At 40.0% G+C, this 115,343-nt stretch carries 107 protein-coding genes and 4 pseudogenes (1 of these 111 cut by a window edge); 95 read left to right on the top strand and 16 right to left on the bottom strand.

The annotated features are described in order from the left end of the window. From ADJ67_06430 to ADJ67_06360, 15 genes are all read left to right on the top strand, one after another. A protein-coding gene (locus ADJ67_06430; GenBank protein ID AKT47307.1) for a transporter crosses the window boundary here: on the top strand, nucleotides 1-608 show its final stretch. It extends 862 nt beyond the left edge of the window; 608 of the gene's 1,470 nt are visible here — the last part of the coding sequence; its start codon lies beyond the left edge, outside the window; the stop codon is at nucleotides 606-608. Between the two features lie 11 nt (nucleotides 609-619). Beyond that, nucleotides 620-2,086 (top strand): hypothetical protein, encoded by a 1,467-nt coding sequence (locus ADJ67_06425; protein ID AKT47306.1) that lies wholly within the window; start codon nucleotides 620-622, stop codon nucleotides 2,084-2,086. A 143-nt stretch (nucleotides 2,087-2,229) separates the two neighbouring features. Then, nucleotides 2,230-2,712: a hypothetical protein gene (locus ADJ67_06420; GenBank protein AKT47305.1), complete on the top strand. Its 483-nt coding sequence runs from the start codon at nucleotides 2,230-2,232 to the stop codon at nucleotides 2,710-2,712. A gap of 57 nt (nucleotides 2,713-2,769) precedes the next feature. Next, on the top strand, nucleotides 2,770-4,926 hold the full coding sequence (locus tag ADJ67_06415; GenBank protein AKT47700.1) for an ABC transporter: 2,157 nt from the start codon (nucleotides 2,770-2,772) through the stop codon (nucleotides 4,924-4,926). A 2-nt stretch (nucleotides 4,927-4,928) separates the two neighbouring features. Continuing rightward, nucleotides 4,929-6,764 carry a multidrug ABC transporter ATP-binding protein gene (locus tag ADJ67_06410; GenBank protein ID AKT47304.1) on the top strand — a complete coding sequence of 612 codons (1,836 nt, stop codon included), beginning with the start codon at nucleotides 4,929-4,931 and terminating at the stop codon, nucleotides 6,762-6,764. 84 nt (nucleotides 6,765-6,848) lie between these two features. Next, entirely contained in the window at nucleotides 6,849-7,463 is a 615-nt protein-coding gene (locus ADJ67_06405) for a hypothetical protein (protein AKT47303.1), read from the top strand. A gap of 12 nt (nucleotides 7,464-7,475) precedes the next feature. Beyond that, the gene (locus ADJ67_06400) at nucleotides 7,476-7,691 is read left to right on the top strand and encodes a hypothetical protein (protein AKT47302.1); all 216 of its coding nucleotides are present in this window, start codon (nucleotides 7,476-7,478) and stop codon (nucleotides 7,689-7,691) included. Between the two features lie 103 nt (nucleotides 7,692-7,794). Then, nucleotides 7,795-9,717 carry a methionyl-tRNA synthetase gene (locus ADJ67_06395; GenBank protein ID AKT47301.1) on the top strand — a complete coding sequence of 641 codons (1,923 nt, stop codon included), beginning with the start codon at nucleotides 7,795-7,797 and terminating at the stop codon, nucleotides 9,715-9,717. Nucleotides 9,718-9,759: 42 nt separating this feature from the next. Next, the gene (locus ADJ67_06390) at nucleotides 9,760-10,605 is read left to right on the top strand and encodes a hydrolase TatD (protein ID AKT47300.1); all 846 of its coding nucleotides are present in this window, start codon (nucleotides 9,760-9,762) and stop codon (nucleotides 10,603-10,605) included. Then, on the top strand, nucleotides 10,592-12,052 hold the full coding sequence (locus ADJ67_06385; protein AKT47299.1) for a hypothetical protein: 1,461 nt from the start codon (nucleotides 10,592-10,594) through the stop codon (nucleotides 12,050-12,052). Before ADJ67_06390 ends, ADJ67_06385 begins: the two co-directional genes overlap by 14 nt. Nucleotides 12,053-12,137: 85 nt before the next feature. Then, nucleotides 12,138-14,150 (top strand): zinc metalloprotease, encoded by a 2,013-nt coding sequence (locus ADJ67_06380; GenBank protein AKT47298.1) that lies wholly within the window; start codon nucleotides 12,138-12,140, stop codon nucleotides 14,148-14,150. 44 nt (nucleotides 14,151-14,194) lie between these two features. Further along, complete coding sequence (locus ADJ67_06375) at nucleotides 14,195-15,775, top strand: purine catabolism regulatory protein (protein AKT47297.1); 1,581 nt, start codon at nucleotides 14,195-14,197, stop codon at nucleotides 15,773-15,775. 53 nt (nucleotides 15,776-15,828) lie between these two features. Continuing rightward, on the top strand, nucleotides 15,829-16,656 hold the full coding sequence (locus tag ADJ67_06370) for a pantothenate kinase (GenBank protein ID AKT47296.1): 828 nt from the start codon (nucleotides 15,829-15,831) through the stop codon (nucleotides 16,654-16,656). Next, complete coding sequence (locus tag ADJ67_06365) at nucleotides 16,649-17,689, top strand: TIM barrel oxidoreductase NifR3 (protein AKT47295.1); 1,041 nt, start codon at nucleotides 16,649-16,651, stop codon at nucleotides 17,687-17,689. The genes ADJ67_06370 and ADJ67_06365 overlap by 8 nt, the downstream gene beginning before the upstream one ends. 41 nt (nucleotides 17,690-17,730) lie before the next feature. Continuing rightward, nucleotides 17,731-18,924 carry a metallo-beta-lactamase gene (locus ADJ67_06360; protein AKT47294.1) on the top strand — a complete coding sequence of 398 codons (1,194 nt, stop codon included), beginning with the start codon at nucleotides 17,731-17,733 and terminating at the stop codon, nucleotides 18,922-18,924. Nucleotides 18,925-18,996: 72 nt separating this feature from the next. Here the strand turns inward: ADJ67_06360 and ADJ67_06355 are convergent, their stop codons facing one another. Further along, a complete protein-coding gene (locus ADJ67_06355) occupies nucleotides 18,997-19,509 on the bottom strand; it encodes a hypothetical protein (GenBank protein AKT47293.1) in 513 nt (170 codons plus the stop codon). A 182-nt stretch (nucleotides 19,510-19,691) separates the two neighbouring features. Here ADJ67_06355 and ADJ67_06350 point away from each other — a divergent pair, with 182 nt between their 5' ends. The 7 genes from ADJ67_06350 to ADJ67_06320 all read left to right on the top strand — a co-directional run bounded on the left by ADJ67_06350 (nucleotide 19,692) and on the right by ADJ67_06320 (nucleotide 28,382). Continuing rightward, nucleotides 19,692-20,762 (top strand): PTS sugar transporter subunit IID, encoded by a 1,071-nt coding sequence (locus tag ADJ67_06350; protein AKT47292.1) that lies wholly within the window; start codon nucleotides 19,692-19,694, stop codon nucleotides 20,760-20,762. A 376-nt stretch (nucleotides 20,763-21,138) separates the two neighbouring features. Further along, complete coding sequence (locus ADJ67_06345; protein ID AKT47291.1) at nucleotides 21,139-21,732, top strand: membrane protein; 594 nt, start codon at nucleotides 21,139-21,141, stop codon at nucleotides 21,730-21,732. Next, nucleotides 21,729-22,454 (top strand): hypothetical protein, encoded by a 726-nt coding sequence (locus ADJ67_06340; protein AKT47290.1) that lies wholly within the window; start codon nucleotides 21,729-21,731, stop codon nucleotides 22,452-22,454. The genes ADJ67_06345 and ADJ67_06340 overlap by 4 nt, the downstream gene beginning before the upstream one ends. After that, a complete protein-coding gene (locus ADJ67_06335; GenBank protein ID AKT47289.1) occupies nucleotides 22,451-23,842 on the top strand; it encodes an ABC transporter in 1,392 nt (463 codons plus the stop codon). Before ADJ67_06340 ends, ADJ67_06335 begins: the two co-directional genes overlap by 4 nt. Before the next feature lie 94 nt (nucleotides 23,843-23,936). Next, on the top strand, nucleotides 23,937-24,866 hold the full coding sequence (locus ADJ67_06330; protein ID AKT47699.1) for a hypothetical protein: 930 nt from the start codon (nucleotides 23,937-23,939) through the stop codon (nucleotides 24,864-24,866). A 19-nt stretch (nucleotides 24,867-24,885) separates the two neighbouring features. Then, nucleotides 24,886-26,649, top strand: a complete 1,764-nt coding sequence (locus tag ADJ67_06325) for a multidrug ABC transporter permease (protein AKT47288.1) — start codon at nucleotides 24,886-24,888, stop codon at nucleotides 26,647-26,649. After that, nucleotides 26,646-28,382, top strand: coding sequence for a multidrug ABC transporter ATP-binding protein (locus ADJ67_06320; protein ID AKT47287.1), 1,737 nt, complete (start codon nucleotides 26,646-26,648; stop codon nucleotides 28,380-28,382). The genes ADJ67_06325 and ADJ67_06320 overlap by 4 nt, the downstream gene beginning before the upstream one ends. 157 nt (nucleotides 28,383-28,539) lie before the next feature. Here ADJ67_06320 and ADJ67_06315 read toward each other — a convergent pair whose 3' ends face one another. Next, the gene (locus tag ADJ67_06315; GenBank protein ID AKT47286.1) at nucleotides 28,540-29,763 is read right to left on the bottom strand and encodes a hypothetical protein; all 1,224 of its coding nucleotides are present in this window, start codon (nucleotides 29,761-29,763) and stop codon (nucleotides 28,540-28,542) included. A 243-nt stretch (nucleotides 29,764-30,006) separates the two neighbouring features. On the opposite strand from ADJ67_06315, the pseudogene ADJ67_06310 reads away from it, so the two are divergent. From ADJ67_06310 to ADJ67_06260, 11 genes and pseudogenes are all read left to right on the top strand, one after another. After that, nucleotides 30,007-31,170, top strand: a pseudogene (locus ADJ67_06310) (hypothetical protein). A gap of 106 nt (nucleotides 31,171-31,276) precedes the next feature. Next, complete coding sequence (locus ADJ67_06305) at nucleotides 31,277-32,383, top strand: hypothetical protein (protein ID AKT47285.1); 1,107 nt, start codon at nucleotides 31,277-31,279, stop codon at nucleotides 32,381-32,383. A 193-nt stretch (nucleotides 32,384-32,576) separates the two neighbouring features. Beyond that, complete coding sequence (locus tag ADJ67_06300) at nucleotides 32,577-32,801, top strand: nitrogen fixation protein NifU (GenBank protein AKT47284.1); 225 nt, start codon at nucleotides 32,577-32,579, stop codon at nucleotides 32,799-32,801. A 58-nt stretch (nucleotides 32,802-32,859) separates the two neighbouring features. Continuing rightward, nucleotides 32,860-34,314, top strand: a complete 1,455-nt coding sequence (locus tag ADJ67_06295; protein ID AKT47283.1) for a hypothetical protein — start codon at nucleotides 32,860-32,862, stop codon at nucleotides 34,312-34,314. Beyond that, complete coding sequence (locus ADJ67_06290; GenBank protein ID AKT47698.1) at nucleotides 34,314-34,730, top strand: ATPase; 417 nt, start codon at nucleotides 34,314-34,316, stop codon at nucleotides 34,728-34,730. Before ADJ67_06295 ends, ADJ67_06290 begins: the two co-directional genes overlap by 1 nt. Beyond that, nucleotides 34,718-35,428: a hypothetical protein gene (locus tag ADJ67_06285; GenBank protein ID AKT47282.1), complete on the top strand. Its 711-nt coding sequence runs from the start codon at nucleotides 34,718-34,720 to the stop codon at nucleotides 35,426-35,428. The genes ADJ67_06290 and ADJ67_06285 overlap by 13 nt, the downstream gene beginning before the upstream one ends. Beyond that, complete coding sequence (locus ADJ67_06280; protein ID AKT47281.1) at nucleotides 35,425-35,874, top strand: hypothetical protein; 450 nt, start codon at nucleotides 35,425-35,427, stop codon at nucleotides 35,872-35,874. The genes ADJ67_06285 and ADJ67_06280 overlap by 4 nt, the downstream gene beginning before the upstream one ends. After that, the gene (locus tag ADJ67_06275; GenBank protein AKT47280.1) at nucleotides 35,867-36,901 is read left to right on the top strand and encodes an O-sialoglycoprotein endopeptidase; all 1,035 of its coding nucleotides are present in this window, start codon (nucleotides 35,867-35,869) and stop codon (nucleotides 36,899-36,901) included. Before ADJ67_06280 ends, ADJ67_06275 begins: the two co-directional genes overlap by 8 nt. 14 nt (nucleotides 36,902-36,915) lie before the next feature. Next, nucleotides 36,916-38,844, top strand: coding sequence for an ABC transporter ATP-binding protein (locus ADJ67_06270; protein AKT47279.1), 1,929 nt, complete (start codon nucleotides 36,916-36,918; stop codon nucleotides 38,842-38,844). Between the two features lie 159 nt (nucleotides 38,845-39,003). After that, nucleotides 39,004-39,234, top strand: a complete 231-nt coding sequence (locus ADJ67_06265; GenBank protein AKT47278.1) for an acyl carrier protein — start codon at nucleotides 39,004-39,006, stop codon at nucleotides 39,232-39,234. 76 nt (nucleotides 39,235-39,310) lie between these two features. Continuing rightward, the gene (locus tag ADJ67_06260) at nucleotides 39,311-39,976 is read left to right on the top strand and encodes an REX family transcriptional regulator (protein ID AKT47277.1); all 666 of its coding nucleotides are present in this window, start codon (nucleotides 39,311-39,313) and stop codon (nucleotides 39,974-39,976) included. Between the two features lie 47 nt (nucleotides 39,977-40,023). Here the strand turns inward: ADJ67_06260 and ADJ67_06255 are convergent, their stop codons facing one another. Continuing rightward, nucleotides 40,024-40,194 (bottom strand): ferredoxin, encoded by a 171-nt coding sequence (locus ADJ67_06255; GenBank protein ID AKT47276.1) that lies wholly within the window; start codon nucleotides 40,192-40,194, stop codon nucleotides 40,024-40,026. 68 nt (nucleotides 40,195-40,262) lie between these two features. Here ADJ67_06255 and ADJ67_06250 point away from each other — a divergent pair, with 68 nt between their 5' ends. The 9 genes and pseudogenes from ADJ67_06250 (at nucleotide 40,263) to ADJ67_06210 (ending at nucleotide 47,503) form a co-directional block, all read left to right on the top strand. Beyond that, entirely contained in the window at nucleotides 40,263-41,102 is an 840-nt protein-coding gene (locus ADJ67_06250; protein AKT47275.1) for a hypothetical protein, read from the top strand. Between the two features lie 9 nt (nucleotides 41,103-41,111). Continuing rightward, complete coding sequence (locus tag ADJ67_06245; GenBank protein AKT47274.1) at nucleotides 41,112-42,002, top strand: hypothetical protein; 891 nt, start codon at nucleotides 41,112-41,114, stop codon at nucleotides 42,000-42,002. A 182-nt stretch (nucleotides 42,003-42,184) separates the two neighbouring features. After that, nucleotides 42,185-42,463, top strand: a complete 279-nt coding sequence (locus tag ADJ67_06240; protein ID AKT47273.1) for a molecular chaperone GroES — start codon at nucleotides 42,185-42,187, stop codon at nucleotides 42,461-42,463. 22 nt (nucleotides 42,464-42,485) lie between these two features. Next, nucleotides 42,486-44,114, top strand: a complete 1,629-nt coding sequence (gene groEL / locus ADJ67_06235) for a molecular chaperone GroEL (protein AKT47272.1) — start codon at nucleotides 42,486-42,488, stop codon at nucleotides 44,112-44,114. Between the two features lie 165 nt (nucleotides 44,115-44,279). Beyond that, nucleotides 44,280-44,963, top strand: a complete 684-nt coding sequence (locus ADJ67_06230; protein AKT47271.1) for a branched-chain amino acid transporter AzlC — start codon at nucleotides 44,280-44,282, stop codon at nucleotides 44,961-44,963. Next, on the top strand, nucleotides 44,953-45,282 hold the full coding sequence (locus ADJ67_06225) for a branched-chain amino acid permease (protein AKT47270.1): 330 nt from the start codon (nucleotides 44,953-44,955) through the stop codon (nucleotides 45,280-45,282). The genes ADJ67_06230 and ADJ67_06225 overlap by 11 nt, the downstream gene beginning before the upstream one ends. 43 nt (nucleotides 45,283-45,325) lie before the next feature. Then, entirely contained in the window at nucleotides 45,326-45,808 is a 483-nt protein-coding gene (locus ADJ67_06220) for a prolyl-tRNA synthetase (GenBank protein ID AKT47269.1), read from the top strand. A 147-nt stretch (nucleotides 45,809-45,955) separates the two neighbouring features. Beyond that, nucleotides 45,956-46,882, top strand: a complete 927-nt coding sequence (locus ADJ67_06215) for a 4Fe-4S ferredoxin (protein ID AKT47268.1) — start codon at nucleotides 45,956-45,958, stop codon at nucleotides 46,880-46,882. A 171-nt stretch (nucleotides 46,883-47,053) separates the two neighbouring features. After that, nucleotides 47,054-47,503, top strand: a pseudogene (locus tag ADJ67_06210) (hypothetical protein). 49 nt (nucleotides 47,504-47,552) lie between these two features. Here the strand turns inward: ADJ67_06210 and ADJ67_06205 are convergent. Beyond that, nucleotides 47,553-49,001 carry a hypothetical protein gene (locus ADJ67_06205; protein AKT47267.1) on the bottom strand — a complete coding sequence of 483 codons (1,449 nt, stop codon included), beginning with the start codon at nucleotides 48,999-49,001 and terminating at the stop codon, nucleotides 47,553-47,555. Nucleotides 49,002-49,193: 192 nt separating this feature from the next. Between ADJ67_06205 and ADJ67_06200 the strand changes: the two genes are divergently transcribed. The 13 genes from ADJ67_06200 to ADJ67_06140 all read left to right on the top strand — a co-directional run bounded on the left by ADJ67_06200 (nucleotide 49,194) and on the right by ADJ67_06140 (nucleotide 62,950). Continuing rightward, a complete protein-coding gene (locus ADJ67_06200) occupies nucleotides 49,194-50,495 on the top strand; it encodes a hypothetical protein (GenBank protein AKT47697.1) in 1,302 nt (433 codons plus the stop codon). 239 nt (nucleotides 50,496-50,734) lie between these two features. Further along, a complete protein-coding gene (locus ADJ67_06195) occupies nucleotides 50,735-51,028 on the top strand; it encodes a hypothetical protein (GenBank protein AKT47266.1) in 294 nt (97 codons plus the stop codon). A gap of 137 nt (nucleotides 51,029-51,165) precedes the next feature. Continuing rightward, complete coding sequence (locus tag ADJ67_06190; GenBank protein ID AKT47265.1) at nucleotides 51,166-52,662, top strand: hypothetical protein; 1,497 nt, start codon at nucleotides 51,166-51,168, stop codon at nucleotides 52,660-52,662. Further along, entirely contained in the window at nucleotides 52,662-53,831 is a 1,170-nt protein-coding gene (locus tag ADJ67_06185; GenBank protein ID AKT47264.1) for an alanyl transferase, read from the top strand. Before ADJ67_06190 ends, ADJ67_06185 begins: the two co-directional genes overlap by 1 nt. 31 nt (nucleotides 53,832-53,862) lie before the next feature. Beyond that, nucleotides 53,863-54,096, top strand: a complete 234-nt coding sequence (locus tag ADJ67_06180; GenBank protein ID AKT47263.1) for a cytochrome C552 — start codon at nucleotides 53,863-53,865, stop codon at nucleotides 54,094-54,096. Continuing rightward, nucleotides 54,096-55,286, top strand: coding sequence for a hypothetical protein (locus ADJ67_06175; GenBank protein AKT47262.1), 1,191 nt, complete (start codon nucleotides 54,096-54,098; stop codon nucleotides 55,284-55,286). Before ADJ67_06180 ends, ADJ67_06175 begins: the two co-directional genes overlap by 1 nt. Before the next feature lie 191 nt (nucleotides 55,287-55,477). Beyond that, entirely contained in the window at nucleotides 55,478-56,602 is a 1,125-nt protein-coding gene (locus ADJ67_06170) for a hypothetical protein (GenBank protein AKT47261.1), read from the top strand. Nucleotides 56,603-56,863: 261 nt separating this feature from the next. Then, nucleotides 56,864-58,381 (top strand): inosine-5-monophosphate dehydrogenase, encoded by a 1,518-nt coding sequence (locus tag ADJ67_06165; GenBank protein ID AKT47260.1) that lies wholly within the window; start codon nucleotides 56,864-56,866, stop codon nucleotides 58,379-58,381. A 64-nt stretch (nucleotides 58,382-58,445) separates the two neighbouring features. Beyond that, nucleotides 58,446-59,990, top strand: a complete 1,545-nt coding sequence (locus tag ADJ67_06160; GenBank protein AKT47259.1) for a GMP synthase — start codon at nucleotides 58,446-58,448, stop codon at nucleotides 59,988-59,990. 273 nt (nucleotides 59,991-60,263) lie between these two features. Further along, nucleotides 60,264-61,043 (top strand): multidrug transporter, encoded by a 780-nt coding sequence (locus ADJ67_06155; GenBank protein AKT47258.1) that lies wholly within the window; start codon nucleotides 60,264-60,266, stop codon nucleotides 61,041-61,043. A 136-nt stretch (nucleotides 61,044-61,179) separates the two neighbouring features. Further along, nucleotides 61,180-61,671 carry a phosphoribosylanthranilate isomerase gene (locus tag ADJ67_06150; protein AKT47257.1) on the top strand — a complete coding sequence of 164 codons (492 nt, stop codon included), beginning with the start codon at nucleotides 61,180-61,182 and terminating at the stop codon, nucleotides 61,669-61,671. Between the two features lie 14 nt (nucleotides 61,672-61,685). Continuing rightward, on the top strand, nucleotides 61,686-61,931 hold the full coding sequence (locus tag ADJ67_06145) for a hypothetical protein (GenBank protein ID AKT47696.1): 246 nt from the start codon (nucleotides 61,686-61,688) through the stop codon (nucleotides 61,929-61,931). A gap of 50 nt (nucleotides 61,932-61,981) precedes the next feature. Continuing rightward, a complete protein-coding gene (locus tag ADJ67_06140) occupies nucleotides 61,982-62,950 on the top strand; it encodes a peptide methionine sulfoxide reductase (GenBank protein ID AKT47256.1) in 969 nt (322 codons plus the stop codon). Nucleotides 62,951-63,015: 65 nt separating this feature from the next. Here ADJ67_06140 and ADJ67_06135 read toward each other — a convergent pair whose 3' ends face one another. Further along, nucleotides 63,016-63,537 carry a hypothetical protein gene (locus ADJ67_06135; GenBank protein AKT47695.1) on the bottom strand — a complete coding sequence of 174 codons (522 nt, stop codon included), beginning with the start codon at nucleotides 63,535-63,537 and terminating at the stop codon, nucleotides 63,016-63,018. A gap of 121 nt (nucleotides 63,538-63,658) precedes the next feature. Between ADJ67_06135 and ADJ67_06130 the strand changes: the two genes are divergently transcribed. The 28 genes and pseudogenes from ADJ67_06130 to ADJ67_05995 all read left to right on the top strand — a co-directional run bounded on the left by ADJ67_06130 (nucleotide 63,659) and on the right by ADJ67_05995 (nucleotide 92,634). Next, the gene (locus ADJ67_06130) at nucleotides 63,659-63,973 is read left to right on the top strand and encodes a hypothetical protein (protein AKT47255.1); all 315 of its coding nucleotides are present in this window, start codon (nucleotides 63,659-63,661) and stop codon (nucleotides 63,971-63,973) included. 28 nt (nucleotides 63,974-64,001) lie between these two features. Continuing rightward, nucleotides 64,002-64,523 (top strand): hypothetical protein, encoded by a 522-nt coding sequence (locus tag ADJ67_06125; GenBank protein ID AKT47254.1) that lies wholly within the window; start codon nucleotides 64,002-64,004, stop codon nucleotides 64,521-64,523. A 26-nt stretch (nucleotides 64,524-64,549) separates the two neighbouring features. Next, nucleotides 64,550-64,807 (top strand): hypothetical protein, encoded by a 258-nt coding sequence (locus tag ADJ67_06120; protein ID AKT47253.1) that lies wholly within the window; start codon nucleotides 64,550-64,552, stop codon nucleotides 64,805-64,807. Beyond that, nucleotides 64,798-65,280: a hypothetical protein gene (locus ADJ67_06115; protein ID AKT47252.1), complete on the top strand. Its 483-nt coding sequence runs from the start codon at nucleotides 64,798-64,800 to the stop codon at nucleotides 65,278-65,280. Before ADJ67_06120 ends, ADJ67_06115 begins: the two co-directional genes overlap by 10 nt. A gap of 79 nt (nucleotides 65,281-65,359) precedes the next feature. Further along, nucleotides 65,360-66,028 carry a hypothetical protein gene (locus ADJ67_06110; protein AKT47251.1) on the top strand — a complete coding sequence of 223 codons (669 nt, stop codon included), beginning with the start codon at nucleotides 65,360-65,362 and terminating at the stop codon, nucleotides 66,026-66,028. Between the two features lie 45 nt (nucleotides 66,029-66,073). Further along, nucleotides 66,074-68,605: a magnesium transporter gene (locus ADJ67_06105; GenBank protein ID AKT47250.1), complete on the top strand. Its 2,532-nt coding sequence runs from the start codon at nucleotides 66,074-66,076 to the stop codon at nucleotides 68,603-68,605. Between the two features lie 486 nt (nucleotides 68,606-69,091). Further along, complete coding sequence (locus ADJ67_06100) at nucleotides 69,092-71,635, top strand: hypothetical protein (protein ID AKT47249.1); 2,544 nt, start codon at nucleotides 69,092-69,094, stop codon at nucleotides 71,633-71,635. 139 nt (nucleotides 71,636-71,774) lie between these two features. Next, entirely contained in the window at nucleotides 71,775-72,842 is a 1,068-nt protein-coding gene (locus ADJ67_06095) for an ankyrin (protein AKT47248.1), read from the top strand. Between the two features lie 216 nt (nucleotides 72,843-73,058). Next, on the top strand, nucleotides 73,059-74,558 hold the full coding sequence (locus tag ADJ67_06090; GenBank protein ID AKT47247.1) for a hypothetical protein: 1,500 nt from the start codon (nucleotides 73,059-73,061) through the stop codon (nucleotides 74,556-74,558). A gap of 395 nt (nucleotides 74,559-74,953) precedes the next feature. Continuing rightward, nucleotides 74,954-75,943 (top strand): hypothetical protein, encoded by a 990-nt coding sequence (locus tag ADJ67_06085; protein ID AKT47694.1) that lies wholly within the window; start codon nucleotides 74,954-74,956, stop codon nucleotides 75,941-75,943. Nucleotides 75,944-76,061: 118 nt separating this feature from the next. Then, nucleotides 76,062-76,433 (top strand): hypothetical protein, encoded by a 372-nt coding sequence (locus ADJ67_06080; protein ID AKT47246.1) that lies wholly within the window; start codon nucleotides 76,062-76,064, stop codon nucleotides 76,431-76,433. 16 nt (nucleotides 76,434-76,449) lie between these two features. Beyond that, nucleotides 76,450-77,793, top strand: a complete 1,344-nt coding sequence (locus tag ADJ67_06075) for a signal recognition particle (GenBank protein AKT47245.1) — start codon at nucleotides 76,450-76,452, stop codon at nucleotides 77,791-77,793. Nucleotides 77,794-77,909: 116 nt separating this feature from the next. Next, nucleotides 77,910-78,152 carry a 30S ribosomal protein S16 gene (gene rpsP, locus ADJ67_06070; GenBank protein ID AKT47244.1) on the top strand — a complete coding sequence of 81 codons (243 nt, stop codon included), beginning with the start codon at nucleotides 77,910-77,912 and terminating at the stop codon, nucleotides 78,150-78,152. A gap of 15 nt (nucleotides 78,153-78,167) precedes the next feature. Next, nucleotides 78,168-78,452 (top strand): hypothetical protein, encoded by a 285-nt coding sequence (locus ADJ67_06065; protein ID AKT47243.1) that lies wholly within the window; start codon nucleotides 78,168-78,170, stop codon nucleotides 78,450-78,452. 81 nt (nucleotides 78,453-78,533) lie between these two features. Further along, nucleotides 78,534-79,037: a hypothetical protein gene (locus tag ADJ67_06060; protein ID AKT47242.1), complete on the top strand. Its 504-nt coding sequence runs from the start codon at nucleotides 78,534-78,536 to the stop codon at nucleotides 79,035-79,037. Next, a complete protein-coding gene (locus ADJ67_06055; GenBank protein AKT47241.1) occupies nucleotides 79,037-79,768 on the top strand; it encodes a tRNA (guanine-N1)-methyltransferase in 732 nt (243 codons plus the stop codon). Before ADJ67_06060 ends, ADJ67_06055 begins: the two co-directional genes overlap by 1 nt. A gap of 14 nt (nucleotides 79,769-79,782) precedes the next feature. Further along, the gene (locus tag ADJ67_06050; GenBank protein AKT47240.1) at nucleotides 79,783-80,784 is read left to right on the top strand and encodes a hypothetical protein; all 1,002 of its coding nucleotides are present in this window, start codon (nucleotides 79,783-79,785) and stop codon (nucleotides 80,782-80,784) included. A 13-nt stretch (nucleotides 80,785-80,797) separates the two neighbouring features. After that, nucleotides 80,798-81,502, top strand: coding sequence for an alanine racemase (locus ADJ67_06045; GenBank protein ID AKT47239.1), 705 nt, complete (start codon nucleotides 80,798-80,800; stop codon nucleotides 81,500-81,502). 268 nt (nucleotides 81,503-81,770) lie between these two features. Further along, nucleotides 81,771-82,076: pseudogene (locus ADJ67_06040) on the top strand (hypothetical protein). 30 nt (nucleotides 82,077-82,106) lie between these two features. After that, a complete protein-coding gene (locus ADJ67_06035; protein ID AKT47693.1) occupies nucleotides 82,107-82,367 on the top strand; it encodes a hypothetical protein in 261 nt (86 codons plus the stop codon). Nucleotides 82,368-82,376: 9 nt separating this feature from the next. Continuing rightward, nucleotides 82,377-83,147, top strand: a complete 771-nt coding sequence (locus tag ADJ67_06030; GenBank protein AKT47238.1) for a hypothetical protein — start codon at nucleotides 82,377-82,379, stop codon at nucleotides 83,145-83,147. 71 nt (nucleotides 83,148-83,218) lie between these two features. Further along, nucleotides 83,219-83,653 (top strand): hypothetical protein, encoded by a 435-nt coding sequence (locus ADJ67_06025; GenBank protein ID AKT47692.1) that lies wholly within the window; start codon nucleotides 83,219-83,221, stop codon nucleotides 83,651-83,653. After that, on the top strand, nucleotides 83,654-84,601 hold the full coding sequence (locus ADJ67_06020) for a pseudouridine synthase (protein AKT47237.1): 948 nt from the start codon (nucleotides 83,654-83,656) through the stop codon (nucleotides 84,599-84,601). Nucleotides 84,602-84,937: 336 nt separating this feature from the next. Then, complete coding sequence (locus ADJ67_06015; GenBank protein ID AKT47236.1) at nucleotides 84,938-85,786, top strand: hypothetical protein; 849 nt, start codon at nucleotides 84,938-84,940, stop codon at nucleotides 85,784-85,786. Nucleotides 85,787-86,035: 249 nt separating this feature from the next. Then, nucleotides 86,036-86,818, top strand: a pseudogene (locus tag ADJ67_06010) (hypothetical protein). 3,377 nt (nucleotides 86,819-90,195) lie between these two features. After that, nucleotides 90,196-90,897 carry a membrane protein gene (locus ADJ67_06005; GenBank protein AKT47235.1) on the top strand — a complete coding sequence of 234 codons (702 nt, stop codon included), beginning with the start codon at nucleotides 90,196-90,198 and terminating at the stop codon, nucleotides 90,895-90,897. Nucleotides 90,898-91,078: 181 nt separating this feature from the next. Further along, nucleotides 91,079-91,954 carry an alpha/beta hydrolase gene (locus ADJ67_06000; protein AKT47234.1) on the top strand — a complete coding sequence of 292 codons (876 nt, stop codon included), beginning with the start codon at nucleotides 91,079-91,081 and terminating at the stop codon, nucleotides 91,952-91,954. 23 nt (nucleotides 91,955-91,977) lie between these two features. Beyond that, nucleotides 91,978-92,634, top strand: coding sequence for a GTP pyrophosphokinase (locus ADJ67_05995; GenBank protein AKT47691.1), 657 nt, complete (start codon nucleotides 91,978-91,980; stop codon nucleotides 92,632-92,634). A 72-nt stretch (nucleotides 92,635-92,706) separates the two neighbouring features. Here the strand turns inward: ADJ67_05995 and ADJ67_05990 are convergent, their stop codons facing one another. Then, complete coding sequence (locus ADJ67_05990) at nucleotides 92,707-94,425, bottom strand: hypothetical protein (GenBank protein ID AKT47233.1); 1,719 nt, start codon at nucleotides 94,423-94,425, stop codon at nucleotides 92,707-92,709. A 118-nt stretch (nucleotides 94,426-94,543) separates the two neighbouring features. Between ADJ67_05990 and ADJ67_05985 the strand changes: the two genes are divergently transcribed. The 8 genes from ADJ67_05985 (at nucleotide 94,544) to ADJ67_05950 (ending at nucleotide 101,447) form a co-directional block, all read left to right on the top strand. Continuing rightward, the gene (locus tag ADJ67_05985; protein AKT47232.1) at nucleotides 94,544-95,428 is read left to right on the top strand and encodes a hypothetical protein; all 885 of its coding nucleotides are present in this window, start codon (nucleotides 94,544-94,546) and stop codon (nucleotides 95,426-95,428) included. A gap of 135 nt (nucleotides 95,429-95,563) precedes the next feature. Then, nucleotides 95,564-96,193, top strand: coding sequence for a guanylate kinase (locus tag ADJ67_05980; protein AKT47231.1), 630 nt, complete (start codon nucleotides 95,564-95,566; stop codon nucleotides 96,191-96,193). Beyond that, nucleotides 96,193-96,399 carry a DNA-directed RNA polymerase subunit omega gene (locus ADJ67_05975; protein AKT47230.1) on the top strand — a complete coding sequence of 69 codons (207 nt, stop codon included), beginning with the start codon at nucleotides 96,193-96,195 and terminating at the stop codon, nucleotides 96,397-96,399. The genes ADJ67_05980 and ADJ67_05975 overlap by 1 nt, the downstream gene beginning before the upstream one ends. Nucleotides 96,400-96,530: 131 nt before the next feature. Further along, nucleotides 96,531-98,291, top strand: a complete 1,761-nt coding sequence (locus ADJ67_05970) for a hypothetical protein (GenBank protein ID AKT47229.1) — start codon at nucleotides 96,531-96,533, stop codon at nucleotides 98,289-98,291. A gap of 220 nt (nucleotides 98,292-98,511) precedes the next feature. Next, entirely contained in the window at nucleotides 98,512-99,285 is a 774-nt protein-coding gene (locus ADJ67_05965) for a 30S ribosomal protein S2 (protein ID AKT47228.1), read from the top strand. 71 nt (nucleotides 99,286-99,356) lie between these two features. Continuing rightward, entirely contained in the window at nucleotides 99,357-100,280 is a 924-nt protein-coding gene (locus ADJ67_05960) for an elongation factor Ts (GenBank protein AKT47227.1), read from the top strand. An 89-nt stretch (nucleotides 100,281-100,369) separates the two neighbouring features. Further along, a complete protein-coding gene (locus ADJ67_05955) occupies nucleotides 100,370-100,870 on the top strand; it encodes a DNA glycosylase (GenBank protein AKT47226.1) in 501 nt (166 codons plus the stop codon). A 73-nt stretch (nucleotides 100,871-100,943) separates the two neighbouring features. Continuing rightward, nucleotides 100,944-101,447, top strand: coding sequence for a hypothetical protein (locus ADJ67_05950; protein ID AKT47225.1), 504 nt, complete (start codon nucleotides 100,944-100,946; stop codon nucleotides 101,445-101,447). Between the two features lie 89 nt (nucleotides 101,448-101,536). On the opposite strand, the gene ADJ67_05945 is transcribed toward ADJ67_05950, so the two are convergent. The 4 genes from ADJ67_05945 to ADJ67_05930 are packed head-to-tail and all read right to left on the bottom strand — an operon-like array spanning nucleotide 101,537 to nucleotide 106,156. Further along, a complete protein-coding gene (locus tag ADJ67_05945) occupies nucleotides 101,537-102,790 on the bottom strand; it encodes a methylaspartate ammonia-lyase (GenBank protein ID AKT47224.1) in 1,254 nt (417 codons plus the stop codon). 45 nt (nucleotides 102,791-102,835) lie between these two features. Continuing rightward, nucleotides 102,836-104,287 carry a glutamate mutase gene (locus tag ADJ67_05940; GenBank protein AKT47223.1) on the bottom strand — a complete coding sequence of 484 codons (1,452 nt, stop codon included), beginning with the start codon at nucleotides 104,285-104,287 and terminating at the stop codon, nucleotides 102,836-102,838. Then, a complete protein-coding gene (locus ADJ67_05935; GenBank protein AKT47222.1) occupies nucleotides 104,271-105,662 on the bottom strand; it encodes a MutL protein in 1,392 nt (463 codons plus the stop codon). Before ADJ67_05935 ends, ADJ67_05940 begins: the two co-directional genes overlap by 17 nt. Next, entirely contained in the window at nucleotides 105,659-106,156 is a 498-nt protein-coding gene (locus ADJ67_05930; GenBank protein AKT47221.1) for a methylaspartate mutase, read from the bottom strand. The genes ADJ67_05935 and ADJ67_05930 overlap by 4 nt, the downstream gene beginning before the upstream one ends. A gap of 202 nt (nucleotides 106,157-106,358) precedes the next feature. Here ADJ67_05930 and ADJ67_05925 point away from each other — a divergent pair, with 202 nt between their 5' ends. Beyond that, nucleotides 106,359-106,610: a hypothetical protein gene (locus ADJ67_05925; protein AKT47220.1), complete on the top strand. Its 252-nt coding sequence runs from the start codon at nucleotides 106,359-106,361 to the stop codon at nucleotides 106,608-106,610. Nucleotides 106,611-106,680: 70 nt separating this feature from the next. On the opposite strand, the gene ADJ67_05920 is transcribed toward ADJ67_05925, so the two are convergent. Genes ADJ67_05920 through ADJ67_05895 form a run of 6 tightly spaced genes read right to left on the bottom strand, consistent with a single transcriptional unit; the run spans nucleotide 106,681 to nucleotide 111,676 of the window. Continuing rightward, nucleotides 106,681-107,664, bottom strand: a complete 984-nt coding sequence (locus ADJ67_05920; GenBank protein AKT47219.1) for a hypothetical protein — start codon at nucleotides 107,662-107,664, stop codon at nucleotides 106,681-106,683. Nucleotides 107,665-107,701: 37 nt separating this feature from the next. Continuing rightward, nucleotides 107,702-108,262 carry a hypothetical protein gene (locus ADJ67_05915; protein AKT47218.1) on the bottom strand — a complete coding sequence of 187 codons (561 nt, stop codon included), beginning with the start codon at nucleotides 108,260-108,262 and terminating at the stop codon, nucleotides 107,702-107,704. Continuing rightward, entirely contained in the window at nucleotides 108,259-109,098 is an 840-nt protein-coding gene (locus tag ADJ67_05910; protein ID AKT47217.1) for a fumarate hydratase, read from the bottom strand. The genes ADJ67_05915 and ADJ67_05910 overlap by 4 nt, the downstream gene beginning before the upstream one ends. A gap of 14 nt (nucleotides 109,099-109,112) precedes the next feature. After that, nucleotides 109,113-110,528 carry a citrate lyase subunit alpha gene (locus tag ADJ67_05905; protein ID AKT47216.1) on the bottom strand — a complete coding sequence of 472 codons (1,416 nt, stop codon included), beginning with the start codon at nucleotides 110,526-110,528 and terminating at the stop codon, nucleotides 109,113-109,115. After that, nucleotides 110,521-111,405 (bottom strand): citrate lyase, encoded by an 885-nt coding sequence (locus ADJ67_05900; GenBank protein AKT47215.1) that lies wholly within the window; start codon nucleotides 111,403-111,405, stop codon nucleotides 110,521-110,523. The genes ADJ67_05905 and ADJ67_05900 overlap by 8 nt, the downstream gene beginning before the upstream one ends. Beyond that, on the bottom strand, nucleotides 111,398-111,676 hold the full coding sequence (locus ADJ67_05895; GenBank protein ID AKT47214.1) for a citrate lyase subunit gamma: 279 nt from the start codon (nucleotides 111,674-111,676) through the stop codon (nucleotides 111,398-111,400). Before ADJ67_05895 ends, ADJ67_05900 begins: the two co-directional genes overlap by 8 nt. Nucleotides 111,677-111,834: 158 nt before the next feature. Between ADJ67_05895 and ADJ67_05890 the strand changes: the two genes are divergently transcribed. Genes ADJ67_05890 through ADJ67_05880 form a run of 3 tightly spaced genes read left to right on the top strand, consistent with a single transcriptional unit; the run spans nucleotide 111,835 to nucleotide 115,275 of the window. Beyond that, complete coding sequence (locus ADJ67_05890) at nucleotides 111,835-112,890, top strand: hypothetical protein (GenBank protein AKT47213.1); 1,056 nt, start codon at nucleotides 111,835-111,837, stop codon at nucleotides 112,888-112,890. Nucleotides 112,891-112,949: 59 nt separating this feature from the next. Further along, a complete protein-coding gene (locus ADJ67_05885) occupies nucleotides 112,950-113,897 on the top strand; it encodes a lantibiotic ABC transporter (GenBank protein AKT47212.1) in 948 nt (315 codons plus the stop codon). A 13-nt stretch (nucleotides 113,898-113,910) separates the two neighbouring features. Next, entirely contained in the window at nucleotides 113,911-115,275 is a 1,365-nt protein-coding gene (locus ADJ67_05880) for a hypothetical protein (protein AKT47211.1), read from the top strand. The last annotated feature ends 68 nt before the right edge of the window (nucleotides 115,276-115,343 follow it).

Here is a 115,343-nt window from a genome sequence, read left to right as displayed (position 1 = left end):
CTTCAGCTATCGTACTGATGCTTCAGGGAGGGTATGCAAGCATATCAAAGGCTATACGAGATTCCTTCTTCCACATAGTTTCCGTTATGACTACAACGGGATATGCGACGACAGACTTTGATCTTTGGCCAGCTTTCTGCAAGATGCTGATATTTATTGTTTTGATAACTGGTGCGTGCTCGTCTTCCACAGGTGGAGGCGTCAAGATAATTAGAATTCTTGCAGCTATCAAATATGTTAAACGTGGATTTTTCCAAAAGCTACACCCAAACAGAATCATTAATATGACTATTAATAAGATTCCTGTGCAGCAGTCTGTTGTTACAAATATAGTTAATTTCATTTTTCTTTATATAGCAGTGCTCTTTGTTGGAACACTACTTATTGCCGTGGATGGTAAAGACCTTGTCACAAGTCTTACTGCAGTTCTCACATGCCTAAGCAATGTGGGACCTGGCTTTAATGGTGTTGGACCAGCTATGAATTTCAGTGGTTTTTCGGACTACGCGACATTTGTGCTATCCATTTTGATGATTGCTGGAAGATTAGAGCTATTTACTTTGCTCGTCCTATTTTCGCCTAGGTACTGGGACAGCAATAGGGTTTAAGGAGGTAGGAATTGTCATTTAATCATAAATTGATATTTAGAACAATCTCTACGCTTCTTTTGCTAGAGAGTGCAACCATGCTTCCATCATTTCTTTGCGCAGCCATGGACCACGACCTTATGTCGCTTAGAGCCATGACTTTCTCGATAGGAATACTTGCTCTTCTTGGAGTCTTAGGATTATTCCTAACAAAGAAACAGACAGGAAAGGTAATAAAATCAAGAGAAAGCTACTTTGTAGTACTAGTGTGCTGGCTTACTGTAATTACAGGTGGAATTTTACCGTATATTTTTGCAGGAAAGGGCTTTACTGTAGTAGATGCGATATTTGAATCAGTTGCATCCTGGACAACCAGTAGCTCATGGGTAATAGATCCTAATCTTATGTCTAGAGGAATTTTGCTTTGGAAGGCTACCTCGAGTTGGCTTGGCGGAATGGGGGTAATACTTCTTGCCATCATTGTTATGTCGTCGCTAGGTGCAAGTGGTAAGAAGCTTGCTGCAGCCGAACTTCCAGGCCCTGAACTTATGCAGGGAAGCGCAAGAATCATGGAAACCGCATATCTTTGCTATGGTATATATGCTGGAATTTCAGTGCTTGAGCTAATGTTTCTTATGCTCGGCAAGGTACCTTTCTATGAGGCCTTAGTTAACACCATGACATCTATATGTACGGCTGGTATTTTAGACTATCACGGTACGGTCGAGATGTACTTTACACCTTACGTGAAGATGGTCATTGCAATATTTTCCATAATTTCGTCGCTCAACTTCCTTGTATATATCAACATATATCAGGGTAGAATGAAACACATCATCAAAGATATAGAGAGCAGAGCCTTTCTCATAATAATAGCAGTAGCAACTTTGCTTACTGCTGGAGGACTCTTTATCTCAGGAACAAGTACAGGTATCAAGGAATCCCTCTTAAATGCTTTCTACGGTGTAGTTTCATTTGCATGCACAAGCGGTTTCCTATTTGCCGATGTTGGAACCTGGCCAACGGTTTGCAAGGTTGTCTTGATAGCGGTTTGCCTAATAGGTGGATGTGCAAATTCAACCTGTGGCGGAATCAAGGTGATAAGGTTTGTAGTATTCCTCAAGCTGATATCTAGAGGTGTGTATAAGAGGATACATCCAAAGTCAATAAAAGCCGTTACCATTCAGGGTAAACCTGTTTCAGCAAGCAAGGCTTCAATCATATCGACGTTCATACTACTTTTCATGGCAGTATACCTGCTTTCGGCTTTAGTGCTCTCACTAGAAAATATGGATATGGAGACCACGCTAACGGCACCTATCGCTCTATTCACAAATGTAGGTGCGGGTTTTGGAAAGATAGTGAATGCTGATTACAGGATTTTTTCACCGGCAGGAAAGCTCGTTTGCTCGGTTATAATGCTACTTGGAAGACTAGAGATGTACGCAATACTGATACTTTTCTCAAGATCTTTCTGGGATTCAGACAAGGCGAGATAAATTTGATATTAAAGCTCCTTGGTTATCCAAGGAGTTTTTTGTTGCAAAAAACTCTTGTATAATAATACTTTTGTGATACAATAATTAACATAGTTAAGTATTAACAAAGATAAGTATCTTACGTATGAGGAAGGAAAGGCAAAATGAATTTTGATTGTGGCAATATAAATACCGAAAATATGAGCTATTCTCAGAAGTTTGCAGCGATAATTGCAAGGATGCACAAGCTTAAGTTCGGTAACATGCTTACAGGGGTTAGCGAAATTGAGTTTAAGACCATGTCTGCTATATCAAGAATATCAAAGAGCGGTGATGTGAAGGTTAGCGACATTGCAAGATACCTTGAGCTTTCTGCTCCTGCAGTCTCAAGAACTATGAAGTCACTTGAAGAAAAAGAATATATAGAGAGACAGACGGATAAACAGGACAGAAGAAACACCTTTGTAAAGCTTACAACAAAGGGTGAAGAACAGCAAAAGGCTTGGATGAAGTCATTTGAAGAGTTCTCAGAAGCTATATTTGCAAGACTTGGAGATGAGAAGTCAAATAAGCTGCTTGAGGATCTAGAAGCTTTCGTTAAGGCAAGCAAGGAAGAAATGAAAGCAAGAGAAGAAGCAAAGAAATAGGGGAAAACAGTGAGAAACGTATTTAAGAATTTTTTGCCGTACAAAAAGACGGTGTTTATGATAATGATCTTGCTTGTGGTTCAGGCGTATTGCATGCTTTCACTACCACAGTACACATCAGATATCATCGATACCGGAATACAGAATAAGGGTCAGGAGCACATAGTGCCTAGCAAGATAAAATCTGAGGATTTTGAGCAGGCGAAGCTCTTTATGAATGACAATGAACTAAGGCTTTGGGATACGGCATACCAAAAGTCTGATGACGGCAAGACATATGATCTAAAAGCAGGCGATGATGAGCTATCAAAGCTAGATGATAAGCTCCTTGTTCCTCTTGCGTTAAGCTATCAGTTCGTAAAGATGCAAGAAAAGAGTGGTGAGGCTTCTGTCAAAAGCTCAGACGAAAATGCTAGTGCAACTGAAAATACAAGCACAATGGAAGCTGAGGTAGTAGCGCTTAAGGAGCAGATAGGTAAAGCGCGCGAAAAGCTTGAGAAAACAATAGATAAGGTCGGTGAAAAAACTGTAAAATCCATGGGCATGGCATACGCAGTTGATATGCAGAAAAAGGCTGGAGTCGATATAGATGCTATGCAGAAATCCTACCTATGGTCAGCTGGATTAAGAATGGTAGTATTCTCATTTTTGATGCTAGTGGTATCTGTAATGGCTGCGTACCTAGCTTCTGGTGTTGCTGCGGGCATAGGTAGAGATCTTAGATCAAAGATTTACAAAAATGTAATCAGCTTTTCAAATGCGGAGATGGATAAATTCTCTACTGCTTCTCTGATAACAAGAAGCACAAACGATGTTCAGCAGATTCAGCAGGTCAGTGTGATGCTTTTGAGGATGGCCCTCTTTGCTCCAATCATGGGACTTGGCGGAGTATATAAGGTAACTCAGACAGGTGCTAAGATGGGTTGGGTTATTGCAGTTGCGCTTGTTGTAATATTTTTGATAATAGCACTACTAGTTGTAGTGGCAATGCCTAAGTTTAAGAAAATGCAGGTTCTAGTCGATGATATGAACCTAGTCTCGAGAGAAATTCTGACGGGCTTATCTGTTATCAGAGCATTTGGTAGAGAAGAAGAGGAAGAGAAACGCTTTGATGAGGCGAATCAAAAGTTAAGAAAAAATCAGCTATTTACAAATAGGGTCATGACTTTCATGTTTCCTACGATGATACTTATTATGGACGTTCTGGTTATCGGAATAACCTGGGTAAGCGCAAATCGCATCGACATGGGAACGCTAAGAGTTGGTGCTATGACTGCATTTATCAGCTACTCAATTCAGATAGTTATGTCGTTTGTAATGCTAACAGTAATGTCCATCATCCTTCCAAGAGCAAGCGTTGCGGCAGATAGAATAGATGAGGTTATAAGATCAAAGTCTTCAATACTGAACCCCAAAGAGCCTAAGAGCTTGCCGTTAAACGGTGAAGCAGGCGTAGCAAACGGAGTCCTTGAATTTGAGCATGTAAGCTTTAGATTTCCTGGTGCAGAAAACAATGCAATAGAAGATATAAGCTTCACATTAAGGCCTGGTACGGTTACAGCAATGATAGGAAGTACGGGAGCAGGAAAAAGCACTATAGTCAATCTCATTCCGAGATTCTACGATGTGACGGAAGGCTCCATCAAGCTAAATGGTGTCGATCTTAGGGAGCTTGATCTTAAGGAACTCAGAAATCAGATAGGCCTTGTGCCACAAAAGGGAACTTTGTTTTCTGGAACTATAGCAAGTAACCTTCGCTTTGGAAATAATGAAGCAGATGACGTGCAGCTTAAGGAAGCCGCAGAGATAGCGCAGGCCCTTGATTTCATAGAGGAAAAAGCTGATGGTTTTGATTCTTCAATTTCGCAAGGTGGAAGCAATGTGTCAGGAGGACAGAAGCAGAGACTTGCAATTGCAAGAGCGATAGCGAAGGACCCTAGTGTTTATGTATTTGATGATAGCTTCTCAGCACTTGACATGAAGACTGATGCAAAACTGAGAAAGGCGCTTGGCGAAAAAACTAAAGATGCTTCAGTTTTGATTGTTGCGCAGAGAATCAGCACTATCATAAATGCAGATAATATTTTGGTTTTAGATGAAGGAAGAATAGTTTCTTCAGGAAAGCATGAGGACCTGCTCAAGACCTGCGATGTATATGCACAGATTGCAAGCTCTCAGCTATCTAACAAGGAACTAGGAATAGAGGAGGCGTAGACATGGCAAATAAGAATAACAATCGTGCGCCTCGTAGCAAAATGGGAAGAGGGATGACTGTCGATAAGCCAAAGAACTTTAGAAAGTCGCTCAGAAAACTCTTCAAATATATGGGCAGATACAAGTATGCGATAGTTGCAGTGATGGTCATGGCGGCTATTTCGACAGTGTTCTCAGTTGCTGGTCCTAAGGTTATGGGTAAGGCGACAACGGAGCTTGCAAATGGCCTTATGAAGAAGGTGAATGGTACTGGAGGAATTGATTTTACTCTGATAGGTAAAATCCTGCTTATAACCTTGGCTCTTTACGTGACGAGCGTTGCATTCAGTTTCATTCAAGGCTGGATAATGACTGGAATAACTCAGAAGCTCGCTTACAGGATGAGACGAGAGATATCCGAAAAGATTGACCGCATGCCTATGAAATACTTCGAGAGCAGGCCTTACGGCGATGTGCTTTCTCGTATAACAAATGACGTAGATACTCTAGGAACAGGGCTAAATCAAAGCTTTACAATGATCATAACGTCCTTTGCAACCATCATAGGAACCATAGTAATGATGCTGACAATTTCACCTTTAATGACCTTGATTACATTCTGTATCTTACCAGTTTCAGCAGTTCTTCTTGGAACTGTTATAAAGAAGTCGCAGAGCTATTTCAGCATTCAGCAAAAATATCTTGGAAAAATCAATGGAATGGTTGAGGAAAACTATTCGGGACAGCTAGTTATAAAGGCATTTAACAAAGAGGCTGAAACCATTGAAGCTTTTGATGAGACAAACGAAGTGCTATTTAAGAGCGCGAAAAAATCTCAGTTCCTTTCAGGAATAATGATGCCGCTTATGAGCTTTGTTGGAAATCTAGGCTATGTTGGCGTAGCAATTTCAGGTGGATTTTTGGCAATCAAAGGCCGTATAGGAATTGGTGACATTCAGGCCTTCATCCAGTATGTAAGGAATTTGACAGAGCCAATGCAGCAGGTTGCTCAGGTTGTAAACCAGGTGCAGTCAATGACTGCAGCAGCTGAGAGAGTATTTGAGTTCCTTGAGGAGGAAGAGGAAGAAGCTACGCGTGATGCGGTTACCATAGATGGTGAACTTTCAGGATCTGTAGATTTTGAGCATGTAAGGTTCGGATACAAGGTAGACCAGCCGGTAATTAAGGACTTTACAGTTCGTGTTGAACCAGGTCAAAAAATTGCAATTGTAGGACCTACAGGTGCCGGAAAAACTACGATAGTAAAACTTTTGATGAGATTTTACGATGTGGATGCAGGTGCCATTAAGCTTGATGGAATAAATATCAATAATATAGATAGACGCGAGCTCAGAAAGAACTTCGGTATGGTTGTTCAAGATACTTGGCTATTTAAGGGCAGTATCATGGAAAATATCAGATACGGAAGACTTGATGCCACGGACGAAGAGGTTATTGAGGCAGCAAAGGCAGCTTATGCTGACAAGTTCATCAGAACTCTTCCGGGTGGCTACAATATGGAGTTAAATGAGGATGCATCAAATGTTTCACAGGGTCAAAAGCAGCTTTTAACAATAGCAAGAACAATACTTGCTAACAAGAAACTCATGATACTTGATGAGGCGACATCTTCGGTTGATACTAGAACTGAAGTAATGATACAAAAAGCCATGGACAAGCTTATGCAGGGACGCACCAGCTTTATCATAGCTCACAGGCTTTCGACCATCAAAAACGCCGATATAATTCTCGTTATGAAGGACGGTGATATCATAGAGCAGGGAAGCCACGAGAAGCTTCTTGAAGCAAATGGTTTCTACGCAGATTTATACAACTCTCAATTTGAGGAGCTAGAATAAGATATGGTTCACATAATCGCCTAAATGGTATATAATATATAAATAATATTGTAATGGCATACAGCCTGACGGAGAGGTGATTTTATGGGAAATATAATTACCATAAGTAGAGAATATGGCAGTGGCGGAAGAATGATAGGTCGTCTCGTCGCTGAGAAGCTAAATATTCCTCTTTACGACAAGGAAATCATTGAATTAGCATCCAAAAAGAGCGGTCTATCTCCTGAGATAATAGAGTCAGCAGAGCTTAGAGCAAAGAGCAGCTTGTCCTACACATTTGCATCAGCGATGACCTTTGGAGAAGCCTTTACTGCAGACCCTGTTTCAGTAGATGAGAAGTTATTTGTAGCGCAATCTGAGGTAATAAGACAGATTGCTGATACTGGAGAGGGAGTAATAGTTGGCAGGTGTGCAGATTATATTCTCGAGGATGTCAGCGGTGTAACCAACGTATTTATATATGCTGAGATGGATGATAAGATTAAGCGCTGTGTAGAGATGTACGGCGAAGATCCATCCAAGGTAAAGAAGCTCATCACTGACTATGGAAAGGCAAGGGTTAACTACTACAGCTTCCATACCGGAAAGAAGTGGGGTAGCTACGAGAACTATAATCTAGCTATAAATACTAGCTACATCAGCGATGAGGAAGCAGCAAACCTTATTGTCGAATATGTAAAGAGACGATTGTACAAATAAGGAGGATTTGAAATGAAGAAGAGTAAGAGGGCAGAAAAAGCTAATAAGAGCTGTAAGGCTAAGAAGGCGCTTAAGACAAGCCTAGTTGTTTTGGGCTTTGGTGCAGCAGCAGGTGCTACTATCGTTGTAGGACTTGATAGAGTCATGAAGAAAATCTTCGTAAATGAGGACTGGCCGGCAGAAGAGTGGTCAAATGACGACTGGGCTGAGGAAGAGCTAGACTCGTAAGCAAACTGTATATTTATAGCGGCGCGCACCAAGATACTGCGCTGCCGCTTTTTTAGGCTTGAATAAATAAATTGCGAAGCCAAGGCTTCGGAAAGGGAGATAGATGAGCGCAAATAATAACAAGGGCACATATTATATTACTACGCCGATATACTATCCAAGCTCGGATCTGCATATCGGACATACATACTGTACAGTTATGGCTGATGCAATGGCTAGATTTAAGAGACTTCAGGGCTATGACGTAAGATTTCAGACTGGTACAGATGAGCATGGTCAGAAGATACAGAAGAAGGCAGAGGCAAATGGAGTAACTCCACAGGCCTATGTAGATGATGTCGTAAGCAGAATCCTAAAGCTTTGGGAGACTATGGAGATATCATACGATGACTTTGTAAGAACAACTGAACCAAGACATACTAAGCGTGTTCAAGAAATCTTTATGAAGATGTACGAGAAGGGCGACATATATAAGTCACAGTACGAGGGTCTTTACTGTACTGACTGCGAGGCTTTTTGGACTGAGAGTCAGCTAGTAGACGGAAACTGTCCAGACTGCGGAAGAGCAGTTGAGCCAGCTCATGAGGAGGCCTACTTCTTCAAACTTTCAGAGTATGGAGATAAGCTTCTTAAGCTATATGATGAAAGACCAGAGTTCCTAGAGCCAGAGTCGAGAAGAAATGAGATGAGAGCTTTCATCAATCAGGGTCTTGAAGATCTATGTATTTCAAGAACAAGCTTTGATTGGGGTATTCCGGTACCTATCGATGAAAAGCATGTAATCTACGTATGGCTAGATGCGCTTAGCAACTACATAACAACTCTAGGATATCCAGATGACAGAGCTGAATACAACAAGTATTGGCCTGCAGATGTTCATCTAGTAGGCAAGGAAATCGTGAGATTCCACAGCATCATTTGGCCAGCTATGCTGATGTCTATGGATGAGCCGCTTCCAAAGCAGGTTCTTGGACACGGATGGCTTTTGATAGACGGTGGTAAGATGAGTAAATCAAAGGGCAACGTGGTTGACCCTGTAATGCTTATCGAAAGATATGGAATCGATGCACTAAAATATTTCCTTCTCAGAGAGTATACATTCGGACAGGATGGAATATTCACAAATGAAATCATGTTAAAGCGTATGAACTACGATTTAGCAAATGATTTAGGAAATCTAGTTTCGAGAACTGTTTCTATGATAGAAAAATATTGCAGTGGAGTAATTCCTGCTGCAGCTAGCAAGGATGAGTTTGATGCAGATTTAGAAAAAATTGCTCTTGAAGCTGCTGATAAGGTTAACGCACAGATGGACAAGTTCTCTTTCAGCAATGCGCTTGAGGAAGTATGGGTTCTTGTAAGACGTGCTAACAAGTATGTTGATGAGAAGATGCCTTGGGTTCTTGCAAAGGATGAGAGTCAGGTTGATTCACTGAACACTTGCATGCACCACCTTGCAGAAGCTCTAAGAGTTGTATCAATTTTGATTTATCCTTTCATGCATTCTACAACTATGAAGGTTAGAGAGCAGATAGGTATCGATGGAGATATAGTTTGGGAAGATGCATATCGCTTTGATATGATGGCTGGACTTCAGGTTCGCAAGGGTGATGCTATATTCCCTAGACTAGATATAGAAAAGGAACTTGCTGAGCTGGAGGCTCTTAAGCCTGCACCTGCAGAGGTGGAAGAGAAGCTAGAGCTAAAGCCTGAGATTGAGTTTGATGATTTTGATAAGATTGACATGAGAGTCGGAACAATTCTTGAGGCAGCTAAGCATAAGGATGCCAAGAAGCTTCTTGTTTTCAAGGTTAAGCTTGGAACAGAGACTAGACAGATAGTCTCAGGTGTTGCAGAGCACTATAAGCCAGAAGAAATGGTAGGAAAGAAAGTAGTAGTAGTGGCAAATTTGAAGCCTCGCAAGATTAGAGGTGAGGAGTCAAACGGAATGATTATCTTTGCAGACGGAGATAAGAAGCTTGAGCTAGTGACAACAGAAGCTCCTGATGGAAATCCTGTTTGCTAGTAAATTCAAAGTTGCCAATTGAAACATATGGAGGAGCAAAGCATGTTATTTGACTCACATACACATCTGAATGAAGACTCTTTCTCTAGTGAAGAGAGAAAGCTTTTGATAGATGGAATAAAGGATAGCGAGCTGCTCAAATATGTAGCTGATATAGGGTATGACCTTAAGTCGTCAAAGCTTGCAGCAAAGCACGCCATGGAAAATCCGTGGTGTGTGGCTGCTGTAGGAGTTCATCCTCATGATAGCGGCTCTATGACGGAGGCAATCTATGAGGAGATAAAATCACTTGCTGCGCAGGAGGGCGTTAAGGCCATCGGTGAGATTGGACTTGACTATCACTATATGCGCTCAAGCAAGGAGGACCAGAGGTATTGGTTTAGAAGGCAGATAAGGCTAGCAAACGAGCTAAAGATGCCAATAGTTGTTCATTCGCGAGAAGCAGATCAAGAGACAATGGATATCTTGATCGAAGAAGGGGCGCTTGGCGATGAAAGAGCAGCGATGTTTCCGATGCGCATGCTTGCATACGGTAAGCAAGCACCTGATTGCAGGGTTGATATACACTGTTTTTCAGGAAGCAGCGAGCTGGCTAAGCAGTATGTTAAGCTTGGAGCAACGATAGGAATCTGCGGACCTGTAACCTTCAAGAACAACAAGAAGACTATCAAGGTAGTCGAGGAAATTCCACTAGAATACATTATGGTTGAGACAGATGCGCCATTTTTGACGCCTGAGCCGTATAGGGGAAGACCTAACAAGCCTTGGTATGTTGAACACACAGCTGCAAAAGTTGCTGAGATAAAGGGGATAAGCTTTGAGGAGGCTTCTAAGAAGACCTTTGAAAACGCTATGAGATTTTACGGATTAAACTATGAAACAAGGTGAAGATAATATTGTTTACGGAAGCGTCCTAGGGACTATTTCCAAATACAGTTTAATAAGCGAAAACGAGCACATTGTAATCGGTCTCTCTGGAGGGGCGGATTCTTTGTGCCTTTTTGATATATTGTGCAGAGTTTCAGATAGCATGAATCTAAAGCTTTATCCAGTTCACATAAACCATGGGCTAAGAAAAGAGGCTAGCGATGACGCGGAATTCTGCGTAAAATTTTGTGCCGATAGAAACATAAAATGCAAGGTTTATAATTTTGATTGCGAGGCATATGCAAAGTCAAAAGGGCTTTCAACCGAAGAGGCCGGTCGATTGTTTAGATATTCTGCTTTTGCTGAGGTCTTTGATGAGATAGCAAAGGGCGGAGTCCCAAGTGAAAAAATAAAGATTGCCGTTGCCCAAAACGCAGATGACAGGGCCGAGACCGTTTTGTTTAGGCTTATGAGAGGAACTGGAACCGACGGTCTTGTAGGAATAAACCATATCAGAAGCGATGAGCAAGGAAGGCTTATTATAAGACCGCTGCTGGATACATATAAGGCGGATATAAATGAGTACTGCAAGCTTGAGGGACTTGAGCCCCAAGTTGATAAGACAAATTTTGAGGAGATATATAATCGAAACAGGATAAGGCTTTCACTAATTCCTTTGATAGAGAATCAGTATAATCCGGAGTTCAAAAAGGCTTTGAATAGGCTTGCCTTGAGCGCCGAGGAGGATAGGAACTTCCTAGAAAAAATCGCATGTGAAGAGCTGGAGGAAATTACGAAAAGCTTTAGTAAAGAGGCGAATAAAATCGTCCTTTCAGGTGTAGATATATCAAAGCTAGAGCCTAGCATTAGGAGAAGAGTCATAGTGCAGGCGCTAAAGAAAATCGGCATGAGTTCAGACATGGGCTTCGCACATTACAAGGCTTGTGAGGATATCGTTTCGAGTAAGCTTGCATCGGCGAGTGCTAATTTGCCAAACGGATATATGATTTGCAAGGAATATGCGGATGTTGCTCTGATGAAGGCAAATACCTTTGGTGCAGATCAATACATAGAGCATATATCTATCAAAGTCAGGAGCGCAGGTGAGTGTGGCTCAGAAAATAAGGCAGTTAAGCTACTCTTGATGGATGCAGACAAGCTCAAGGAAAAGCATGGAGATGATGCCTTTTCTTTGATCAAGATAAGATATAGAAGACATGGAGATACCATGGGATTCTCCTTTGGTCACAAGAAGATACAGAACCTTTTTGTCGACAGAAAGATACCAAAATTTGATAGAGATCAGGTTTTGATTCTAGCAATAGGAAACGAGGTTCTCGGATATTTTCTTGTTGACGAAAATAGTCTATCTAACGGCAAGGCGAAATTCGCGGAAGTCTCCGATATTTTAAGGTTTGACGCCGATACAAAAACATATATATCGGTTGAACTAACTGTGCCGGTATGATAAAATATAATGGCTATTTTGTTGGGAAGAACAAATTTTGAGTAATCAAAGTACACATATCTAGTTATTACAGGAGGAATATTAATTGAAGAAGTTTAGAAAGAATTTTACTGTATATCTGCTTATCTTCGCAATCATCCTTGGAGTGGCATACTTCTACAAGGGTGGCGATTCTGATCAAGTAAAGAAGGTGAAGTATTCAACATTTGCTAATGACCTCAAGAATGAGAAATTTAGCGAGGTAAATATCACAAACACTAAGATGACAGGATTACTAAAGACAAAGGTTAATGGAAAGAAGCAGTATGTTTACACATATGCTCCATATATCACAGAGATAGATCATCTTGAGAAAGAATATATATATCCACAGATGCAGAAAGGCAAACTCAAGGTTGAGACAGATGACCCAAGCTCAGCTTCATCTATGCTGATCAATATTCTTCCAAGCATAATCATGATAGTTTCACTAGGTTTCCTAGTTTACCTTATGATGAATCAGGGAGGTAATGGCAAGGCATTTTCCTTCGGAAAGAGCAAGGCGAGACTATATCGCGGTGAGGGTCGCAAGATTACCTTTGATGATGTAGCTGGTCTCAAGGAGGAGAAGGAGGAACTACAGGAGATTGTAGACTTCCTAAGAGATCCGAGAAAGTATCAGGAGGTCGGAGCTAGAATACCTAAGGGCGTTCTTCTAGTAGGCCCTCCGGGAACAGGTAAGACTTATGTTTCAAGAGCAACAGCAGGAGAAGCGGGAGTGCCATTCTTTACAATAAGTGGTTCAGACTTTGTAGAGATGTTCGTCGGAGTTGGTGCTTCCAGAGTAAGAGACCTATTTGATCAGGCTAAGAGAAGCGCACCTTGTATCGTATTCATCGATGAAATTGATGCGGTAGGACGTAAGCGTGGTGCAGGACTTGGTGGCGGAAACGATGAGAGAGAGCAGACACTTAACCAGTTACTCGTTGAGATGGATGGTTTTGGTGAGAACTCCGGAATCATCATCATCGCTGCAACTAATAGACCTGACGTACTCGACCCAGCACTGCTAAGACCAGGACGTTTTGATAGACAGGTTGTAATCGGAAGACCTGATGTTAAGGGTAGAGAAGAGATAATCAAGGTTCATTCTAAGACAAAGCCTCTTGCTGATGAGGTATCACCAGCAATCATCGCAAGAAGAACTCCAGGATTTACACCTGCTGATCTTGAGAACCTGCTAAACGAGGCTGCTTTGATTACAGCTAGAAGAAATGGCAGATTCATTAGAATGGCTGAGATAGAAGAGGCGACAACAAAGGTTATCGCTGGACCTGCTAAGAAGAGCAGAGTTATCACAGAGAAGGAGCGCAAGCTCACAGCTTATCACGAGGCGGGTCACGCAATTGTGATGAGAAGCATCCCTGGATCAGACCCTGTGCACCAGATTACAATAATCCCTCGTGGAGGAGCAGGCGGATTTACAATGCAGCTTCCTGAGGAAGATAAGCAGTATGCAACAAAGGGCATGATGCTAAACGATATTAAGCATTTGCTTGGTGGAAGAGTTGCAGAGCTTTTGACACTTGATGATATCAGCACAGGTGCAAGCAACGATATTCAGCGTGCAACAGATGTAGCAAGAGCTATGGTTACAAAGTATGGATTCTCAGATAAGCTTGGTCCAGTTAACTACTCTGATTCTGAGGAAGTTTTCCTAGGTAACGATTTCTCAAGCAAAAAATCTTATTCTGAAGAGGTTGCTGCTGAGATAGATCACGAGATCAGAAGAATAGTTGAAGAGGCATTTGAGGAGACTAAGAAGATAATTTCTGAAAACCTCGATAAGCTAGAGCGTGTAGCTCAGGCACTGCTTGCTGTTGAGACACTTGATGGACAGCAGTTTGAGCAGCTATACACAGGGGAGAAGTCTGCTGAAGACATCGAAAACGATGTAATGGAAAAGGAAGCAGAGATAAGGAAGGTTAATGCTCAGGAGGCTGAGGAAAGCGAAAAACTAAGACGCGAAGCTGAGGAACGTCTAATGGAAGAGATAGAGAGACTCAGAAATCAGTATGTGAGCGCAGACGGTACAACACATCGCAGAGATGAGGAATAGTTAATAGCTAGAAAATAAGCAATAGAATTATTAAGGGGACCTGTATGAAGATTACTGTCAAAGATTGTCTAGAACTAGATATATTTAAAAACTGTAAAATCGTCGCGGGAAAGCGAAATTTAGAAAACAGCGTACGCACAGTTTCTGTTATGGATGCTGCAGACGTGGAGACTGCAGTTGCAAATAACGGTGTTAGGGAGCAAGTTGTTCTGACGTCTTTTTATGCAATGAAAAACGATACGCTAAAGCAGGCGCAGGCTGTTAAGGAGCTTGCTGCTTGCGGAATAGCGGCACTTATCGTGTTTCATGTAAGCGACGCAGATAGGGAAGATTATGTGCAGATGATTGAAATAGCAGAGGCTATGGGAATGCCTTTGATATTCATTCCAGAAGGAAGCGATTACGGATATGCTGATGCCATAGAGCAGATTATGGATAAACTTCTTCTCGGAGCAACATTTAATAACAATTTGATAAACAACACGATATATCATCTTTTGGACTTTGAGAAGCATAAGACCTTTCAGGCAGCTGTCAAGGAAGCGGCAGTAAGTAATGATTTTCAGATGGCCCTTATATCTAAGGACTTCAATCCGATTTTAGTCGTTGAGACAAGAAACAATGTTACCGTCGCGGATGCTGTTAGAATACTCCAAAAGAAATCTAGCAGTGAAGCTGGAGCTATGTACTCAATGACAAATCTAGATGGCGTTATAACATATTGGGGAGCTGTTAACATCGGAGACGAGAAATACTTCCTCCTAATAGTAGATAACGATGATAGATATTCTAGTGTCGAGATAACTAAGCTAGCTGAAATTATTGAACTTGCGATAGGAATGTGGAAGTACACGCCTGAGCGTGATGTGAAGGCTGAGTTTATCAAAGCCTTGATAAGAGGAAATAAGAGCCTTGCATATTCGCTAAAGGACACTATGGGTATCAAAGCAGATAACATTTTGAGCGTATTTTATGCTAAGGGTGTTAATACATCAGATGCTCGTAAGAAGATGGCTGGATATGAGGAACGCAGTGGGAACGAGGTTTTAAGCATACAGGATGGAGCTGAGACTTACGGACTAGTTCTTCTCGGTAAGCCTAAGGATGAGCATTCTGGCACTAAGTTCAGCTGCATAGAGCTTTACGATAGTCTAAAGGAATTAGGAAAGGGAGTTAGAATCTTCCACACAACAGGACTTGATGGACTTGAGGGAGCTGGAGACGGATTTAGACTCATCAGCGAGACATGGACTCTAGTTGAGAGTGTGTTCCCGTTCAAAAGAGTTTTCTCCAAGTATGAGATGGTGCTTGTTTCAAACTGTATCAATATTCAGGTGCAGGGTGGATATATCAAAAAGAACTATCTAGATTTGCTCGATGCATTTAACAAGGAAATGGGCGAAAACAAAGCTAAGCAGCTCCTAGAGACGCTAGAAACCTTTGTTATAGATGCGGGGATGAATAGCGGTAAGACATCGCAGTTCATGGGCATACATACAAACACTGTGCAATATAGACTCAAGAAGATAAATGAGGTGCTTGGAGCCGATATAACGGGAAACCGCGTGATTCCAGGGCTTACAATTGCACTTGCACTAAAGAGATTAGAAAAAGTAATTAACTAGTAGTAGAGCGAGCTAAATCAAGTAAATTAGCGCTAAAGATTGAGGAGAACAATATGCTATTAGCCTTTGATGTAGGCAACAGTAATACAGTCCTTGGAGTATTTAAGGACGGAGTACTATTAACAAACTGGCGTATAGAGACAGACACAAGAAAGAGTGCTGACGAGTACGGAATGCTGCTAAAACAGCTATTCGACTACGAGAAGATAGACATGAGCGAAATCGATGATATGATTATATCGACAGTAGTTCCATCGGTGCTATTCACACTTCAGCACATGGCAGTAAAATACTTCGGAAAGCAGGCAATCGTAGTTGCTTCAGGCGTTAAGACTGGCCTTATTGTCAAGTACGATAATCCTAAGCAGGTTGGAGCAGATAGAATAGTAAATGCGGTTGCAGCTATCCACAAATATGGCGGACCACTGATCATTATCGACCTAGGAACAGCGACTACCTTCTGCGCAATTACCGATAAGGGCGAATACCTTGGAGGAACTATTGCACCAGGACTTAAGATTTCATCAGAGGCACTTTTTGAGAAGACATCAAAGCTACCTAAGGTAGAAATCGAAGAACCAGGAAAAACTATTTGCAGAAATACGGTAGAAAGTATGCAATCTGGGTTAGTTTACGGTCATATGGGTATATGTGATTATATAGTGCGAAAGATGAAGAAAGAGATGCAGGAGTATGTCGGTGACAAGAAGATAACTGTCGTTGCAACTGGAGGCTTCTCTGCTTTGATTGATAGCGGTGTTGGTTGCATCGACTATGTGGATAAGCTTTTGACACTAGAGGGTCTAGAAATCATCTATCAGAAGAACAAAAAGACTCCAAGACACAATTGCCCGAAGACGGGAGAATCAGTAAATGAGTAATGGGAGAATGCTTCAAATTCAAGGTTTAGAGTTTGAAACACCATTTTTTCTTGCGCCTATGGCGGGTTTTACTGATAAGGTATACAGAATGCTTTGTGCAGAGATGGGTGCTTCCATGGTCTATACAGAGATGGTGAGCGCTAAGGGACTGTGCTATGGCGATAGAAAAACGCCAAAGCTTCTCGATATGGAGGGAGAGACGGTTCCTGTTGCAGTGCAGATATTTGGCTCAGAACCAGATATCATGGCAAGAGCAACATCCATGCTGAACGAGCTTCCAAATGTAATCCTTGATGTAAATATGGGCTGTCCAGTGCCAAAAATCGTAAAGAACGGTGAAGGGTCTGCACTTCTTAGAGATCCTGAGCTAATTTATCGAATAATAAAGGCGATGACAGCAGAGACAAATAAACCAGTTTCTGCTAAAATAAGGATAGGCATACAAGGCTGCTCTGAGAATGCTGCAGTAGAAGCTGCTCAGGCCATAGAGGCTGGAGGTGGCAGCGTGGTGGCTGTACACGGAAGAACACGTGAGCAGTACTACAGCGGAGAAGCTGACCTTGAGCAGATTGCAAAGGTCAAGAAGGCAGTATCAATTCCTGTAATCGGAAACGGGGACGTTTGCTCGTATAAAGATGCCAAGAATATGTTTGATAAGACCGGATGTGATTTCATAATGGTCGGAAGAGCATCGCTAGGAAATCCATGGATTTTCAGGGAACTAAGGCAGGCTTATATGAAGGAGCAAGAAGGAATTAATTTGACAAATACCGACGCTGAAAGCTCGGATTATATAGATGCAAGCTATGCAAGGCTTCAGGAAGAGGTGAGCGTAGAGGATATAAAATCCATGATAGTTCGCCATATGCTTGAGCTTTGTGAGTACAAGGGTGAATATGTTGCAGTCAGAGAGATGCGCAAATTCACAGCAAAGTATCTAAAGGGGATTAAGGGTAGCTCTGCGGTAAGGGCAAAAATCAACTCAGTAGATACTAAAGAACAATTTTGTAGTATTATCGAAGAACTAATTTAATGGGTAAAGTTTGAGTGATTGTTTAACTAGGAGGTTATTTAATGAGTAAAAGAGTAACGGACAAAGTAACATGGGTTGGTAAGATTGACTGGGAACTAAAGAAATTCCATGGAGATGAGCTTTCAACAATGGAAGGATCGTCATACAATTCATATCTGATTCGCGATAAGAAGACTGTATTGATAGACACTGTTTGGGGTCCATACGATACAGAATTTGTAAACAGACTAAAGGAAGAAATCGACCTAAAGGAAATCGACTACATCGTAATGAACCACAATGAGTCAGATCACAGTGGAACACTTCCTGCTTTGATGAGAGAAATTCCAGATACACCTATTTATTGCACAAAGAAGGGTGAGTCAATTCTGAGAGGTCTTTACCACCAGGATTGGAACTATGTAAATGTTAAGACTGGCGACGAGCTAGAAATCGGTGATAGCAAGCTTGTATTCGTTGAGGCCTCAATGCTTCACTGGCCAGATACAATGATGACATACATGACAGGAGACAACATTCTATTCAGTAACGACGTATTCGGTCAGCACTATGCATCAGAAATGCTTTATGATGATATGGATGACATTTCAAAGCTACTTCATGAGGCTGAGAAGTACTACACAAACATCATCACACCATTTAGCACATTCGTAACAAAGAAGCTAGCTGAGGTTCAGGGAATGAACCTAAAGATTGATCTAGTTGCACCTAGCCACGGAATCATCTGGCGTGAGAACATTGGTCTAATCATGGATCTATACGCTAAGTGGGCTAACAACTATCAGGAAGACCAGATCACACTTATCTATGATACAATGTGGCAGTCAACAAGAAAGATGGCAGAAGCTATCGCTGAGGGTATTCAGCAGGCAAGTCCAAATACAACGATTAAGATACTTAACGCTGTAAAGAACGACAAGAATGATATCCTTGTAGAAGTATTTAAGTCAAAGGCTATCCTTGTTGGATCACCTACAATCAACAACGGTTTCTCATACGCTATCGCTGGTATTCTAGAAATGATCAAGGGTCTTAAGTTCAAGAACAAGAAGGCTGCGTCATTCGGAAGCTACGGATGGAGCGGAGAGGCTGCTAAGCTAATCAGGGAATTCCTAGAGGAATCAAAGTTTGCAATCGTAAACGATGGTATCCGTGTAAACTGGGCGCCAGATCAGGAGACTATCGAGCAGCTTAGAGAGTACGGACGTAAGTTCGTAGAAGAGATTGCTGAGTAATTCAGTTTATCAAAGTAGTATAAGCAAACAAAAGCCGCTGAGTGCTATGCATTCAGCGGTTTTATCGTCTTCTTACTCAATTATTATTTTTTTGGCAAGCAGTTCCTTTCGGATCATATCAAAGATTTCTTTGTCTCTGCACCCTATACGATGCTCGTGGATCCCATCAGATAGCCTGCTAAGTGGCTGATCTGCCTCATTTATCTTACTCATAAAGACATCTGCGTCATATCTAGATGAAATATCAAGCTGACCTGTGATTTCGCCATAGATGATATGATCTATCTTGACATCTATACAGGTTCCACCAAAGTCAACTATGGTGTAAAGTTCATCAAGCATATTATCTGAGTAATGTTTACAAGCAATGGTTCCGATATATGGATAGACATCTGTCTTATGAGTGAGAATATATCCCCTTGGAGTTGATTTTATCTCCATGCCCTCTGCTCTCATAAGTGCAATATCTCCAACTATAATCTGTCTGCTTACATTTAGCTTCTCAGCAAGCTTAGCAGCTGAAATTGCAGTTTCGTTAGCTAAAAGTATTTTTTTTATCTCACCACGTCTTTCTGCTACATTCATAAAATACTCCTATATAAGTGGATTATAGAGTGTTTAATAATTATTTCTTGAATTCTAGTGTATTATATCACGATGGTGCAATTATTACAAATATAATGGGTTGATAGGTGTCTTGACAATAGACTGTACAGTGTATACAATAGTCTTTGTCAAATATTTTTATGTTAACTATGGAGAAGAACATGACAGAAATAAGCAATACTGTAGGAAATTCAAAGGGGTTTAGAGCCTTTCTAAAGAGAAAGGATATAGAGTTTAGCAGTAAGAGATATCTTCAGGATGCTCTATCTGCGATGGCAATGGGATTATTTTGTTCGCTTCTTGTAGGTCTAATCCTGAAGACAATTGGACAGCAGTCCATTAATTTCTTTGGGGAGACAACAATTGCAAACACACTTATTGAGATAGGTGGTAAGGCGATGGAGCTCATGGGAGCTGCGATAGGTGTTGCAGTTGCCTTTGGACTTAAGGCTCCAGCGCTGGTTATGATAAGCTGCTGTGTAACTGGTATGATGGGAGCTGCCGCAGGCGGTCCTGCAGGCGCATTCATAGCTGCTGCAGTAGGTGCAGAACTCGGTAAGATGATTTCTAAGGAGACAAAGGTTGATATCATCGTAACACCTGCGCTAACTTTACTAAGTGGCGGTGTTGTAGCCATCCTTGTTGGTCCAGCTATTGGAAAGCTGATGAACGGCCTCGGAAGCGTAATTATGACAGCCACAGAGTGGCAGCCATTTGCATTCGGTATTGTTATTTCGGTTATAGTAGGGCTTGCTCTCACAGCCCCTATTTCGAGTGCTGCGCTTTGTATGATGCTGGGGCTGTCAGGACTGGCCGCCGGCGCAGCAACCGCAGGCTGCTGCGCGCAGATGGTTGGCTTCGCCATCATCAGCTTCCGTGATAACGGAATTGGCGGCCTGGTGGCACAGGGAATTGGAACTTCCATGCTACAGATATCAAATATAATTAAGAATCCGTATATACTCGTGCCACCGACCCTCGCGGGAGCGATAACAGGGCCACTTAGCACAGTGGTGTTTAAGATGACAAATAGCCCGCTTGGAGCAGGAATGGGAACCTCTGGCCTAGTTGGACAGATCGGAACATTTACGACAATGGGAGGAAATGCTCATACAATAGCAGGAGTTGCAATTTTGCACTTCGTGCTCCCAGCAGTGCTCGCTTTGATCTTTGATAGAGTGCTTCGCAAGATGGGAAAGATAAAGGATGGGGACTACAAGCTGAATATATAATATATTTAGTAACAAAACATATATGTATATTATTCTATTTATATTGTAAAATTATAAATTCTGAATTCAAGCTATATGTGAATAATCATAAAATCTACAAGCAAGGAGCTGCCTAAAGGTAGCTCCTTTAAAGTTACGATAAATTTTCTAGTTAGATATGGGGCTATAGGACAAAAAGTGTGTGTGACGTATCCAAGTAATCTTTGCTTGGATTTTTTTATTAGTCTAAGATTTCTTGTTACATCTGTTAGCTTATAAAACTTATAACTAAATAGAATAAAAATGTCTAAATGGAATATAAAAAAATAGAACACCATGCTATCATATATGTGTTAGCTATATCTAACTAAATTAAAATAGAAAGGATTAAACTTTTATGAGTAAACAAGAAACAGGAAATAAATTGAATGGTAGAGACTTTATCAATATCGGAATCTATGCGGCGATCTACTTTGTAATTGTTATGGCACTTGCTATGACAGGACTTATTCCAATTTTTCTCATACTGCTTTCATCTATGGTCGGAATCATTGGTGGAATTCCTTTTATGCTTTTCCTTACGAAAGTAAAGAAACCTGGCATGATTCTAATAATGAGCCTTATTATGGGTATTTTAATGTTTTTAACGGGTATGACATGGGTGCCTATTCCATTTTCAATAGTTACGGGAGCTCTTGCAGAACTCGTTTATTGGAATGGTAGGTATAAGAGTATGCGTTCTGCTATTCTTACAACTGGAATATTTCCTCTTTGGTCATGCGGAAACTACCTACCATTATTTTTACAAAAGGCTGATTATTTTGCTGGAAGATCTAATTATGGACAGGAATATATTGATACTGTCGTAAAGCTTACTCCAAGCTGGATGTATTTTGTTCTTCTAATTGCGACTTTTATCTGTGGTATTATCGGAGGTTTTATAGGCAAAGCTTTGTTGAAAAAGCATTTTGAGAGGGCAGGAATTGCATGATTGAAGCTACATGGACATCCCATAGAAAAAAGAGTTTACTTGATCCTAGGACGAAACTACTTCTTATTCTTGTAGAATCAGTTCTTGTTTTATCGACAGCTGGGGGAAGTAGATTGTTTTGGTTTCGAATTGCCTTTGCCTTCCTTCCATTCTTGCTATTACTTACAGCGAAGAGATATAGGATTTGCATTTTAGGCCTAATTGTTCTGAGTGTGATTTACTTTTTAGAGTGCACTGCATTTCCACATGTAAAGGGTGTCATGGCAAATATGATGTTAATTATCATTATGCTTGTTAATCGATTTCTTCCTACTTATATGATGGGTTTATATGTAATCAATACAACAACAGTTAGCGAGTTTAAGGCAGCAATGGAGAAACTACATATGCCAGATGCAATAACAATTCCTATGTGTGTCATGTTTCGCCTTTTTCCAACCATTCGTGAGGAAAGGGATTCAATCCGTGCAGCCATGAAAATGCGAGGAATCAGGTTTGGAGGAGGTAAGGTTGGGAAAGTGCTGGAATACCGAATTGTTCCAATTATTACATGCGTGGCGAAGATAGGAGAAGAATTGTCAGCTTCAGCCATTACAAGAGGCCTCGGAAAGCAAAAGAAACGCACAAATATTTGTCAAATCGGTTTAGGATGGGCGGATTATGTAATTTTTCTATTTGTTGTTTTAACATTGATCTATTGGCTTTTGGGGGTCTTGGCATGATTGAATTTAATAATGTCAGCTTTTACTATGATGCAACGCCAAAGATAAAGAGTATTAGTAATCTTTCTTTGACTGTAAAAAAAGGAGAATGCGTTCTTATAACAGGAACTTCTGGATGTGGAAAATCTACTCTTTTGAGGTTATTGAATGGATTAATACCAGAGTTTTATAGCGGAAAAGTCGAAGGTGAAATATATATAGATAGTAAGAATATGCAAGAAGTCAGAATTGAAGATAGGGCTGGAATAATTGGTACAGTTTTTCAAAATCCACGTTCACAATTTTTCAATGTTGATACTACGAGCGAACTTGCATTCGGTTTGGAGAATTTAGCATTTCCAGAGAAGGAAATATTAGATCGCATTAGTAGAACTGTAAGAGATTTTCAAATAGAACCGCTGATGGATCGAAATATTTTTGAACTCTCCGGTGGAGAAAAGCAAAAAATCGCCTGTGCTTCAATTGATGTTCTTGCACCAGAAATTATCCTTCTAGATGAGCCCTCGGCAAATTTAGATTACGAGGCAGCCGAAAATCTTCGTGAATTGATCAAATGTTGGAAAAAGGAAGGGAAAACAATTCTAATTGCTGAGCATCGAATTAACTACGTTTGGGATTTGGCAGATAGGGTTATCATTCTGGAAAATGGCACCTTAAAAAAGGAAATACCAAAGAGTGAACTTATCAGTTTCACGGAGGATGATGCAAAACGGTTTGGCATGCGATCCCTCAAAAGGGTAGCGCCAATAAGTCTTGCCAAAGCTAATACAAATTCAGGGGATTTTATCCTGCTTAAAGATTTCAACTACTCATATGACAAAAAACATCAGATTTTCTCTATCAAAGAAATGAAAATCCCAAAAGGTAAAGTGACTGCTATTGTTGGCACGAATGGTACAGGAAAAACCACATTCTTGGAATCTATATGTGGTATACGAAAAAATAGTGGCATTATGTATTTGGATGGAAAATCTTATACCTGTAAAAAACGTGTTGGTGAAATATTTATGGTCATGCAAGATGTGAATCATCAGCTTTTTACAGAGTCAGTTCTTGATGAAGTATTGATTAGTCAACCAGAGGAAAATGAGGATGAAGCAAAACAAATTCTCTCTGATGTCGGACTTGAAGTCTTTTGTGACAGACACCCAATGTCACTTTCTGGAGGGCAAAAGCAGAGACTCGCTCTAGCGTGTGCCATCGCGTCGAAACTGCCAGTTCTTCTCTTAGATGAACCAACGAGTGGTTTAGACTATTTGCAGATGAATGCTGTTGGACATATTTTGAATCAATTAAAAGAAGAAGGACGAACAATAATTACAGTAACACACGACAGCGAATTCATAGAATGCTGCTGTGATAATGTTATTAATATGGAGGAGGTATAGCATGGCTTGGGGTATTCATGCCTTTGATGAACAGACGGAAAATGATAATACTATATCTGATGGACTTCAAGATGCTTTTTATGGCTTTGGAACTATTGGAGAATATAGAGTTTTAGCTCAGACAGACGATTGCATTGTAATTCGCTTGGAAAATGAGACAGGCGAGGGAGATATGATTATCTACCGGGTCTTTGACGGTGTATTTTTAATATATAACGATTTTCATATGTCGCAGTATCATTCCATGTATCAGGCTACAGATACGATGTTTGCAGTGGATTATTGTCGCGAGGGCAGTCTTACGATGGAATCGGATAACTGTATGTATTATATAAAAAAGCCTGGCAATATCTGTATTGATTCCCGTGTTCATCATAAAGGAATGAACTATTTTCCAACTAATCACTATCATGGGATTACAATAGGATTTGTAAATTCTATTGCAGAAAAAACACTTTCTGAGAATGCAGCAGGTATTCCTATTGACCTTACAGATATACGAAGGAAATTCTGTGGAGAAGATGGTTATTTCATCATACATGAGGAAGAAACCCTTAAACGTCTTTTTACGGATTTGTATATGGTGCCAGATAGTGCGAAAATTCCATATTTCCGTACCAAGGTATTGGAATTATTAGTTTGCTTGTCTGTAATTGAGGCAAATAACATAACAAAAGAAGGTCCGTACTTCTACAAAGACAAGGTAGAAAAAACGCGAGCAGTACAGAAATTGATTTCCGAAAACATAGATCAGGAATATACAATTAAGTGGCTAGCAGAGAGGTTTGATATTTCTCAAACAGCCCTTAAAGATTGTTTCAAGAGTCTATATGAAAAACCAATCTACACGTGGCTTAAGGAATATCGTATCGAAAAAGCCAAAGAATATTTAACTGAAAAAGAAGATATGAGTATATTAGATATTGCAATGGCGGTAGGTTATAAGAGCCAAGCAAAATTTGGAGCTGTCTTCAAAAAAATATGTGGAATGACTCCAAATGAATATCGAAATCAGAGACATTAAGTAAAGGAGTGATGTATATATGGAAAAGAAAAAAGGAATTATGGATTACATCTTTCAATTCGCAGGAACGTACAAGAGCGCATATATAAAAAGCGTTATCTTTGCTGTAATTGGTGTATTTTTTTCTCTCATCCCATATATTTTAATGGGCGATATTGTAAAGAAACTTCTTTCAGGAGAAAGGAACTTTAATATATATCTGATGGAAGGAATTTTGATGGCCGTGCTTTGGATATTTAGAGTGATATTTCATACCCTTTCAACAAATACTTCCCATCGTACAACCTTTAAGCTAATCAGCAATGTGCGAATTTTGCTTATAGATAAGCTATCGCGTCTTCCACTTGGCACAGTACAGGGGATGCCAAGCGGAGAATTAAAAAACATTATCTGTGAGAGAACTGATTCTATGGAACCAATTTTATCGCATGTAATACCGGAATTTACAGCCAATCTATGTGCACCAATTATGTTATTTATATATATCATGGCGATTGACTGGCGTATGGCACTTTTGTCACTTGCTACGCTCCCAATTGCAGCAATTGCAATTGTTTGGATGTTCAAAGACAGCAATGAACAGTTTCAAAATACGCAAACCAAAACAAAGATTTTAAATGATACTGCAGTAGAATATATAGGTGGTATTGAGGTTATCAAGGCATTTGGAAAAGCGGAAAGCTCATACGAGAGATTTGTAGATGCTGCAAAGGAAAATGCAAGCAGTTTCATTGAATGGATGAGGTCTTGCATTATTCCTTTCTCAATCGGTATAGTGATTGCTCCAGCAACATTGCTTTCAGTTTTACCTATTGGTGCAATTTTTACGATGAATGGCTCTCTTGATCTTACAGACTACATTATGATTGTTATACTGTCATGCGGGCTTATTACACCACTCATTACTGTGATGAGCTATAGCGATGATATTACAAAAGCATCTACAATTTTCAAAGAGATTGATGATATATTGAACCTTACGGAATTGAAACGCCCAGAAACGAGTAAAAATTTGCCTATGACTCATGATATTACACTTAATAATATTTGCTTTGGATATGGTGAAAAAGAAGTACTTCATAATTTCAATCTAAATATACCAAACGGAAGTGTGACAGCGCTTGTAGGGCCTTCTGGCAGTGGAAAGTCAACTGTAGCGCGCCTCGTAGCATCATTGTGGGATGTACATGACGGAAATATCAAAATCGGTGGAGTTGACATTCGTGATATATCACTATCTGACTACAATGAGCAAATAGCATATGTGTCACAAGATAGTTTTCTGTTTAATACTTCTATAAGAGAAAATATTCGCATGGGTAAACCGTCTGCGTCAAACGAAGATGTTGAAAATATTGCACGAAAAAGTGGCTGTTATGATTTCATCATGGACTTAGAGAATGGTTTTGATACAATTGTCGGAGGCAGTGGGGCTCATCTTAGTGGGGGAGAACGACAACGTATTTCTATTGCTAGAGCAATGCTAAAGAATGCACCAATTTTAATTCTTGATGAAGCGACAGCTTACACTGACCCTGAGAATGAAGCTGTTATTCAGAGGTCTGTTTCGGAACTATCTAAAGAAAAGACACTTATTGTGATAGCGCATAGACTTTCTACGATAACTAATGCCGACCAGATTGTTGTGATAAAGGATGGTAATATTGAGGCAAAAGGAACCCACACTGAGCTTCTTAATTCCAGTAATCTTTACAAAAATATGTGGGAGGCTCATATTTATGCGAAAGACATATATGAATCGGAAGGGGGTGCGCTTGCATGATTACCACACTCAAAAAGTTCTTTAATTTCTGTGCAAAAGAGAATCGACGCCTGTTTTATTATACGCTTGTAATTGGAGTTTTAATTGCTATTTGCGAAGCAAGTAAATTTCCAGCAATTTATCTTGTTATGGATGGACTTCTTTCAAATAGTATATCTGGAGATAGGATTCTTGGAGGATTTAGCATATTGCTCATTTCTGTAATTTTTGAATCATTTCTGAGGGGCATATCCACCATGCTGCAGTGTAAGGCGGGGTATAGGGAGTGTGCCGACAAAAGGATTGAAATAGCTGAGCATTTGAGATATTTACCGATGGGGTACTTTAATGAAAATAGTCTAGGTCAAATAACTACAATTACCACTAATGTAATGGAACAACTAGGCGATGTTGCTACACGTGTAGTAATGCTTACAACTCAAGGAATTCTTAATACAGCAATTATCGTTTTGATGATCCTCGCATTTGATTGGAGAATAGGAATAATTTGTCTTGTAGGGGTTTTAATATTTTCTTTAATAAACCGTGCAATGCGAAAAGCAAATGTAGACACTGCTATAAAAAAGATATCAGTTGACACAGAAGTGATATCAGGGGTACTAGAATATATTCAGGGTATGCCAGAAGTAAAAGCTTACAATATGGTTTCATCATGGAGAAACAAACTAGACGATACAATCCGTACGGCCGGTGATACGACTACTAAGTTTGAGATGATTTGTAACAGGTATATTCCGTTTCAAAACATTGTGATGAAACTCACAGGAGTTGTTATTTTGATTTCCTCAATTGGCTTTTATCTTAATGGGTCCATGGAACTACTTACAGCGATTATAATGATGATTATGTCGTTTATAGTATTTTCAGGTCTTGAAACGATGGGAGCATATTCTGCTCTTCTACGAGTGGTAGATATGTGTGTAGAACGAGCAAAGGAAACCTTGAGTATTGAGCCAATGGATATATCTGGCGAAGAATATATCACAAAAACAGACAACATCGAAATATCCAGTGTTGATTTTGCTTATGACAAGAAGAAAATTATTGATAATGTTTCTTTGATAATACCCGAAAAAACTACAGTAGCTTTCGTGGGACCATCTGGTGGAGGTAAGACTACACTTTGCCATTTGATTGCTCGATTTAGGGATGTTGATAAAGGCATGATATCTCTCGACGAAAAGAACGTTAAAGAATATTCGATGGACGCTTTGATGCAAAATTTTAGTTTTGTATTCCAAAATGTATATCTATTCCATGATACAATCGCAAATAACATTCGCTTTGGACAGCCAAATACACCGATGGATGATGTAATTATGGCCGCAAAGAAAGCTTGTTGCCACGATTTTATCATGGCTCTGCCAGATGGATATAATACGGTTATTGGAGAAAATGGTGCTTCGCTCTCAGGGGGAGAAAAGCAGCGTATCTCAATTGCCAGAGCAATTATGAAGGATGCACCTATTATCATACTCGACGAAGCGACTGCTAATGTAGATCCAGAAAATGAAAGGGATCTTATGGAAGCCATTCAAGAACTGACAAAAGAAAAGACCGTTTTAATGATTGCGCATCGTTTGAAAACAGTGAGGAAAGCAGAACAAATATTTGTTATAAACAAAGGAAAAATTGAACAACATGGAACCCATGATGAACTTATTATGCAGGACGGAATCTACCAGAGATTCGTTGACTCAAGAAGAGAGGCAATAGGATGGAAGATTGGATAAAAAATATATTTCATTTATGCAACTGTAAATAAAACAGAAACATTTATATTAGATAGGCTTGCCAGATAGGATATTCATCTATATGACAAGTCTATCTTAGTTGTTTCAAAATAGCAGAACTTGCAAGTATAGGTAATTTACTTTCATAAATACCATATCAAATATTATTTTTCAACCTCCAAACTGCTATAGCAGAGTAGAGTTCGTGACAGAATGGCCAGCTAGATATATCTTGACCAAGTAAGATATTTGCCTTTTTTATTCGGTAAAGAATTGTATTCCTATGAACATACATTATCTCAGCTGCACGCTTTACCTCAAAATCAGCATCTAACATAAATGTTGCAAGAGTTTCAATGACTTCATAGTGGTCATTTGAAATCATTGGATCCAAAATGGTTGTTACGGGTATGTAGTTATATAACAAGTCTTTGCACTGTAAAGAAAATCTTAAGTGTGATGGAAATATCAAATTTTTTTGGGGGAAAATAGTGAAAAGTGCTTTTTTAGACTCTGATACAAGTCTGTAGTTATGACCAAAGTCTTTAATATCGTTAATATTGTCAAATAAAAAAATTACAGTATCAACAACCGCTTCAAAAATCTTATATATAATTTTTATGTGTTCATTCAGCCATGATTTATCAATAGAATCATTAACAGTATTATTTTTTTCACGGCTGAATTTTGTGTGCCGTAACATTACAACTATATTTCCGTCTTTGACATCTGCAATATGAGAAATTCCAACTTTGTTTAAATATTTTTTTACTATTGCACATTGCTCTAATGTAAAAACAGAAGAGTTGTGTTTAGTGGATATAATCAGCATAGAATTAAATTCACTTGCAGATAGTGCTATTTTCTTTGCAAATTTATCTTTTTCATCGAATCCATTATCAAGAACATAGGTAATTATATTTTTTTCCCAAGAGTACCCATCTTTAAATTTGATCTCTAAATCTTTTCCTAGTTGTCTATCAGTTATAATTGCTTCCATTATATCTGCAATTACATCACTATAAACAAGGCCCATATCGTTACCTTTGAGAACGATTATAGGAAAGTTGTTTTCATCGGCTGTTTGTATGAGTTTGTTATCAATCCCCTTCAAAATTACATCTGAATAAAATAAGATTAAAGCTACATCGCCATTATTTTTGCAATGACGTATTATCTTACATTGTTCATCTACATTATTTTTAGCACAGTAAAATGATGTAATAATTATTTCATTAGGTATGTAGAAGTTGTCTTCGTAATCATCAAATTCAAGAACAGAAACACTTGTTACTATACTGTCAAGCCCTCTTTCACCTGCAACGACCTTTCCTGAACTTAGAGAGGGAAGAGAAAGACAATCTCTTACGGTTATACTCATGTTGAAATCCACCTCGTTTCCCTATCTTAATATGGTATTTTAAACTTATGATATTAATTCTACTATATGCATAATGTAATGGCAAGACAATTGTGCAGGTGCACAATTTACAATGCTTTTTTTTAGAGAGACGCCCAAAGCTTTTGTAATAATACTCTGATAATATTATAGGTACCGGGTCATATATATCATTGGGTATATTAAAACATTCGTATTAGGAATTAACTGACATGGAGGTATTTTATGAGCAGGAATCAAGTAGAATCGAATGCACTGACTGCAAAGACAAAGGATCAACGTCAAAGTTGGTTATCTCTAGCTTTTGTACAAGCAGGTATTTGTGTATGTATCCCTTCTTTCCTTGAAGGCGCAATTCTCGCAGGCAAAATGCCATTCTGGGAGGCAATCGCTTCAGGAACAATCGGATATGTTATAGTCGTCGTTATAATGTCAATTTTAGGATTTATGGGAAGTGATTTAGGTCTAGCATCATGTTCACTTGCGGAATCTACTTTTGGGAAAAAAGGTGCTAGATATATTATAAGCGTAATATATGCAATTAATTTAGTAGGATGGTTTGGTATCAATAATCAAGAATGTGCACAATCATTTTCGAATTTCATAAAGTCTTCTTTTGATATAAATATACCTGTAGTAGTATCAGCTGTTGGATGGGGATTTATAATGCTAATTACCGCGGTATTTGGTATGGCTGCAATAGAAAAACTTAATGTAATTTCAATCCCTTTATTACTTGCTGTTATGTTTGCAGGTACCGTAATGGCTATTAAACAGTACGGAATAGGATCTCTTGACAAGGAAGTTACACGCAGCATGAGTTTTATGGGAGGCGTAGCTTTATCATTTGATTTTTATGCTGTAGGCACAATAACCGCCGCAGATGTAACAAGATTTCAAAAGTCACGTAAAGACACTGTGAAATCAACTGTTTTAGGTGTTTTTCCAATGGGAGTTATAACATTGATATTGGGTGCTATGCTCACAAAAATGACAGATGACTTTGATATTAGCTCGGTCTTGATAACAATAGGATTACCATTATTAGGAGTAATATCACTGATATTATCTGCATGGACAACAAATGTATCAAATGCCTACAGCGCAGGACTTAATTTTGTCATGGCCTTTAATACCCCAGATAATAGGCGAAGAGAAGTTACAATAATAGCCGGAACAATAGGAATAATATTAGGACTATGTGGTATTTTGACAAGGGTTGAGGATGTATTGAGTATGCTAGCATATTTAGTATGCCCTGTTGGCGGAATCATGTTCGTAGATTATTTCATTATTGGAAAAGGAAAGCCGCAAAATTGGCATTCTGTAGATGGATGGAATTTCGTAGGTGTAATTGCATGGATAATATCCGTTATAATTTCTTTCGTATTACAAATAGATTACTTAGGAATTGTAGCATCAGCTATTATTTATGCATTAATTGAGCATTTTGTACCTTCTCTATCTAGAGAAAATAAATTTAAGGAGGCAAAAAATGAATGAGCTTACAAAACAACAGATTAGTGATTTATTACATGGATGTGCTATATTAGGTACAGGCGGTGGTGGAAGCCTAGAAAAGGGATTAGAACTTGTAAATAAGGATATAGAAAATGGTAAATTGTTTAGAATGATTTCCCTAGCTGAACTCTCGGATGAGGAGTTTATAGCAACACCTTATGGCTGCGGAGCACCTAAAGAAAACAAAGAAGAGGTTGATGTTGATTCTAATTTTAAATATTTACCAAAGCTAGAAGACTCATCTGCTGCATTAGCATTTAAGCAGCTTGAAAAATATATGGGAAAAAAATTCTGTGCCGTATCTTCTACAGAGCTTGGTGGTGAAAATACAGCGGAGGCATTACACATCGCAGCGATACTTAATCTCCCTATAGTCGACGCTGACCCGGCAGGTAGGGCAGTACCGGAACTTCAACATTCAACATACTTTATAGAGAATATGCCGATATATCCTGTTTCAGTAGCAACAAAATTTGGCGAATCAATTATATTTGAAAAAGTATGCAATGATTTTAGGGCAGAAGAAATGATAAGGGCAATTGCAGTAGTGAGTGATAATGAGGTTGGTGTTACTGATCATCCAATGACAGGTAAACAATATAAAAAATCAACAATACCTGGAATGCTAAGCTATGCACTTAAAGTAGGACAAACATTAAGATTATCAGATGGAAATGGAGGCATTGCAGCACAAAATATTGCAGAAAAATATGATGGAAAGGTTCTTTTTCATGGAGAAGTCACTGATATGCCATGGAAAACAGAAGGTGGTTTCAATATTGGGGAAATTAACCTTAAAGGAATTGGAGAATATGAGTCTGAAACATATCGTATTCTAATAAAAAATGAAAATATGGTAGGATACAAAAATGATAAAGTGAATATCATGATTCCTGATCTTATATGTATGATTGGAGAAGACAGCGGAGTTATAACAACACCTAATTTTGGGATTGGAAAAAAGATGTATATTGTTGGACTGCCATCACCAGAAATTTGGACTACTGTAAAAGGACTGGATGTATTTGGACCGAAGCCATTGGGTTTTGATATGGAGTATGTATCGTTTAAGCAGCTATAATCAAAATATATTAGATAGGCTTGCCAGATAGGATATTCGTCTATATGACAAGTCTATCTTAGTTGTTTCAAAATAGCAGAACTTGCAAGTATCTCCATTTCTTGCGAGTTTTTTTTAAGTATAGTATAATATTAGTTGACTTTTTATAAGTAAATTTAACATATTGCACATTTAATATAGAAAGAGGTACAGCATGGAAAAGAAGGTAGAAGCAGTACTTGATCAGATTAGACCGATTTTACAGAGAGATGGCGGAGACATCGAGCTTGCAGGAATTACAGAGGACAATGTAGTACAGGTTAGACTTAAGGGGCACTGTGCAGGATGCCCTGGTGCAAGAATGACACTTTCAAATATAGTGCAGCAGGTTTTGATGAGCAGCATACCTGAGGTTAAGGGAGTAGTGGCTATTGACTAATGTGCAGATACATTAGCAGGGACGTGCATGCCACACCAATTTGATTAGGAGAAGACAAATGCAGGATTATATCAAGATAATCGAAGATGATATGCCTGAACAGATCCAGTTTTTACAGGATTTGATCAGAATAAATAGCGAAGGCAGCGATGCAGTAACTGCAGCTGATGGAAGTGTATATCCTTTTGGACAGGGAGTTCAGGATGCTCTTGAGCTTGTGCTTAAGACATGCGAGGATATGGGCTTTAGAACTCATAATGCTGACAATTACGGAGCTCATGCTGAGTTTGGAGATGAGGGCAAGATAATGGGTATCCTAGGGCATCTTGACGTTGTACCAGCAGGCGATGGATGGAGCTTTGCTCCTTACAGCGGTGATGTTGCGGATGGATATATATACGGCAGAGGAACTACCGATGACAAGGGACCTGTTGTTGCAGCACTGTTTGCAATGAGAGCACTTAAGAAGGCTGGGTACGAGCCTGGTGCCAGAATTAGACTTATTCTAGGTCTAGATGAGGAGACCAATTGGATAGGTATGGATAAATATCTAGAGAAGATTGGACCAGCTGACTACGGATTTACTCCTGATGGAGACTTTCCAGTCGTTCATGGCGAGAAAGGAATATTGTCATTCGACCTTGTAAAGAAGTTTGCTGAGCGCCATGCTAAGGGACTTCAGCTAAGAAACCTTGAGGGCGGAGCAGCATCCAATATGGTTGCAGAAAAAGCTCGTGCAGTAGTCAATTCACAGGATACAGCTGTTTATGATACAATCAAGGACAAGGTAGCAGAATATAGAGATGCTCACAAGGAGATAAATGGAATCCCAGTTAAGATTAACTGCAAGGGCGTAGGTAAAAGCCTTGAGATAAGTGTAGAGGGTAAGTCTGCCCACGGCGCTTCACCATCTAAGGGACTAAATGCTATTTCCATTTTGATGGATTTCCTCGGAGGACTTAATTTCGCTGATGAACAGGTTAATGATATCATCGGATTCTATAACGACCACATAGGTTTTGACCTAGGTGGAGAGAGAATGGGATGTGAGATGAGCGATGATGTATCGGGATCTCTCACGTTCAATGTCGGAGTTTTAAGCTTTGATAGAAAGGTTTTGAGCCTCACAATAAACGTAAGATATCCAGTTAGGTGCACAGAGGATGCTGTTTACAAGGGTATTACAGAGACTATAGAAAAGTATGATATCGGTCTTGTGAAGAAGAGTGCACAGGATCCTATCTTCTTTGATGTGGATAATCCGATGATCAAGACCTTTATGGAGGTATATCAGGAGTTTACTGGGGATATGGACACTCCTCCTATGACCATAGGTGGGGGTACGTATGCGCGTTCGATGAAGAATCATGTAGCCTTTGGAGCTTTGTTCCCAGGAGATCCAGATGTAATGCATCAGAGAGATGAGAGACTTGCTCTTGATAGATTTGAGACAATGACTAAGATTTATGCAAAAGCTATATATAAGCTTTCACAGAAGGATTTTTCGATTTGATAGAATATGTAATTCGTGGGGAAAGGGAAACTGAGGAGTTTGGATCTGCTTTGGCCGAGAAACTAGAGGCCGGCGATGTTCTTGCTCTTATCGGTGACCTTGGCACCGGAAAGACAACTTTAACGAAATCAATAGCAAAGGGGCTTGGCATCGAGGAGATGATTACAAGCCCTACTTTTACTATTGTGAGCGAGTATTTTAGTGGAAGACTTCCTCTATTTCATTTTGATGTGTATAGGCTCAGTGGAGAGGATGAGGCCTTTGAGGCTGGGCTTGAGGAGTACTTTGATAGAGGTGGCATCTGCGTTATAGAATGGGCTGACATCATAGAGGGGCTCTTACCAGAGAACACAAAGTACATATTTCTAGAGTATGGTAAAGCCGAAGGAGAAAGGGTTTACAAATGTTCATTTTAGGCATAGAGACAACGGGAAAAGTCGGTTCAGTCGCTATCGTTGATGAGAACGGAAAGACTGTTAACAGAGTGACTACAGATAGTATGAGTCATTTGCGCGAACTTGTGCCTATGATTAAGGAACTGGTAGATGAGCTTGGAATTTCTCTAAATGAACTTGATGCAATTGCAGTATCAGTTGGACCTGGTTCCTTTACGGGAATCAGAATAGGGCTTGCCACTGCGAAAACTCTAGCACAGACTCTAGGCAAAAAGTGTATATCTGTTAACTCACTGGAGATTTTCAAGGAGAAGGCAGATAGCGATAACAAGGTTGCAGTAATATACAATGCTAGACGAGGTCAAGTCTACGGTGCTATTTATGGGAATGACGGAAGTGAAATTCTCGCTCCAGGACCATATATGCTAGACGAGGTGCTAGAAGTAGCAGAGGAATATGATGATATCAAATGGTATGGAGATGGAGTCATAGCTTATGCGGATAGACTTAGCGGTATGAATATCGCAGAGGTAGATGAGATGAATCAAAGCGCTGATATGGTCTGCAGATACGCATGTATAAAGCTTGAGGATGGAGAACTTTTGGATTTTGATCAGCTTGAGCCAGAGTACATGAGGCTTCCTGAGGCTGAACAAAAGCTAAAGGATGGAAGACTCGCAGAAGAGATGGCGAGAAAGATGGAGCGATATAAGAGTTGATTATCAGAACAGCAGATCAAAGGGATATAGATGACATCGTAAGAATTGAGAATGCATGCTTTAGCGTGCCTTGGAGTTTTGATGCCATAGAGCAAGAGATTTGCGAAAATAAGCTGGCGAATTTTTTTATCGCTTGTGATGGAGAAGATAACATAGTCGGATATATAGGAATCTGGACTCTGCTTGATGAGTGCCAGATAAATAAGGTTGCTGTTTTGCCAGAGAAAAGAAAACTTGGTATTGGAAAGACTATTTTAAACCATGTTCTTGAGCTTACGAGAGAGCAGGGTATCAAAAGCTGGTATTTAGAGGTCAGGGAGAGCAATATAGCAGCAAAAGCACTGTATAAGAGTGCAGGGTTTTCTTGCGTAGGAATCAGAAAGGGATACTATGTTGAACCTATAGAGGATGCGGTGCTTATGAATTTGGAGGAAGTAGATGCCTAGGAATATTAGCTGTAAGGGCGATAAATTTTTGACATTATCCATAGAATCAAGTTGCGATGAGACGGCTGCGGCAGTGCTTGCAAATGGTAGAGAACTTCTATCAAATGTAATCAGCACTCAGATAGAGACTCATAAGCTCTACGGTGGTGTTGTTCCAGAGATTGCCTCACGACAGCATTTGATGAACATAAATAGTGTTATTGCAAAGGCACTTGATGATGCAGGCGTTAGGATTTCTGATATAGATTTGATAGCTGTAACCTATGGCCCTGGCCTTATAGGAGCGCTGGTTATAGGTGTTGCAGCAGCTAAGGTGCTTGCACTTGCTAACGATATCCCCCTCGTAGGAGTTAATCACATGCATGGGCATATCAGCAGCAACTATATAAGTTATCCAGAGCTTGAGCCTCCTTTTGTTAGTCTTGTTATCTCAGGTGGACATACTAACTTGATAAATGTAAAGGATTACACAAGCTTTGAGGTCATAGGTAGCACGAGAGATGATGCTGTTGGAGAAGCCTATGATAAGGTTGCAAGAGTAATTGGACTTGGTTATCCTGGAGGCCCTAAAATCGACAATTTGGCTAAGGAAGGTGATCCTGAGGCAATTCACTTTAAGAGGGTATACCTAGATAAAGATAGTCTTGATTTTAGCTTCAGCGGTATCAAAACTGCTGTGCTAAACTACGTAAATACAGAAAGACAAGCAAATAGAGAACTAGATATAAGCAATATCGCAGCAGGTTTTCAGGAAGCTATCGTAGATGTACTTGTTGATAAAAGCATGCAGGCGGTTAGGCAGTACGGTGATGGGAGGCTTGTGCTTGCAGGTGGTGTTGCAGCAAACAGTAGAATAAGGGAGGCGGTTGCAAAGCGCTGCGAGGAAGAAGGAATTGAACTTTTCCTTCCAGAAAAGAAGCTTTGCACAGATAATGCAGCTATGATAGCATGCGCAGGCTACTATAAGTACCTAAAGTGCGGAGCAGATTCACTTCGCCTAGATGCTACAGCAAACCTGCCTTTCTAAAATTTGGAGGAAAGATGATAATATTATCGGCTTCTGATATTTGTAAGAGCTACGGAACAGAAGTAATATTAGAGAACATTTCATTTCATATAAACGCAGGAGACAGGGTCGGAATTGTTGGTGCAAATGGCGCCGGAAAGTCGACTCTGCTTAACATAATTTCAGGCCAGATGAAGGCTGATTCAGGAAACTGCTTTGTCGGAAAGGATACTACAATCGGTTATCTCAGGCAGAGAGATAACTTTGATGATGACCTCACAGTTATAGAGGAAGTAAATAATATCTTCACCGATATGGTTGCTATGGAAGAAGAAATTCTACACTTGAACGAAGAGATTGCTAAGGAAACAAATCCCGATGCAGCAAAGCCTCTTTGGAACAGACTTAACGCACTTCAGCACGAGTTTGAAATCAAAGGTGGCTACACATATAAGAGCGAAATCTCAGGTGTACTTACGAGCATGGCTTTTGGTGAAGAATATTATAATCAAAGTACTGGCTCGCTTTCTGGCGGTGAGAGAACAAGGCTTGCGCTCGCATGTCTTTTGCTTAGAAAGCCTGATATACTTTTTCTCGATGAGCCAACAAACCACTTAGACATTGGAACACTAAAGTGGCTAGAGCAGTATTTAAAGGCGTATAAGGGAACTATAGTTGTCATATCCCATGACAGATACTTCCTAGATCAGACAGTAAATCATATATTTGAGATTCACAATCATCATATAGATTGCTATAGCGGTAATTACTCTGAGTACATGGTAAAAAAACATGCGACAAGAGATGCTCAGCTCAAGGCTTATGAGAACCAGCAGACAAAGATAAAACGAGAAGAGGATTTAATTAGAAGATTTAAGGAGCGCGGTACTGAGAAATTAGCAAAGAGAGCTGCTTCAAGAGAAAAAAGACTCGCTCATCTTGATTTAATCGATAGACCTGAGAGCGAAAAAAAGCCAATTAAGGTCGATTTCAATCAAAATCTGAAAAGTGGTAACGATGTTCTCTTTGCAGAAAATTTAGCCGCAGGATATGACAATAGAAGGCTTTTTGAACATGCTAGCTTTGATGTTAAGCGTGGCGAAAAAATCTGTGTGGTTGGAGCTAATGGTGTTGGAAAATCAACACTTCTAAAAATAATAATGGAGGAGCTTACACCAAAAGACGGATTCCTTAAGATAGGTCATAACGTTGAAATAGGCTACTACGACCAGGGCCAGCAGCTTCTTGATGATAGTCTCACTGTGATGGATGAAATTCACAATACATTCAGGGGATATACGGATGGTGAGGTCAGAGGCCTTCTCGGAAGATTCCTATTTACCGATGACATGGTTTTCAGAAATGTAGGCTCGCTTTCTGGTGGTGAGAAGGCAAGACTAGCGCTGCTAAAACTCATGCTTTCAGGATCAAATCTTTTGCTCCTTGACGAACCGACAAACCATCTTGATATAGAGTCTAAAGAGGCCTTTGAGGAGGCTTTGATGGACTATCCTGGAACGGTTATTACAGTAACTCACGACAGATATTTTCTGAATAGAATTCCTGATAGAATCTTTGAACTAGAGCCAAATGGCATCAAAAACTATCTTGGCAAGTACGACTACTATATGGAGAAAAAGGCTGAGATTGAGTCATCAAAGGCGTATCTCAGAAACATACTTAACGGCGATGAAGAAAGAGTTGCAAAGGCAGGTACTTTGAGCTCTGCGCAGGAGCGCGAGCTAAAGAAGAAGAAGGAAGCCGAAGATAGGCGTAGAGCTAGGGAAAAGGAAAGATTAGAGAATCTGATAGAGACTCTAGAAGCCCGTATTTCGGATATGGAAGCGAAAATGTGCGAGCCTGAATACCTAAGTGACCATGTAAAGCTAGCCGAAGTGAGCAAGAAGCTTAGCGACATGAAGACAGAGCTTGACGATACATATGACAAGTGGGCTGAACTATAAAATCTCGAGTATTTAAGGCATAGGTAAAAAAGCTACATATAATAGAAATATAAAAAAATAAAAATGTGTTGCATTGGGATAGAGTGCAAGCTATAATAATTTTTGTGATTTGGCAAAGTGGAAATTTTATATTATAATTATATCAATCGGAGGGTAACAATGGTTTTTGACAAGGTAAGAGACATAATCGTAGATCAGCTAAGTGTAGATGAATCAATGGTAGCAATGGATACAAATTTGATGAAGGACCTTGAGGCTGATTCTCTTGATGCAGTAGAAATTATAATGGCTATCGAGGAAGAATACGGAATCGAAATTCCTGACGAAGAGGCGGAGAAGTTCCAGGTAGTCGGTGATCTAGTAAGATACGTAGAAGAACAGACAGAGTAATTTTTACCCGCCACTTAAGGCGGGTTTTTTTAGCTAAACAAGGCTAGGCTTTTAAGTTATGTAGAAAGGATTGTCCATGAAGAACGCAAAGATTTCAAATGCAGTTATCAACAGATTACCGCGATATAGAAGATATCTTATCGAACTGGAGAAGAAGGGTGTAGAGAAAATCTCATCTAAGGAATTCAGTAATCTCATCGGCTATACTGCCTCACAGATAAGGCAGGATTTGAACAATTTTGGCGGTTTTGGTCAGCAAGGCTACGGATATAGCATAGAGGTGCTAAGAAGCGAAATAGATGCCATTTTGGGACTTGATAAGGAGTACCGCATGGTTATCATAGGTGCTGGTAACCTCGGTAATGCCATCACTAAATATACTCATACGTTTAAGCGTGGCTTCAAGCTTTGCGGTGTTTTTGAGATACGCAAAGATTTGATAGGAAGCGATCTAGATGGAACAGAAATCTACGACTTCGAAAACATAGTTGAATTTGTCGAAAAGGAAAGTATAGATATAGGAATTATCTGCGTAAACCGTGAGAACGCTCAGGAGGTTGCAGATAAGCTTACTTTTGCTGGTGTTAGCGGAATTTGGAATTTTGCGCGCATCGATATTGAGGTGCCAAGACACGTTGCAGTAGAGAACGTGCAGCTTTCAGACAGCCTTCATTCTCTAGCATATCATATGAACGATATTAAGAAGAAGGAAGCAAAGGAAGCTAGCAAGAATAATAAGTAAAAAAATAGAGGTTGTCGTAAGACAACCTCATTTTGGATTGCGTGTAACTACTCAGCAGCTGGAGCGTCTACAGGGCAAACCTCAGCGCATGTTCCGCAATCGATGCACTTATCTCCATCGATTTCGTACTGGCTGCTGCCTTCTGTGATAGCTTCTACTGGGCAATCTGCTGCACAAGCACCACAGCTGATGCAAGCATCTGAAATTTTGTAAGCCATTATTAAATCCTCCTTAAATATCTCTACAATTCATAAGTATTATAACAGAAGGACATAAATAAGTAAAGATGAAAGTTTATTCTTTGACAGGAAAAAGTGGAACGGGAAAATCCTATCAGGCACAGGCTCTGTGTATGGAAAAGGGAATCTCGGCAATAATAGATGACGGGCTGTTCATTTACAATGATAGCGTCGTTTGTGGTGTGTCAGCAAAGCGCCAGAGTACAAGGGTTGGTGCCATTAAGACTGCTCTTTTTAAGAACGATGAAATAGCTGAAGAAACAAAGAAAAAGATAAGAAAAATCTCGCCTAAGAATATTTTGATACTAGGAACTTCAGACAATATGGTAGATAAGATTGCTACAAGGCTTGAGCTTCCAGAAGTCAGCGAGAGAATATATATAGAGGATATCACGACAGCGGATGAGAGAAAGACTGCACAGAAGCAGAGGCTTGTTGAAGGAAAGCATGTAATTCCTGTACCTACCCTTCAGCTTAAAAGAGACTTTGCAGGCTACTTCCTAGATCCTATGAAACTTTGGAGAAGTGCAAAAGGCGCGACCGAAAAGTTCGCCCCGGGAAGCCGTATGGGCGAGGGTAAGCTCGTAAATAAGTCAGTAGTAAGACCCACATTTAGCTATCTAGGTGATTTTTTTATCTCAGATAAAGTTCTAACAGATATTGCAGAGTGTGTTGGTCTAGCCACAGACGGAGTGGCTTCGGTTGACTGGGTATTTGAAAATACCGAGCCGGATAATTTGAGTTTGACTGCTTCAATCAAGGTGCAGAGCGGAATGTCTGTCTTTGATATAGCGAGAAGATACCAAAAGAATCTCGTCAAAGAGGTGGAAGCAATGACTGCTTTCAACGTAGTTAGAGCAGATGTAGAAGTTAATGAGGTAGTTTAGGAGACATATATGAAAAGTTTTGATATAGAGGTACGGGATTTTGATCTGGACCACATATTTGACTGCGGGCAGTGTTTCAGATGGAGAAAACAGGCAGATGGCTCGTATACAGGCACAGCGCATGGGCGCATAGTTAATATGAGCTTTAAGGAAGGTGCATCAAAATTTGATGGAAAGCTGAAGATAACAAACCTAGGCGAGCATGCAGATGACGACCTAGAAAAAATCTGGATTCCTTATCTTGATTTAGAGAGGGACTACGGAGAAATAAAATCTACTCTATCAAAGAATGATGAGGTCATTCGCGATGCAATAAGCTATGGAGCTGGAATTAGAATTTTAAAACAAGAGCTTTGGGAGACTATAGTTTCTTTTATAATTTCGCAGAATAACAATATTCCAAGAATCAAAGGATGCATAGAAAATCTTTCAAGAGAGTTCGGTGAGAGAATTGAGGCTGATGATACATCTTGGTTAAATGATGATACTGAAAGAGTAGCAAAGTTAGAAAACTACGCGATTCCAAGTCCTGAAATACTTGCTTCATTGACTCAGGATGATCTTGCTAGTATAAAGCTAGGGTATAGATCAAGATATTTAATTGAGAGTGCAAAGACCGTATGCGAAAAAGGACTACCTAATAACTTTGAGCAGCTTAGCGAGCTATGTGGTGTTGGACCTAAGGTTGCAAACTGTATAAGGCTTTTTGGAATGAATGAAACTGACAGCTTCCCTATAGATGTATGGGTTAAGAGAGTTATGGCAAGGCTTTATGGATTTGAGGAAAACAATATCAAAGGTATGGAAAGCTTCGCAGGAGAAAAGTTTGGAAAGCTATCTGGTTTTGCACAGCAATACCTGTTTTATTACATCAGAAATCTCGACGCGAAGGAGCAGTAGAGACTATCAAATTCGGGGATAATTTTAAATGTAGTGCAATTGTGTATTTAAGCCTAAAATAGTAAAAAATCATTGACATTATATGGGGAAAGTCATACAATAAACTACAGTTAGCACTCTGACGGTTCAAGTGCTAAAGATTGAATAAACCTTAGATTTTACATAAATACAGGAGGTAAGTGATGAGTGTAGGAATTAAGCCACTAGGCACAAGAGTTTTGATTAAGAAGCTCGAGGCAGAGGAGAAGACTTCAGGTGGAATCATTTTGACAAGCGCAGCTAAGGAGCAGCCACAGATGGCTGAGGTTTTAGAGGTAGGTCCTGGAACTAAGGATGAGCCAATGGAACTCAAGGCTGGGGATAAAGTTATCTTTGCGAAGTACGCAGGTACAGATGTTAAGTTTGATGGGCAAGAGTACACTCTTATGAACCAGTCAGACATTTTAGCAATCGTAAAATAATTGATAAGTATAGGAGTAGAATATGGCAAAGGATATTTTTTATGGTGAAGAGGTCAGAAGAAAACTTCAGGCTGGCGTTGATAAATTAGCAAACACAGTTAAGATTACACTAGGACCTAAGGGCAGAAACGTTCTTATTAACAAGTCCTTTGGTTCACCGCTTATTACAAATGATGGTGTAACAATTGCAAGAGATATAGATCTAGAGGATGGCACAGAGAACATGGGTGCTCAGCTAGTTAAGGAAGTCGCTACTAAGACAAACGATATTGCTGGTGACGGAACAACTACAGCTACTCTTCTAGCGCAGATCATTATTAGAGAAGGATTCAAGAATGTAGCAGCAGGTGCAAACCCAATGGTCCTAAGAAAGGGAATCGAGGGTGCAGTTGCAAAGGCTGTTGAGAATATCGAGGCTAATGCAAAGAAGGTTGAGACTAAGGAGAGCATAGCTCAGGTAGCCTCAGTTTCAGCTGCTGATGAGAAAATCGGTGACCTTATTGCAGAAGCTATGGAGAAGGTTGGCAAGGACGGCGTTATCACAGTTGAGGAGTCAAGATCACTTGGAACTAGCCTTGACGTTGTAGAAGGTATGCAGTTTGATAGAGGATATCTATCAGCTTACATGGTTACAGATTCAGACAAGATGGAGGCTGTAATCGAGAACCCTTACATCCTTCTTACAGATAAGAAGATTTCAAATATCCAGGAGCTACTTCCACTGCTAGAGCAGGTAGTTAAGCAGGGAAGAAAGCTTATGATCATAGCTGAGGATGTTGAGGGCGAGGCTCTTGCAACACTAGTTATCAACAAGCTCAAGGGAATCATCGATGTGCTTGCAGTTAAGGCACCAGGCTTCGGTGACAGAAGAAAGGCTATGATGGAGGATATTGCTATCCTAACAGGCGGTACAGTTGTAAGTGAAGAGGTTGGTTATGACCTTAAGGAGGCTACACTTGACCTTCTTGGAACAGCAACAACTGTAAAGGTTGATAAGGATAAGACAGTTATCGTTGGAGGTAACGGCGATAAGGAAGAAATCGCAGCTCGCATTGCATCAATCAAGAAGCTTATCGAGGAGAGCGATTCAGAATTCGATAAGGAGAAGCTACAGGAGAGACTTGCTAAGCTTTCAGGTGGTGTTGCAGTTGTTAAGGTTGGTGCAGCTACAGAGACAGAGCTAAAGGAAAGAAAGCTCAGAATCGAAGATGCGCTTAACGCAACTAAGGCTGCTGTTGAAGAAGGTATCGTAGCTGGTGGTGGTACTGCGCTTGCAGATACAATTCCAGCAGTTCGTGAATACGCTGAGACACTAGAGGGCGACGAGAGAACAGGTGCGAGAATTATTGTAAGAGCTCTTGAGGAGCCTGTTAGACAGATAGCTGAAAACGCTGGCTTTGAGGGCAGCGTAGTTATCGCAGCTGTAATGGCTGAGAAGGTAGGCGTAGGATTTAACGCAGCTACTGAGAAGTATGTGGATATGATTGCAGATGGAATCGTCGACCCAGCTAAGGTAACAAGATCTGCACTTCAGAACGCTGCTTCAGCTTCAGCTATGCTTCTCACAACAGAGGCTGGTATTGTAGATATCAAGGAGGATAATGATCCAGCAGCTATGGCACCAGGTATGGGTGGCATGGGCATGATGTAATGCCAGGCTATTTAACCTAGATAACAAAGTGAATTATAGGGGCCAAATTCCGAATCTATTGGAGTTTGGCTCTGTTTATTTTTTTAACTTTTTTTCTAATTTTACGAAGTGTATTTTTGTTTTAGAATCCTTGTTTTTATAGTTTTTTGATGATACGATATAACCATGAGTAGGGAAGCTTTTAAGACAATTTTACTACGCACATTGCCAATAATGACAGGCTATGTGGTATTGGGAATAGGCTTTGGAATTATGCTCAATCAAGCTGGTTACGGCGTTGGATGGGCTATTTTGATGTGTCTTGTTGTATTTTCTGGAACCATGCAGTATGTGGGTGTTGGTCTTATGGCTAGCGGTGCTTCTATTTTGACTACTCTCATCATGTCTCTTGCTATCAATGCAAGATATTTGTTTTACGGGCTTTCTTTGATTGACAAATACCGCGGGAGTGGATGGAAGAAGCCATATCTAATATTTTCTATTACGGATGAGACCTTTGCAATTCTGTGTTCGAGCACGGTTCCACATGGGATGAAGCCTCACAACTATTATTTTTCAGTATCACTTTTAAATCACATTTATTGGATATTTGGATGTGCTGTAGGCACTATGATAAACACTGGCTTTAAGCTTGAGCTTAAGGGCGTTGACTTTGCGCTAACAGCTTTGATTATATCTATTTTTGTTGATCAGTGGAGAAGCTGCAAAAAGCATTTTCCTGCGATTTTAGGTGTTACGATTACAATTGTCTGTCTATGTGTATTCGGTAGGGAGAACTTCCTTCTTCCGGCACTACTTATTTCAGTTGCAGCTTTGCTAGCGGGAAGGCGGTGGATAGATGAACATTGATCTTTATTCACTGGCACTTGTATCCGTTATGGCCTTTGCACTTTTATTTCTTAGGGTATTTCCGTTTCTGGTTTTCAGGGGCAAGGAAACTCCTATGCTCGTAGAGTATCTTGGCAAGTATCTGCCATATGCAATAATGGGTATGATGGTGGTCTACTGTCTTAAGGAGACGAAAATCATGGGACCCTTCCATGGAATTCCTGAGCTAATAGCCATAATCGTAACCGTGGCGATGCAGCTTTGGAAGAAGAATAGCTTGCTAGCGATAGTGTTTGGAACAGGGACTTACGTGATACTTGTAAACTATGTGTTTATTTAAGTTAACTTTTATATTTGTTGGGTAATTAGATTCAAGGGAGGATATCATGAAGAAACACGAAAAGACTAATGTGATGAGAATTCTCGACCAAAAGAAGATAGATTATATCAGTCACAGCTATGAGGGAACTGGAGCTGTAAGCGGAGTTGAAGTCGCTGAGGCATTAGGGCAGAACCCTGATTTTGTTTTCAAGACTCTTGTAACTGAAGGAAAAAGCAAGGAGCATTATGTATTTGTTATACCTGTTGCTTCAGAGCTAGACCTTAAGAAGGCGGCCCATGCAGTCAGTGAAAAGAGCGTTTCTATGATTAAATCAAAGGAATTACTTCCGCTAACAGGATATATTCACGGGGGCTGCTCGCCTATAGGAATGAAGAAATTTTTCAAAACTGTCATAGATGAAAGTGCACTTGGATGTGAGAAGATAGTTTTCAGTGCTGGCAAAATTGGGTATCAAGTAGAGATGAGCCTAGATGAGCTTTCCAAGGTGATTGCTTTCAGCACGGCAGATTTAAAGGAAAATTAGGATGAAGAAACATAAGAATTTGATTATAAGTTCGCTTCTTGTGTGTTGTTCACTTGCTATGATATATGCAGGTGTGATGCGCGATGAGCATCTTTCAGTTTTACAAAAGGCGGGACAGATATGTCTTGAATGCATAGGTATTGGATAATGAGACTTTTTAATAGGGTAAATTACTTTTCAAAAGGCAGAGTAGGAAGGTCTGAAACCAAAAGAACTCTGCTTCAATTTGTTTTTGCCGCTATGGCAAATCCACATTTTAAGGGATTTTTAGATGGAAGAATATATAATGGAAGCAGTAAGGCTGTTTGCGTTCCGGGGCTAAACTGTTACTCATGCCCTGGTGCTGCGGGTGCCTGTCCTATAGGCTCTCTTCAGGCCATCATAGGCTCGCCAAAGTATATGGTCTCACTTTATGTTATGGGACTTTTGATGTTATTTGGCACGCTTTTGGGCAGACTGGTATGCGGTTTTCTATGTGTCTTTGGACTTGTGCAGGATCTACTTTTTAAGATTCCAACACCAAAGTTTAAGCTGAGTAAGGCAGTTGATTCCAAACTTAGATACCTTAAATATGTGGTTTTGATTGTAATGGTAATCGCACTTCCGATGTTTTTGACAAATAGGATTGGAATAGCACCACCATATTTCTGCAAGTATCTATGTCCTGCTGGAACAATAGAGGCAGCTTTTCCGCTCCTTGCAAAGAATCCGTTTTTGAGAGAAACCATAGGGCATATTTTCTTCATAAAGCTATCTATTTTGATAGTTGTAGTTCTATCATCAATATTTGTTTATCGTCCGTTTTGCAAGTATCTTTGTCCGCTTGGTGCGATTTACGGCTTGTTCAACAAGCTAGGCATATTCAGACTTGAATTTGAGAAATCAAAATGTGTAGACTGCGGTCTCTGCGAAAAGAGCTGTAAGATGGATATAGATGTGAGAAATAAGCTTAATTCGGCAGAGTGTATAAGGTGCGGCGCCTGCATCAAGGCATGCAATCATGGAGCGCTTGATTCACTTATAGGGCTAAAGACAAAGGGAAGTTTTGTAAATAAAAGTGAGAAAAGCTCATAATATGGGTAAAGGTAATAAAAAGAGGAAAGGGAGCAGCAGACGCTGCGCTAAGGTATATTGATGAATAAGAAAAAGATTTTAGTTCTTTTAGCTACACTAGTAATCTCGACAGCTTTGGCAGCCTGTGGAAACAGTGATGGTGGTTACACTACAGGAGATAATAGCAAGGATGGCAGAAGTCAGGTATCACAGGGTGAGCTACAGAGCATTCCTGATTTCTCAGCTGAAGATATAGAGGGAAATAAAGTTGATAACAGCATTTTTAAGGAGAATAAAGTAACTCTTGTAAATGTTTGGGCAACATGGTGTGGACCTTGTGTAAACGAGCTTCCAGAGATTCAGAAGGTTTATTCTGAACTTAAGGATCAAGGTATAGGAGTTGTTGGTATAGTTGCTGACGGTAATGATGCTAAGGATACAGCAAAGGAACTTATTGAACTTGATAGCCTAAAATACAAGATGATTATTCCTGATTCTAATCTTGAGAAAAAATTGATCTCAACACTGAGAGGATTTCCAACAAGCTACGTAGTTGATAGCGAAGGCAAGATACTAGGCATGAAGCTTGGAGGAATGAACGCAGAAGGTTTTAAGGCGTTTATAGAGCAGTACGCAAAATAAGAAAACAGAGCTATATGTGTGAATATAGCTCTTTTATAATTTTTGATGTTTAAAGCTCTTTGACTCCGCCGAGCTTTTCTCCGTAGATATCCTTGAACTCGTTCATATCAACCTTTTCTCCTAAGCTTCTCTTCTCAAGAGCATTGCAAATTCTGTTATATGAGCTCTTGTTTATCGGATGTCTTAAGAATACTAGGCTTACTGCTATGAATATGAGACCTGGAATAATGGTTGAGCAGTAGCCAATCCAGCGAACGGTTAGCTCGCTTTGTACTGTAAGCTCATCCTTGAAATTTGCAAACTGAAGTATAAGGCCAAGGAATTGGGTTCCTATAGCGCTTGCAAGTGACTCTGAGAGAGCCTGAGTTGAGATAACCTGACCAGAATGATGACTTCCTGAAGCAAGTGCTTCTGCCTCACAAACATCGTAGAGCATGGAAGGCATGAGCTGCCAGTAGCAGATGTTTGCAATAGTGTAGAAAACGCACATGATGCAGCATGCAGCAAAGCTCCTTATATCTAGGATTCCCATGATGATAAGAAGCGTGCCGGAGGTGAATATCCCTATCCTGAAAACTCTAGTTTTATCACTTTTGGCAGATAGCTTTGATATAAAAGGTGCAATAAGTGCACCAGAAATTGCAATCACAACTAGCGCAAGTGATGATTTAGTAGCACTTAAACCAAGCCTGTAGTTAAAGTTATAGACAATTACAGAGCAGAAGAAAATATCAGCAATAAGATATAGCATGCTTGCTGAAACTATGAATTTAGCAGGCTTTAGCTTGATTATCTCAAGGTATTCCTTGAACATAGCCGTGATTTTCTTTGCAGTAAAAATTTTCTCGCGATGAGAATTCTTCTTGAAATTAGGATTATCGCTTATTTTGATACTAAATGCGCAGTAGAGCAGGGCTATGCAGCAGAGTACGCCTATCAAAGTGCCCACGGCTGACCAAGCATGAGTTTTACTAAGTCCCAAATCCATGAAAGCTGAAACTAGAAATACCGGCATTATCATACCGATGACCATACCAAACTGATTTCCGACATATGCGTAGGAACGAAGTTCGGTTCTCTCGTCGTAATCGTCGGTAAGCTCAGAACCCCAAGCAATATATGGAACGAAGAACATCGAAAAAGCCTGCCAGCAGAGCAGTGTCATTATCATGTAATAGATGAACCTCGCATGTGTATTAAAATCAAATGCAGTAAATAATAGGGAAACTGTAACAGCAAGCGGAATTGCTGCTATAATAAGAAAAGGTTTGCGTTTTCCGTACTTAGTCTCTATGTTATCGGAAACAAATCCTGTAATAGGACCGCAAAAGGCCTCCCAAATTGGACCAGCAGCTGCGATGGTACCAGCAAAAGCTGGCTCTATACCTGCTACTGATGTCAAGAAAAATAATAGATAGGTGCCTATCAAAGTATATATAGCATGGTCTGCGGCACCGCCGATTCCATAGGAAAATTTGGTATGGAATCCAAGTTTCATTCTAACACCTCCTAAAGCCTTATGATAAAATTATAACATCATATTGAAGCTTTATCAAAGAGCAAGAAAGCCTAATGTAAAGACGTCAAAAGCTCGCAGATGCGGCAAAGGAAATCCAAGATGCAAGATAAACAAAAAATAGATAATTTCATAGATATTAGAGCAAGGCTATCAAAGAATGCCATTACGGCTATGGAAAGGCTTGAGGAAGCTGGTTACGAGGCCTATATAGTTGGCGGCAGCCTAAGGGACATTCTAATGGGCAGGGAAGTCCATGATTTTGATGTGACAAGTTCGGCTAGGCCAGATGAAGTCATGAAAGTTTTCTCGGGCTTTAAGGTGATACCTACTGGGCTTAAGCATGGGACAGTAACCGTTTTGATAGAAGATGAACCAGTAGAAATAACAACTTTTCGTAGTGAATCAGGATACTCAGATGGCAGGCATCCTGACAGAGTGAGCTTTGCCAAAAGTGTAGAAGATGATCTAGGGCGCAGGGATTTTACAATGAATGCAATGGCTTGCAGGATAAACGGAGATATCGTCGATTTATTTGGTGGGCAGAACGATATAGCAAATAAACTGATTAGAACGGTTGGCGATGCTAAGGAGAGATTTTCTGAGGATGGGCTTAGAATTCTCAGAGCAATAAGATTTGCTGCTGTGCTGGGTTTTGAAGTTGAAACTAACACAAAAGATGCCATACACCAGATGGGCTATATGATAGAAAAGGTGAGCGAGGAGCGCATAGTGTCAGAATTTAATAAGATTATGCTTTCGGAAAATCCTAGCATATACCTTAGGGAATACAAGGATATTATTTGTATTTTCATACCCGAATTTGAGGCTTGTATAGGTTTTGATCAGAAAAACCACCATCATGTCTACGATGTGTTTGAACATACGCTTAGGGTAGTGGATAATACGCCACCAAAGCTCAGCCTCAGACTGGCTGCTTTGTTTCACGATATATCAAAACCTATATGCTTTGAAATCGGAAGCGATGGTGAAGGCCATTTTTACGGACATGCGAGCAAGAGTGCTGAGATGGCAGAGAATATATTGAGGCGACTAAAATACGATAATGTAACAATTACAGATGTTTGTCAGCTAGTAAAATACCATGACAATCAGATAGAAAACAGCGATAAGATAATCAAAAGGATGCTTAGAAGACTGGGGGAGGAAGATTTCTTTAATCTCCTAGATTTGAAGAGGGCGGATAATTACGGACAGTCAGAGGAGTTTAGATACAGGCAGGACATCTTGCAGGAGCTTGAAAGAAGTGCAAGGAGGATACTTGAGGAAAATGTATGTTTTTCACTAAAAGACATGGCTGTCAAGGGAAGTGATTTGATTAAACTAGGTATGGCGCAGGGGCCAGAGATTGGCGAGGTGCTTGAGATGCTTTTAGATAAGGTGATTTCGGGTGAGATAAAAAATGATAGACAGGAACTTATCGCTTGCTTAAAAGACACAGGTGCGATAGAATAGAAGCCTTACAAGACTTTGCAATAAAAGCCTTAATACCTAAGAAATACCAAAAACGTAAGATGCCACATAACAGGTATGTGGCACTTTGTATGACTTATATTATTTATTAAGGAGTGTACTTGTCACTTAGACTTGAAACATTCTATAAATAGTATACAATATTATAAGCATTAGTAAAACGCAAGATTATTATATTTTTGATGAGTAATACTAATCATCAAAGTCACATAGGAGGAAAAATGATAACAGGAAAGCAGAGAAGCAAGCTAAAGTCCATAGCAAACGGACTTAATGCAACAGCTAGCATAGGTAAGAGCGGAGTTACTGATAATGTAATCAAGGCAATAGACGACTACCTAGCTGCAAACGAGATAATAAAGGTTTCTATTCAGGAGGGGGTTGAGATAGACCCTAAAGTGGTATGTAATGATTTGGCTGAGAAACTTAACGCAGAATTCGTTCAGGCCATAGGAAGAAAATTCGTCCTATATAGAAGAGCAAGGGCTAAAGATAAAAGAAAAATTGTACTTTAGGTTAAAAATCTTACGATATTTTTAACATAGTTTTAACATAATTTTAAACATCACCCTAGACCCATTTTAAGGGGGTTTTTTGTGATATACTAGGTACAAGCTAATATGGAAAATAGTTTTGAGATATTGGAGACGATATGCTGATTTTAGATAAAATACGCAGACATGTTAATAACACGCCAGATGCAATTGTAATGATTTCTGCAGAGCAGAGCATGACCTATGCTGAGCTTTGGGAAAAATCAGGTAGGCTTGCGGCAGAGATAGAGAAGATACAAGGAAGTGACAAGGCACCAATTATGGTCTTTGGGCACAAGGATCCTTTGATGCTAATTTCATTCATTGCATGCGTGAGATCAGGAAGAGCATACTGTCCAGTCGATGTTTCAACTCCAGTGCAGAGGGTTTCAGATATAGCTGAGGCTATCGATAAGCCACTAGTGCTTGCAGTAGAGCAGGGACACTGCCTAGAAGGTAAGGCCAAGATAATAGAAAGAGATGAGATTAATCAGCTAGCATGCGATGCGAACTTAGAGATTGCAGAAGAGCTAGAAGTCTCAGATGAAGATACATACTACATAATATTCACATCAGGAAGTACCGGAAAACCTAAGGGTGTTGAGATTTCATGTGGAGCACTTAGCAGGTTCACAGACTGGTCAGCAGGCCTAGGCGGAAGTGAAGCGGATAAGCAGGGAGCTAGATTCCTAAATCAGGCACCTTTCTCATTTGACCTTTCGGTTATGGATGTATATACAGCACTTGCTACGGGCGGATGTATTTTCTGCTTAGATAAGAAATTACAGCTATCAATGGCTGATATGCTAGCCGAGCTAGGCAAGAGTAAGGTTAAATACTGGATATCAACACCGTCATTTGCCGACATGTGTCTCGCAGATAGAAGCTTTGATGAAAATCTAATTCCTGAGCTAGAAAACTTCCTGTTCTGTGGCGAAAAGCTCACAAATAGAACTGCCGAAAAGCTGATGGAGAGATTTCCAAAAGCAAAGGTAATAAATACTTATGGACCTACGGAGTCAACGGTAGCTGTAACTGATGTAGAAATCAGTAAAGAAATGGCAGCTTCTGAGAAAGATTTACCTATAGGCAGATGCAAGCCTGGCACTGAGATTCTTATAGATGAGAATAACGGAGAAATAATAATCAAAGGCAATACAGTAAGCAAGGGCTACTTTAGAGATGCTGAAAAGACGGCGAAGGCCTTCTTTGTTGCAGAGGATGGGGAGCGCTGCTACAGGACTGGAGATGCGGGACATTTTGAAGGGGATATGCTCTATTACGGAGGACGAATAGACCTTCAGGTTAAGCTCCATGGCTACAGAATTGAGCTTGGAGATATAGAGAGCAATCTGGTCAAAATGGAAGAAATAGAATCTGCTGTAGTTGTTCCAAAGATGCAGGACGGTAAGGTGAAATATCTGCAGGGCTACGTTGTGAGCCACTTTGATGACAAGTCAAACGCACAGGTTAAGAACATAAAGGCTTTTCTAAAGCAGTTCTTGCCAGAATACATGGTACCTAAGAGAATCATATTTATTGACAATATGCCTCTTACTGCAAATGGAAAGGCTGACCGCAAGAAACTAACTGATCTTATGGAGGGAAGAAGCTAATGACATTATTTGGAGGATCGTACTTCTTCTACATAACTTTAATGCTTGCAATACCGACGATCGTACTCGGATGTCTAGGAAAGAATCAGAAATACTACGGATTCCTAGTCAGCCTCCTGATGGTTTACCTGACCATGAAGGATTCACCGGTTGCAATAGCATACATGGCTGCTTACTGCGTATTAGAGCTACTGATAGTAAAGGGATACCAAATAATATGTACACGCGGAATCAAGAGCAATAAGTTATATTATCTATTTATAGCGCTTTCTTTGATGCCGCTAGTAATATGGAAGATTACATCGTTTACGGGTTTAGGCAAGGGCATATTTGCCTTTATCGGTCTATCGTATATGAGCTTCAAGTCCATACAGATGATAATCGAGATTCACGATGGACTTATCAAAGAAGTAAGCACCTTCGAGTTCATATACTTTTTGATATTCTTCCCAAGCTTGCTATCGGGTCCGATAGAAAGAAGCAGGGACTTCCACAGAGATCTCACTGAGGTTCCAGGAAGGGAATCATACATTGAGATGGTGGGAGATGGACTTATGAAGGTCTGTCTAGGAATGGTATATAAGTTTGTGCTAGCAGCTGGACTATATCAGGCACTCATATGGCTAGGCAGAGGAGATAGAATACCTAATCTAATCGTTTACATGTACTCATACGGTGGATATCTGTTCTTCGACTTTGCGGGATACAGCTTGATGGCTGTCGGCATAGGATATATCTTCGGAGTAAAGCTACCAGACAACTTCCGCAAGCCGTTTATAGCAACAGATATGAAGGACTTCTGGGATAGATGGCACATAAGCCTTTCATACTGGTTTAGAGATTTCATCTTCTCCAGATTCATGATGAAGGCTATCAAGGGCAAATGGTTTAAGAGCAGGCTCACAGGTGCATCGGTTGGCTTTATAATAAACATGGGAATAATGGGTGTCTGGCACGGACTAGATTCACAGTACATAATATACGGTCTATACCACGGCATACTTTTATCGATTACTGAGGTATACCAGAAGAAATCCAAGTTCCATAAGAAGCATAAGAAAAACAAGTTATACAAGTTCGTAAGCTGGTTTATAACACTGAACCTAGTAATGTTCGGATTCCTGATCTTCTCAGGAAGACTTAATCAGCTATTTACGAATCCGCAATAGTTATAAATTTGATATATAGAGAGGTAAAAAAATGGAAGAGAAAGTTTTAGATTTACTAGTTGATCTTTGTGGAGATGAAATCGTAAGAGAAAATCCAGATATCAATCTACTTGATGAGGAGCTTATCGACTCACTCGATTACACAGAGCTTTTAGTTAACATTGAGGAAGCATTTGGCATTGTAATGTCACCATCTGAGTTCACAAGAGAGCAGATGGATACACCAGCAAAGATTATTGAGCAGGTTAGAGCGAGACTTAAATAATGAAAAAAATTAAAGCATTTTTCATTGCACTGGCAAGCTTTGCCGTAGTAGTACTGATACTGCACTTCACTCTCGCAAGAAGTTTAAGTAACAATAAGGGTTTCGGTACTTGGGTAAACTTGTACAAGGATTTATCATACAGTGCAATTTCAGACAACATAGGTAAGGACACCGTTATGATGATGGGATCCTCTGAATTCCAACACGGAAGAAATAGCAAATACCATCCAACTAAACTTTTTAGAAAGATGGGTGTAGATGTAATGTGTATAGGCGCTGCCTACAACCAGAGTCTATCTCATGCTATTACGCTTGGCTCCGTATCGGAAAAGATGAAGGGTCACAAGGTTGTTCTGCTTCTGTCACCAGCATGGTTTGATAATCAGGGTGTTAAGAAGGATGCATTCTCCGTTAGATTTTCAGAGACGCAGTTTATCGCTTTGATGCAGAATCCTAAGCTATCCAAGGATCTTAAGAGGAAGATTGCTAATAGAACGATAGAGCTCCTAGAAAACGATAAGGGCACTCGTGCAAATGTTGAGATGTACGCAAACTACTATATTAATGGCAAGCTAGGTCCAGTAAATAGAGCGTATATCAAAATGAGAGAGGATTTTCTTAACGAGAGAGAGCGCATAAATATCAACAGCACATGGAGGCTCAAAGGCCAAAAGGAATACGAGCAGTTTATGAAGAATGTTGATGGTAAGGCTCCAAACTGGGAAGAATACAAGAAGCAGGCTGATGCGCAGTACTTTAAGAACGCAACAAACAACCCTTACGGAATAATCAACAGTACTTATAATAAGAAGTTTGCTCATGTCGACAAAAGTGGCAAGAACAAAATGAAGGAAAGGCGGTTCCGCAAGGACTCGCCCGAATACAAGGATCTTGAGCTTTTCCTCGAGGTCTGCAAGGAGTCGGACATAGATGTAATGCTTGTTCTGCTTCCAATCAACGGTAAATGGTATGACCACATGGGCTTTAGCAAAGATGCTAGAAGCGTACTTCCAGGTCAGATCAAAGAAGTTGCTGACAAATATAATGTAAAATGGTATAGTTTTTATAACGAGGATTATACGGCAGGATTTTTACAGGACGTGTTCCACCCTGCTGGAAAAGGATGGACTGAGATAAATGAAAGGGCTTACAAATTTTTTACAGAGAAAAGCAGTAGCAATCAAAAATAGGGTATCGAAGAACTGTCTGATGTATGCAGGAATATTCTTCGGAATCATGGTAGGGCTTTACCTGTACATGATATTTGCAGGCATGGCTAAGGCCCCTAATTTTACATACGCTGAGTTCTAATAAAATTGCTTTTAAACCGACATCGCTTGATGCCGGTTTTTTCAAAATACGATGTTAAGGGAGAAGGAAAATGAAATCAAAGTATGTAAAGCGCTTGATACTCCTAGTGACTTTGGTGGTTGTTTTGCTCGTTTGTATATTTGCTTTATCTAAGGCACAAAAGGATACGAGTAAGCAAAAGACAGAAGAAATAAAGCAGAGCGCTTCAACATCAAATACTATTGAAAGCAGCGATTTCAAGTTAAGTGAAAAGGAACTTTTAAAGAAGTATCCTGAGTCTGCTCATCTTTTGATAGGCCTAAAGGGAAGCGAAGTAACCCTTGTCAAAGAGGGAGAGGAATACATCGAGCCAGGTGCCTATGCTTTAGATGATAGAGTGGGTGCTGTAACTAATATTAAAATCAAGGGAAAGGTCGATACCTCAAAGCCAGGCGAATACAAGCTAGAGTACATTGCTAAGTACGACAAAGCGGCAAGTAAAGCTACACGTACGGTCAAGGTTGTCAAGGCGGATAAATTTGATGCAAATAGTAGCGGTATTCCTGTTTTGATGTACCACTATGTTTTTTCTGAGGATGACGCACCAAGCAAGCTGGATTCTAATTTTATCCTTAATTCGGATCTAGAAAAGCAGCTTAAGTGGCTAAAAGATAATGACTACTATTACCCAAGCTTTGCAGAGCTTTCAGCATATATCGACGGCAAGCATTCACTACCAAAGAAAAGTGTTATTTTGACCTTTGATGATGGACAGGTTGGCTTTTTAAACTACGGCATTCCTCTACTTAACAAGTACAAGGTTCCGGCGACAGGCTTCCTCATCGGAACTAGATATGGTCCTGATATAGTCAAAGCTGACCGCAGTAAATATGTGTGCTACCAGTCGCATTCCTACGATATGCACAGAGCTGGTGGAAATATAGGACACGGTGGAAGAATCAGCGCTATGACTCTTGAAGAAATAGAGGAAGATCTAAATATGGCAATTGCCATGGTAGGAAACAAGGATGCATTTGCATATCCTTACGGTGATGTTACTGAAGACGGCAAGAAGGCTATAGAAAACTGTGGAATTGACTGTGCCTTTACGACACAGTACGGCAAGGTCGAAAAGGGAGACGATAAGACTGAGCTTCCTAGAATAAGAGTCTTGGGTCAGGCTGGTCTAGAGGGATTTATTTCATCTATCAAATAGTATTTGAATTTTGATGCACAAAAACTGATAGTAATATGATTTTCGGAAAAGGATTTGTTTAATACTACTAAATTATTTGGTGTACTTTGTTGGTTGTAAACACATAAATATAAGCGTTTAAAAATAATGAAAAAAACGCCTAGATTTGGGTAAAAAGTCATTGTAAGAGCAAGCAAAAAGGTATAAAATAGTCTGCAAAAGTAAAATTATGTTAGTATTAGGTGAGAGTGTTTTATATATAGATAGAGAGGAGATTCAAGCATGGCGCAGTTTATCGATGAACCATCAAGAACGTTTAATGAGTACCTTTTGATTCCTGGCTTTACAAGCAAGGATTGTACTCCAGAAAATGTTGATTTATCAACACCAGTAGTTAAGTATAAGGTAGGGGAAAAGCCATCGATACGTGCAAATATTCCTCTAGTTTCAGCGGTAATGCAGGCCGTATCAAATGACACTATGGCAGTTGCGCTCGCTAAGGAAGGTGGAATCTCTTTCATATTCGGCTCACAGTCAATCGATAATCAGGCCGAGATGATTCGCAAGGTTAAGTCGTACAAGGCTGGATTTGTAAGAAGCGACAGCAATCTTCGTCCAGACCAGACTCTTGCAGATGTTCTTGCTCTTAAGCAGGAGAGAGGTCATTCAACAATCGCTATCACAGAGGATGGAACTCCTTCAGGTAAGATTGTTGGTCTTGTTACAAGCCGTGACTACAGAGTTAGCAGACTTGACAAGAGCACTAAGATTAGCGAATTCATGACTCCATTTGAGAAGCTAATTTTCGCTAAGGACGGAGTGACTCTATCAGAGGCTAATGATATTTTATGGGAGAACAAGCTAAACGCTCTTCCTATTATAGACGAAAACCAGAGACTTACACACTTCGTATTCAGAAAGGACTACGACAGCCATAAGTCAAATCCTAACGAGCTTTTGGATGACCATAAGCGTTACATAGTAGGTGCTGGTATCAACAGCCGTGACTATGCAGAGCGTGTTCCTAAGCTTATCGAAGCTGGTGTAGATATTCTTTGTATCGACTCATCTGAGGGATATTCAGAATATCAGAAGGATACTATCGGCTGGATTCGTGAGAACTACGGGGATACAGTTAAGGTAGGTGCCGGAAATGTTGTCGATGCAGAAGGTTTCAGATATCTAGCAGATGCTGGTGCTGACTTTGTTAAGATTGGTATCGGTGGTGGATCAATCTGTATCACTAGAGAGCAGAAGGGTATCGGCAGAGGTCAGGCTTCAGCGGTAATTGAGGTTGCTAGAGCTCGTGACGAGTATATGAAGGAGACAGGAATATACATCCCAATTTGTTCAGATGGCGGTATCGTTTACGATTACCACATGACACTTGCACTTGCAATGGGAGCTGATTTCATCATGCTTGGTAGATACTTTGCAAGATTTGATGAATCGCCAACAAGCGTACTCAATATCAACGGAAACTACGTTAAGGAGTACTGGGGTGAGGGCTCAAACCGTGCAAGAAACTGGCAGAGATATGACCTAGGTAGTGAAAACACCGACAATAAGATGAAGTTTGAGGAAGGCGTTGATTCATACGTTCCATATGCTGGATCACTTCACGACAATGTAATGCTTTCGCTAAATAAGGTGAAATCTACAATGTGCAACTGCGGTTCGCTCAGCATACATGAGCTGCAGTCAAAGGCAAAGATTACACTCGTTTCTGCGACATCCATCGTCGAGGGTGGTGCACACGACGTAATTTTGAGAGATTCAAGTCAGAACGTCTTGAGATAGATTGCAAGGTCGGCGGGCAAATATGCACTGCCGACTTTTATTTTATAATTTAATGGAGAAATAGATGAAACAAGAAATGATAGTTGTCCTTGATTTTGGAGGTCAGTACAATCAGCTTATAGCGCGTAGAGTCAGAGAGTGCGGAGTTTACTGCGAGGTTCTATCCTATCAAACTCCGATAGATGAGCTCATCGCAAAGGAGCCAAAGGGTATAATCCTAACAGGTGGTCCTAACAGTGTTTATGATGAGGCATCGCCTCATTATGAGAAGGCTTTGTTTGAGGCAGGTATTCCTATTCTTGGAATCTGCTACGGAGCGCAGCTTATGGCTTACTCGACAGGAGGCAAGGTAGAGACTGCAACAACGAGTGAATACGGTAAGACGGACGTAAATGTGACATGCGATAAGAGTCTTCTGTTTGGTGGTGTCGAAAACGAGACTGTAGTTTGGATGAGCCACACAGATATGATTACAGAGGTTGGGGAAGGCTTTGCTATAACAGCTCATACTGACAAGTGCCCAGTTGCTGCCATGGAAAATGCAGAGAAGAAGCTCTATGCAGTTCAGTATCACCCAGAGGTTACTCACAGCGTTAAGGGACAGCAGATGCTATCAAATTTCGTTTACGAAGTTTGCGGCTGTAAGGGCGATTGGAAGATGGCTGACTTCACGAGAAACACAATAGAAGAGATAAAGGAAAGAGTAGGTGACGGTAAGGTTCTATGCGCACTTTCAGGAGGTGTGGATTCTTCCGTTGCAGCTGTTCTTCTATCAAAGGCAGTAGGTAAAAACCTAACCTGCGTATTCGTTGACCACGGACTCCTCCGCAAAAACGAGGCTGAGGAGGTTGAAAGAATCTTTGGTGAAGAAGGTGACTATGACCTTAACTTCGTTCACGTAAAAGCGAGCGAAAGATTCTACGAAAAGCTTGCAGGTGTATCAGAACCAGAAGCAAAGCGTAAGATTATAGGTGAAGAGTTCATCAGAGTATTTGAGGAAGAGGCTAAGAAGATAGGCGCAGTTGATTACCTTGTTCAGGGAACAATCTATCCAGATGTTATTGAGAGCGGACTAGGTAAATCAGCAGTAATCAAAAGCCACCACAATGTAGGAGGTCTTCCTGACTACGTTGATTTTAAAGAAATCATAGAGCCACTTCGAATGCTTTTCAAAGACGAAGTAAGAGCAGTAGGTCTTGAGCTAGGTCTTCCAGAGCATCTAGTATTCAGACAGCCATTCCCAGGACCAGGGCTAGGTGTGAGAATCATAGGAGAAGTAAGCGCAGAGAAGGTAAAAATTGTTCAGGATGCAGATGCCATCATGAGAGAGGAATTTGCCAAGGCAGGCCTTGATAAGAAGGTAAATCAGTACTTTGCAGCGCTCACAAACATGCGCTCAGTCGGAGTAATGGGTGACTTCAGAACCTACGACTATGCAATTGCACTTCGTGCAGTAACAACATCAGACTTTATGACAGCAGAAGCAGCAGAAATCCCATGGGAAACCCTGCAGCTGATAATGAATAGAATCGTAAATGAAGTAGAACACGTAAACCGCGTATTCTATGACCTAACGAGCAAACCACCAGGAACAATTGAGCTCGAATAACAGAAGTAAATATGTTACTGTTATAAAAGGCTTAAAAATACAGGAGTTGAGCGGTTTTGATGTAGTAAAATTCTCTAAATGATACTGTTTTGATACTAAAAGTAAGAAAAAGCAGGTCTGAAAGGGAGTTGTTGAATTAAGCGAGTTTCACGAGCGATACTTATTTAAATGGCAATAATGTAGATAAATTGCTTAAAAAGCCTTCCATCATTTTGGTGGAAGGCTTTTGTAGAAATAATGGGTGAGATATTTGAAGTTGTGTAGGTGATGAATATGATATTTCATGAATTTGGTGATAAAAATTTTCCACATATATTATTGATACACGGTGGAGGTAATTCCTGGTGGAATTATCTTCGGCAGGCTCAAATGTTATCCGATAAATACCATGTAATTTTACCAACACTTAATGGTCATGGAGAAGAATATCAAAAAGATTACATTTCAACTGAAGATTCTGCACTGCAAATTATGGATTATATAAAGAATAATTGTGATGGGAAATTGTTTGCTGTGGGTGGCGTTTCTCTGGGGGGTCAAATTGCAATTGAGTTATTGTCATTAGATAGTGATATAGCTCATAAAGCAATAATAGATGGGAGTATTTGTATTCCTCAACCTAAATTAGCAAGAATTAGTATAGTTATTGTAAAGTTATTTGGAAAACTTATGTTTAGCAAAGTGGCATGCAAAATCCAGTTGAGTTTAATGAAAAAAATATATCCCAATATGGCTTATCCAGAAGAAATAGAAAATTACTATATGGAGGATATGCCAAGGATTCCCATTAAAACATTAGTTACTATGTACCAAACATATATGGGAAGATATACACTTAAAAATGCTATTACAGAAAGTAAAGCACAGGTTTTATATATTTATGGTGAAAAAGAAATGAGTTGCGTTAAGGAGTCGGCTAAGCTATTTAAGGAAATGCATCCCAATTGTACTCTATATGAAGCTAAAGGTTATAATCATGGATATCTATCAGCTTATCTACCTTTAGAGTGGATGGCTTTGGTTAATCCATTTTTGAAAAACAATATTTATTAATAAAACCTAAACCTAATAAAAGAAGAACGAGAGTTAATGGAAGCCATCTTCTACAAAGAAGAAAGCCTTTTATCATTAATGGTGGGAGGCTTTTGTGTAAATATTGAACTCTAAATTATACTTTCTAGGAGAAGAAATGGGTATATTATTTAAAGAATTTAGGGACATTTGTTTATATCTAAATAAAATTGGAATAGTGCCCACGCTGATGGGTTCTTTAGGATTAGAATTTATATCAAAAGAAGATTGGGATCCATCAGATATTGATATTCACGTTATGGGAGATCGAAGAGGTTGGGAAGCTCCTGATGAACTCAGAATTTGTGATTGGGACAAAATAATGACGGTTATGAAGAAATTGGGATATGATTTAGTAGACCTTCATGAACATGAATTCCGAAAGGATGGAATTAGCGTAGAATATGGATCGATTGACTCTTTATACGATTTTGCGGGTATATATGAATCGGATATAAAACTTATTCAACTAAATGAAATAAAGTTTCGTGTACCGAGTCTAAAACAGTTTTTGAGTATTTATGAATCGTCATCAAAAGACTCATATAGAAACAATAATAATAACAATAAAGATTTTAAGAAGATTGAATGGTTGAAAAGACATATATAATTGTGGGGATGGAAATGAAAGGTATGGATGTTTTATATAAGAAACAGATTTTAACACTTACACGATTTTGGGGTGATAATAGATTATGTTTATATGCAAAAAATCCAAGTCAAATTAGTATTCCAAAAATGGAATTTGTCGGTGGACATCCTAATGAATGGTGCATATTTATTGACAATCTAACGGATAATGAAAAGACTGAGATTACAGATGTTTATGGAAACCCTATTAACTTAAAGGAAGACGAGCACAAATTTTAATATCTATTTAATCTATAACAATAACTTGCGGTAAGAAAGGGGAGGAAATTATGGGAAACACACGAAAAGAAATAAAAGTTCTACCTGAGAATAAAAATACGATTTACCTAGCAGGAGGATGTTTCTGGGGCGTGGAAGGATACTTCCAAAGGATTAACGGTGTTGTAAACACCGAAACGGGATATGCCAATGGGAAGACGCAAGATACGGATTATGAGCATATTAAGACTACGGACCATGCGGAAACAGTAAAAGTGGAATATGATCGTTCCAAGATTTCTTTGGAAGAAATTTTGCTTCATTATTTCCGTATTATTGATCCAACTTCAGTCAATAAACAGGGAAATGATATAGGACGTCAATATCGTACTGGAATCTATTATGAAAAGGATGAAGACGAAGAGATTATCAAAAAAGTCATGGATTTTGAAAGCAAGAAATATGGAAAACTAGCTGTAGAAAATCAGAAATTGAAGAATTTCGTGTTAGCTGAGGAATATCATCAGGATTATTTAGATAAAAATCCAAATGGATACTGCCATATAAATTTAAGCTTGGCGAAAAAACCTTTGATAGAGGAAGATTTAAAACTCATCCAAAAGAAAACAATCAATGACTTGGACGAGCTTTCTCGATCGGTCATGTTTAATTCAGCAACGGAGCGTCCTTTTACGAGTCCATTAAACCAGGAATATCGTAAGGGAATTTATGTAGATAAATTTAGCGGAGAACCCTTATTTGCTTCTAAGGATAAATTCAATTCCGGATGCGGATGGCCGAGCTTTTCAAAACCTATTTTAAGCGACAAGATAGAGGAAAGAATTGATAAAAGTCACGGCATGATCAGAACTGAAGTAAGAAGTAAAAATTCGGATGTTCATTTAGGACATGTATTTACAGATGGACCTAAAGAAAAAGGTGGACTCAGATACTGTATCAACGGCGCTAGTCTTGAATTTGTCCCATTTGAGGAGATGGATGATAGGGGATATGGGGAGTATAAAGTGCTTTGTGAGTGAAGCAAGGCATAAGCTTTGGAACAAAATAAGACCGTAGCCTAATTGCTATGGTCTTTTGCTTTAATTTACATATTTTGATATTTGAGTTCTTCTGAAGGAGTAAGCCCTAATATAAACTCCTCAAAGCTGTCTGCGAGTACAATTATCTCATGGTCGTCCTCTGCTGAGCAGAGCGATACTTTTGGTTCTCCATTCTTGCCGCAATCTCTATAGTCAAGGTATATCATTTCGTGACCGCCTGATATTGTGTCAGCTATAATAACACCAATATCCCTAGGATATTCCCATTCTTCGTACCAAAACTCATTGCCATAGGTTCCAAATAGGGAATCATTTTTTTCTTCTGATATGCTGAAGATTTCTTCTACATCAACACGATATCGATTTTTTTCATCAAACCAAACAGTTTTTAGTGGCTTGCCACCATTTCGCGTTTTCATTAGTGCTATATATGATTCAGGAAGCTTGTATCCAAGTCTTTCCTCTGCTTCGCGTACCATTTCATCCGTTAGAGCTTCACCGGTGCAAACTTCATTTATGTAGTCGCTTTCTTTCCAAAAATTATTAAAGTCGATAGTATCAAACATACCTAATTCCTCCATTATGTCTCCGGCTTTGTACATTATGCCTCCAGCTTATAATACCATTTTTGGATGGTATGTTATATAATAATATTATAAAACTGAAACAAGTATGATTTGGTGAGAAATGGATAAAAAAGATTTAATTTATTTTAAAAATAGAATTGATTCGATAGACTGGGATATTGATTTTGAAAAAGCGGACAAGGAAAACTATGAGATTTTAGATAGACTTTGTGAATGCATAAAGAATGAGCTTACGAAAAATCAAAAATCAAAGATATTACCCGAAGCACTTCTACTTCTTGCAGATAATGTAGGTTGTGCAGAGGATTTTGAGAGATATGAAGAAAATTTTGTAAACCGACTTGAGGAAGAAGGCTTGCTCACAAAAGAACTATCAGAGTTATTCCGCCAAAACACAAACCGAAGACAAGGATAGCACATTTCAAAAGCTATGATGATAAGGTATGGATATCAAAATGGAAACTATAAAAGAATTTTTAAATAGCGAAATATACTTAGATACCCTAAAAGAGTTAGATCTTAATAATTTCAACAATGAAATACAAAGTGTAGAGATAGACTTGCTGAGAAACAGACTAAAACAAAGACAATTTTTGATAGAAGGATTTAATTGCAAGCTACATTCAGAAAAAGAATCAGTAGAGTTCTTCAGGCAAATGATAGAAGAAAATCGAAAAGATATAATAATCTGGAGTAAGAAATTCTGGCAATACTGCGATGATATGTCTGAGGAATATCCGGATGGCGAATTTCCTGAGGGAGAAGAAATCGCAGAAGATGACAAATCGACTTTGATAGATGAAGGCAAATATTCTCTAACAAGCGTTGCTATGTATATAATTGAACTTGATATTTTGATGAACCATCAAAAGGTTTTGGCTGACTATTACAAGAGAATCGATATTCCTAGTGCGGTAAAATATGCAAGAGAGATGAAAAGTTTATATAGAGCAGTTTTTAGTTAAATTAATATAACTTAGGGAGATAACTAGTGAACAATAAAGAGTTACAAGAAATTGTAAAAAAAGAAATAGAAAGAAGTCGTACACTTTCAGATGAATATAGATTAAAGCAACTTGAGCAAGTTTTATTTGAACTTAAGCAGCTGCAAAAGGACCTCTCATATAAACTTTCATTTCCTAGGTTTATAGTTGATCAATGGGAATCAGATAATCCACTTACTGATTTACTTCTTGTGTATTCGCAAGGAATCGAAAAAATGCAAAAGGAGAAGAAAAAATGTATATAGAAAAATACTGGGGAGAGTATATAGGAGGCTCCGATGATAGCCTGAGCCTTCTTGCTTTCTTAGAGGATCAAAACAAAGAAGAAATCACCCTTACTGAGATTTTCGCCAAAATTGGCCTAGAAAAGCTTGACTGGAATTTCCGTCAAACTACAGAATACCTAGGTTTTCTTCACTCTAATGGTGTAGAAACGGACTTTCATTTTGCCATAGATGTCATAGTAGATATCGCTGCGATTTTGCTTGAGTGCAAGATAAATAAAGTTGTAAATCTTCATGACCTTGACGAGTACGACGCGCCATCGCGTAATATACGCATAATTGCAACAACAGAGGAGCTTAGATCTATGGATAAGGCCTTGCTTGATTTTACCCAAAACCCACTCGAATATGACCTAGGTGAGATGATAGGTGAAGATGATATCAAAGATATGGCAGCGCAAGTAGAGGAAATGCGTAAGGAACTGTTTTCATAAAATAATTAATGCTTGACCGATGAATATTCAGCTAGCATATAACTTGTTATCACATTCATAAGTATGGAGGATACCTACAATGAAAAGTAAAGTGATTGTACCAGTGATTTCAATCATAATAATAGTACTCGTGTTATTAGGAGCGGCTTTCCTATTGATACATAAATCAGTATCATCAAAACAGGAGTTCGTCTCATCACCTTATACCATAGAAGTGTACATAACTGAGGAAAATCGTGATGTAATAGTTGAGCCATCAAATGATGACCAAGTTCACATAACATACTATGGAAATGGAAAGAGCGATGCACCTAGAGATGAACTAGGTCAAGTAGTTTATAAGAGCAAGCACAAAAGCTCAATCTTTGGCTTTATCTTTAATAGCTCATCAAAGAAGACCATCGTAAAGGTACCCAAAAACATATTAGTGCTAAATGTATTAAACGATAATGGTGATAGTACCATTAAATCAATAGATAATAAAGATTTAGCTATAACAGTGAATAGCGAAAATGGCGATGTATCTATTGAAGATGTCAAAGTATATTTTGCTGAAATAAATCTAGATAATGGAGATGCTTCGATTAAGGCGGATTTACACGGCCTAATAGCTAATTCCAAAAACGGTGATATACACGCCAAGTTAAAAGGTGAAGAGTCGGATTATTCTAGGGAGTTTAAGGAAGACAAAAGATACTACAATGTAAGATCTGAAAATGGGGATGCAAAAGTTAGTTTCACTAAATGAATGAATCCTATATAGGTGCGAGTAATCTCGTGATAAGGAGGAGCTATGAAGAACTTCTGGGCATATGAATTTAAAGATGTATTAAAAGACCTAAATACCGAAGAAAATGGCCTATCAAAACAGGAAGCAGAAGATAGAGTAGATAAATATGGGGAAAATATTCTAGAGGAAAGAAAGTCTTCTTCTAAATTTGGTATATTCATAAATCAATTTAAAAATCCTATAATTATCATATTAATTTTTGCGGCTTTTTTATCTATCTTCTTAAAAGACTACACTGATGGTATCATCATACTAATAATCATTATGATATCATCACTTTTAAGCTATAGTCATGAGAGTAAAGCAAATAATGCAGTAAAAAAACTTCTTTCATCTGTAAGTGTTACATCATCAGTTTTAAGAGATGGAAAGTTTGAAGAAATAGATAATGCAATGCTGACAGTGGGCGATATCATAAGGGTAAAAACAGGAGATATGATACCTGCAGATTGCTTGATTATCGAGGCTAATTCCCTTTCAATGGACGAATCTAGTTTGACTGGAGAAACCTTTCCTGTTGAAAAAAATAATCAAAAAGTGTCAGCTGACACAGTGCTCTCAAATAGAAAAAACTCTCTTTGGATGGGAACCCACGTTATAAGTGGTTCTGGAAGGGCCGTCATAGTAAATTTAGCTAAAGACTCCGAGTTTGGAAAAATAACTGCATCCTTAGGTGAAAAAGACTCTGCTACAGACTTTGAAAAAGGAATAAAAAACTTTGGTAACCTAATACTCCATGTTACAACATTCTTGATAGGTCTAATCTTTGTGTTCAATATATTTTTGAATAAACCATTTCTAGAATCTTTTATGTTTGCACTAGCTCTTTCGGTAGGATTAACACCTCAGATGCTTCCCGCTATTATAAGTGTAAATCTTTCACAAGGTGCTAAAAGAATGTCGGAGCAAGGTGTTATAGTAAAGAAATTAAATGCTATAGAAAACTTTGGATCTATGACTGTTATGTGCTCTGATAAAACAGGAACTATAACTCAAGGAAAAGTAAAGCTTGATGCAGCACTCGATTGCAATGGAAATAAATCAGCTAATATATATAGACTGGCTGCTATAAATTCATACTTTCAAGAAGGCTATGCTAACCCCATTGATAGTGCTATTTTGGATAATAACACAGATAGTTTTTCAAATTATGAAAAACTATTTGAGATACCATATTCTTTTGAAACCAAACTTCTCAGCGTTATAGTGAGAACCGGTCAAAATTCTTCAGCAAAGAATATAATGGTTACAAAAGGTGCTTTAACTAATGTTCTGGATGCTTGTAAGTCTTACGAAAGCTCGGATAATAGCACAGGAAATATTGAGGATGTTAAATCCCAAATACTAGATATGTTCGATAAGTATTCAAGTCAAGGCTATAGAGTTTTGGGAGTTAGCTATAAATTTGTTGATGATAGTGCAGATATCAAAAATCAAAGTGCAGAAGAGATGATATTTGCAGGTTTACTGCTCTTTATTGACCCATTAAAGGACGATATCAAAGATGTTGTAGATGAGATGAATAGACTTGGTGTATCACTAAAAATGATAACAGGTGATAACCATCTTATTGCCAAAAACATTGGTGCACAGATAGGACTTGATCCAGAAAAGATTTTATTAGGAGATGAATTAGACTCATATTCAGTAAGCCAGCTAAATAAAAAAGTATTAGATATAGACATTTTTGCTGAGATAAGTCCTAACCAAAAGGAAAAGATAATTATGGCCTACAAGCAAGCTGGTGAAATAGTAGGCTATATGGGTGATGGCATAAATGATTCTCCTGCTATAAAACAAGCAGATGTCGGAGTATCGGTAAATACCGCAGCAGATACTGCCAAAGATGCAGCCTCTATTGTGCTTTTACAGAATAGCCTAAAGGTATTGATATCAGGTATAAACGAAGGTAGAAGGACATTTATCAATACTCTAAAATACATATTCATAGCTACAAGTGCAAACTTCGGTAACATGTTTTCTATGGCAGGTGCAAGTTTATTTTTAAATTTCTTACCTCTATTACCAAAGCAAATTCTTTTAACAAATTTGATGACAGATTTTCCATCACTACAAATTGCTTCAGATTCAGTTGATGAAGAATGGTTAAAACATCCTGTAAAGTGGGATATGAAGTTTATAAAGAAGTTTATGATTCTATTTGGGATTATTTCATCTGTATTCGATTACATAACCTTTGCGGTATTACTCTTTATTTTTAAAGCTAACGAGGAAACTTTCCACACTGGATGGATGTTTGAATCTATCATTTCTGCAATGGTTGTAATGCTAATCGTTAGAACGGCAAGACCAGTATTTGCAAGTAAGCCAAGCAGAAAATTATTGGTTGCAATAGCAGGTGTAGCATTAGCTTTGATACTGATCATATATAGCCCAGTAAATATCTATTTAGGATTGATTAGCTTGCCTATTATGTTACTGGTTGCTCTACTTGGAGTTTCGCTAATATATGCACTAACTGCTGAGATATTAAAAAAGAGCTTCTATAAGCACAATTCGTTTTCTAAAGAATAATGTTTTACAAACAAATGGGCCCAAGACCAAAAATCTTGGGCCTATTTTTCTTTAAAGATTGACATTTTATGGCAAAAAATATAATATATATATGACAAATTAATATTTGCAATTTATAATTGTAGGCCAATTAAGAGGGGAAACCGGTGAAATTTCGGTACGGTCCCGCCACTGTGATGCCAAGGCGTTTCAGTCATTTCCGTAATTTACTAGATGCTAACTACTTATGATTGACCAAAGGCTAAGTCAGGTACCTCTTTGCGAGAATTGCTTTGACGTGGTATGGAAGCATTTCATAAAAGTATAAAATAGTAAAACGGGTTGCTTATGTGATTCGTTCTTTTTTGATTTTATGGCGAATAAACATCCTAATGAAGCCAAAGTAAGCAAAACAGAGCCTGCAAAGTAAATACGGTAATAATATTTACATATTCATACATACATCAAGTTATTACAAATCGTTATAGTAAAGAAAGGAAGCAGAAGATGACAAAGATGTCAGAAAAACACTGGTTCAAGAAAATTAGTGTGTTTTTGGTAGCCTTCGCAATGCTGTTTACCATGGTAGTTCCATCTAGCATGGATAAGGTATATGCGGAGAGCGGATCAAATGCACCAATTACTGTGAACCTAACAATTGCCAACAAAACAGCACTAAAGGATCTCAAAGATGATTTTGGTTCTAACAAAAGCATACCAAATACAGCTAAGAATGAGATTCTAAATAAGCAGATTACCGTTAATTACGGCGAAAGCGTGCTAGATGCAATCAAGAGGGAGCTTGGCGCATCAAATATCGCATATGAGCTAAGTGGAAACAAGGGTTTCAAAAGTATCGCGGGACTAAAGGAAAAATTGAATATCTTGTCCAGGGTAACAAAGAACGGAAGAAACTCAACTGATGATTTCTCAGGATGGTATAATTTCCTAAATGGAGCAAGCACAAATGTAGGTCTAGGTCAGATGATGAACAAATCTGGACTTGCATCTGGTGAAGTTGCAATAAATAACGGTGATAGCATAGCTATCAAGTATTCAGTTGATGGTGTCGAGTTCGATAGCGAGTACAATCAGGCATTCACTATTGATAGCTCAATCAAGAACTTAGAGCTAAAGGTTGGAGACAAATACAGCGTTCCACTAGATAAGTTAAAATATCAGCCAGCAAACTGGGAATCAGCAAAGAGCTTTGGTATGTTCTTCTTCAACATAGATAATGATAGAATTGTTGGTGTTGATAATAGCGATGATAGCGTAAAATTTACGGCTAAGTCACCTGGAACAACAACAATTAGAATAGAGACACCAAATGAGCTTGCAGATACTATGACAGTAACTGTAAAGGCTAAGTCTGAGGAAAAACCAGAGCCAAAAATTATAATTGACGGAACAACTTGGGATATGACAAAGGTCTTTGAAACAGACAGGCAGGGACCTCATTCACTCAAGGTACAGGTTAAGAAGAACGGTCAGTATGTAGACGTTGAGAAGAACAAGATTAAATGGAATGTCAGCAACGGTGCAACAAGCCGTGTATTCAACGGAGCATTTTGGATTACTGTAGATCATGAAGCTACATTTACAGCAACACTTGAGGAATTCCCTAACGAAAAGGTATACTTCAAGGCAAAGATTAAGCCAATTGCAATGACTGACTTTGATGTAAAACTTCCAACAACATATAGGATTAATGCATGGAACAACCTGGCAGGAAGCTGGTCAAGCAAGACAAGTGGAAGCTACTTTGTTGGTATCATAGAAGGTGAAGGAACAGATAATTATAAGATCCTTCCTAAGCCAGCTAATGCATCAAACACTGAGGTAACTTGGGAAGCTCTAACACCAGAAATTGCTACATATATGGAGCTATTTAAGAACGGTATCATTCCTGTAAAGGCTGGCACAGCTAAGTTCAAGGTTACAAGCAAGGCAAACCCAAATGTATTCAAGATAATAGATGTTAAGCTTGAGTATAAGAATCCTATGGTTTCAGCAACACCAGAGGAAGAGGAAGTTGTTTTAAAGGTTGGAGAAACAAAGAGTCTTAACTTCACTTTTGACCCAGTTAGACCTTCAGAGCAGAGATTTGATTGGACATTCGATCAGCCAGGAATTGTTGATAATGAAGAAGTAGTAGAGTCATCAGGAGTTACTGGTGCGCTTCCAACATTCCTTCACAAGATAACAGGTCTTCAGAAGGGAACTGTTACAGCTACTGCAACACCTTGGGATACAACAGGTGGAGCAAAGCCAGTTAAGCTTAAGATTCATGTTCTAGGAACTATGACAATCAAGCCAAACAGAGAACTCAACAAGGATAATAATGTTGAGATTGAAGATGGTAAGCTAACATATACCAAGAATGTTTCAGATAAGGCGACTTACTACATCAGCAACTCAATCCTAAGCAGACTTCTTAATGTTAAGGTTGATGGAGCAGTTATCGATAGCTCAAATTATGAGACTGAAGAGGGAAGCATTATCCTAAATCTTAAGAGGAATTACCTAAACACACTAGCTCCAGGAAATCATACTCTTGAGGTTGAAACAAGGGATGGTAGAGTTGAGACTGCGTTCACAATAAATGCAGCTCCAGTGACATATAAGGCTACTCATGAGTATAAGTCAATAACACCAGGTATGGAACTACCTTACGATGTTACAAGATTCCTTCCACACACTATTTATGATCTTCCAGATCAGAGAGTTGTTTTCTTAGGAAACCGTTACAGAGAAATCGAGGTTGCAGGTGGTAAGTGGATATTCAGAGGTTGGAACCCTGAATCAGCAACTGTAAATGGTGCAGATTTACACTTTGTTGGAAGCTGGGAGTTTGTAGCTAATCCAGTACAGCCTGTAGTTCCACCTGCAGCAGCTTCATCAAACAAAGGCGCAGCTAACGGAAGTGCAATTACAAATAATAAAGTTGTAAACACAGGAGATGCTTCTGGACTAGTACATATGATTATGCTTTTAGCATTCGCATCAACAATGATGACAGTGCTAGTGATCAGAAAAAGAGTTAAGTAAGCGATATAAGCTTTTAATTCAATAAATTAATTCGAGGGGATGGCGAGGGCTATCTCCTCGTTTTATATTGATAAACTTTAAAAAACCAAGTATTTTTGATATAATCAAAATAAAGTCAGATTATTTTAGGAGATATACTATGGCAAAGAAGAAGAGGGTTTCCCTACCGGATAATTTTGAAGAGGTTCTTAAGACGAAGGATTTTGAAGCATTCAAAGCCATCTACGAAAAGTGTGAGCTTAATGCATATTACGATGGTCGCTTTGGTCTTAGAACGGCTCTTCACCACAGAGATATTAATGAGGAATTTGCAAGATGGCTGATTGAGCAAGGGCTTGATGTGAATGTTCTGGACTATTATGAAAATACCCCATTATGTGCACATGCGACATATGGAGATGACATGGTGAAAGTCTACTATGAGCTTGGAGGGGATATAGACAAAGCTAGTAAATACGGAACGACGGCACTTCACAACGCAGCAGATTATCATCATGTGGATACGGTAAAGTTCCTAGTTGATAATGGAGCGGATGTTTTTGCTAAGGATGATATGGGAAGGGACGCGCTTAGTTATGCTTTGATGAATTGTGGAGGAATCTATATCATTCCTATGCTTGATATTGCAGAGATTCTACTTAATGCTGGAGTTTCAACCACACCGGAAATGCAGGACAGTGTAAGAAAGATGGGTGAAGACTTTGAATTTCACAGAGATAGTTTCAAAAAAGAAAATATCGAAGAAATTGACAGTGCTCTTCAAAAAATATACAAGCTTTTTGCAGTAGAGCCTGTAGCAAGAAGGGTAGTACACGATGGAGTTTCACCAATAATTCCTTGCGAAGGAACGTGGAAAAAGAAGTTTAACTATCTTTGGGACTATCTTGTTCCGTCATCTGGACCAGCAAAGACCGTGCAGGGAGAGCTTATACGAATTGGTGGGCGTATAGGTGATGAGTTCTACAGAAATGGTGGAATCAACTGGGATAGGGAATATAGAAAGATGGCTGATGCACTTCCTGGATATTTTACTCTAGGAACAGCGCTTTCAGATGATGAACTTGCAGAGCTTAACACACTAATATCAGAAATCAAAGCTCAAGGAACTCCTAATTCTATATTAGACCGAATTTGCGAGCTTGCAGTTACATGGGTGGTTAAAAATCCGAATCCTATAGCACTAGCAGAGCCTAGCTACAAGAGATAAATTCAAGATATTTTAAGAGGGAAAATCAGCCCTCTTTTTTTTATCCGATTTCTAGAAATTATCGCAGAATTATGAGTATACGTTATGCATAAGAAAATTGATATTACAAGTGTTTATCATAAGCAAGTATGGGTATATTAAGTTAAGTACAATTTTTATGCATGACAATGCACATTTTTATTGCTTTATAGATGGAATATTTAGAAGGGGAATGATATGATTAAGAAACGACTAGGAAGTATTTTGCTTGTAATAATTATGTTAAGCTGCTTTAACTTGACCTGGGCATGGGCTACTGATAGCACGGAGAACCAAAGTGAGCAAGTTGCTCAGGAAGTAAATAAAGACAATGCTGATAATATACAAGAGGAATCTAAACCTCAAGGAAGCAAAGTTTACTTAGATATTGCAAGCAATCATTCAGAGGAACTAGATAAAACGGTATTAGCAAGTCACGAATCAGCTCAAGCGAGAGCTAGAACAAGGCGAGCAGTAAGTACATCAGTTGCTACTAGTTACGGCATTAGTGATACATATGTAAATGGCCGTGTTTATTGGGACGATGCAAATAATCAAGATGGAATTAGACCAAGTGAAGTGACAGTACGTTTATATCGCAATGGAGTAGACACTGGCAAAACATCTAAGGGTTCAAATGCAAACGGCTGGGAATATGTATTTAATAATTTGGAGGCCTACGATGACAATGGAGTAGGCTACATATATACAGTTAAAGCGGAGCCTGCTCAAGGCTATGATGCAATAACTGTAGATAATACTGAGGTTAAGTTCAAACACATCCCTGAGACAATAAGTCTTAGAATTGAGGAGACCTGGGCTGATGAGAATGAAGAAAGTCATATTCGACCTGAAGAGGTAGACTTTCATCTATATTCTAGTACCGACGTTGACCGTGAATATCATAGGGGCTATTTTACAATAAAAGCTTCAGATTCATGGATTCATGTTATAGATGGATTGCCAAAGTACTTAAATGGAAAGCTGCTTAAGTATAGGGTAAATAGACATCCATTAAACAATTATAACTTTGAATATGTAGAAGATGATGATTATAAATTTAAGATAATCAGCCACTACTTTGCATATGCTGCTGAAGGAAATATATCAATCAAGAAAATCGTTGATGGAAATCCATTGTCAAACTCGAACTTTAGTTTCCGTCTTGAAGCAGAGAATGATGACACTCCGATGCCATACGGACCAGACGGAACGGAAGAAAGAATAGCAACAGTAGAGATAAATGGTAATGGTGAAGCTGACTTTGGTGAGTTTTGGCTTTACGATAGAGGAATCTACAAATACTATGTTACAGAGATTAATGGTGGAGAAAGCAACTATAAATACGATCCTACAAGGTATACGGTCATATTTGATGTCCATGATAATAATGGTCAGCTCGTGGCATTTAGGAAAATTGTAAGGGAGGACGGTACAGAAGCAGATTCCCTTACGTTTACAAATGTATATAGAATTCCAGAGATTGCAGTATCTCAGAGTGCACCTGCAAGCCAAACCTCTATAAGCGCACAATCAAGTATACAGACAAGGGAGCATATAAACACGAAGAGTAATTCGATACCTAACACCTTTGATGATAGCAATGCTATGAGGTACATAGTTTTACTAGCTGCAAGCATGCTTCTTATCGTTTTTATCGAATACAGAAAGAGAAGCGGATTAGCTGATACAAAATAGTTGACCCTCGCGGGTTACTGCTTTAGGAAAATATCATACAAATTTAAGGCCACTGGTTTCTTGGGAGACTAGTGGCTTTTTCCTTTTGATATAGAAATGTACTAGAATATGTTTTATAATAAGACAAGTCTTTGTGCGCTAGCGCAGTAGTCTAATAGCTAGCTTTGATGGCAAACGAATAGGTATATTTATACTAGATGGATAAAGGAGGCAAAATGGATAGAGACGATAGAGAATTTGATAAATATAATAATAGAAATTCCGATAATGATAGTAACCAGCAAAGGCAGTCAAATGGTGGATTTGTTCCTTGGTCTGTGCAGCAGCAAAACGGCCAGAATCAGCAGTATCAGCAGAGAAGGTACGAGTACTATGGTTCAGGACAAGGTTTCAACATGGCTCCTCAGCCAGTTAGAAGAAATAGCGGACTTAAGGTTGGTTTAATCATTGCTCTTGTAGTAATAGGGTTTATATTTATAGCCGGTGTAGGCTGTAATGCCTTTGTATCAGGAATATTTTCTGGGATTGATGATAAAAAAATACAGTATGAATTTGGTCATGACTATGTTGGAGTTTTATCTCTTTCCGGAACTATAACTGATGGAGATAGTAGGGATGGCTACAGTCAGGACTGGATCTTAGATAGAATCAACCAAATGAAGAAGGATAGCAAAAACAAAGGTATTCTTCTCAGTGTAAATACACCAGGTGGAAGTGCATATGCGACTGCTGAGCTCTACAATGCTTTGCTTGACTACAAGAAGGTGACTGGAAATAAAATCTATGTTTACTTCGGATCACAGGCTACATCAGGTGGGTACTATGCAGCTATGGCTGGTGATAAGATCTATGCTAATCAGGAATGCTGGACGGGCTCAATTGGTGTTATCGTAGGACCTATGTATAACCTTTCAGGGCTATATGAGAAGTTTGGCATCCAGCCATACAGTTTCAAGTCTGGTGCAAATAAGGATATCGGAGCAAACTATAAGGATATGACTGACGAGCAGAGAAGCATCATGCAGAGCCTAGTTGACGATTCATATAACAGGTTTGTAAAGGCTGTTATGGACGGTCGTAAGATGGATGAGGCGACTGTTAGAACTCTTGGTGATGGCAGAATCTATTCAGCTAATCAGGCTCTGGAGAACGGTCTTATCGATAAGATTGGATCGCTTGATGATGCGATAGAAGCAATGAGAAATGACTGCGGACTAGATGCAGTGGACTTTGAGAACATAGTATATGAGCAGAAGACAAGCTTTAGAGACCTCTTTGGATTTAGCTCAGAGAAGAAGGAAGGTAGCCTAGATAAGCTACTCAATATACTAGAGAGCAGTAACAAAGCTAGCATCCAGTACATCGCTCCAGTTCAAAAGCAGTAATATCAAATAAAGTCGAAAGAAATTCAAATGGTGTTAAGTTAATTTGCTTGACACCATTTTTTTCTTGTGATATATTATCTATGTTAAGCTAAAATACTTGACGGCAGAGGAAGAATAAATGGAAGATTTTGCAAAGACAAGTATGCTCTTCGATATATATGGAGGCTTGCTTACAGACAAGAAGAAACGCGTGATGGAGATGTATCACGAGGACGATATGTCGCTTTCTGAGATTGCAGAGGAGCTTGAGGTTTCAAGGGCTGCTGTGCATGACTCACTGAGGAGTGCTGAGAGGCTGCTTTGCTCCTATGAGGATAAGCTAGGAATACTAGCTGATTTCCTTCGAAAGGAGAAACTAGCAGATGAGCTCAGAACTTACATATCTGAAGCTAGAGATTTATTAGCGAAGGATATGGTAGAGCGTAAGAGCAAGGATGAGCTTGATAGATGTTTAGCAAAAGCGGCAGAACTGATAGATGAACTTGATTAGTTAATGGAGGATAATTATGGCATTTGAGAGCCTTTCAGATAAACTACAAAATGCCTTTTCCAAATTAAAGGGCAAGGGCGTTATCACAGAGTCTGATATCAATGCGGCAATGAGAGAGGTCAAGCTGGCCTTACTAGAAGCCGATGTAAACTTCAAGGTAGTTAAGGAATTTGTTGCGATAGTCAAGGAGAAGTGCTTGGGAGCAGAGGTACTCCAGAGTCTCACACCTGCGCAGCAGATTATAAAGATAGTAAATAGCGAGCTCATCGATTTGATGGGCGGATCCGGAAGTAAGCTGACATATTCGCCTTCAGGATTTACCGTTTTGATGATGGTAGGTCTACAGGGTACAGGTAAGACTACTACCTGCGGTAAGCTAGCTTCATTCCTAAAGCAAAGCGGTAAGAAGCCTATGCTAGTAGCCTGTGATATTTACAGGCCTGCAGCTATTGACCAGCTCGAGGTTGTCGGCAAGTCGGTTAACACACCGGTTTTCACGATGAGAGAGAGCAAAGATCCTGTGCAGATTGCTTTGGCAGCAAAGGAAGATGCAGAGCGTAAGGGCTTTGATGTTTTGATTATAGATACAGCAGGACGACTTCAGATAGATGAGAATCTGATGGAGGAACTTGCAAGCATGAAGTCTGCGGTAAGACCTCATGAGATACTTCTCGTAGTCGATGCTCTTACAGGACAGGATGCGGTAAACGCTGCTGATGGATTTAACCAAAAGCTTGGAATCGATGGAATCATCATGACCAAGATGGACGGTGACTCAAGAGGTGGTGCGGCGCTTTCAGCTAAGAAGGTAACTGGTAAGCCTATCAAGTTCCTTGGAACTGGAGAAAAGTCAGATGCGCTTGAGCCCTTCCATCCAGACCGTCTAGCAAGCAGAATCCTAGGCATGGGAGATATGCTCTCACTTATTGAGAGAGCTGAGCAGGCCTACGATGAGGAACAAGCCGAAAAGCTAGAGCGTAAGATTCGTAAGAACCAGTTTACACTTGAGGACTTCCTCGAGCAGATGGGACAGGTTCGCAAGATGGGGGGACTTGCTAAGATTATGGATATGCTCCCAGGAATGGGTGGCGGGAAGATTAGTGAGGCCGATATAGCCAAGGGTGAGAAGGAATTCAGAACCATGGAGGCTATAATCCGCTCCATGACTGTGGCTGAGCGTAAGAATCCAGGATTGCTAAATGCTTCAAGACGCAAGAGAATTGCAGCTGGATCTGGACAAACCGTAAACAGTGTAAACAAGGTGATTAGCAAGTATGAGGAATCCAAGAAGCTGATGAAGCAATTTGCGAATCCGAATGCTATGAAGAAGGGCGGCAAGCTCTTTAAGGGTCTTTTCTAAAAGGCTTGCTATATCAGGGCTAGATACTTTTGATAGACCACGATAAACAGACCAATAGCCGGAAATCCGGAAAAATATAAGGTAAATAAAGAGATTCAAATAAGGAGGAAATAGTTATGGTAAAGATTAGATTGAAGAGATTAGGTGCTCACAAGAAGCCTTTCTACAGAGTAGTAGTTGCAGATTCACGTAATGCAAGAAACGGAAGATTTATCGAGGAAATCGGATACTATGATCCACTAAAGGAACCAGCAGTAATCAAGATTGATGCTGAGAAGGCAAACAAGTGGCTAGGAAATGGTGCGCAGCCAACAGATACAGTAAGAATGCTACTTAAGAAGTCCGGTGTCATCGAATAAGAAAGCGGTGCTAAAATGACTAATCTGGTAGAAATGATTGCCAAGGCACTAGTCGACAAGCCTCAGGACGTGCAGGTTAGCGAATCGACAGGTGATACGGGCATGCTGATAACCCTGCAGGTGTCAAAGGATGACATGGGCAAGGTGATTGGTAAACAGGGAAGAATTGCCAGAGCTCTTCGCACGGTGGTCAAAGCTGCCGCTATTAAAAGCAACACTAAGGTTACGGTTGATATCGTTTCAGAGCCGCAGGGCGAAGTTGCTGAGACAGTAACGGAAGAACAAGGCGAAACCCTATAACTTAATAAGAACTTTATTTTGAGCATATGATCTAGGTCCGCTAAACGCCTGCTTTCATGTGCTTAAATTTTTAGGAGAAATATGAAAGAAATTGAAATCGGCAAGATAGTTACTGCCGTCGGAATCAAAGGTGAGGTGAAGTTTTATAGCTTTTCCGATGATCCAATGAAGCTTGCAGAACTTGAGTATATTTATATCGGAAAGAATAAGACAAAGTATGATGTCGAAAAAGTCAGGTCGCCTAAGGGGAACACAGCAGCGCTTAAGCTAAATGGTGTTGATACGCGCAATGATGCTGAACTACTAAAGGATAAGCTTTGTTATATTGACGAGAGCATGCTAGCAGATCTAGATGAGGGTGAATACTATATCAAGGATTTGATTGGTCTTGAAGTTTTTGATGCAAAAGATAACTCGCTTGTCGGCGTGCTTGATGATGTAATTCAGAATACAGCTCAAGATATCTATTTGATAAAAACTGAAGATGGTTCTGAGATTCTTGTTCCTGCTGTTAAGGAATTCATTAAAGATATAGATGTTGTGGCAGGAAGAATTTACATAAATTTCATAGAGGGAATGAGATAATGAAGATTAATATTTTGACTCTTTTTCCAGAGATGTTTGCTCCGCTCACAAGCAGTATGCTTGGACGTGCAGCTGATAAGGGCATCCTAGAGTTTAATATTGTGAATATAAGGGATTTCAGTCAAGATAAGCACAGCAAGGCTGACGACTATCCTTTTGGAGGTGGGCACGGCATGGTTTTGATGGCTGACCCAGCTTTTCGTGCGCTTGAAAGCGTAGGTGCAGCAAACACTAGAAATATCTATATGTCGCCTCGTGGCAAAATTCTAGATATGAAGCTTTCTGAGGAATTTGCTAGCGAGAAGGAAATCACTGTTTTCTGTGGTCACTATGAAGGTATAGACCAGCGAATAATCGATGCTTGGGATATGCAGGAGGTGTCGATAGGAGACTATATTTTAACTGGCGGAGAGCTTGCTGCTATGGTTTTGATAGACACGGTTTCAAGAATGGTGCCAGATGTACTTCCTAAGGAGGCATCTGCTTTTGATGAATCGATATACTCAGGGCTTTTGGAATATCCGCAGTACACCCAGCCTCGTTCGTATAGAGGAATGGATGTGCCTGAGGTTTTAGTTTCGGGTAACCATAAACTCATCGCTTTATGGAAGTTTGAGCAGTCTCTAGCCCTTACAAAAGCACGTAGACCAGAGATTTTTGAACAATATGTGAACAATCGTGGTGAATTGTCAAAAGATGAGCTCAAAGTATTGGAAAAATTTCTGAAATGATGTAATATATACGTATGGTTAGATTGAAAAATAAGGGAATTTTCATATTCGCTATTTTGTGCATTCTGCTGATGATTATCATCTATGTAGTACCAGGTGTAGGCAATCTGATGAAGGTGAGCTATGTAGCTGAGTACGGTGAACTATCAATATACGATGACACCACTGGATACATGGTTCGTAATGAATCTGTTTATGAGGCCACAGCTAATGGTAAGCTAAACCGTCTTTCTAAGGAGGGAGAGCTTATCCGAAAGGGTACTGCTGCTGTTGAGGTGAGCGATGGTAAGGAACCTGAGGAATCAGATGAGTTTACCAAAGTTAAGAATAAGCTCAAGGGCAAGATGATAAGCGTTGCTGATTACAAGGTGACAGAAGGAGGGCTTGTTTCTTACTATGTGGACGGTATGGAGAGCAAGCTCACTTTGAAATATGCAAAGTCAGCTGATGAGAAATTTTTTTCCTCACTAGATAAGATTGAGGCTATCAAGCTTCCAGAGAGCACGGCGCATAAGGGATATCCTTTGTTTAAGATAGTAGATGGAACCAAATGGTACATTGTGGCATTTGTGAGAAATGGCTCAGCTAAGAAGTACGAGAAGGGTGCTACTATAGATGTGATGTTTAATCCTGAGAAGGATAGGGATATTGCACAGAAAGACTCAGATCTAATCCAGATGAAGGTCGTTGAGGTAAGTAAGTCAGGTGGTAAAACTAAGCTTCTCCTTGAGTCGAACAGATACTTTGATGGTATAGGTTCAATGAGAAGTGTACCTATACGATTGACGACATTTAATGCTAGAGGTCTTATACTCGAGAAGAGCAGCATTACCAAGCTCGATGGGAAGACCGGTGTTTATGTAAAAGACAAAAAAGGTAAACAAAAATTTGTGCCAGTTAATGTAATTGGAGAAGATGGCGATAAGGTTGTAGTTTCCGATTCATATTATACTGACAAGGACCAGAATAAGGTGAGGACTCTTGACCCATTTTCCGATGTAATCAAGCGTCCATAAGGGAAGTGATTCGATGTCAATTAAGGATAATATTTTAGAAATAGAAGCACAGATTGAGAATGCATGCAAAAGAGTAGGCAGAAGCAAGGATGAGGTTCAGCTCATCGCTGTTACTAAGCTTCATACACCTGCTGAAATAAACGAGGCACTCGATGCCGGTATAACTGACATAGCTGAGAACAAGGTTCAGGAGATACTCAACAAGTACGAGGCTGTCGGTGAGGCGAGATGGCATTTAATAGGACATCTTCAGACTAACAAGGTAAAGTACATTGTCGATAAGGTCGTTATGATTCACTCCGTTGATTCACTCAAGCTAGCTAAGGAGATAGATAAGCGCTCTTCAGCTATCGGAAGAACGATGGATATTCTGATACAGGTTAATTCAGCTGAAGAGGAATCTAAGTTCGGTATCAAATCAACAGAGGTAGATTCTTTGATAGATGATATAGTAAACGAGTGTAAGTCCGTAAGGATTAAGGGACTCATGTGCATTGCTCCTTTTGAGGAGGATGTAAACGATTGCAGACCTTATTTCGCAGAGGTTAAGGAAATCTTTGATAGATATAAGGGTGATGAGAGAGAAGCAGTTGATTTCGAATTTTTATCCATGGGTATGAGCGGTGACTTTGAGGTTGCGATAGAAGAAGGCTCTAACATGGTCAGAGTTGGGACAGCAATCTTTGGCGTAAGAAATTATCGCCAAGAGGAAAAATAAATAAGTAAATTAGTCTAAGTCAATTGATAAGTTAATTAAGGAGAAACAAATGGGATTCAAAGATTCATTGATGAAAGTTATAGGCATGGAAGAAATTGAAGACGATGAAATTGTCACAGAGCAGGAGCTAGAGGAGGCAAAGAGAAAGATCGTCCGTGAAACAGAAAAAGAGACGAAGATTATGCCTTCTTTTAAGAAACCTGAATCTATTAATACAAGTGAAAGAATGTCAAGTTCCAGCTCATATAGAGGAACAGAAAAGAGGTTTTCAGTGACAAATACAAGTTCATTAAAGCTCATTTTGATTGAGCCAAAGGGATATGAAGATTGCACCAAGCTAGTTGACTGCCTAAAGGCACGTAAGCCAGTTATCATCAACCTTGAGAAACTAGAGACAGAATCTGCTCGTAAGATTTTTGACTTCCTAAGCGGTGCTACATATGCACTAAGCGGTAACGTACAGAAGATCGCTAACAATATCTTTATTTTTGCACCAGAAAATGTTGCAGTTTCAGCTCAGCAGCCTAGCATAAGCAATGTTGCTGATGTGGACGACAAGAACCCTTGGAGGTAAGGCATGCCTAGCATTTTAGCGTATGCAGTGATGAGGTTCGGGAACCTACTAGTAACGCTACTTGTCGCTAGAGCAATACTCAGCTGGTTTGCAGCAGATCCATATTCGTCTGCTAGAAGAATTTATGATATAGTAGTTATGCTGACAGAGCCTATAGTGGCTCCATGCAGAAATCTCTTATCAAAGCATTTCAACACAGGAATGTTTGATTTTTCTCTCCTAGCTGCAGTGATTTTAGTTCAGCTAGTGACGAGAGTTATTCTTTTAGCGATAAATAGATTTATGATGTAAGGAGTATTTATGATTACACCATTAGAAATAGAAAACAAAGAATTTTCCAAGCAGATACGCGGATATAATGCTGACGAGGTCGATGAATTTCTAGATCTTATCATTGAGGACATTGAGATAATGCAGCAGGAACTGCTTGCACTAAGAAACGAAAACGCTGAGCTTAAGGAGCAGAACGAAGACTACAAGCGCTCTCAGGTCAACGTTATGAACACAATTGATACAGCTAAGAAGCTTATGAAGGATATATCAGAAAGCGCTGAGAAGAGAGCTGAGATAATCATCAAAAATGCTAAGCTAGATGCTGAGATGATAGTTAGAGATGCTAAGGATTCAGCATCACACTACGGAAACGAAAGCGCTCAGCTAAGAGATAAGATTTTGCAGTTCAGAGCAAGATATAAGAAGCTCTTGAGAGATGAAATCGATCATATCGATGATAAGGGAGGCGACCTTCTATCAGATCTTGAGAAGGAACTGTTCGTTTCTCCTGTCGATAAATCAAAGCTTCCAAGCAGTGTACTTCGTACAGAGGAACTCACTAAGGAGGATGCTAGCAGCGATATTCTCAAGGAGCTTGAGAGAAGTGTAGCCGGTGATACTAATGAAAGTGAGAGCTTTGATGAAACTAAGATAATCGAGACTGTTCCTGAGCATATGGAGACTAAAATTGGTGTTCCAAAGGAAACAGTTGCCCTTAACAGCAAGGATATCGAGGAATTGATACAGAAGGCTGAGAACAAGGTCAAGGGTAATGTCGAAGATTTAGACGAAATCTAAACTAAGGATGGAGGCGGGGCAATTTTGCCCCGTAATTTATTATGTGGGGAATTTTACTTGTAATTGCGATTGTGACTTGCGACCAGCTTAGCAAGTATGCGATTAGAAGTCTTTTTAGTGTGAACGAGTCGGTGAGTGTAATAGGCGACTTTTTCGAACTCAGATATATTCAAAACGATGGCGCTGCATTCAGTTCATTTGCGGGAAAGCAGGCGTTCCTAATTGCCGTATCCATTATAGCAATCATCGGAGCTGCATTTTTTTTACGCAAAATGAAATCTGAGGGAGCTATGTTTAAAGTTGCGTTGCTTTGCATTATTGCTGGCGGAATAGGAAACTTGATAGATAGATTCCTTCTTGGTTATGTAACTGATATGCTTAGCTTTTCAATATTTCCACCAGTTTTCAATATAGCGGATATTGCTGTTTGCCTAGGCTGCGGAATTTTGATTATCTATGTTCTTTTCTTTATGAAAGATGACAAGTCAGAGAAAGAGGTAGAATAGATGAGCGAAGCAAAGGTAACAAAGTATAGCTTTTCTATAGAGTCATCCGATGCCGGAAAAAGAATAGATGCCTACCTTGGAAGCAAGATAGAGGAGCTTTCAAGAAGCCAGATTCAAAAGCTATTTAGTAAGCAAGAAGTTCTCGTAAATTCAACTATCTGTGAGGAGAAAAAATATAAGCTAAAGACAGGCGATAGCATTGAAGTGACAATATCTGTAGAGGGTGAGTATATCCCAGAGGCAGAGAATATAGAACTTGATATTGTTTATGAAGATGAAGATATCATAGTAATAGATAAGCCTAGGGGGATGGTTGTACATCCCGGTGCTGGCAATTATAGCGGTACCCTAGTAAATGCACTTTTATATCATGTGGGTGAAAATCTAAGGGCACTAGGAGAAACTGATAGACCAGGCATAGTTCATAGAATAGACAAGGATACCAGCGGAATACTAGTTGTAGCAAAATCAAAGCTTGCCTTTGATTCACTTAAAGAGCAGTTTAGTGAGCATAGCATCAAAAGATGGTATTACGCTCTAGTATATAATAATTTTCCTGACGATAGCGGTGAGATAGATAGACCTATAGGGAGAGACAGCAAAAATAGATTGAGACGTGCAATAGACGGGGAGAACCCAAAGAGGGCACTGACTAGATACGAGGTTATGGAACGCTTTGGAAATATAGTTTTGATAAAGGCTATACTAGAGACTGGCAGAACTCACCAGATAAGAGTTCATCTCACAAGCATAGGTCATCCACTTGTTGGAGATACGCTCTACGGGTCAAAGAAGGATAGATTCGGTGCAGACGGACAAATCCTTCATGCCGCGCACCTAGAATTCATTCATCCAAGGACTGGTAAAACCATAAGCTTTGATAGTGAGCCGCCAGAATACTTCACAAAGGCTGTAGAAAAAGCTAAGAGACTTGCGGGACTAAAATAGAGGGGAGAATATCTCCCCATGGCTTAACCTAGGTGAATTCGATTTAATTAAGATTGTCTAATTTAGTAGTTTTAAAGTAATGGAAGCAGCTAGATACTATCAGCTTCGGATTTAATATAGCTCAAACAGTCTTCGCATATATAACCGCCCCTAAAGGTTATGTTGTGAAAGATGTTTCCGCATAATGAGCACTGAAAGTTCATAAAATACCCCCTTTTGTTTTTCGGTTTAGCCTAATGGCAAGTATAGTTTGGGGAAGAAATTATAGCAAGGAAAATGTGATAAAATATCTTTGGGATATTTTGATATCTAAATGGAATAGAAAGGAAGCTAGACATGTACGATAATATAGTGTTGAAAAGTACTAAGACAAAGACTGTTGCATACACATGGGATGTTGAAAATCCAAGTAAAGTGATGTGCATAATTCACGGAATAGGTGAATATGTTGGGAGATATGATAGGATGGCAAAGATCCTAAACGAGGCGGGCATTGCTGTAATCGGTGTCGATCTTCCTGGACATGGACTATCTGAAGGAAATCGTGGGCACGCAGCACCTAGGGCATATGTACTTGATGTTGTGACAGCTATGCTAGATTTCGCATCTGAGAGGTATCCAGGTGTTGATATAGTTCTCTATGGACATAGCATGGGCGGAAATATCTGTCTAGACTATAGAAACAGGGGAGCAAAGAATGAGCTTCCTTGCAAATACATTATTTCAGCACCTTGGGTTAAGCTTGTTAAGCCAATTCCAAAGCCGCTATATGTCGTTGTCAAAGCTGGAGCAAAACTCATGCCTAAGAAGGCAATTTCATCTGGCTGTAGTGCAAGTGATCTAGGAAATATAGAGATTGTTAAGTCTTATGATACAGATCCACTAGTACATCCATTTATCACTATGCAGTGCGCAGTCGATGGCTTTGATATAGGAAATGCTCTTTTTGATGGAACTCATGAGTCAAATGGAAGGGCTGATGCTAAGCCTACGCTTTTGATGCACGGAAGCGCAGATAAAATCTGTGCAGTAGAAGGTGCAAGAGAAATTGCTAGGCAAAACGAAAATGCTGCTAACTTCACATACACAGAGTGGGATGGCTACTATCATGAAATCCATAACGGCGGTCCTGAGGCAGATGGATCAAAGGTCATTGAGACAATCAGAGATTTTGTTCTTGAATAGCTATGCATGAAAGAAGCTATGCATGATAGAACAATCTATTGCATCAAAAAAGAATCTTTGCAGTGCATAATTTAAACTTTACAAAAAAAGTATAATATCAGTTCAAAAATCATTGCACATTTGCAAGTGTTCTTGTACAATAGTTAAGAGTTAGTTTGTAGAAACTAACTCTTTTTAAATGCCTCTAAATTACATAAAAAAATAAAATACACATGATAAGGAGCAGGAGGAATAATGAAAAAAAATGGTATCAAGGGAGCTATCGCTTTCATTGTGGCTGTAGCTGTAACGATAGTTATGGTGTATTCAACCGTACAGACTGTTGAGAAGCGTAACTCCATTGCTAAACAACAGGCAAAGGAACAGGCCAAGGAACAAGCTGTAGGCTCAGAAGTCTCAACGGACAATCTTAGGGATGGAGAATACGAAGGTACTGCAACCGGTTACGGCGGCCCTCTTACTGTCCGTATTACCATCAAGGATGGAAAGCTGACAGATATCAAAGTTATATCTCAAACAGAAACACCTGAATATTTTAACAAAGCAAAAGCTGTCATAGATAAGATTCTAAGCAGTGGTAGTGTAGATGTTGACTCTGTTTCAGGAGCGACTATATCGTCGAATGCAATAAAGAAAGCTGTTGCTGATGCGCTTCATAAAGCGGGCTCTAAGCAGAAAGCAAAAATATCAATTGCAAAGAATGATGTAAGCAAAGCAAATAGCAGAAGAGGTAATGCAGGAGGAACATTTTCCATTGCAAATACCAACTTAAAGGATGGAGTTTATGCTGGAACCGGTCAGGGTTTCAATGGACCGATTAGTGTTCGTGTAACTGTATCAGGCGGAAACGTCGTTAATGTTGAAATACTTTCATATAGTGATGATGCACCTTACTTTAACCGTGCTAAAGCTGTAATCAGCAAAATGATAGGTAAGCAGGGAAGTAGTATAGATACTGTATCTGGTGCCACTTATTCAAGTCGCGGTATTATTGACGCTGTAAGAGATGCTCTGTCAAAAGCTGGTATTTCTGATATAAATATTGCCAATAAACCGGATAATAGTGGAAACAGCAATACACCTGAAAATGGCAATGGTACGAACCCATCTGTAAACCCTGAAACAGGAGAACCGTCATATGTAGACGAAGCTCTTCGCAGACACTATCCTAAAGACAAGCTTAAGGACGGTGAATACACCGGCATCGGTATTGGGTATAATAATCCGGGAGGAATCAAGACTTATATAACTGTCAAGGATGGCGAGATTGTCGATGTAAGAGTAGGAGCAGGTGCTGACTACCGTGATGACATGGGTCCGTTTAGGAGTAAGGCAGAGAGATTACTTCCGTTCCTAAAAGGCAAGGACGGACGTTGGAATATCGCTAAGATGGGACTTTACCGTGAGTATTTTGAAGCTATTAGAAATAGTAGGAATCCAAAGGCAAAAGTAAAGGAGCTTTTTGGAAATAAGTATGCAGATATGCTCAGCGGATTCTCAGGGAATAATACAGAATCAGATATAGCTATTATGTCACGTGCTGTAAAGGCATACATGGGTGAACGCTATGCCGGAAAGAAAATGTTTGACAGTGTGACAGGAGCTACCGTGAGTGCGAGCGGAATTTCGGCGGCGACAAAGGAAGCTGCTAATAAGTCAGCAAATGATTACAAAACCAACTCTGATGTAAAGGAAATCTCAATCCTTGAGCCAAAGGCCAAGACAGTAGAAGTTAACAAGGGCGACTCCGTTGACTTCTCGGAACTTAAGGTTAAGGTTGTTAAGAAGGACGGCTCTGTTAAGGAAGTCGAGTGGAAAGATTTCGCAGCTAGTGGACTCAGCATAACAGATGAGGACGGCAAAGCTATCGAAAATGGAAGTGATCTAAAATCATATGCTGATAAGAAGATAATCAAAGCAAAGGTAGTTCATAAGGAATCACTTTCATATGATACCTTTAGGATTTTGGTTGGAAATTATAGCAAGGATTATATTGTCGGACTGGAATACAGTGCTGACGGTTCAAAGTGGTACAAGGTTAAAAATATTAAGGAAGACCCTGCTGATATCCGTAAAATTGATAACCAACAGATTGTTGATGCTCCTTTATCGTTCGAGTTCGAAACAGTTAAGCTTCGCGTTGTTTCAAAGAGTGGACATCGCTATGAGTATACCCCTGATAAAAAACCTGTAAATAAGAAGGTAAAATATACTCTTAATAAAGACGAAAATCCTAATGCTCCTAAGATAATACATGTGGAATTCCAGCTTTCAGGCATAGAAGCTGATAAAGACCTTGTCGTTGATAACGGAAGCAGCAGCGGCGACGGTGGTGTCGGAGAGCCGGCACTACCTGAGGTAGAGGTTGACAGTAAGGTGATTGAGACTGATCTTGATGAACCTGGAAGACCAAAGTGGACTGAGCGCAAGCCGATAAAACCAGCAACAGTTAGGAGCCTAGATAAAGATGCAGAGATGCAGACCACGATTGAAGGACTTCCAAAGGGTCTTAGCTTTGATGGAACTAACATTACGGGAACACCAGTTGTAGAAGATGGTAACTGGGACGGCGATGGAGGTATGTTCAAGACAGTGACTCTGAAGTTCAAGGCAAAGAAGAACGGAAAGATGCTGGTTAGAACATACAAGTACTGGATTTACATAGATAAAGACCGCGACGGAATAGCAGATGATGATGAAGATGGCGGAATAGCGTTTACACCACAGAGACTAAGTAGTAAACCACTAGTTGTAGATGGTAAAGAGCCAACACTTGATGATTATAAAGCTCTGTTCAGCAACATACCGTCAGATAGTTCTGTAAATGTAAGCATAAAGCAGAAGCCAGACCTCAGTAAGAAGGGTATAACGAGAGCAGTTCTTGAGTTTTCTGTAGATGGAATAACAAAGAACGGTAAAGCAACTGTTATGATTGATGTGAAGAACCCTGTTAAGGATGGTGGCGGAGAACCGGCACTACCTGAGGTAGAGGTTGACAGCAAGGTGATTGAGACTGATCTTGATGAACCTGGAAGACCAAAATGGACTGAGCGCAAGCCGATAAAACCAGCAACAGTTAGGAGCCTAGATAAAGATGCAGAGATGCAGACCACAATCGAAGGACTTCCAAAGGGCCTTAGCTTTGATGGAACTAACATCACGGGAACACCAGTTGTAGAGGATGGTAACTGGGATGGCGATGGAGGTATGTTCAAGACAGTGACTCTGAAGTTCAAGGCAAAGAAGAACGGAAAGATGCTGGTTAGAACATACAAGTACTGGATTTACATAGATAAAGACCGTGACGGAATAGCAGATGATGATGAAGATGGCGGAATAGCGTTTACACCACAGAGACTAAGTAGTAAACCGCTAGTTGTAGATGGTAAAGAGCCAACACTTGATGATTACAAAGCTCTGTTCAGCAACATACCGTCAGATGGTTCTGTAAATGTAAGCATAAAGCAGAAGCCAGACCTCAGTAAGAAGGGCATAACGAGAGCAGTTCTTGAGTTTTCTGTAGATGGAATAGAGAAAAAAGGTAAAGCAACTGTTATGATTGATGTGAAGAACCCTGTTAAGGATGGTGGCGGAGAGCCAGCACTACCTGAGGTAGAGGTTGACAGCAAGGTGATTGAGACTGATCTTGATGAACCGGGAAGACCAAAGTGGACTGAGCGCAAGCCGATAAAACCAGCAACAGTTAGGAGCCTAGATAAAGATGCAGAGATGCAGACCACGATTGAAGGACTTCCAAAGGGCCTTAGCTTTGATGGAACTAACATCACGGGAACACCAGTTGTAGAAGATGGTAACTGGGACGGCGATGGAGGTATGTTCAAGACAGTGACTCTGAAGTTCAAGGCAAAGAAGAACGGAAAGATGCTGGTTAGAACGTACAAGTACTGGATTTACATAGATAAAGACCGTGACGGAATAGCAGATGATGATGAAGATGGCGGAATAGCGTTTACACCACAGAGACTAAGTAGTAAACCACTAGTTGTAGATGGTAAAGAGCCAACACTTGATGATTACAAAGCTCTGTTCAGCAACATACCATCAGATGGTTCTGTAAATGTAAGCATAAAGCAGAAGCCAGACCTCAGTAAGAAGGGCATAACGAAGGCAGTTCTTGAGTTTTCTGTAGATGGAATAGAGAAAAACGGTAAAGCGACTGTTATGATTGATGTGAAAAACCCTGTTAAGGACGAAACAAAACCGAGCAATGTTTCAAACGAGAACTATTCGCATAGATCTGCTATAGCCATAGCGAATTTAGAAACACCTACAATCGAAAATCAGAGCAGTCAGTCTGCTAACTTTAATAATATCGGCAACGAAAAAGCACAAAAGCTAGCGGAGCAGGTAACTGCTCCAGCTACAGTTGAAAAAGAAAGGATGGGACAGTGACTTTAATTATCGGAATAGTGCTGACTGCTGTATTTTATATGGTTTCAGCCAATGCTATAAAGAAACATCCGGGTTTGTTCTACACAGGAATTTATGTGTGGTGCGGTATGGTCGTGTTCTATTTCAATATGGGATATGACAAAAACTTTCCGGAATGGTTCAATGAATACTTTATGAATATATTCGCCAGGGGAATTTTCTCAACCGCTACATTCATGGTTGTTATGTTTCTTGGGACTATTACAAAACACAATAAGCTGTCGAGAAAGCTTATGAGCGTGCGTGGGGAAATATCAATCATTGGTAGCTTGATTGTTCTTAGCCACAACGTGATATTCGGTGTTACATATTTTACGATGCTATTCACAAATCCAAAGGCTATGTCTACAAGACAGATGATAGCGTCAATTATCACACTGTGCCTTCTGGCAATGCTGGTTCCTCTCTTTATCACATCGTTCAAATTTGTTAGGCGCAAAATGAAAGGTAAGACGTGGAAAAATGTACAACGCCTAGCATATCCATTCTTTATTGGAATATATGTGCATATAATGGTGCTGTACTCGGCAGATGTGAAAGCACATCTATCAGGTATAATTATCTACACGCTTATATACGGAAGCTATATAGTTTTACGTCTGAGAAAGGCAGCACTAAAGGCGCGCAAGTCGCGTATTGCAACAGAGCAGGCAGTGTAGCTAAAATTGACCGAATATGTGGTTAGCCGATTGATAAATCGTTCTATGATATAAACAAAGAAAAAAGCATACCCCTTTTGCTAAATAAATCAGCAAAAGGGGTATGTTTTATGTAGAGCTTATTACTGACATACAGATGATTTTTATGTATAATAATGGTGTGATAGGTATAGGTAAGTAAATGAAAGATAAAAAATTCCGTTTAGGGAAATTAAAGAAAATACTACTTGTTTTATGTTTAATTTTTATTGTCGTAGCAGCTGCCTACGGAATCGAAAGCGCAATCATATATAACAGGGAGCCTTCAACAAAGTACGTGCAGTCGACACGTCCTACTTTGTTTTTTCATGGTTTTGGTTCAAGCAGTTTGGCCGAAAAACATATGGCAAGAGCTGCTGTGAAAAGCGGTGTAACTAATACTGTAATAGAGGCAAAGGTCGATAAATCCGGTAAAGTTACGCTCAAAGGCAAGATAGAAAAGGGCGCGATAAATCCAATTGTACTTGTAAACTATGAGGACAATAAGAATCCTAATTATCGTCAGGATGGAAGATATGCCTTAGCAGTTGTAAGGAAGCTGCAAAGCGAATACGGCTTTACAGAGATGAATATGGTAGGCCACTCCATGGGAAATATGTCTATCATGTACTATTTACTGGATAACAGTGGATATAAATCGCTTCCTAAGCTGGTTAAGCAGGTTAATATAGCGGGACATTTTGATGGAATCCTAGGCTATGACTTTGATGAGAACACCGTGCTTGATAAAGAGGATGGAAAGCCGAACATAATGACGCAAAGCTATGAAGAACTTACCGAAATCAGAAATCTTTATCCAGAAAATCAGATAGATGTGCTTAATATTTTTGGAGACAGGGGGGATGGAGGAGATGGCTCTGTCAGCATAATCTCATCCAAAAGCTTGAGATATTTGGTAAAGGAGCGAGCAAAATCCTATAGGGAGGAGCTTATCAAAGGCAAGGGCGGAAAGCACAGTAGTCTTCACGAAAACGAGGAAGTTGACAAGTTACTAATTGAATTTATATGGGGGAAATAGCAATGAGAACAAAAGCAGAGACCATGCAAGGACTCATAACTAAATATCTACCAAAGGATCCAGATGAAGCCAAGGCATTTATGTACGAGCTGGATATTCTACTTATGAGATATGAGTCTGCGATAAGAGAAGTGCGAACCAAGCTAGAGATACTCAACGATGAGCTATCGCTACTTGGACATCAAAACCCTATAAACAGCATACTCTCAAGGCGCAAGAAGACTCTAAGCATATTTGAAAAGCTAGAGCGTCAGGGAGACGAACTCACATTAAGTTCAATACAGGAAAATCTAAACGACGTAGCTGGAATCAGAGTAATATGTGGCTTCATCGATGACATTTACAAGGTGGCAAAGATGTTAGCAAGACAGGATGATGTAAGGCTGATTCAGGTCAAGGACTACATCAAAAATCCTAAGCCAAATGGATATAGAAGCTACCATATGATAATTGAAATTCCAGTTTTCTTCTCGGATGAGAAGCTGCCTATGCGTGTAGAGGTTCAGATAAGAACAGTAGCCATGAACTATTGGGCTAGCCTTGAGCATAAAATGAAGTACAAGCAGGATATTGAAAACGCTGGTGAAATTATGGCTATGCTAAAGGAGTGTGCAGATACCATAGCAGAGACTGATAAGAAAATGCTCGCGATTAGAGAGATGATTCCTATCAAAAGCTAGAAGTGAGATAACAAAGTAAAATCAGGATGAATTAAATGACCTCCAGGGTTAGGCTCCGGAGGTCGTTTCGATTTAGTCATTCTTTTTTGGTAGTGCTGGGTCTATATATACCGTATGGTTATTTGTAAATATAACCATACCAGGCTTTGCGCCAGATGGCTTTTTGACGTATTTTACTGGTACATAGTCGACTGCCACATTTGCAGATTCCTTGCCCTTGCTATGCCAAGCGGCAATTGCTGCTGCGCAGTAGATATCATCAGCACTAGCTTCCTCGCCGTCTGTCTTTAGGATTACGTGTGAACCTGGGATGTCTTTGGTGTGGAGCCAGATATCGCTCTTTGATGCAGTCTTCAGCGTCAAAGTATCGTTTTCCTTGTTGTTTCTGCCGACGAGAATATCAAAACCAGAAGGCGATTTATATTTGTGAGGGCTAGGCTTAAACTTAGGAAGTTTGCCCTTGAGCTTTCTCGGTTTCAGGTATCCACCTTCTACAAGCTCTGTTCTGACTGCCTCTATATCCTCGGGGCTTTCGAGTTCATCCAGGAAGCTCAGAACCGAGTCGAGATAATCGATATCCACTTGCGTTTCTTCTAGCTGGGAAGTCTTTTCCTTTATAGCTGTCTTTGATTTTCCGTACTTCTTAAAATATATTTGTGCATTCTTTGATGCTGAAAATCTCGTATCTAGCGGGATTTCTATATCACTTCCATCATAGTAGTTTAGAAGCTTGACCTTGCTTGCTCCTGCTTTGACAGCGTGAAGGTTAGCTGTAAGAATTTCTCCATATAGCCTCAAATATTCTGAGTCCTGAGCGGAACTTAAATCCTCGGAAAGCTTCTGCTTCTTGAGAAGAGCCTTATCATGCATGGACTGAACCTTCTTGTAAAGGTCGTGAGAGCGCTGTTTTACTAGACCTGAATTTATCTTGCCTGAGAAGAAGTTATCTATACAGAGGCTAATGTTATCAAAGTGCTTTGGATATGCAGAACTCTCGAGCTCTCCAAGTGGCATCACATGGTAGTCAAGAGGCTTTGTGCATTCCTCGTCCTCAAAATATATGACTGGTTTAATAGAAGTGCAAGCTCCTGCACCTTCAGAAGTCTCTCCGATTTCTGCTGCTGCTCTGATGAACTCAAAGGCATCTTCCTTGCTGTTTACTGCTTTGCTAGCTAGTTCTCTAGAAATAGCTGGCGAAATACCGCCTATCGTATTTAGGTAAATCTTAGCTGATGGTTCAAAGCTTGCAAACTGCTCGAATGTGAGTTTATCAAAGGCTATCTTATCCTGAGCAGGCGGATACTCGTATCGCATTCCGGGAAGAACCTGTCTTGCACGGCTTGTGTCGATTGAAACTCTTTTGATTGCATCGACAATGTTTCCGCTTTCGGTATCAACTAAAATAACATTGCTGTGTTTTCCCATGATCTCAAAGATGAGCTTCTTGCCTAGTGTAAAGCCTAGCTCGTTTAGGGTCTCAAATGAAAATTCAATTATTCGCTCGCAATCCTTTTGCTCGATAGCAACTATTCTTCCGCCTGACAAATGCTTTCTAAGCAGCATGCAAAATGCGAAAGGCGTTGCAGGATTTGCGGTGTTATAGTCGATAAAATGAAGCCTTGGCGCATTGCTAGATGCAGATGCGAAAAGCCGCTTATTTCCGTTTTTGGTGTGTATATTTATAACCAGCTCATCGCGTACGGGCTGGTATATTTTGTCTATTTTTCCTAGCAAGGCCTGGTCTTTTAGCTCCTTGACCATTGCTCTTGTCACTATTGCATCAAATGCCATGAGGATATCCTCCTTAAATATATGTATTTAATTTTAATTTGACTATGCTTGTTTGTCAATCAATTGCAAATGTGTTATGATTGTGTATGGATATGCATACAGAAACGAGGATGAATACATGATTAAAAGTATGACAGGCTTCGGTAGAGCCGAGGTAACAGACGAGAAGAGAACTGTAGTCGTAGAGATAAGATCGGTAAATCACAGGTATTGCGATATAAATGTAAAAATGGCAAGGCGATATGCCTTTGCTGAAGAGAAAATAAAATCTACAATCAAAGAGGTAATCAAGCGCGGCAAGCTCGATGTTTCTGTTATGGTCGAAAACCTTACAGAAAGCGATGTAACTATCAAACTAAACGACCTTGTTGCAAAGCAGTATGTAGAGAACTTCAAGATACTAAAGGAAAGCTATGGCCTTAGCGGTGAGCTTAGTCTAGATTTACTTGCTCAGCAACCAGATGTTATGAGAATAGTTCCAGATGTCGAAGATCAGGATGAGGTTCTAGCGGCAATCCTAGAGCCAGTTAGACTAGCTGCCATAAATCTTGATGAGATGAGAATTGCAGAGGGCAAGAAGCTAGAAAAGGATATGCTAGAAAGAGGCGAAGTCATCAAGGATTTTGTTGCCGAGATAAGCGAGCGTGCTCCTTCTGTGCCTAAAGAATATGCAGAGAGACTAAAGAATAGGATTGCAACACTTCTTGAGGATGCGACTGTTGCATCTGAGGAGAGGATAGCTCTCGAAGCTGCTATATTTGCAGATAAGTGCAACATCGATGAGGAAATAACAAGGCTAAACAGCCATATGGAGCAGATGAAGAAAATCATTGACGAGAAGGGTCAGCCTGACGGAAAGCGTCTAGACTTCCTAGTTCAGGAAATGAACAGAGAGGCTAACACAATCGGCTCCAAGGCCAACGACCTTAGTATAACCGAGAGAATGCTCAAGATAAAGGCGGAGGTTGAGAAGATAAGAGAGCAGGTTCAAAACATAGAGTAAGCTGCTTATTTACATCAAAATGCCCTCACGGGCAGAAAATATGCAATTTATGAGGAAAATAGCATTTAAGCCTTGAGAATGAAGTCGCAAAATGCTATAATTCTATTTTGATAAGATTAGGTTAGGAGTACTGTTTTGCAAGGCAAGGAAGGTTTCGGAAACAAGGGCAAGCTTTTTGTACTATCGGGTCCATCGGGAGTCGGAAAGGGTACAATCTGCAAGAAGCTGCTTGAGAACATCGATTTAGAGATATCTGTATCTGCAACAACTAGAAAGCCACGCGAGGGAGAAATTGAAGGAGTAAGCTACTTCTTTGTTAATCACGATAGGTTTGAAGATATGATACAGAAGGGTGAGTTTTTGGAGCACGCAGAGGTTTTCGGAAACTACTATGGAACGCCTAAGCAGAAGGTGCTAGACAAGCTCACTTGGGGTAAGGATGTACTGCTTGAGATAGACGTTCAGGGTGCTATGCAGGTAAAGGAAAATTATCCACAGAGTATTACGATTTTCGTATGCCCACCATCGCTGGCAACTCTCAAGCATCGCCTAGCAGGTAGAGGAACAGAGAGTGAGGAAAGCCTAAATCAGAGAATCGCAAAGGCTCTTACAGAGATAGAGATGCTTAAGAACTACGATTACTACATAGTAAACGATGAACTTGATGATGCAGTTAAGAATGTAAAGAGCATAATTTACGCAGAGCATCACAGAATAGATGAAATAGCAGATGAGATTATTGCAAAGTATAGGGAGGAAGAATAATGTTATACCCATCAATAAATGAGATTAGAAAGAAAGTAGATAGCAGATACACTCTAGTTGTTCTTGCAGCAAAGAGAGCAAGAGATATCATTGACGGATATCCACTTTTGACAGATGAGTGTCCTAACGACAGAGCTGTTTCGCAGGCTGCATACGAAATTAGCGATGGTCTCGTAAGCTATAACAGAGAAACTCTCGATAAGTAAATCAGTGATAAATGATGATAAAGACCAGCTTACGCCAAGGCGATTAAGTTGGTTTTTTTATATTATTATGATATAATTATTGTGTTGTGATTACATATAAGTTATCGCTTTTTTATATTTTGGAGGTATAAATGAGTTACAAAAGTAACGTAAAACAGAGATTACTAACCGTACTTTTGACTGTTGCAATGATATTTGCGATGCTTCCTGCAATGAGTGCATTTGCAGATGAGCTTCCGACACCAGTGACAACAGCTAGTTTTAGCAATTCTACTACAACCGTAGATGGAATCTACGATGACATCAAACTCGATTTTGAGCAGAAGAGAGTTGCAGTATCAGTGTCTCAGGTTAACATAGTTAACGGAAAGTCTTATGCGGTTGTGACTTTTGCTTCAAAGGGCATTCTCGCATACAGCGTCAATGTAGATGGTGTTCAGCAGACTATTAGAACAGAAACTGAAGAGCCATCAGCAAACTTTGATAAGGGAAAAGCCACTGCAGAGATGCCTATCCCAATCGGTCAGCAGTTTGAATTCTCCGCTTACTCAAAAGGCATGAATAAGTGGATCAAGTATAGTATGAAGGTTTCACTAGAGAGAACATACTATGTTTTCATAATTGGTGCTGTAAAGGTAGATAACAATGGCCTAAGAGAAGAAGTTAGTCCACAGGCTAATATTAAGATTACAGATGCTCAGGATGGAACAGTAATAGAACCATATTCTAAGAACGGAAATGAATATACTTATCGTCTAACAAAGGAAGCTGTTTTTAGCATGTCACTCGGAGACGAGTATGAGCAAGCTGGAATGACTGATGGCAAATACTATACAAAAGGAAATTCGGTTATCACAGATAGAATTTCGGCTAAGAATGACCATAACATCTATACTGGTTATTTCATGAAGAAGGAAAATGCACCGGAACCTAAAACTCTTGAGAAGGGCGTTTACAATGTAACTGGAGACCCAAAGAAAACTGATGATGCAGGCATTGCAAATACTTATGGAAGCAAGATGTTTAGAGTAGTTAAGGCTACTTTAACAATTGCTGATAATGGAAAGCCAGTCTTTGCAGACATATACCTAAGCGGAGTTGGTTACGATGCTCTTTATGTTGGTAAGATGGTTAAGGATGCTCCAGCTGGCGCTATCGCAGCCGGAAATCCTGACAAGCTATATACATCTGCTCAGCTTCCTAAGTCACAGGCGTTTGTAGGTAAGGACGATGCAGGAAAGCTGCACTTCGTAATACCTGTAAGCGAATTTGACGAGGCCTTTGACCTGCTAGCTAGATCAACTAAATTTGATCAGTGGTCACATAAGAAGCTTTCATTTGCTAAGGACAAGTTAGTTAAGATTTCTGGTCTAGATCCAGAGTACAATGTTTTAGAGGGTAAGGAACTAGACCTAAAGCAGGGAGATACAGCAACTATAAGAGTAGATGCTGAATATAGTGACTTCCACGAGGTTCTAATTGATGGAGAGGTTTTAGATAGCACCAAGTACACATCAAAGAGTGGATCGACTATCGTTTCAATAAATACATCAGGTTTAGCTGTAGGAAGACATACAGTTACGATGACATTCGCAAACGGTCGTTATGCTACATCAACAATAAACCTAGCTCAGGGACCTGCTGTGAATCCAGCAAACCCAGCTAATCCAGCAAATCCTGGACAGCCTGCTGTGAATCCGGCGCAGCCAGCTAACCCAGCGCAGCCAGGTTCAACTCAAGCAGTAGCAGGGTCACAGGCACAGGGCCAAACAGCTAGCAGAAAAGCTACGCCAAACACAGGTGATTCTTCAGATATGCAGCTTATGACTCTTGTTCTTCTAGCATCATTAACATCAGCAGTAGCTGTTTATAGAAAGAAGAGCGCAAGATAGTTTAGACACCGAAATTCATAGGAAAATATATTAAATTTCCCTATGAAATGTTTAAGAAATTCCTTGCAGAAATAGCTAAATTTATATATAATATATGGTGGTTCGCTGTGAACCACCATATATTTTTATAATTCACACCCGGTGTGCGGCATCTTGGTGCTATAGATACTATAGTTATGTGCTCGCGGAATCCGAGTGGAAGGAAAACCAGGAGGACAATATGTCAGTAATTTCAATGAAACAGCTTTTAGAAGCAGGTGTACACTTTGGTCACCAGACAAGAAGATGGAACCCTAAGATGGCTCCATATATCTTCACAGAGAGAAACGGAATCTATATCATAGATTTACAGCAGACTGTAACTATGTTCGACGAAGCTTATGAGTTCGTTAAGAGCGTAGCTGCAGAGGGTAAGCCTGTTCTTTTCGTAGGAACAAAGAAGCAGGCTCAGAACGCAATCAAGGACGAGGCTGAGAGATGCGGAGAGTACTTCGTAAGCGAGAGATGGCTTGGCGGAATGCTTACAAACCACAAGACAATCGGCACAAGAATTAAGCGTCTCAACGAGATCAACGAGATGGAAGAGAACGGAACATTTGATAAGCTATCCAAGAAGGAAGTTACTAAGCTTACAGCAGAGCGCGATAAGCTAGAGAAGAACCTTGGTGGTATCAAGGAGATGAAGGGACTTCCAGGAGTTATGTTCGTAGTTGATCCTAAGAAGGAGAAGATTGCGATTAAGGAAGCTAAGATTTTGGGAATTCCTGTAGTAGGTATTGCAGATACAAACTGCGATCCAGATGATCTAGATTACATCATCCCAGGTAATGATGATGCTATCAGAGCAATCAAGCTATTTGCAGGAAAGCTCGCAGATGCAGTTATCGAAGCTCACCAGGGTGAGAGCTTTGACGAGGGCGTAAGCGCTGAAGAGCAGATGGCTCAGGCTGCAGCAAGCGAAGCAAAGGATATCGAGGAAGTCGCTGCTGAATAATAAGCGACCGACAGAATGAACTTTATTTGGCTTGGCTTTTGCTAAGCCAAAATGTATTTGAGGAGGATAAAATGGCTATTAGTGCATCAATGGTTAAAGAACTTCGTGAGATGACAGGCGCTGGCATGATGGATTGCAAGAAGGCTCTTGTTGAAACAGACGGAGATATGGATAAGGCTGTAGAGTTCCTAAGAGAAAAGGGACTAGCTAAGGCAGCTAAGAAGGCCGGAAGAATTGCAGCTGAAGGTCTTGTAAGACTAGCATTTTCAGATGATCATAGAGAGGCAGTAGTTGTAGAGGTTAACTCTGAGACTGACTTCGTATCAAAGAACCCTGAGTTCGTTCAGTTCGTTGAGGATGTTGCAGCAAAGGCTCTTGAGCAGAAGAACAACGATATCGAAGAATTCATGAACGTTGATTTTGACGGAGAAGGAACACTTCAGAATGCCCTTTCATCAAAGATTGCTAAAATCGGTGAGAACATGAACATCAGACGTTTCTTCAAGTGCGCTACACCAGGAGTTGTTTACACAGGATACATCCACGGTGGCGGAAGAATCGGTGTACTTGTAGGTATCGAGACAGAGGCTACATTCGAAGAAATCGAGTATGTTGGTAAGGACGTAGCTATGCAGGTTGCATCAATGAATCCTAAGTTTGTAAATGAGGATGAGGTTGATAAGGGCTGGCTAGAGTCAGAAACAGAAATTGCTAAGCACCAGCTTCTTAACGAAGGTAAGAAGGAAGAGCTCCTTGAAAGAATCATCCCAGGAAAGATCAAGGCTCTACTTAAGGAAGTTTGCCTAGTTGATCAGAAGTTCGTTAAGAACGGAGACATCACAGTAGCTCAGTACGTTGACGAAGAGAGCAAGAAGATTGGCAAGTCAATGAAGGTTGTTGAGATGGTAAGATTTGAGGTTGGCGAAGGAATCGAAAAGAAGGAAGAGGATTTCGCAGCTGAGGTTGCAGCACAGCAGGCAGCAGCAAGCAAATAAGCTAATATAAACTACAATAATGATTATAGAGGCATCACATTGACGGATAACCGCCGATGCGGTGCCTTTTTTATCTATATGGAGGAAAAATGTTTGAGCATAACATAGGTCCATTTTTTGATGAAAAATCAAATATACTGATTCTAGGAAGCTTCCCATCGGTCAAATCAAGAGAGGAAAACTTCTACTATGCAAATAAACAAAACAGGTTTTGGAAGGTGCTTGCACAAGTATTTAAGGACCAAGTTCCAGAGAGTGAGTCAGAAAAGAAGGATTTTTTGACGGCCCATAGGATTGCGCTTTGGGATGTAATCGCATCCTGCGAAATCCTTGGCTCATCTGATGCTAGTATAAAGAACGTTACTCCTAGCGATATTTCTTTAATACTTGAAAATGCGCCTATTGAAAAGATCGTGCTAAATGGCAAAAAGGCGGCGCAGCTTTTTTATAGAAACCAAGGAAGTGCGCTTCCGTTAAGAAACTGCAAGGCGCAAGTTATAGAGGTATATGAGCTTCCATCAACTAGTCCTGCAAATGCAGCATTTAGCCTAGATGCCCTAATTGCACATTGGAGTATTATATCAAAATAATCTAAACTTTACTGATGACAAAGCTCTAGAAAAAGAGTACATTAATAGTATATAATAAAAGTGGAGGTGCTTTATGGAAGGTATGAATACTAGAATTGATTTGAGTCTCGAAGAATACATGAGATTTGCCTTTACAGTGCAGAGACAGGACAGGAGATATATAAGAGCTAAACTCATTATGATGCTTGGTCTTTTGATTTTAGCGGTAGTGAATTTTAGGAGCGGTAACAAACAGCTCGGAACCATTATGATTGTTGCAGTTGTAGCGCTGCCTATGGTTCTTGATATAATGATGAAGAAGCAGGTTACTAAGGCATATAGTGATAATACAAATACGCAGGGTATAAATACAAGCCTTACTTTTTATGATAATTACTATGAGGGACATAGCGAGCTAGGTGATAATAAATATCTTTATGAGGAGCTATATAAGATAATAGAGACGCCAACGAATTTCTATTTGATGCTATCGCCTCAGCACGGATCTATAGTCATTAAGGAAAATTGCAGTGATGAACTTCTGATGTTCCTAGATCAGCTTAAGACTAGGATGGATAAGGAATACGGAAAAAAATAGAAGGCCCATGCCTGAGCCTCCTATTAATACGCGTATAAGGTGCGTAAGACCCTCTCTTACGCATTTTTTATTGTTCTTAAGGTTATTTATTAGTTTCGAAGTCTTGCCTTTCTGAGAGCGAGAATACGGTTCATTTCGTTGTTCACAATCATGAAGCCTTCGTCTACGCCCATGCCTGGCTTTGCCAGAATCTGGTCTGGCTGTGTTGCCATAGCGCAGCTTACACAAACCTGAGCGCTTCTGTCGGTTTCGTTGCATGTTCCGCCCTGGTAAGCACCTATGCCTTTGCTCTTGCAGTAGAGAACCGCTTCGATTGTATTATTGATTCCACCAAGATCAGGGGTCTTTATCTGAACCATGTGTCCAGCCTTATTATCCGCAAATAGTTTGATATCTTCAAGGGTATTACACCACTCGTCAGCCACGAGCTCAACGTCGCAGCCTCTGCTATCAAGTTCCTTTGTTAGAGCAGAGAGCGCTTCAATTTGGTCTTCTCTGTTGCTATCGCAGTCCATAGGACCTTCGATTCTAAGATGGAAAGGCTTTGCCGTAGCGCCTAAATCTTCGATATAGTCAGCCATCTCCTTATAATTATTGTTGCCAAAGGCTGTTCCTATAGTTCCGTAAACATCGATATGTATAACAGGGGAGTAGCTTTCATCAGCTCTGCAGTTAATAATCCTATCTCTGAGCCAAGCTACATAGTCCTTGAGCTTTTCTCCATGCTTACCTAGCTTTTCCTCAACATTATTTATCAAAGCGTGAGGAAGTACATCTGCACCCTTTAAAATCATCTTATCTGAATTGTTATACCTATCATCACCTGACTGTGTAAAGATTGGAATAGGCTTATCGCTTACTTCACATCCGTACTCGTCTGCAACAACCTCGCACATGAGTCTTCCTGATGCCTTAGCAACTGCATCTAAAAGTGCCTGAGATAGTCCATATCTTATGGCTGTGTGAAGTCTTTTGCCATCGACTTTAATTGCTTCCATATCTTCACAAAGCTTACGGAAATTATCAGCGTCTTTGCCGATAAGCTCAGGCCTTATATATTTATCGATTACTGGGATAAAGTCCTCTGCAAGAAATAGGGGATCTCTTCCACCAGCGCCTGAATACTGAACGGCAGCACAGTCTCCTGTGGCAACCTGACCATCTTCGAGCAAAATCATTACAGAAATTGACTCGCCAGCCTGGCGGACTGATTTAAATCCTTCTGTTACAGGCTCGCCTGTGTAGAATAGGCCATCGTGACCAGCGCCTCTTTTGATCGCTCTTTGGTCATCAAAGTAAAATCCTGTGCGTCCTGGTGAACAAATTACATCTACGATTTTCATATCTTTAACTCCAATCTGAATTCATCTAGATATATTGAAAGCTGTTTAGCGCTTTGGTCTTCCAACAAGTCTACCTTTACCGATAGCGTATACGTCATCTATAACCATCTGGAAGGATGCATCGCGAGCTTCGGCTTTTGCTCTTTCTTCAATCATTTCCTTGTGAAAATCCTTTAGCTCCTGTGTGAATGGCAGGTTTCCTATGTTTAGGATTCTCACTGCTCCGTTGTTGTCACGGCATGGAAGCATGAGTCCTGCATTATATCTGCATGGAGCAAATGGTATATCGATAACGCCGGCCTCTGTAGCTCTGCATGTTCCGACTGCGATGTCACCATCTCCAAGTTCAAAGCACTTATCTACGATACAGCGAGTCTCGGCCTTGATAATTTCCTTTTCGTCTTTGAGAGCTGCCTCAGAGAAATTCTGGTCCTTAAGCATGTTAACAACCTGCTTGGTGCATCTAAGTCCCTGGCCGTTAGCTTCCATTGTAGGGATTCCTATAGCCTCGTGAGGGCTCTTTACGATAACCTTGGTTGCCTTTGATAGACCTGCGATAAGGCTTCCGGAGGAAATAACTCCAAATGCCTTTGCTTCATCAGCAGGAAATCCGCCCATCCACTGGTGAAGTACAGTTGTGACAACTACATCATCGTAACCGTACTTATGTAGATATTCTTCAGTCAGCTCTTCAAGAGTTCTGATTGCTGCTATATCCTGAATTATGTTACCGCACTGACCGTAGCCGACTGTGATGTTCTTTACGCCTTGCTCAGCAGCAAGAAGTGCTTCAATAATTGCAACAGAGTGTGATACGCAAGGAGGTACAAGCGTTCCTGTCAAAGGTCCATAAGGTTCACGGTTGATGGAAACTCCCATCTCCTCGTAGAGACCAGTAAGTCTATCAACATACTGCCAATCTTTGATTGTGCGCTCCATTGGAACATCCTTGCAGTAAGGCAGATTGTATGATATTCCGCCGCCTTCATAGCTTGTGAATCCGCCTGCATAGGTGATTTCTGTCAAAAGTCTGGCATCTGGTGTACCGTGTCTTACCTGAACAGGGGTGTGCACGCTTTCGATGACCTTACGGCAGCCGCTAACGCCGTGATTTACAGGTGGAAAACCGTTCATCATCGCACGACCGAGTCTGATTGATTCTTCGATTCCGTTTTCGGCTTCCTCATAGCGGTTAAGCCTTGTGTAGCTATCTACAGTTGTAGGTAGTAAATCTGCTTCGCCAACATCCTCTAGATAGTTGAGGAGCTTGATATGCTCTTCTATTACCGGTACGCCTGCTCTTGGTTGAACTAGGGTATCTCCGTTTTCCTTAGCTTTAATAAGTTTTTCTGAGAAAATCTTATCTTTTGGCATAGCCTTGTGATAGGCTACAGCCTCCTCTAAGTCGACGTCCTTACCAGTGGGCCACTGAGCCAAAACCTCTTCACGGAGTGCTAAAAACTCGGCTTCTGGTATCTTCTTATTTTTCAAATCCATCTTTTTTTAATTCCTCTTTCATAATCTGAAGTGCGATTTTTGGATGGTGTGCTGAAAGCAAGCCCATCGCTGCTAATATATATTTGCGGTCTACTCGTATCTCTGCTGTCTTTGGTCTGAGTGACATTGGATTTGCCACATCAAAGAGTGCATGAGATGCGATTTGACCTGTTCTACTCGTGTGAATTAGGCTACCGCCTGTTACAATTATCTGTTTTACATCGCGCAGATCCTTGCCTGTCTGAACATAAGTGAGTCCGCATACGGTATAGGTTTCTTCCATATAACCAGCGTGTCTTGTTACGGCTGTTTCTATAGCCATAGAAGCCAGCGCGTAGTCTAGGCGCTCAAGTTCATCATCACCATTTGGAACTACATCAGTATGAGTGCTTAAATAACTTATAAGCTCACTAGCGCGTTCTTCGCTTAGACCAGATAGCTCACATATACGATCCAGTCCTGCAGCATCTACAATACCGTTTATGCTATACCTCATTCCGATATCGCCTTCAACGGTTCTCTTAGAATATGGTTCCGGCAAGCCTTTATATACAGTGCCTGAATGTGATGGCTTCCCATTTGCTACAGAATAGATATCGGTAGTAGCACCTCCAACATCAACTGCAATTAGCTCCCCGAGACCTTTCTCTCCTTCACAACCATCTGCTAAAAGGTTTATCGCCTGTAGTACAGCGGATGGGGTAGGCATCAAAATGTCTGTAAGTATTGATGAAGCTTTGCTTAGTCCCTTTGCCTTAATTATGCGACGTAGAAAAATCTCTCTAATTTTACCTTGTGTCTCTGCTATATTTATTGTGCCAAACTTAGGCATAACATTTGGGCACACATAGGTCTCATGACCTTCCAAAATTCTTTCGCATTCCCTTGAGGCGTTGCGGTTTCCTGCTATGATGATAGGAAACATGGGCGTGAGAGTAGCGAGCATCTGAGCATTATGTACTATGCATTCGGTATTTCCACCATCGGTTCCACCAACAAGTAGGAATATATCTGGCTTACTCTTTGATATTTCTTCTATATCATCTTCTGTAAGCTCAAAGGAAAATAGCTTAACTATCTTGGCTCCAGCTCCGAGCGTAGCCATCTTTGCTGCTTCTGATGTCAGTTCTGGAACTAGTCCCGAAGCTATCATGCGAAGGCCACCGGCTGCAGAAGAGCAGGCAAGTGTTTTTTCGTACTCGATATCGCCAATCTTGTCCTTTAAAATTGAAAGACCTTTATTAAGACCTTCGTTTATATCGCTTTCTACAGTGGTATAGGAAGCTGCTGTTCCGAGGATTTTAGCATTTTCTATATCAACTGCTGTAAGCTTGGTATATGTGCTGCCGAAGTCAATCAGCAGGATAGCTCTCATAAATGGCTTTCCTCTGTGATTTCGGCGGAGCTCTCATGATCAGCCTCGGATTGAACTCCAGTGTCAGCGTCTTTATCATTAAAAATTTGGTGTAGAGCATCTATAGTTGTCTCAGGTGCAGTTCCTGGAGGGAAGGCGTAGTCAAAGCCCATCTCCTTAAAACGTTTCTCGACATCCTCAAACTTCTGCTTGCCTATAACTATATTGCCACCTACGAGCAATGGGATATTCTTAAGTCCTGCCTCGTCACATTTCTCACGCATTCCACGGCAATCTAGTTCGCCCTGTCCGTATAGTGAGGATATGAGGATAGCATCTGCACTTGACTCTATAGCTGCATTTATGAACTCTTCCTGCGAAACCATAACTCCAAGATCCACAACGTCATAACCTGCTGCCATAAAAGCATGGTGTAGGATTTTTATCCCTACAGCGTGAACATCAGAGCCTATTACTCCGATTATCAAAACTCTCTTTTTTCTGTCTGAAAGCATTTGCTTGACCTCAATTTCTATCAAAAATAATAATACAAATATCTATATTGATATATAACATAATAGTACAGTGAACTATATCAAAAGTCAACGCATATATACATAGGAATGCAAAGTTTTTATATTAAAATAATTGATGATTTTTAAAAGCTATATCATAAAAATAAAAAGGTGATATAATAATAGCAAGAGGTGATTTGAAATGAAGATACTTAAATCAAAAACATGGCAGTTTGCAGCTGCTGGACAAGAGCATGAGATAGTATTATTTGGAAAACATATATTTGATTACAGATGGAATAATACGCACAAAAGCGTCACAGTAAAGGATCCTCTGTACAATCAAGACCATAGATTTGGAATATATGAAGTGGAGATAGATGGAGAAATCCATAAATTCGCTGCAGGTGAGTTCAGCAATGGCATATGGGGTTTCTATATATATAAATATTAGACTAAATATCAAAGATTAATAGATAAAACTAGAGTTGGAGCAGTAATTATTTACTGCTCCACTTTGTGCTTTAAAGTATTTTACTATCAATCAGTTTTTCTATTTTATCTCTTACGTACATGAATGAGCCAGCATCTATCTGATAAGAGCATTCAATTAGTCTATGCTTAGATGCAAACTTTCGTATTTGATTCAAAACCTTGTCACTACAATATTTTTGGTAGTTTTCTGGTACAAGGATGACATCCTTCTTTGAGAGATACTTTGTGATTTCGCTATCCCTTGATATCATAAGAGGCTTTGAAATCTTAGCATTTTCTGTATATGTTTCAGAGAGCTCATAGAGCATATTACCAAATTTTTCACTATTACAGATGATGCCGACCTTTTCACCAGGAGCAATTTTGATTATTCCAGCGACGCTCTTTGGCATCATAGTTAGTGCTGTTTTGATAACCTTGTCGCTCTGAGGAATGATACCAATGAGCTCATCAGAATGTGCTGCTGTTGTGATTATCAAATCCATATCTTCGCTAATCTTGTATGGATATTCACGAAGATCACTGAGGAGGTAAGAAAATAGGTCAATTTGTTCTATTTCTCTAAGCTGTTCAGCTAGTTGATAGAGAGTTTCGGGATTGCACTCTACAATTCCTATCTTTACCTTGTCCTGGTGTGAAGCGCGGTCTCTGAGCCTTAGATTGATAAAAATATTTATCTCAGACATGGAAAACTGCATGTCTTCTAGTTCATCAAACATATGGTCAATTGCGGCCATAGCACGCTCTTTACGGCTTTCACTGTCGCTAGGTCTATAGCTTACAAATGTGCCACGACCACGTATCTTCTCTATAATACCAAGGTGCTCTAGTTCATCATATGAACGCTTTATTGTTCCGCGAGCAATTCCTAGTTCGTCTGATAAGTCCCTTACCGTAGGGAGCTTTGTCATTGGGGGAATTTTGCCATTTTGGATATTAGCCTTGATTACATCAACAAGCTGTCTATAAATTGGAATATCCAGTTTTGGATCGATGTGAAATAGCTCTGACATGTCTTCCTCTTTCTTTGAAATAGTTTATTACTTCGTCTTATTTTTGTGTTTGTAGGTAAGAGGCTCTGCCGTCTTCGTAGAGATTATTGCCTTCTGAATCTATTACGACAACAACAGGTAAATCCTCCACATAAAGCTTTCTGATAGCCTCTGCACCAAGGTCTTCGTATGCTATTACTTCTGCACTTTTGATACACTTGCTGAGAAGAGCTCCGCAGCCGCCAATAGCACCAAAATAAACCGCTCCATGTTTTTTCATGGCTTCTATAACTTCAGGACTGCGTTTGCCTTTGCCAATCATACCTGTTTCTCCCTGTTCAATCAGGGCAGGACTGTAAGCGTCCATTCTGTAGGCTGTCGTTGGGCCGGCTGAACCTATGGCAGAGCCTGGTTTTGCAGGGGTAGGGCCAACATAGTAGATTACGGAGTCCTTTACATCAAAGGGAAGTGCTTTTCCTTCTTTGATGAGCTCACAAAGCCTTTTGTGTGCTGCGTCTCTAGCAGTATATATGGTGCCTGTTATAAGGCAGTTGTCACCACTTTTTAATTTTCTTGCTTCCTCTCTAGAAAGAGGAACATTTATCTTCTTTGCCATTATATTTCCTCCGTCATATGTCTAGTAACGTGGCAGTTAATGTTGACTGCTACTGGAAGTCCTGCGATATGTGTTGGAAATTTTTCTATGTTTACTGCAAGGGCAGTTGTCTTTCCGCCAAATCCCTGAGGTCCTATACCTAGCGCGTTTATCTTTTCTAGAAGTTCTTCTTCGAGCTCTGCATAGAAAGCCTCGCTGTTTCGCTGATCGACTGGTCTCATCAAAGCCTTCTTTGCTAGATATGCAGCCTTATCAAAGGTTCCTCCTATACCAACTCCGACAACTATTGGAGGACATGGGTTTGGACCTGCATCTTCAACTACCTTGATAACAAAGTCCTTTACTCCTTCAATTCCATCAGATGGCTTCAGCATCTTGATCTGACTCATATTTTCACTTCCGAAGCCCTTAGGAGCGACTGTAATCTTAATTTTATCGCCAGGGCAGATGTCATAGTAAATCATAGCAGGCGTGTTGTCGCCTGTGTTTACACGGTTTAGTGGATCAGAAACGACAGATTTTCGAAGATAACCTTGCGAATATCCCTTTCTGACGCCTTCGTTAACAGCTTCTTCGAGATTTCCTTTGATGTGAACATCTTGGCCAATGCTTAGGAATACACAAGCAAGACCTGTATCCTGACATATCGGCTGGAGATTTTCATCTGCGATATTAAAGTTTTCTATTATCTGATCTAGTATTATGGATGCGGTTTCCCAGCTTTCTTCCTTTGATGAAGAGATTATCTGCTTCTTCATATCGGGCGGAAGATGGTAGTTAGCATCTATGCAAAGCCTAGCAACGACTTCGCTTATAAGTGATGAATCGATTTCTCTCATTTCATTTGGCCTCTCTATTTTTGCAGTACATTGTAAATATTATCTAGAAGTCCTCCATCGCGTGATATAACCTTTGCGACTATCTTATCGCCCTTAGGTGCCTTGTTTGGAAGACCAGTATAGCTTTCCGCTTTTCTCTTAAGGTCGTGAATGTCTATCAAAGGAAGACCGGCACTACGCATGCGTTCAGCTAGCTCCTGATTTCTTGGATTTACTGCGATACCGCCCTGTGTAACTAAAACATCTATATCTTTGCCAGGAGTTGATATGCATGAAACCCTGTCGGTTATCATAGGGAGTCTGCCTCTGAACATTGGAGCGATAATCATTGCAAGCTTTGCACCTGCAGCAGTATCGCTGTGTCCGCCAGAGCCACCCATGATGTATCCGTTAGAATCTGTATGAACATTTACATTGAAATTAGTATCTATTTCTGTTGCACCAAGAATTACCACATCTAGGCTGTCAACAACTGCACTCATGGAGCTTGGTGAAGCATAGTGAAGTGCAGAAATTTCCTGATGCTGAGGATTCGTTCTGATTGACTCTACAGCCTTAAGATCAAAGCATTGTACATCTAGCAGTGACTCAAAGCAACCTGCATTTAGCATATCAACCATGTAGCCTGTAATTCCGCCAAGACCGAAGCTGCCTTTGATGCCTTCTCTGACCATTATGTCCTTGAGAAACTTTGCTGCTGCAAGCGAAGCGCCACCTGCGCCTGTCTGAAATGAAAAGCCGTCCTTAAGAAGTCCAGAGGCTTTGATTACCTTTGTTGCTTGATCAGCCATGATTAGGCCAACCGGGTCTCTTGTTATCTGAGTTGTTCCTGAAACTATGCCTTGAGGATTTCCTATGGCAGGAACTTCAACAACATAATCGACATTGATCTCGGAAATTGACCACTGAATCAAAGGGTAGGGAACTATATTATCTGTGATTATTATCACGTGCTTAGCGTTCTGCGCATCTGGAATCGCATACCCAAGGCTTCCGCAGGCTGATTTTCCAATCTTGCCACTGCAGTTTCCCATGGGGTCAGATGCAGGTGCTGCTATAAAAGCTATATCGATTGGAGTTCTACCGCTTTCTATATCTGATGGTCTGCCTCCGTGAGTTCTAAATTCAACTGGAGTATCCATGATACCCTCTGAAATACTGCGTCCTAGGCCTGATGACATATAGTCTGTGCATATCTTTGTGACAACGCCACTCTCTATATGTTCAAGAAGTTCAGAGTGAGTATCAAAGAGGGAACTTGCATTTACAGTGAGATCCTTAAATCCCATGTCAGCAATTTCCTCCATGACCATGTTGAGTACAAAGTCACCATTTCTCAAATGATGATGAAAGGAGATGCTCATAGAATCCTTGAGATCGCAGAGTGAAATTGCCTCGCGAAGTGAGGATACAATTTTGCTGTTATTCATCAATCTGCTCCTTTCTTATTCCGATGGCTTCAGCCATCTCTATGGTATTCTTTGCTCTAGCAACTATAGGCGCATCTATCATTTTGCCGCGTAGAGCGATAGCTCCTCGTCCTTGAGCAGCAGCAAGCTCTATGGCATTCATTACCTCATAGGCATATTTGATATCAGCGATGGAAGGGCTAAATACTGTATTTATTGCATCTAGGTGCCTTGGAGAAATTGAAGCCTTTCCTGTGAAGCCTAGCGACTTAGCGTATTCAGAATCTGTGATTATTCCATCGTCATCATTTACATCTGTAAAAGGTGTATCATAGACATCTACGCCCGCGGCTCTTGCAGCCATGACCATTCTTGACCTAGCGTAGTCAATCTCATGTCCTTCTTTGGTTCTCTTGCATCTAAGATCTGCAGTTAGATCCTCGGCGCCTAGGAAGATGGCGCAGACACTCTTATCTGATGAGGCGATGTTATATGCGTTTTCGATTCCAAGTGCTGTCTCTATAAGCGGCATAATCTTAAAGTTGTTTAACTCAAGACCGAGTTTTTCTTCAAAATCTCTAAGGTAAGCGCTCAAAACAGCAACATCATTAGCCGAAGACGTCTTAGGTAGCATTATAATATTTGGTCCGGAAGGAAGTATTTGATTTAGGTCTTCCTTCCAAAAACTTGTATCTAATGAGTTTATTCGTACGACTATCTCGATGCCTGAGAAGTTCATATACTTTATAGCGTTGCGAACTAGAAGCCTTGCTGAATCCTTTTCTGCAGGTGCAACAGCATCCTCTAAATCAAAGATAATCGCATCAGCTCCCATGCAATTGCTGTTTATAATCAGATTTGGGGTATTGCCCGGAACAAAGAGCATAGATCTACGCATCATGTGCCTCCATTCCCCTGCTAAGTGCAGTTTCAACTCGCGCGCGAATTACACAGTCGAGCGCACCGCGGTCAACAACCTTTATTTTGACATCTGAGATGTTCATCTCGTTTATGACATCGAGCACAGCGCTTCTAATGGCTTCGCCAAATTGCTCAATGACTGCTGATTCTAGATTAAGCTCTATACCGGAAACGCTAGGTTCAAGCTCTACATAAACGTCGCTTGATTCCAAGGTTCCAGCGCAGGCCTTACGATTTATCATAGGCATGTTGATATCCTCCAGTAGACATTGTTACATAATTGTATTATATCAATTACCGATATTATATAATACAATGTATCATTTTTCAATTTGCAAATATCATTTTTTAGGATATACTAAGGTTTATAAATAGAACATCAAAGGTAAAATCGCTTGGAGCAGCTATGGATATAGAAATCATAAAAGGCGCAAAAGAAGGCCAAAGTAAACTTAATAAAGTGAAAAGCTTTTTAGCATCTTCGGGCCTTGATTTAGACAATGATATCGAAACAACTGTCTGCATTTTGGAGGATGGAAAGCTGGTTGCGACTGGTTCAAGAGCTAAATATCTCCTAAAGTGCATAGCTGTCAGTAAGGAGGCTAGAGGAAGCGGGTATATGAGCGCGCTTATGGGAACCCTATGGCAGGATGCCTTCCAAAATGGAGTGAAGGAGCTGTTAGTGTATACCAAGCCTGAGAATACTGCTTTGTTTGAGTCGCTATTCTTTCATAGACTCGCAAAAACTAAGGACATAGTGCTCTTAGAAAGAGAAAAGGGCGAGGCTAAGCACTTTGCTATTAAGCAGATAGAAAAGGCCTATGCCGAAAAGGGGAAATCATTTGATAAATTCTCAGCTGCCGAAATAAGAGGAGCTGCAGTCATGAACTGCAATCCTTTTACACTAGGCCACAGATACCTCATAGAAGAAGCAGCGAAGCAGTGCGATGTCCTATATGTATTTGTCGTATCAGAGGAGGCTAGCGTGTTTAGCTTTGAAGAGAGGTTTGAACTTGTAAAAAAGGGATGTGCAGACTTAGATAATGTATTTGTTGCACAAACGGGGCCATACCTTGTGTCAAAGGCAAGCTTTCCGCAGTACTTCATCAAAGATAAGACGGAGGTTTCGCGCATCAAATGCGAGCTGGATCTTGAAATCTTCAGCAAAATATTTGCTAAAGAGCTTGGTATATCAAAGCGCTTCTTTGGAAGCGAGCCACTGTCTGAAACGACAAGAAAATATAATGAGGCGATGAAGATTTACTTGCCGAAAAAGGGTATAGAAGCTATAGAAGTCGAAAGAGCAGAGGCACTAGGCGAGCCGATTAGCGCAAGCAGGGTAAGAATGCTATTTGATGAACTAAAAGATGCTAAGGCAGATGCCAAGGACGTAAGCCAAAAGCTTAGGTTACTTTTGCCAGAAGCAAGCTTTGATTTTCTAATGAAAAAGAGCAAGAGATAATTTTGATAGATGGATGCGATTTGTAAAATCGCAAGAGATTATAGAGAAAAGGAGATAATATGGAACATAGCGATAAATTAAGGAGTCACCTGTTTACTACATACTATGCACCTAGAGGAAGGTCGAGAATTTATGGACTTGGAATTCAGCTAGCGCAGCAGTACCTTTCACCATTTGATAAGCTCATTGGTGTTATTGGCGAGGCTGGATCAGGAAAGAGTGCGCTCATAAAGGGAATGTTCCCAGGCCTTGAGCTGACAAATGACGATGACGGAGTGAATGTTAGACCGCTGCCAATTCTCCAGCAGGACTATGAGCAGGGCTTCTTCACGCCACATACTTATCATCTTGATATTCGCTTTGAGATGGGTTTTCACCAGCTTTCAGTTTTGGCAGGAGCGATTCTTCAGGCTATCAAAAGGGGAAAGCGTGTAATCGTTGAGCACTTTGATATCGTATATCCTATGCTCAATATGAACGCTGATCTTTTAATTGGCGTGGGTGAGGAAATTGTTTTGACAAGACCTAGAATTTTTGGCCCATTTCCTGATGAAATCTACAAGATGGTCTACACATCTCTGCCATATAGACTCATGGCACATACTGCAGAGGATATCTGTGAGTACTTCATGCCTAAGGATGAAATTTCAAGATGTACACACGATGACATCAGGCACGGTTTCATAGTGGCATTCCCGGATTATCAGCCTAACTTTGATCTTGTAGAGCTAGAAAATAAGGTCAATGATGTTATAAAAAGGGAAATACCAGTCTCATACTACGATGATAACCACATCAAAATTGGAGACCTTATCCATCCTTGTACGGGACCGCGTACTCATGTTTCAAACACCAAGATGATTAAGGAGTTTCACCTTCTTCACCACTTCATCTATGACGTTATTAACAAGCGCTACTTAATGGTTGGCTGCGTTGGTGAAAATTCTCTAGAAAAGCTAAAGTCCTTAGACAGCGTAAACGAGCATATGGCAGGTATGATAAAATAGGTTTTTCAAAACTATGTACGAAATAAGGAAGGTAGAGCTTGCAGAACTTCTCAAGTCAAGAGATGAAAATGCGCTTCTTAAGTTAGAGTTCATAGATAGATATAAAATGCCGGTCGTATCTGTTTCAATGAATATCGCTGGGGAAATCAAGAGAAGTCCTTTAGTAGATTTAGCCTTTGAATATGGATATTCTAGACTCATTATGGAGCTGGGCGAACCGAAAAAAAGCCTTGTGAAGCGTGACTTCACAGGGTGTTTTGCTTTACTTGTATTTGATTTAGAAGCAGAATATGTTAAGTCAAAGTGCCTTGCAATAGAGGAGGAGCTTCCGGTCGGAAGACTTCTCGACCTAGATGTTACAGATGCTATAGGAATGCTTATTAGAAGGCCTGGTGCAAAAGGACGAAAATGCCTTGTATGTGGAGGATCTGTATTTGAATGCAGTAGAGCAAGGGCTCACGGCCTTGACGAGGTGGTGTTTAAGACACAGAATTTACTTTTAGATTTTGCATCAGCTAAGATATCAAAGCTAGCTGTAAGTGCACTAAAGGAAGAACTTGAGCTAACCCCAAAGCCTGGTCTTGTAGATCAAAGAAACTGCGGAGCTCACAGCGATATGGACTTTGATATGATGTCTAGAAGTGCGATATCCTTAGAAGGCTATTTTGAAGAGGTGCTTCGTCTAGGTTTTGATATGAATTTGTCAAATACTTGCGAATTCATAAAGCTTAGAAATCTAGGAATAGAAGCAGAAGAAAAGATGATGTGCCTCACTTCTGGCGTTAATACTCATAGGGGTGCAATATATGGAATGGGTATCTTGCTTTCTGCCCTAGGAAACTGTCTAAAGCATGGAGGAAATCTAAGAGATAAATCGCGAAAAATCGCGAAAGGCCTTTTTGAGCTGAAGAAATGCACTAGCGAATCAGAATGTAATGGGCATGTAGAAACCGTAAAAATATCGATGGGAAAATCAAATGGAGAGTTAGCTAGAGAGGCTTTCGGCAGATGTGGCGCAGAGGATGAGGCCATGAAGGGGTTTCCTACAGCCTTTGCTGGGGCTTGTTATCTTAATGATTTAGTTGATGAATACGGTAAGCTCACTTTGACTGCCAAACTGAGATGCTTTTTATTTGTTTTAGAAAAAGCTGATGATAGTAATTTGATACATAGAGGTGGTATGAAAGGGCTAGAGCTTGCTAAGGCCGAGGCTAGAAGGATTAGAAAACTAGATGATGATAAGCTTGTAAAGGCCTTAGAGGAGCTTGATGATGTTTTTATCGAGATGAATTTAAGTCCCGGTGGAACAGCTGATATCTATGCACAAAGTCTTCTTCTTCAAAAAATAAAAAATCACCTAGGGTCTGAGCTTTGGTAGACTAGATGAACTAAAAACTCATATGAGTATGCAAGCACTGATTTTTCGGGAAATTCAATAGCTAGACA

The organism is Eubacterium sulci ATCC 35585, from assembly GCA_001189495.1.
Taxonomy (GTDB): Bacteria; Bacillota; Clostridia; order Peptostreptococcales; family Anaerovoracaceae; genus Eubacterium_B; species Eubacterium_B sulci.
Note: the sequence above shows the minus strand (reverse complement) of the source record. Positions and strands in the feature narration are given on the sequence as shown.

Excerpts from the sequence above, each read along its gene's own strand:
- ADJ67_06420 (AKT47305.1), top strand. The coding sequence starts at position 2,230 with ATGAATTTTGATTGTGGCAATATAAATACCGAAAATATGAGCTATTCT.
- ADJ67_06415 (AKT47700.1), top strand. The coding sequence starts at position 2,770 with ATGATAATGATCTTGCTTGTGGTTCAGGCGTATTGCATGCTTTCACTA.
- ADJ67_06410 (AKT47304.1), top strand. The coding sequence starts at position 4,929 with ATGGCAAATAAGAATAACAATCGTGCGCCTCGTAGCAAAATGGGAAGA.
- ADJ67_06405 (AKT47303.1), top strand. The coding sequence starts at position 6,849 with ATGGGAAATATAATTACCATAAGTAGAGAATATGGCAGTGGCGGAAGA.
- ADJ67_06400 (AKT47302.1), top strand. The coding sequence starts at position 7,476 with ATGAAGAAGAGTAAGAGGGCAGAAAAAGCTAATAAGAGCTGTAAGGCT.
- ADJ67_06395 (AKT47301.1), top strand. The coding sequence starts at position 7,795 with ATGAGCGCAAATAATAACAAGGGCACATATTATATTACTACGCCGATA.
- ADJ67_06390 (AKT47300.1), top strand. The coding sequence starts at position 9,760 with ATGTTATTTGACTCACATACACATCTGAATGAAGACTCTTTCTCTAGT.
- ADJ67_06385 (AKT47299.1), top strand. The coding sequence starts at position 10,592 with ATGAAACAAGGTGAAGATAATATTGTTTACGGAAGCGTCCTAGGGACT.
- ADJ67_06375 (AKT47297.1), top strand. The coding sequence starts at position 14,195 with ATGAAGATTACTGTCAAAGATTGTCTAGAACTAGATATATTTAAAAAC.
- ADJ67_06370 (AKT47296.1), top strand. The coding sequence starts at position 15,829 with ATGCTATTAGCCTTTGATGTAGGCAACAGTAATACAGTCCTTGGAGTA.
- ADJ67_06365 (AKT47295.1), top strand. The coding sequence starts at position 16,649 with ATGAGTAATGGGAGAATGCTTCAAATTCAAGGTTTAGAGTTTGAAACA.
- ADJ67_06360 (AKT47294.1), top strand. The coding sequence starts at position 17,731 with ATGAGTAAAAGAGTAACGGACAAAGTAACATGGGTTGGTAAGATTGAC.
- ADJ67_06355 (AKT47293.1), bottom strand. The coding sequence starts at position 19,509 with ATGAATGTAGCAGAAAGACGTGGTGAGATAAAAAAAATACTTTTAGCT.
- ADJ67_06350 (AKT47292.1), top strand. The coding sequence starts at position 19,692 with ATGACAGAAATAAGCAATACTGTAGGAAATTCAAAGGGGTTTAGAGCC.
- ADJ67_06345 (AKT47291.1), top strand. The coding sequence starts at position 21,139 with ATGAGTAAACAAGAAACAGGAAATAAATTGAATGGTAGAGACTTTATC.
- ADJ67_06340 (AKT47290.1), top strand. The coding sequence starts at position 21,729 with ATGATTGAAGCTACATGGACATCCCATAGAAAAAAGAGTTTACTTGAT.
- ADJ67_06335 (AKT47289.1), top strand. The coding sequence starts at position 22,451 with ATGATTGAATTTAATAATGTCAGCTTTTACTATGATGCAACGCCAAAG.
- ADJ67_06325 (AKT47288.1), top strand. The coding sequence starts at position 24,886 with ATGGAAAAGAAAAAAGGAATTATGGATTACATCTTTCAATTCGCAGGA.
- ADJ67_06320 (AKT47287.1), top strand. The coding sequence starts at position 26,646 with ATGATTACCACACTCAAAAAGTTCTTTAATTTCTGTGCAAAAGAGAAT.
- ADJ67_06315 (AKT47286.1), bottom strand. The coding sequence starts at position 29,763 with ATGAGTATAACCGTAAGAGATTGTCTTTCTCTTCCCTCTCTAAGTTCA.
- ADJ67_06305 (AKT47285.1), top strand. The coding sequence starts at position 31,277 with ATGAATGAGCTTACAAAACAACAGATTAGTGATTTATTACATGGATGT.
- ADJ67_06300 (AKT47284.1), top strand. The coding sequence starts at position 32,577 with ATGGAAAAGAAGGTAGAAGCAGTACTTGATCAGATTAGACCGATTTTA.
- ADJ67_06295 (AKT47283.1), top strand. The coding sequence starts at position 32,860 with ATGCAGGATTATATCAAGATAATCGAAGATGATATGCCTGAACAGATC.
- ADJ67_06285 (AKT47282.1), top strand. The coding sequence starts at position 34,718 with ATGTTCATTTTAGGCATAGAGACAACGGGAAAAGTCGGTTCAGTCGCT.
- ADJ67_06275 (AKT47280.1), top strand. The coding sequence starts at position 35,867 with ATGCCTAGGAATATTAGCTGTAAGGGCGATAAATTTTTGACATTATCC.
- ADJ67_06270 (AKT47279.1), top strand. The coding sequence starts at position 36,916 with ATGATAATATTATCGGCTTCTGATATTTGTAAGAGCTACGGAACAGAA.
- ADJ67_06265 (AKT47278.1), top strand. The coding sequence starts at position 39,004 with ATGGTTTTTGACAAGGTAAGAGACATAATCGTAGATCAGCTAAGTGTA.
- ADJ67_06260 (AKT47277.1), top strand. The coding sequence starts at position 39,311 with ATGAAGAACGCAAAGATTTCAAATGCAGTTATCAACAGATTACCGCGA.
- ADJ67_06255 (AKT47276.1), bottom strand. The coding sequence starts at position 40,194 with ATGGCTTACAAAATTTCAGATGCTTGCATCAGCTGTGGTGCTTGTGCA.
- ADJ67_06250 (AKT47275.1), top strand. The coding sequence starts at position 40,263 with ATGAAAGTTTATTCTTTGACAGGAAAAAGTGGAACGGGAAAATCCTAT.
- ADJ67_06245 (AKT47274.1), top strand. The coding sequence starts at position 41,112 with ATGAAAAGTTTTGATATAGAGGTACGGGATTTTGATCTGGACCACATA.
- ADJ67_06240 (AKT47273.1), top strand. The coding sequence starts at position 42,185 with ATGAGTGTAGGAATTAAGCCACTAGGCACAAGAGTTTTGATTAAGAAG.
- groEL (AKT47272.1), top strand. The coding sequence starts at position 42,486 with ATGGCAAAGGATATTTTTTATGGTGAAGAGGTCAGAAGAAAACTTCAG.
- ADJ67_06230 (AKT47271.1), top strand. The coding sequence starts at position 44,280 with ATGAGTAGGGAAGCTTTTAAGACAATTTTACTACGCACATTGCCAATA.
- ADJ67_06225 (AKT47270.1), top strand. The coding sequence starts at position 44,953 with ATGAACATTGATCTTTATTCACTGGCACTTGTATCCGTTATGGCCTTT.
- ADJ67_06215 (AKT47268.1), top strand. The coding sequence starts at position 45,956 with ATGAGACTTTTTAATAGGGTAAATTACTTTTCAAAAGGCAGAGTAGGA.
- ADJ67_06205 (AKT47267.1), bottom strand. The coding sequence starts at position 49,001 with ATGAAACTTGGATTCCATACCAAATTTTCCTATGGAATCGGCGGTGCC.
- ADJ67_06200 (AKT47697.1), top strand. The coding sequence starts at position 49,194 with ATGGAAAGGCTTGAGGAAGCTGGTTACGAGGCCTATATAGTTGGCGGC.
- ADJ67_06195 (AKT47266.1), top strand. The coding sequence starts at position 50,735 with ATGATAACAGGAAAGCAGAGAAGCAAGCTAAAGTCCATAGCAAACGGA.
- ADJ67_06190 (AKT47265.1), top strand. The coding sequence starts at position 51,166 with ATGCTGATTTTAGATAAAATACGCAGACATGTTAATAACACGCCAGAT.
- ADJ67_06185 (AKT47264.1), top strand. The coding sequence starts at position 52,662 with ATGACATTATTTGGAGGATCGTACTTCTTCTACATAACTTTAATGCTT.
- ADJ67_06180 (AKT47263.1), top strand. The coding sequence starts at position 53,863 with ATGGAAGAGAAAGTTTTAGATTTACTAGTTGATCTTTGTGGAGATGAA.
- ADJ67_06175 (AKT47262.1), top strand. The coding sequence starts at position 54,096 with ATGAAAAAAATTAAAGCATTTTTCATTGCACTGGCAAGCTTTGCCGTA.
- ADJ67_06170 (AKT47261.1), top strand. The coding sequence starts at position 55,478 with ATGAAATCAAAGTATGTAAAGCGCTTGATACTCCTAGTGACTTTGGTG.
- ADJ67_06165 (AKT47260.1), top strand. The coding sequence starts at position 56,864 with ATGGCGCAGTTTATCGATGAACCATCAAGAACGTTTAATGAGTACCTT.
- ADJ67_06160 (AKT47259.1), top strand. The coding sequence starts at position 58,446 with ATGAAACAAGAAATGATAGTTGTCCTTGATTTTGGAGGTCAGTACAAT.
- ADJ67_06155 (AKT47258.1), top strand. The coding sequence starts at position 60,264 with ATGATATTTCATGAATTTGGTGATAAAAATTTTCCACATATATTATTG.
- ADJ67_06150 (AKT47257.1), top strand. The coding sequence starts at position 61,180 with ATGGGTATATTATTTAAAGAATTTAGGGACATTTGTTTATATCTAAAT.
- ADJ67_06145 (AKT47696.1), top strand. The coding sequence starts at position 61,686 with ATGAAAGGTATGGATGTTTTATATAAGAAACAGATTTTAACACTTACA.
- ADJ67_06140 (AKT47256.1), top strand. The coding sequence starts at position 61,982 with ATGGGAAACACACGAAAAGAAATAAAAGTTCTACCTGAGAATAAAAAT.
- ADJ67_06135 (AKT47695.1), bottom strand. The coding sequence starts at position 63,537 with ATGTTTGATACTATCGACTTTAATAATTTTTGGAAAGAAAGCGACTAC.
- ADJ67_06130 (AKT47255.1), top strand. The coding sequence starts at position 63,659 with ATGGATAAAAAAGATTTAATTTATTTTAAAAATAGAATTGATTCGATA.
- ADJ67_06125 (AKT47254.1), top strand. The coding sequence starts at position 64,002 with ATGGATATCAAAATGGAAACTATAAAAGAATTTTTAAATAGCGAAATA.
- ADJ67_06115 (AKT47252.1), top strand. The coding sequence starts at position 64,798 with ATGTATATAGAAAAATACTGGGGAGAGTATATAGGAGGCTCCGATGAT.
- ADJ67_06110 (AKT47251.1), top strand. The coding sequence starts at position 65,360 with ATGAAAAGTAAAGTGATTGTACCAGTGATTTCAATCATAATAATAGTA.
- ADJ67_06105 (AKT47250.1), top strand. The coding sequence starts at position 66,074 with ATGAAGAACTTCTGGGCATATGAATTTAAAGATGTATTAAAAGACCTA.
- ADJ67_06100 (AKT47249.1), top strand. The coding sequence starts at position 69,092 with ATGACAAAGATGTCAGAAAAACACTGGTTCAAGAAAATTAGTGTGTTT.
- ADJ67_06095 (AKT47248.1), top strand. The coding sequence starts at position 71,775 with ATGGCAAAGAAGAAGAGGGTTTCCCTACCGGATAATTTTGAAGAGGTT.
- ADJ67_06090 (AKT47247.1), top strand. The coding sequence starts at position 73,059 with ATGATTAAGAAACGACTAGGAAGTATTTTGCTTGTAATAATTATGTTA.
- ADJ67_06085 (AKT47694.1), top strand. The coding sequence starts at position 74,954 with ATGGCTCCTCAGCCAGTTAGAAGAAATAGCGGACTTAAGGTTGGTTTA.
- ADJ67_06080 (AKT47246.1), top strand. The coding sequence starts at position 76,062 with ATGGAAGATTTTGCAAAGACAAGTATGCTCTTCGATATATATGGAGGC.
- ADJ67_06075 (AKT47245.1), top strand. The coding sequence starts at position 76,450 with ATGGCATTTGAGAGCCTTTCAGATAAACTACAAAATGCCTTTTCCAAA.
- rpsP (AKT47244.1), top strand. The coding sequence starts at position 77,910 with ATGGTAAAGATTAGATTGAAGAGATTAGGTGCTCACAAGAAGCCTTTC.
- ADJ67_06065 (AKT47243.1), top strand. The coding sequence starts at position 78,168 with ATGACTAATCTGGTAGAAATGATTGCCAAGGCACTAGTCGACAAGCCT.
- ADJ67_06060 (AKT47242.1), top strand. The coding sequence starts at position 78,534 with ATGAAAGAAATTGAAATCGGCAAGATAGTTACTGCCGTCGGAATCAAA.
- ADJ67_06055 (AKT47241.1), top strand. The coding sequence starts at position 79,037 with ATGAAGATTAATATTTTGACTCTTTTTCCAGAGATGTTTGCTCCGCTC.
- ADJ67_06050 (AKT47240.1), top strand. The coding sequence starts at position 79,783 with ATGGTTAGATTGAAAAATAAGGGAATTTTCATATTCGCTATTTTGTGC.
- ADJ67_06045 (AKT47239.1), top strand. The coding sequence starts at position 80,798 with ATGTCAATTAAGGATAATATTTTAGAAATAGAAGCACAGATTGAGAAT.
- ADJ67_06035 (AKT47693.1), top strand. The coding sequence starts at position 82,107 with ATGAGGTTCGGGAACCTACTAGTAACGCTACTTGTCGCTAGAGCAATA.
- ADJ67_06030 (AKT47238.1), top strand. The coding sequence starts at position 82,377 with ATGATTACACCATTAGAAATAGAAAACAAAGAATTTTCCAAGCAGATA.
- ADJ67_06020 (AKT47237.1), top strand. The coding sequence starts at position 83,654 with ATGAGCGAAGCAAAGGTAACAAAGTATAGCTTTTCTATAGAGTCATCC.
- ADJ67_06015 (AKT47236.1), top strand. The coding sequence starts at position 84,938 with ATGTACGATAATATAGTGTTGAAAAGTACTAAGACAAAGACTGTTGCA.
- ADJ67_06000 (AKT47234.1), top strand. The coding sequence starts at position 91,079 with ATGAAAGATAAAAAATTCCGTTTAGGGAAATTAAAGAAAATACTACTT.
- ADJ67_05995 (AKT47691.1), top strand. The coding sequence starts at position 91,978 with ATGCAAGGACTCATAACTAAATATCTACCAAAGGATCCAGATGAAGCC.
- ADJ67_05990 (AKT47233.1), bottom strand. The coding sequence starts at position 94,425 with ATGGCATTTGATGCAATAGTGACAAGAGCAATGGTCAAGGAGCTAAAA.
- ADJ67_05985 (AKT47232.1), top strand. The coding sequence starts at position 94,544 with ATGATTAAAAGTATGACAGGCTTCGGTAGAGCCGAGGTAACAGACGAG.
- ADJ67_05975 (AKT47230.1), top strand. The coding sequence starts at position 96,193 with ATGTTATACCCATCAATAAATGAGATTAGAAAGAAAGTAGATAGCAGA.
- ADJ67_05970 (AKT47229.1), top strand. The coding sequence starts at position 96,531 with ATGAGTTACAAAAGTAACGTAAAACAGAGATTACTAACCGTACTTTTG.
- ADJ67_05965 (AKT47228.1), top strand. The coding sequence starts at position 98,512 with ATGTCAGTAATTTCAATGAAACAGCTTTTAGAAGCAGGTGTACACTTT.
- ADJ67_05960 (AKT47227.1), top strand. The coding sequence starts at position 99,357 with ATGGCTATTAGTGCATCAATGGTTAAAGAACTTCGTGAGATGACAGGC.
- ADJ67_05955 (AKT47226.1), top strand. The coding sequence starts at position 100,370 with ATGTTTGAGCATAACATAGGTCCATTTTTTGATGAAAAATCAAATATA.
- ADJ67_05950 (AKT47225.1), top strand. The coding sequence starts at position 100,944 with ATGGAAGGTATGAATACTAGAATTGATTTGAGTCTCGAAGAATACATG.
- ADJ67_05945 (AKT47224.1), bottom strand. The coding sequence starts at position 102,790 with ATGAAAATCGTAGATGTAATTTGTTCACCAGGACGCACAGGATTTTAC.
- ADJ67_05940 (AKT47223.1), bottom strand. The coding sequence starts at position 104,287 with ATGGATTTGAAAAATAAGAAGATACCAGAAGCCGAGTTTTTAGCACTC.
- ADJ67_05935 (AKT47222.1), bottom strand. The coding sequence starts at position 105,662 with ATGAGAGCTATCCTGCTGATTGACTTCGGCAGCACATATACCAAGCTT.
- ADJ67_05930 (AKT47221.1), bottom strand. The coding sequence starts at position 106,156 with ATGCTTTCAGACAGAAAAAAGAGAGTTTTGATAATCGGAGTAATAGGC.
- ADJ67_05925 (AKT47220.1), top strand. The coding sequence starts at position 106,359 with ATGAAGATACTTAAATCAAAAACATGGCAGTTTGCAGCTGCTGGACAA.
- ADJ67_05920 (AKT47219.1), bottom strand. The coding sequence starts at position 107,664 with ATGTCAGAGCTATTTCACATCGATCCAAAACTGGATATTCCAATTTAT.
- ADJ67_05910 (AKT47217.1), bottom strand. The coding sequence starts at position 109,098 with ATGAGAGAAATCGATTCATCACTTATAAGCGAAGTCGTTGCTAGGCTT.
- ADJ67_05905 (AKT47216.1), bottom strand. The coding sequence starts at position 110,528 with ATGAATAACAGCAAAATTGTATCCTCACTTCGCGAGGCAATTTCACTC.
- ADJ67_05900 (AKT47215.1), bottom strand. The coding sequence starts at position 111,405 with ATGCGTAGATCTATGCTCTTTGTTCCGGGCAATACCCCAAATCTGATT.
- ADJ67_05895 (AKT47214.1), bottom strand. The coding sequence starts at position 111,676 with ATGCCTATGATAAATCGTAAGGCCTGCGCTGGAACCTTGGAATCAAGC.
- ADJ67_05890 (AKT47213.1), top strand. The coding sequence starts at position 111,835 with ATGGATATAGAAATCATAAAAGGCGCAAAAGAAGGCCAAAGTAAACTT.
- ADJ67_05885 (AKT47212.1), top strand. The coding sequence starts at position 112,950 with ATGGAACATAGCGATAAATTAAGGAGTCACCTGTTTACTACATACTAT.
- ADJ67_05880 (AKT47211.1), top strand. The coding sequence starts at position 113,911 with ATGTACGAAATAAGGAAGGTAGAGCTTGCAGAACTTCTCAAGTCAAGA.